The 110572-nt window shown below is 67.3% G+C and carries 112 protein-coding genes and 2 pseudogenes (1 of these 114 cut by a window edge); 71 read left to right on the plus strand and 43 right to left on the minus strand.

Annotated elements, in window-relative coordinates; genetic code table 11:
- Positions 1-183: 183 nt before the first annotated feature.
- Positions 184-693 (plus strand): SUKH-3 domain-containing protein, encoded by a 510-nt coding sequence (locus ABZ909_RS28185; protein ID WP_357005162.1) that lies wholly within the window; start codon positions 184-186, stop codon positions 691-693.
- 227 nt (positions 694-920) lie between these two features.
- On the opposite strand, the gene ABZ909_RS28190 is transcribed toward ABZ909_RS28185, so the two are convergent.
- A complete protein-coding gene (locus tag ABZ909_RS28190) occupies positions 921-1817 on the minus strand; it encodes a hypothetical protein (protein WP_357005165.1) in 897 nt (298 codons plus the stop codon).
- A 200-nt stretch (positions 1818-2017) separates the two neighbouring features.
- Positions 2018-3967 (minus strand): UvrD-helicase domain-containing protein, encoded by a 1950-nt coding sequence (locus ABZ909_RS28195; protein ID WP_357005167.1) that lies wholly within the window; start codon positions 3965-3967, stop codon positions 2018-2020.
- A gap of 473 nt (positions 3968-4440) precedes the next feature.
- On the opposite strand from ABZ909_RS28195, the gene ABZ909_RS28200 reads away from it, so the two are divergent.
- From ABZ909_RS28200 to ABZ909_RS28210, 3 genes are all read left to right on the plus strand, one after another.
- On the plus strand, positions 4441-5493 hold the full coding sequence (locus ABZ909_RS28200) for an FAD-dependent monooxygenase (protein ID WP_357005169.1): 1053 nt from the start codon (positions 4441-4443) through the stop codon (positions 5491-5493).
- Positions 5494-5766: 273 nt separating this feature from the next.
- On the plus strand, positions 5767-6159 hold the full coding sequence (locus tag ABZ909_RS28205) for a hypothetical protein (RefSeq protein WP_357005171.1): 393 nt from the start codon (positions 5767-5769) through the stop codon (positions 6157-6159).
- Positions 6159-6302 carry a hypothetical protein gene (locus ABZ909_RS28210; protein WP_357005173.1) on the plus strand — a complete coding sequence of 48 codons (144 nt, stop codon included), beginning with the start codon at positions 6159-6161 and terminating at the stop codon, positions 6300-6302. Before ABZ909_RS28205 ends, ABZ909_RS28210 begins: the two co-directional genes overlap by 1 nt.
- A gap of 43 nt (positions 6303-6345) precedes the next feature.
- Here the strand turns inward: ABZ909_RS28210 and ABZ909_RS28215 are convergent, their stop codons facing one another.
- Positions 6346-7698, minus strand: coding sequence for a plasmid pRiA4b ORF-3 family protein (locus tag ABZ909_RS28215; RefSeq protein WP_357005174.1), 1353 nt, complete (start codon positions 7696-7698; stop codon positions 6346-6348).
- A gap of 263 nt (positions 7699-7961) precedes the next feature.
- On the opposite strand from ABZ909_RS28215, the pseudogene ABZ909_RS28220 reads away from it, so the two are divergent.
- Positions 7962-8375 (plus strand): annotated as a pseudogene (locus ABZ909_RS28220) (integrase core domain-containing protein); the annotation flags it as partial.
- 44 nt (positions 8376-8419) lie between these two features.
- Here ABZ909_RS28220 and ABZ909_RS28225 read toward each other — a convergent pair.
- Positions 8420-8605: a hypothetical protein gene (locus ABZ909_RS28225; RefSeq protein WP_357005177.1), complete on the minus strand. Its 186-nt coding sequence runs from the start codon at positions 8603-8605 to the stop codon at positions 8420-8422.
- 204 nt (positions 8606-8809) lie between these two features.
- Between ABZ909_RS28225 and ABZ909_RS28230 the strand changes: the two genes are divergently transcribed.
- On the plus strand, positions 8810-10783 hold the full coding sequence (locus tag ABZ909_RS28230) for a UvrD-helicase domain-containing protein (protein WP_357005180.1): 1974 nt from the start codon (positions 8810-8812) through the stop codon (positions 10781-10783).
- 323 nt (positions 10784-11106) lie between these two features.
- Complete coding sequence (locus ABZ909_RS28235; RefSeq protein ID WP_357005183.1) at positions 11107-12774, plus strand: DUF262 domain-containing protein; 1668 nt, start codon at positions 11107-11109, stop codon at positions 12772-12774.
- A gap of 406 nt (positions 12775-13180) precedes the next feature.
- Here ABZ909_RS28235 and ABZ909_RS28240 read toward each other — a convergent pair whose 3' ends face one another.
- A complete protein-coding gene (locus ABZ909_RS28240; RefSeq protein ID WP_357005186.1) occupies positions 13181-14371 on the minus strand; it encodes a Fic family protein in 1191 nt (396 codons plus the stop codon).
- 456 nt (positions 14372-14827) lie between these two features.
- On the opposite strand from ABZ909_RS28240, the gene ABZ909_RS28245 reads away from it, so the two are divergent.
- Positions 14828-15085, plus strand: coding sequence for a hypothetical protein (locus tag ABZ909_RS28245; protein ID WP_357005189.1), 258 nt, complete (start codon positions 14828-14830; stop codon positions 15083-15085).
- Positions 15086-15358: 273 nt separating this feature from the next.
- On the opposite strand, the gene ABZ909_RS28250 is transcribed toward ABZ909_RS28245, so the two are convergent.
- The gene (locus ABZ909_RS28250) at positions 15359-15961 is read right to left on the minus strand and encodes a YbhB/YbcL family Raf kinase inhibitor-like protein (protein WP_357005192.1); all 603 of its coding nucleotides are present in this window, start codon (positions 15959-15961) and stop codon (positions 15359-15361) included.
- 865 nt (positions 15962-16826) lie between these two features.
- Here ABZ909_RS28250 and ABZ909_RS28255 point away from each other — a divergent pair.
- Entirely contained in the window at positions 16827-17960 is a 1134-nt protein-coding gene (locus tag ABZ909_RS28255) for a CapA family protein (RefSeq protein ID WP_357005193.1), read from the plus strand.
- A 236-nt stretch (positions 17961-18196) separates the two neighbouring features.
- On the opposite strand, the pseudogene ABZ909_RS28260 reads toward ABZ909_RS28255, so the two are convergent.
- Positions 18197-18572, minus strand: a pseudogene (locus ABZ909_RS28260) (hypothetical protein); the annotation flags it as partial.
- Positions 18573-18781: 209 nt separating this feature from the next.
- Between ABZ909_RS28260 and ABZ909_RS28265 the strand changes: the two are divergent.
- The 5 genes from ABZ909_RS28265 (at position 18782) to gcvT (ending at position 23671) form a co-directional block, all read left to right on the plus strand.
- On the plus strand, positions 18782-19405 hold the full coding sequence (locus ABZ909_RS28265; RefSeq protein WP_357005195.1) for an antibiotic biosynthesis monooxygenase: 624 nt from the start codon (positions 18782-18784) through the stop codon (positions 19403-19405).
- A gap of 347 nt (positions 19406-19752) precedes the next feature.
- Complete coding sequence (locus ABZ909_RS28270; RefSeq protein ID WP_357005197.1) at positions 19753-20370, plus strand: hypothetical protein; 618 nt, start codon at positions 19753-19755, stop codon at positions 20368-20370.
- Between the two features lie 2 nt (positions 20371-20372).
- On the plus strand, positions 20373-21398 hold the full coding sequence (locus ABZ909_RS28275; RefSeq protein ID WP_357005199.1) for an exonuclease domain-containing protein: 1026 nt from the start codon (positions 20373-20375) through the stop codon (positions 21396-21398).
- 77 nt (positions 21399-21475) lie between these two features.
- The gene (locus ABZ909_RS28280; RefSeq protein WP_357005202.1) at positions 21476-22492 is read left to right on the plus strand and encodes an alpha/beta hydrolase family protein; all 1017 of its coding nucleotides are present in this window, start codon (positions 21476-21478) and stop codon (positions 22490-22492) included.
- A 78-nt stretch (positions 22493-22570) separates the two neighbouring features.
- Positions 22571-23671, plus strand: coding sequence for a glycine cleavage system aminomethyltransferase GcvT (gcvT, locus tag ABZ909_RS28285; RefSeq protein ID WP_357005205.1), 1101 nt, complete (start codon positions 22571-22573; stop codon positions 23669-23671).
- Positions 23672-23734: 63 nt separating this feature from the next.
- Here gcvT and ABZ909_RS28290 read toward each other — a convergent pair whose 3' ends face one another.
- Positions 23735-24214, minus strand: a complete 480-nt coding sequence (locus ABZ909_RS28290; RefSeq protein WP_357005208.1) for a hypothetical protein — start codon at positions 24212-24214, stop codon at positions 23735-23737.
- Positions 24215-24419: 205 nt separating this feature from the next.
- On the opposite strand from ABZ909_RS28290, the gene ABZ909_RS28295 reads away from it, so the two are divergent.
- The gene (locus ABZ909_RS28295) at positions 24420-25520 is read left to right on the plus strand and encodes a branched-chain amino acid aminotransferase (RefSeq protein ID WP_357005211.1); all 1101 of its coding nucleotides are present in this window, start codon (positions 24420-24422) and stop codon (positions 25518-25520) included.
- A gap of 60 nt (positions 25521-25580) precedes the next feature.
- Here the strand turns inward: ABZ909_RS28295 and ABZ909_RS28300 are convergent, their stop codons facing one another.
- On the minus strand, positions 25581-26213 hold the full coding sequence (locus tag ABZ909_RS28300) for an NAD(P)H-binding protein (RefSeq protein WP_357005212.1): 633 nt from the start codon (positions 26211-26213) through the stop codon (positions 25581-25583).
- 77 nt (positions 26214-26290) lie between these two features.
- On the opposite strand from ABZ909_RS28300, the gene ABZ909_RS28305 reads away from it, so the two are divergent.
- On the plus strand, positions 26291-26863 hold the full coding sequence (locus ABZ909_RS28305; protein WP_357005215.1) for a helix-turn-helix domain-containing protein: 573 nt from the start codon (positions 26291-26293) through the stop codon (positions 26861-26863).
- Positions 26864-26870: 7 nt separating this feature from the next.
- On the opposite strand, the gene ABZ909_RS28310 is transcribed toward ABZ909_RS28305, so the two are convergent.
- The 3 genes from ABZ909_RS28310 to ABZ909_RS28320 all read right to left on the minus strand — a co-directional run bounded on the left by ABZ909_RS28310 (position 26871) and on the right by ABZ909_RS28320 (position 29225).
- Positions 26871-27584: an MBL fold metallo-hydrolase gene (locus ABZ909_RS28310; protein ID WP_357005218.1), complete on the minus strand. Its 714-nt coding sequence runs from the start codon at positions 27582-27584 to the stop codon at positions 26871-26873.
- A gap of 123 nt (positions 27585-27707) precedes the next feature.
- The gene (locus ABZ909_RS28315; protein ID WP_357005221.1) at positions 27708-28673 is read right to left on the minus strand and encodes a carbohydrate kinase family protein; all 966 of its coding nucleotides are present in this window, start codon (positions 28671-28673) and stop codon (positions 27708-27710) included.
- Between the two features lie 201 nt (positions 28674-28874).
- On the minus strand, positions 28875-29225 hold the full coding sequence (locus ABZ909_RS28320) for an iron-sulfur cluster assembly accessory protein (protein WP_033089671.1): 351 nt from the start codon (positions 29223-29225) through the stop codon (positions 28875-28877).
- A 238-nt stretch (positions 29226-29463) separates the two neighbouring features.
- Here ABZ909_RS28320 and ABZ909_RS28325 point away from each other — a divergent pair, with 238 nt between their 5' ends.
- A complete protein-coding gene (locus ABZ909_RS28325; RefSeq protein WP_357005536.1) occupies positions 29464-30111 on the plus strand; it encodes a DUF3043 domain-containing protein in 648 nt (215 codons plus the stop codon).
- 62 nt (positions 30112-30173) lie between these two features.
- On the opposite strand, the gene ABZ909_RS28330 is transcribed toward ABZ909_RS28325, so the two are convergent.
- Both ABZ909_RS28330 and ABZ909_RS28335 read right to left on the minus strand, forming a co-directional pair.
- Positions 30174-30404: a hypothetical protein gene (locus ABZ909_RS28330; protein ID WP_357005224.1), complete on the minus strand. Its 231-nt coding sequence runs from the start codon at positions 30402-30404 to the stop codon at positions 30174-30176.
- Positions 30401-30523, minus strand: coding sequence for a hypothetical protein (locus ABZ909_RS28335; RefSeq protein ID WP_357005227.1), 123 nt, complete (start codon positions 30521-30523; stop codon positions 30401-30403). Before ABZ909_RS28335 ends, ABZ909_RS28330 begins: the two co-directional genes overlap by 4 nt.
- 86 nt (positions 30524-30609) lie before the next feature.
- On the opposite strand from ABZ909_RS28335, the gene ABZ909_RS28340 reads away from it, so the two are divergent.
- The 5 genes from ABZ909_RS28340 (at position 30610) to ABZ909_RS28360 (ending at position 36892) form a co-directional block, all read left to right on the plus strand.
- Positions 30610-31575 (plus strand): helix-turn-helix domain-containing protein, encoded by a 966-nt coding sequence (locus ABZ909_RS28340; RefSeq protein ID WP_357005230.1) that lies wholly within the window; start codon positions 30610-30612, stop codon positions 31573-31575.
- 272 nt (positions 31576-31847) lie between these two features.
- The gene (gene cobT / locus ABZ909_RS28345) at positions 31848-33842 is read left to right on the plus strand and encodes a nicotinate-nucleotide--dimethylbenzimidazole phosphoribosyltransferase (RefSeq protein ID WP_357005233.1); all 1995 of its coding nucleotides are present in this window, start codon (positions 31848-31850) and stop codon (positions 33840-33842) included.
- Between the two features lie 186 nt (positions 33843-34028).
- Positions 34029-34775 (plus strand): adenosylcobinamide-GDP ribazoletransferase, encoded by a 747-nt coding sequence (locus ABZ909_RS28350; protein WP_357005236.1) that lies wholly within the window; start codon positions 34029-34031, stop codon positions 34773-34775.
- A gap of 302 nt (positions 34776-35077) precedes the next feature.
- Positions 35078-35884 carry a DUF4239 domain-containing protein gene (locus ABZ909_RS28355; protein ID WP_357005239.1) on the plus strand — a complete coding sequence of 269 codons (807 nt, stop codon included), beginning with the start codon at positions 35078-35080 and terminating at the stop codon, positions 35882-35884.
- Positions 35885-35959: 75 nt separating this feature from the next.
- Positions 35960-36892 carry a hypothetical protein gene (locus ABZ909_RS28360; RefSeq protein WP_357005242.1) on the plus strand — a complete coding sequence of 311 codons (933 nt, stop codon included), beginning with the start codon at positions 35960-35962 and terminating at the stop codon, positions 36890-36892.
- 81 nt (positions 36893-36973) lie between these two features.
- Here the strand turns inward: ABZ909_RS28360 and ABZ909_RS28365 are convergent, their stop codons facing one another.
- The 6 genes from ABZ909_RS28365 to ABZ909_RS28390 form a co-directional block, all read right to left on the minus strand.
- Positions 36974-37177 (minus strand): DUF5988 family protein, encoded by a 204-nt coding sequence (locus ABZ909_RS28365; protein ID WP_357005243.1) that lies wholly within the window; start codon positions 37175-37177, stop codon positions 36974-36976.
- 57 nt (positions 37178-37234) lie between these two features.
- The gene (locus tag ABZ909_RS28370) at positions 37235-37987 is read right to left on the minus strand and encodes an SDR family NAD(P)-dependent oxidoreductase (protein ID WP_357005246.1); all 753 of its coding nucleotides are present in this window, start codon (positions 37985-37987) and stop codon (positions 37235-37237) included.
- Positions 37988-38005: 18 nt separating this feature from the next.
- On the minus strand, positions 38006-38386 hold the full coding sequence (locus ABZ909_RS28375; protein WP_357005249.1) for a hypothetical protein: 381 nt from the start codon (positions 38384-38386) through the stop codon (positions 38006-38008).
- A 78-nt stretch (positions 38387-38464) separates the two neighbouring features.
- Positions 38465-39019, minus strand: coding sequence for a DUF2182 domain-containing protein (locus tag ABZ909_RS28380; protein WP_357005252.1), 555 nt, complete (start codon positions 39017-39019; stop codon positions 38465-38467).
- 233 nt (positions 39020-39252) lie between these two features.
- A complete protein-coding gene (locus tag ABZ909_RS28385) occupies positions 39253-40221 on the minus strand; it encodes a DUF1326 domain-containing protein (RefSeq protein WP_357005255.1) in 969 nt (322 codons plus the stop codon).
- Positions 40222-40397: 176 nt separating this feature from the next.
- A complete protein-coding gene (locus ABZ909_RS28390; RefSeq protein ID WP_357005256.1) occupies positions 40398-41261 on the minus strand; it encodes a MetQ/NlpA family ABC transporter substrate-binding protein in 864 nt (287 codons plus the stop codon).
- Positions 41262-41408: 147 nt separating this feature from the next.
- Here ABZ909_RS28390 and ABZ909_RS28395 point away from each other — a divergent pair, with 147 nt between their 5' ends.
- Genes ABZ909_RS28395 through ABZ909_RS28405 form a run of 3 tightly spaced genes read left to right on the plus strand, consistent with a single transcriptional unit; the run spans position 41409 to position 44073 of the window.
- A complete protein-coding gene (locus ABZ909_RS28395) occupies positions 41409-42284 on the plus strand; it encodes a MetQ/NlpA family ABC transporter substrate-binding protein (protein ID WP_357005259.1) in 876 nt (291 codons plus the stop codon).
- 38 nt (positions 42285-42322) lie between these two features.
- Complete coding sequence (locus ABZ909_RS28400; protein ID WP_357005538.1) at positions 42323-43384, plus strand: methionine ABC transporter ATP-binding protein; 1062 nt, start codon at positions 42323-42325, stop codon at positions 43382-43384.
- A 26-nt stretch (positions 43385-43410) separates the two neighbouring features.
- Positions 43411-44073, plus strand: coding sequence for a methionine ABC transporter permease (locus ABZ909_RS28405; RefSeq protein ID WP_357005540.1), 663 nt, complete (start codon positions 43411-43413; stop codon positions 44071-44073).
- A 28-nt stretch (positions 44074-44101) separates the two neighbouring features.
- Here ABZ909_RS28405 and ABZ909_RS28410 read toward each other — a convergent pair whose 3' ends face one another.
- Positions 44102-45520, minus strand: a complete 1419-nt coding sequence (locus ABZ909_RS28410) for a DUF1254 domain-containing protein (RefSeq protein WP_357005262.1) — start codon at positions 45518-45520, stop codon at positions 44102-44104.
- Between the two features lie 138 nt (positions 45521-45658).
- Here ABZ909_RS28410 and ABZ909_RS28415 point away from each other — a divergent pair, with 138 nt between their 5' ends.
- Positions 45659-46255, plus strand: a complete 597-nt coding sequence (locus ABZ909_RS28415) for a hypothetical protein (protein ID WP_357005265.1) — start codon at positions 45659-45661, stop codon at positions 46253-46255.
- Positions 46256-46446: 191 nt separating this feature from the next.
- On the plus strand, positions 46447-47745 hold the full coding sequence (locus ABZ909_RS28420) for a DUF234 domain-containing protein (protein WP_357005267.1): 1299 nt from the start codon (positions 46447-46449) through the stop codon (positions 47743-47745).
- An 88-nt stretch (positions 47746-47833) separates the two neighbouring features.
- Here ABZ909_RS28420 and asnB read toward each other — a convergent pair whose 3' ends face one another.
- Positions 47834-49801, minus strand: a complete 1968-nt coding sequence (gene asnB / locus ABZ909_RS28425; protein WP_357005270.1) for an asparagine synthase (glutamine-hydrolyzing) — start codon at positions 49799-49801, stop codon at positions 47834-47836.
- Positions 49802-50387: 586 nt separating this feature from the next.
- On the opposite strand from asnB, the gene ABZ909_RS28430 reads away from it, so the two are divergent.
- Both ABZ909_RS28430 and ABZ909_RS28435 read left to right on the plus strand, forming a co-directional pair.
- The gene (locus ABZ909_RS28430; RefSeq protein WP_357005542.1) at positions 50388-51386 is read left to right on the plus strand and encodes a cytochrome c oxidase subunit II; all 999 of its coding nucleotides are present in this window, start codon (positions 50388-50390) and stop codon (positions 51384-51386) included.
- A 12-nt stretch (positions 51387-51398) separates the two neighbouring features.
- Positions 51399-51815, plus strand: a complete 417-nt coding sequence (locus ABZ909_RS28435) for a cytochrome c oxidase subunit 4 (RefSeq protein WP_354847810.1) — start codon at positions 51399-51401, stop codon at positions 51813-51815.
- 131 nt (positions 51816-51946) lie between these two features.
- On the opposite strand, the gene ABZ909_RS28440 is transcribed toward ABZ909_RS28435, so the two are convergent.
- On the minus strand, positions 51947-52765 hold the full coding sequence (locus ABZ909_RS28440; RefSeq protein ID WP_357005273.1) for an SDR family NAD(P)-dependent oxidoreductase: 819 nt from the start codon (positions 52763-52765) through the stop codon (positions 51947-51949).
- 122 nt (positions 52766-52887) lie between these two features.
- A complete protein-coding gene (locus ABZ909_RS28445) occupies positions 52888-54147 on the minus strand; it encodes an FAD-dependent oxidoreductase (RefSeq protein WP_357005276.1) in 1260 nt (419 codons plus the stop codon).
- Positions 54148-54314: 167 nt separating this feature from the next.
- Here ABZ909_RS28445 and ABZ909_RS28450 point away from each other — a divergent pair, with 167 nt between their 5' ends.
- The 3 genes from ABZ909_RS28450 (at position 54315) to ABZ909_RS28460 (ending at position 56718) form a co-directional block, all read left to right on the plus strand.
- On the plus strand, positions 54315-55517 hold the full coding sequence (locus tag ABZ909_RS28450) for a hypothetical protein (RefSeq protein ID WP_357005279.1): 1203 nt from the start codon (positions 54315-54317) through the stop codon (positions 55515-55517).
- Positions 55518-55597: 80 nt separating this feature from the next.
- A complete protein-coding gene (locus ABZ909_RS28455) occupies positions 55598-56152 on the plus strand; it encodes an NADAR family protein (RefSeq protein ID WP_357005282.1) in 555 nt (184 codons plus the stop codon).
- Positions 56153-56181: 29 nt separating this feature from the next.
- Positions 56182-56718 carry an NUDIX hydrolase gene (locus ABZ909_RS28460; RefSeq protein WP_357005284.1) on the plus strand — a complete coding sequence of 179 codons (537 nt, stop codon included), beginning with the start codon at positions 56182-56184 and terminating at the stop codon, positions 56716-56718.
- Here the strand turns inward: ABZ909_RS28460 and ABZ909_RS28465 are convergent.
- Positions 56715-57134 carry an SRPBCC family protein gene (locus ABZ909_RS28465; RefSeq protein WP_357005287.1) on the minus strand — a complete coding sequence of 140 codons (420 nt, stop codon included), beginning with the start codon at positions 57132-57134 and terminating at the stop codon, positions 56715-56717. The genes ABZ909_RS28460 and ABZ909_RS28465 overlap by 4 nt on opposite strands.
- A 200-nt stretch (positions 57135-57334) precedes the next feature.
- Between ABZ909_RS28465 and ABZ909_RS28470 the strand changes: the two genes are divergently transcribed.
- Complete coding sequence (locus tag ABZ909_RS28470; protein WP_357005290.1) at positions 57335-57694, plus strand: hypothetical protein; 360 nt, start codon at positions 57335-57337, stop codon at positions 57692-57694.
- Positions 57695-57697: 3 nt separating this feature from the next.
- Here the strand turns inward: ABZ909_RS28470 and ABZ909_RS28475 are convergent, their stop codons facing one another.
- Entirely contained in the window at positions 57698-58453 is a 756-nt protein-coding gene (locus tag ABZ909_RS28475; RefSeq protein ID WP_357005293.1) for an SDR family oxidoreductase, read from the minus strand.
- Between the two features lie 84 nt (positions 58454-58537).
- Here ABZ909_RS28475 and ABZ909_RS28480 point away from each other — a divergent pair, with 84 nt between their 5' ends.
- Positions 58538-59365: a helix-turn-helix transcriptional regulator gene (locus ABZ909_RS28480; protein WP_357005296.1), complete on the plus strand. Its 828-nt coding sequence runs from the start codon at positions 58538-58540 to the stop codon at positions 59363-59365.
- A gap of 112 nt (positions 59366-59477) precedes the next feature.
- Positions 59478-60650 carry an FAD-dependent monooxygenase gene (locus ABZ909_RS28485; RefSeq protein WP_357005299.1) on the plus strand — a complete coding sequence of 391 codons (1173 nt, stop codon included), beginning with the start codon at positions 59478-59480 and terminating at the stop codon, positions 60648-60650.
- A 130-nt stretch (positions 60651-60780) separates the two neighbouring features.
- Here ABZ909_RS28485 and ABZ909_RS28490 read toward each other — a convergent pair whose 3' ends face one another.
- A complete protein-coding gene (locus ABZ909_RS28490; RefSeq protein ID WP_357005302.1) occupies positions 60781-61668 on the minus strand; it encodes a helix-turn-helix domain-containing protein in 888 nt (295 codons plus the stop codon).
- 291 nt (positions 61669-61959) lie between these two features.
- Between ABZ909_RS28490 and cysD the strand changes: the two genes are divergently transcribed.
- Genes cysD through ABZ909_RS28515 form a run of 5 tightly spaced genes read left to right on the plus strand, consistent with a single transcriptional unit; the run spans position 61960 to position 67933 of the window.
- Positions 61960-62865, plus strand: a complete 906-nt coding sequence (gene cysD, locus ABZ909_RS28495) for a sulfate adenylyltransferase subunit CysD (RefSeq protein ID WP_354851579.1) — start codon at positions 61960-61962, stop codon at positions 62863-62865.
- Entirely contained in the window at positions 62865-64736 is a 1872-nt protein-coding gene (gene cysC, locus ABZ909_RS28500; protein ID WP_357005307.1) for an adenylyl-sulfate kinase, read from the plus strand. The genes cysD and cysC overlap by 1 nt, the downstream gene beginning before the upstream one ends.
- Positions 64737-64742: 6 nt before the next feature.
- Positions 64743-65939: a hypothetical protein gene (locus ABZ909_RS28505; RefSeq protein ID WP_357005310.1), complete on the plus strand. Its 1197-nt coding sequence runs from the start codon at positions 64743-64745 to the stop codon at positions 65937-65939.
- A 53-nt stretch (positions 65940-65992) separates the two neighbouring features.
- Entirely contained in the window at positions 65993-66781 is a 789-nt protein-coding gene (locus tag ABZ909_RS28510; protein ID WP_357005544.1) for an SDR family oxidoreductase, read from the plus strand.
- 18 nt (positions 66782-66799) lie between these two features.
- Positions 66800-67933, plus strand: a complete 1134-nt coding sequence (locus ABZ909_RS28515; protein ID WP_357005313.1) for a sulfotransferase — start codon at positions 66800-66802, stop codon at positions 67931-67933.
- A gap of 71 nt (positions 67934-68004) precedes the next feature.
- Here the strand turns inward: ABZ909_RS28515 and ABZ909_RS28520 are convergent, their stop codons facing one another.
- The 3 genes from ABZ909_RS28520 to ABZ909_RS28530 form a co-directional block, all read right to left on the minus strand.
- Entirely contained in the window at positions 68005-68271 is a 267-nt protein-coding gene (locus ABZ909_RS28520; RefSeq protein ID WP_357005316.1) for a hypothetical protein, read from the minus strand.
- 137 nt (positions 68272-68408) lie between these two features.
- Positions 68409-69533, minus strand: coding sequence for a Rieske 2Fe-2S domain-containing protein (locus ABZ909_RS28525; RefSeq protein ID WP_357005547.1), 1125 nt, complete (start codon positions 69531-69533; stop codon positions 68409-68411).
- A 517-nt stretch (positions 69534-70050) separates the two neighbouring features.
- Complete coding sequence (locus ABZ909_RS28530) at positions 70051-70659, minus strand: TetR family transcriptional regulator (RefSeq protein WP_357005318.1); 609 nt, start codon at positions 70657-70659, stop codon at positions 70051-70053.
- A gap of 105 nt (positions 70660-70764) precedes the next feature.
- Here ABZ909_RS28530 and ABZ909_RS28535 point away from each other — a divergent pair, with 105 nt between their 5' ends.
- The 4 genes from ABZ909_RS28535 to ABZ909_RS28550 all read left to right on the plus strand — a co-directional run bounded on the left by ABZ909_RS28535 (position 70765) and on the right by ABZ909_RS28550 (position 74369).
- Positions 70765-71577, plus strand: coding sequence for an SDR family NAD(P)-dependent oxidoreductase (locus tag ABZ909_RS28535; protein ID WP_357005321.1), 813 nt, complete (start codon positions 70765-70767; stop codon positions 71575-71577).
- A 2-nt stretch (positions 71578-71579) separates the two neighbouring features.
- Positions 71580-72413: a TIGR03619 family F420-dependent LLM class oxidoreductase gene (locus ABZ909_RS28540; RefSeq protein WP_357005550.1), complete on the plus strand. Its 834-nt coding sequence runs from the start codon at positions 71580-71582 to the stop codon at positions 72411-72413.
- Positions 72414-72426: 13 nt separating this feature from the next.
- Positions 72427-72921, plus strand: coding sequence for a nuclear transport factor 2 family protein (locus tag ABZ909_RS28545; RefSeq protein ID WP_357005324.1), 495 nt, complete (start codon positions 72427-72429; stop codon positions 72919-72921).
- 92 nt (positions 72922-73013) lie between these two features.
- Positions 73014-74369: a TIGR03118 family protein gene (locus ABZ909_RS28550; protein ID WP_357005327.1), complete on the plus strand. Its 1356-nt coding sequence runs from the start codon at positions 73014-73016 to the stop codon at positions 74367-74369.
- A 75-nt stretch (positions 74370-74444) separates the two neighbouring features.
- Here ABZ909_RS28550 and ABZ909_RS28555 read toward each other — a convergent pair whose 3' ends face one another.
- On the minus strand, positions 74445-74864 hold the full coding sequence (locus tag ABZ909_RS28555; protein WP_357005330.1) for a hypothetical protein: 420 nt from the start codon (positions 74862-74864) through the stop codon (positions 74445-74447).
- Between the two features lie 33 nt (positions 74865-74897).
- Positions 74898-75428, minus strand: a complete 531-nt coding sequence (locus ABZ909_RS28560) for a DUF2231 domain-containing protein (RefSeq protein ID WP_357005333.1) — start codon at positions 75426-75428, stop codon at positions 74898-74900.
- A gap of 129 nt (positions 75429-75557) precedes the next feature.
- Between ABZ909_RS28560 and ABZ909_RS28565 the strand changes: the two genes are divergently transcribed.
- Positions 75558-76304: a helix-turn-helix domain-containing protein gene (locus tag ABZ909_RS28565; RefSeq protein WP_357005336.1), complete on the plus strand. Its 747-nt coding sequence runs from the start codon at positions 75558-75560 to the stop codon at positions 76302-76304.
- A gap of 56 nt (positions 76305-76360) precedes the next feature.
- On the opposite strand, the gene ABZ909_RS28570 is transcribed toward ABZ909_RS28565, so the two are convergent.
- Complete coding sequence (locus tag ABZ909_RS28570) at positions 76361-76504, minus strand: hypothetical protein (protein WP_357005339.1); 144 nt, start codon at positions 76502-76504, stop codon at positions 76361-76363.
- A gap of 243 nt (positions 76505-76747) precedes the next feature.
- On the opposite strand from ABZ909_RS28570, the gene ABZ909_RS28575 reads away from it, so the two are divergent.
- Positions 76748-77350, plus strand: a complete 603-nt coding sequence (locus ABZ909_RS28575; protein WP_357005341.1) for a dihydrofolate reductase family protein — start codon at positions 76748-76750, stop codon at positions 77348-77350.
- Positions 77351-77376: 26 nt separating this feature from the next.
- Here ABZ909_RS28575 and ABZ909_RS28580 read toward each other — a convergent pair whose 3' ends face one another.
- Complete coding sequence (locus tag ABZ909_RS28580) at positions 77377-78021, minus strand: TetR family transcriptional regulator (RefSeq protein WP_357005344.1); 645 nt, start codon at positions 78019-78021, stop codon at positions 77377-77379.
- A 142-nt stretch (positions 78022-78163) separates the two neighbouring features.
- On the opposite strand from ABZ909_RS28580, the gene ABZ909_RS28585 reads away from it, so the two are divergent.
- The 5 genes from ABZ909_RS28585 (at position 78164) to ABZ909_RS28605 (ending at position 83326) form a co-directional block, all read left to right on the plus strand.
- Positions 78164-79315, plus strand: a complete 1152-nt coding sequence (locus ABZ909_RS28585; RefSeq protein ID WP_357005347.1) for an acyl-CoA dehydrogenase family protein — start codon at positions 78164-78166, stop codon at positions 79313-79315.
- 32 nt (positions 79316-79347) lie between these two features.
- Positions 79348-80097 carry a 3-oxoacyl-ACP reductase FabG gene (gene fabG, locus ABZ909_RS28590; RefSeq protein ID WP_357005350.1) on the plus strand — a complete coding sequence of 250 codons (750 nt, stop codon included), beginning with the start codon at positions 79348-79350 and terminating at the stop codon, positions 80095-80097.
- 74 nt (positions 80098-80171) lie between these two features.
- Positions 80172-81329, plus strand: coding sequence for an acyl-CoA dehydrogenase family protein (locus ABZ909_RS28595; RefSeq protein ID WP_357005351.1), 1158 nt, complete (start codon positions 80172-80174; stop codon positions 81327-81329).
- A 44-nt stretch (positions 81330-81373) separates the two neighbouring features.
- A complete protein-coding gene (locus tag ABZ909_RS28600) occupies positions 81374-82858 on the plus strand; it encodes a long-chain fatty acid--CoA ligase (RefSeq protein ID WP_357005353.1) in 1485 nt (494 codons plus the stop codon).
- Positions 82859-82873: 15 nt separating this feature from the next.
- Positions 82874-83326 (plus strand): MaoC family dehydratase, encoded by a 453-nt coding sequence (locus ABZ909_RS28605; RefSeq protein WP_357005355.1) that lies wholly within the window; start codon positions 82874-82876, stop codon positions 83324-83326.
- A 10-nt stretch (positions 83327-83336) separates the two neighbouring features.
- On the opposite strand, the gene ABZ909_RS28610 is transcribed toward ABZ909_RS28605, so the two are convergent.
- A complete protein-coding gene (locus ABZ909_RS28610) occupies positions 83337-84101 on the minus strand; it encodes a YdcF family protein (protein ID WP_357005358.1) in 765 nt (254 codons plus the stop codon).
- A 299-nt stretch (positions 84102-84400) separates the two neighbouring features.
- On the opposite strand from ABZ909_RS28610, the gene ABZ909_RS28615 reads away from it, so the two are divergent.
- The gene (locus ABZ909_RS28615) at positions 84401-84865 is read left to right on the plus strand and encodes a carboxymuconolactone decarboxylase family protein (RefSeq protein ID WP_357005361.1); all 465 of its coding nucleotides are present in this window, start codon (positions 84401-84403) and stop codon (positions 84863-84865) included.
- A 92-nt stretch (positions 84866-84957) separates the two neighbouring features.
- Here ABZ909_RS28615 and ABZ909_RS28620 read toward each other — a convergent pair whose 3' ends face one another.
- A complete protein-coding gene (locus ABZ909_RS28620) occupies positions 84958-85809 on the minus strand; it encodes an NAD(P)H-binding protein (RefSeq protein WP_357005363.1) in 852 nt (283 codons plus the stop codon).
- 86 nt (positions 85810-85895) lie between these two features.
- On the opposite strand from ABZ909_RS28620, the gene ABZ909_RS28625 reads away from it, so the two are divergent.
- Positions 85896-86366 carry a MarR family transcriptional regulator gene (locus ABZ909_RS28625; protein ID WP_357005365.1) on the plus strand — a complete coding sequence of 157 codons (471 nt, stop codon included), beginning with the start codon at positions 85896-85898 and terminating at the stop codon, positions 86364-86366.
- Between the two features lie 66 nt (positions 86367-86432).
- The gene (locus tag ABZ909_RS28630) at positions 86433-86708 is read left to right on the plus strand and encodes an Lrp/AsnC ligand binding domain-containing protein (RefSeq protein ID WP_040856541.1); all 276 of its coding nucleotides are present in this window, start codon (positions 86433-86435) and stop codon (positions 86706-86708) included.
- Positions 86709-86717: 9 nt separating this feature from the next.
- Here the strand turns inward: ABZ909_RS28630 and ABZ909_RS28635 are convergent, their stop codons facing one another.
- Positions 86718-87026, minus strand: a complete 309-nt coding sequence (locus tag ABZ909_RS28635; protein WP_357005368.1) for a hypothetical protein — start codon at positions 87024-87026, stop codon at positions 86718-86720.
- 88 nt (positions 87027-87114) lie between these two features.
- Here ABZ909_RS28635 and ABZ909_RS28640 point away from each other — a divergent pair, with 88 nt between their 5' ends.
- A complete protein-coding gene (locus ABZ909_RS28640) occupies positions 87115-87687 on the plus strand; it encodes a hypothetical protein (RefSeq protein WP_357005371.1) in 573 nt (190 codons plus the stop codon).
- Between the two features lie 12 nt (positions 87688-87699).
- Here the strand turns inward: ABZ909_RS28640 and trpD are convergent, their stop codons facing one another.
- Positions 87700-88755: an anthranilate phosphoribosyltransferase gene (gene trpD, locus ABZ909_RS28645; protein ID WP_357005374.1), complete on the minus strand. Its 1056-nt coding sequence runs from the start codon at positions 88753-88755 to the stop codon at positions 87700-87702.
- Between the two features lie 68 nt (positions 88756-88823).
- Positions 88824-89246 carry a hypothetical protein gene (locus ABZ909_RS28650; RefSeq protein ID WP_357005377.1) on the minus strand — a complete coding sequence of 141 codons (423 nt, stop codon included), beginning with the start codon at positions 89244-89246 and terminating at the stop codon, positions 88824-88826.
- A gap of 169 nt (positions 89247-89415) precedes the next feature.
- Between ABZ909_RS28650 and ABZ909_RS28655 the strand changes: the two genes are divergently transcribed.
- From ABZ909_RS28655 to ABZ909_RS28675, 5 genes are all read left to right on the plus strand, one after another.
- Entirely contained in the window at positions 89416-90027 is a 612-nt protein-coding gene (locus ABZ909_RS28655) for a heme-copper oxidase subunit III (protein ID WP_357005378.1), read from the plus strand.
- Positions 90028-90109: 82 nt separating this feature from the next.
- Positions 90110-90970 (plus strand): cytochrome c, encoded by an 861-nt coding sequence (locus tag ABZ909_RS28660; RefSeq protein ID WP_357005380.1) that lies wholly within the window; start codon positions 90110-90112, stop codon positions 90968-90970.
- A 73-nt stretch (positions 90971-91043) separates the two neighbouring features.
- Positions 91044-92192 carry a ubiquinol-cytochrome c reductase iron-sulfur subunit gene (locus ABZ909_RS28665; protein WP_357005382.1) on the plus strand — a complete coding sequence of 383 codons (1149 nt, stop codon included), beginning with the start codon at positions 91044-91046 and terminating at the stop codon, positions 92190-92192.
- Positions 92189-93808, plus strand: coding sequence for a cytochrome bc complex cytochrome b subunit (locus tag ABZ909_RS28670; RefSeq protein ID WP_357005384.1), 1620 nt, complete (start codon positions 92189-92191; stop codon positions 93806-93808). Before ABZ909_RS28665 ends, ABZ909_RS28670 begins: the two co-directional genes overlap by 4 nt.
- Positions 93809-93921: 113 nt before the next feature.
- Positions 93922-94881 (plus strand): AraC family transcriptional regulator ligand-binding domain-containing protein, encoded by a 960-nt coding sequence (locus ABZ909_RS28675; RefSeq protein ID WP_357005386.1) that lies wholly within the window; start codon positions 93922-93924, stop codon positions 94879-94881.
- A gap of 133 nt (positions 94882-95014) precedes the next feature.
- On the opposite strand, the gene ABZ909_RS28680 is transcribed toward ABZ909_RS28675, so the two are convergent.
- Positions 95015-95635: a class I SAM-dependent methyltransferase gene (locus tag ABZ909_RS28680; RefSeq protein ID WP_357005388.1), complete on the minus strand. Its 621-nt coding sequence runs from the start codon at positions 95633-95635 to the stop codon at positions 95015-95017.
- Between the two features lie 28 nt (positions 95636-95663).
- Positions 95664-97403, minus strand: a complete 1740-nt coding sequence (locus ABZ909_RS28685) for a DEDD exonuclease domain-containing protein (RefSeq protein WP_357005391.1) — start codon at positions 97401-97403, stop codon at positions 95664-95666.
- Between the two features lie 671 nt (positions 97404-98074).
- On the opposite strand from ABZ909_RS28685, the gene ABZ909_RS28690 reads away from it, so the two are divergent.
- From ABZ909_RS28690 to ABZ909_RS28735, 10 genes are all read left to right on the plus strand, one after another.
- Entirely contained in the window at positions 98075-98701 is a 627-nt protein-coding gene (locus tag ABZ909_RS28690; protein ID WP_357005393.1) for an NlpC/P60 family protein, read from the plus strand.
- A 256-nt stretch (positions 98702-98957) separates the two neighbouring features.
- Positions 98958-99962, plus strand: a complete 1005-nt coding sequence (locus tag ABZ909_RS28695) for an NlpC/P60 family protein (protein ID WP_357005552.1) — start codon at positions 98958-98960, stop codon at positions 99960-99962.
- A 111-nt stretch (positions 99963-100073) separates the two neighbouring features.
- A complete protein-coding gene (locus tag ABZ909_RS28700; protein ID WP_357005396.1) occupies positions 100074-101084 on the plus strand; it encodes a hypothetical protein in 1011 nt (336 codons plus the stop codon).
- 81 nt (positions 101085-101165) lie between these two features.
- Positions 101166-102320, plus strand: a complete 1155-nt coding sequence (locus tag ABZ909_RS28705) for a glycosyltransferase family 4 protein (RefSeq protein ID WP_357005398.1) — start codon at positions 101166-101168, stop codon at positions 102318-102320.
- A gap of 149 nt (positions 102321-102469) precedes the next feature.
- Positions 102470-102862 carry a polyketide cyclase / dehydrase and lipid transport gene (locus ABZ909_RS28710; RefSeq protein ID WP_357005401.1) on the plus strand — a complete coding sequence of 131 codons (393 nt, stop codon included), beginning with the start codon at positions 102470-102472 and terminating at the stop codon, positions 102860-102862.
- 19 nt (positions 102863-102881) lie between these two features.
- Entirely contained in the window at positions 102882-103319 is a 438-nt protein-coding gene (locus ABZ909_RS28715; RefSeq protein ID WP_357005404.1) for an SRPBCC family protein, read from the plus strand.
- A 47-nt stretch (positions 103320-103366) separates the two neighbouring features.
- On the plus strand, positions 103367-104692 hold the full coding sequence (locus ABZ909_RS28720; RefSeq protein ID WP_357005554.1) for an ArsA family ATPase: 1326 nt from the start codon (positions 103367-103369) through the stop codon (positions 104690-104692).
- Positions 104689-105594, plus strand: a complete 906-nt coding sequence (locus ABZ909_RS28725) for a hypothetical protein (protein WP_357005407.1) — start codon at positions 104689-104691, stop codon at positions 105592-105594. Before ABZ909_RS28720 ends, ABZ909_RS28725 begins: the two co-directional genes overlap by 4 nt.
- On the plus strand, positions 105591-106586 hold the full coding sequence (locus tag ABZ909_RS28730; protein ID WP_357005410.1) for an ROK family glucokinase: 996 nt from the start codon (positions 105591-105593) through the stop codon (positions 106584-106586). Before ABZ909_RS28725 ends, ABZ909_RS28730 begins: the two co-directional genes overlap by 4 nt.
- Positions 106587-106759: 173 nt before the next feature.
- Positions 106760-107485, plus strand: coding sequence for a lysophospholipid acyltransferase family protein (locus ABZ909_RS28735; RefSeq protein ID WP_357005413.1), 726 nt, complete (start codon positions 106760-106762; stop codon positions 107483-107485).
- Positions 107486-107548: 63 nt separating this feature from the next.
- On the opposite strand, the gene ABZ909_RS28740 is transcribed toward ABZ909_RS28735, so the two are convergent.
- Positions 107549-108046 (minus strand): polyadenylate-specific 3'-exoribonuclease AS, encoded by a 498-nt coding sequence (locus ABZ909_RS28740; RefSeq protein ID WP_357005556.1) that lies wholly within the window; start codon positions 108044-108046, stop codon positions 107549-107551.
- A gap of 138 nt (positions 108047-108184) precedes the next feature.
- Between ABZ909_RS28740 and ABZ909_RS28745 the strand changes: the two genes are divergently transcribed.
- Positions 108185-109573, plus strand: a complete 1389-nt coding sequence (locus ABZ909_RS28745; RefSeq protein WP_354843080.1) for a class II 3-deoxy-7-phosphoheptulonate synthase — start codon at positions 108185-108187, stop codon at positions 109571-109573.
- A gap of 204 nt (positions 109574-109777) precedes the next feature.
- Here the strand turns inward: ABZ909_RS28745 and ABZ909_RS28750 are convergent, their stop codons facing one another.
- Positions 109778-110572 carry the 3' portion of a PASTA domain-containing protein gene (locus tag ABZ909_RS28750; RefSeq protein ID WP_357005417.1) on the minus strand. It continues 1221 nt past the right edge of the window, so only the last 795 of its 2016 coding nucleotides appear in the window; its start codon lies off the right edge, out of view — the gene reads right to left on this strand; it ends in the stop codon at positions 109778-109780.

The following is a 110572-nucleotide window of genomic DNA, read 5'->3' on the forward strand; positions in this document are numbered from 1 at the left end:
GAACCCGGAAGCTAAGGCCACCTGCGCCGATGGTACTGCACTCGACAGGGTGTGGGAGAGTAGGACACCGCCGGAACATCCTTCGCGAAGGCCCCGACCATTTGGTCGGGGCCTTCTGCGTATTCAGGCATATTTCAACCAAATCGATACATGCCCAACGCTATTCGGTACCGAATAGCCTCTATGCGCTTCTATTGGCCGAATCCAATCACGGCACAGGCTCTTACCGCCGCGGGCTGGACTCCTTCCCGCCGAGTAGACATCACCGACTGGATCGACCGTCTGGAAGGCGAAGGCTTCCGTGTCTCCCGCCCCGCCGCATCAATCCTCGAATCCTTCGGCAACCTCGCCATCCGTCCCCCGAACCTCGTCGGCGCCCTCTGGCCCGCAGACTCCCTCTTCTTCGATCCCATCGATGTAGCCAACGGCATGTACGACCGCTACGCCGACTTCGAATCAGCTCTCGGCCACCGCATGACCCCCCTAGCCGCCAACGCCACCGGCACAACCTTTCTCCTGATGCTCGACAACGGGAACGTCGTATCGGACGGCATCCTGGCCCTCCACTTCCTGGGCCCCACCTTCCCCCAGGCCCTCGACCTCATCCTCCGCCGCCACCGCACCCCCGACCCGATCCTCACGTACCACCGCGGCCGGCCGATCTCCGCAGCCCGGCAAACCCGAGCATCCTAGGTGTCGGCGCAACCTCAGATCGGATGACAACCGCCTATGCCAACGTCTCGGATCTCACTGTGCCGCCAGGCAATACGACATCAGAGACCTTCCAGAGGAGCGAGCGTGAAGGTGTGCGGCTTGATCGGTGTCGATCAGTCGTGGTGACGGGTGCAGTCCACCCGTCACCAACGTCGATGTCTCCTAGCGCGAGGTCATCTGTGCCTTGACACCGTAATCCGGCAGGTTTATGCGGGGTCCTCGAAGAGGCTGTCGACGGTGCTGGCCGTGATGGATTTGTCCAGCCAGTCGAGGAGACGTTCGGGTTCTGTGCAGGACGTGATGCGCTCACGGGCCGCGGCGGTGATGGTGATTCCGTTTCGCTCCAGTGTGTGAATGACGGCTACGGCAAGCCCCTCCGCGCGTCCTTCGGCGCGTCCCTCTGTGCGGGCCTGGGCGCGCAGGCGCTGGGAGGTCTCGGATCGGAAGAAAGAGAGGTCCACGGTCATCAACTGCCTCCAGAGTCGTCCGGCCGGGCTTTTGCCCAACCCGAGTTCAGTGAGTTCGGCGAAGATCAGTGCGTCGTCCTCGTCGACTCTTTGCAATGCGGTGGCCAGCGTTTTCAGTATGTCACCGATGCCGGGGTCGTTGGCATGGGTGATCGCGGAGAGGGTGGCCAGCGGTATGTCGCTGACCGCCTCCTGAAGTTCCGTCACGGGCCGCACGTTGTGCGGGCCCAGGACCAGAGGCCGGACGACGAGGCTGGCCCACTGGCGTGGGCCGATATGCTGTGGACCGGCGGCCCACGCCGCGGTCGCGGTGTCCTGGCATACGACGAGCAGGACCGGGTGCAGGTCATACTTCGCGTGGACGTGTGCGGGGTAGTAGGCCCAGGCGCTCGGCTTGCGCTTGTCGTCTCGGCTCTGAGCCTCCACCAGCAACAGAAATGGGCCTTCGTCGGTGTCGACGCGTAGGAGTGTGTCCACGCGCCGCTCCAGCGGTTCGATCTCCGTGAGATCGTTGGGTAACAGCGCGACGGTATTCGGTTTGGGGAACGGCAGATTCAGCGCGTCGAACGCGCGGCCGAATACGTCCGGGTGGCGTTGGAAGAGCCGGTGCATCGCTTCGTGTTTGGAGCCGACCATGCGATGAAGCTATCGCCTCGGATCGAATGTGTGTGCGAGTTGTTGTGGTGTTGTCCGGACCCTCCCGATTGGCATTGGGCTCGGCGGGTTGGAGACCGGGTGCCCCGGGAAGGTTTGGGAGCGTCCCCTTCAGCAGGGATCATTTGGGCCGGGTAGCAATCTCGGCAGCGTGGTGTCTCGAGGCATGGGATTGCGGCGGGTCAGTCTTGGATGAATCCGATCCAGAGGTAGTCGCGGGCTCGGGTCAGCGCGACCATGCGTTGTCTCGCGGCCAGATCCGCACGGTCACGTTCGGCGCCCGTGAGCGGTGTCGAGGCGGGCTTCGGCGCGTCGGTGAGGTGGAAGACGCCGGCGAAGTCCATGCCTTTGGCTCGATGGACTGTGCCGATCTTGACTGCCTCTTGATAGGTGCCGTCGAAGCTTTCGAGAGAAACCGTGGGGATCGCCGCTCGACGGAGAGCCGCCGAGGCTCGGCCGATTTCTCTATTCGTGTTGAGGATGACCGCGATGTCGGCCAAGGGAAGCCCGGAGTCCTTGATCGCTCGAACCAGCCGAGCCTCGGCCTCCCGGCGCGGGAAAGTCTCGGATTTCGCTGTGCCCCCGGGCAATACGACTTCTGTGTCGCGCAGGGCGAAGCCTGGTGCGCCATCGAGATCGTCGACGGTGTTGCCGGCATCGATGCGTTTGGCATACTCGTGCACCGCTGCCCTATTGCGATAGTTGGTGTCGAGCACCGCGCCACGCCCGACAATGGGAATCCCGGCATCGGACAACCGCCAACCGCCGGCGTAAACCTGCTGTTGGCCGTCTCCCACGAGAAGCAGCTGGGCGGTAGGTTCGCCGCCGGCGATCTGGTGAACCAGCCGCAGCTCCAGCAGCGTGAAGTCCTGCACTTCGTCGACGACGACCAGCCCATACGGATCGTCGAGTGGTGCGGCCCGCAGCTCCTCGATTGCCTTGGTGATCACATCCATGAAATCGCAGACGCCGCGTTTCGCCAGCCAATCCTGATAGGGCTGGAACAGTTGCTCCCAGACGATTTTCCGGCGTGCGTCGCCGAGGCCGATGCCGTTGCGGCCGGTGCGATCGATGGACTGGTACTGCTTCAGCGTGGTGATTCCGCGGCCCTTGATCACGCGCTGGATCTCGTCCTTCCAGTAGCCTGGATTGGATTCGACGGATTCGAGCGACCCGCGCGCATGGTCCTTCCACGCTTGGCTGAACGCGGTCTCGGCGGCGCTGTTGTCCAAGGTGAATTCGACCGCGCGATCCTTGAGGAATCCCATGGTCCACCCGTAGAGGCCGACGAATTCGGCCCGATCCCCGGCGTGTGGCGCCAGTCGAACGAATCCGGACCGGTGGTACTCCGGCAGGTTACGTACAAAGCTGGTGAACAGCAGCCGGCCGGGATTGTGCTTGGCGAATCGCGCCATTCGATGCAGGGCCACAACGGTTTTCCCGGTTCCGGCGGGTCCGCTGAACCGAGCCGGCCCGTTGTAGTTGCGGATCACGAGGTCCTGCTGACTCGGATCGAGAAAGATCATCCATTCGTGGAAGGGACGCCCCAGCATCTTGGTGCGAGCGTCCGCGCGCAAGTCGGTGGCTGCGAACAAGCCCTCGGCGACCTGTGCGGCTGCGGCCGCCGGGGCCTCGTCGGTCGAAAGCAGTTCGTACCTGGGACTTCGTGCGGCGACCGTGTCCGCGATCTCCCGGGCCCGCTTCCTGGTGAGCCGCACTTCTCCGCCGAAGAGCGCCCGCGGGATGCTGTTCAAGTCCACCGTCGAGAACGAAGCCTCCGGACCGAAATCCACTGCCCTGTCCATGAGCAGCAGTAGCTCGATCATGTGCGGCACATACTGGCTGCGTCCCACCCCGAGATTCGCGAATGTCTCCTCGGCGCGGTGACGAGCTCGTCTCACACTCGATGTTGCTGGAACAGTGTCCGCGAACACGAATGCGAACACGCCAGCGGGTCCGATCGCGAACGCATCAACCCGCTCCGGATCGCCGAACCCGCCCTGCCGATCGACCAGCACATACCAGCCACTTCGCATCAACGGAACCGACAGGAACCGCCGGTGTACCACATCCAGGAACGGCCGTTCCCCCAACTCCCGCTCGACCCACCGTTGCCGCTGTTCAAACTGCATATCCGCCACCGGAATCCCCTTTCCTCGTCGCTCCGGCGATGCGGCCGACCGATCGTCGCTGACGGTGGAGCGATTCATTCCGGAGACGAGTTCCTATGTCTTGCAACCTATTACGATGACCTCCAGGTCGTCCTGGTCACGGCATAGATTGTCACGGACCGTCACATGTCTTGGCACAAAAGAGAATTCACGATATGCCTGCTGTTCGGCGCGATGAACGACCGTGTGATGGTGTGGATGGTCTCCAGCTCCCGCGCTGACGCGGTGAGCGGGCCAGCTGAACGGACATGCCACGGTGCGTCGACCAGCTTACGAGCGCCCACACCCGAGCGAACCCCGGAGACCCTCGAGATCGTCCGCCGGTTAGGGGCACATCGTGGATAGGCTTGCGAATGGCTGGTGCGAAGTGGTCGAGATGGCTGATCGCCTCCGCCGGGGAGTATCCCAAAGGGATTACCGCACAGGAGATCCGAATGACGACCATCATCGGCGGCGGCATCGCTGGCATCGCGCTCGCAGGTGCGCTGGCTCGCGCCCAGGACAAAGTGACGCTCTTCGAACAGCAATCGGCAGGCTCCACTGGGGGCGGTGCGTTCCTGTTTCTGGACCAGCGTGGACATGACGCGCTGACCGGGCTCGGACTCGACCGGGACGCCCTGCACGCTGCCTCGCACCCGGTGCACGGCCTGGACTACACCAACAGCGCCGGCACGCACTCCAGTCGAATGGGCCAGGGCCACCGGTTCTGGCTGCGCCGCAACTTGATCGGCGTCCTGACCGAATTCTTGGACGGGTCCGGCGCCGAGGTGCTCGCTGGGGCCGCAGTCACTGACGTGACCCTGGATGGCGGGGCGGCGGTAGTCCACCGCGGCGGTGAGACCACCGCCATCGATTCATTGCTCATCGGCGCGGATGGCATCGATTCGGTCGTGCGCGCCGGCCTGGAACCGCAGCGTCGCCCCACCTACGCCGGAGATGTCGTGTTGTACGGCATGACCACGGCCGGGTTGGAATTGCCCACGCCTCCCGATGTCCTGCACTTCTACGCCGAAATTCCCGAGCTCGGCGGCCTCGGCAGCACGTTCGGGCATGTCTGGAGCCGTGCTGAGAACACCACCGCCCTGTGGTTCCTGCGCATTCCACGTCCGCCCCTCGACGCCGACGATCTCGGCTTCCGCCCGGTCGGCGAATGGGCCGACACCGTACTCGAGGCTGCCCCGTCCAACCGCGAGATCCTTGAAACCCTGCTCGCACTGACGGATTCGGTGCATGTCAGCAATGCCCGCGACGTCCCCCTCGAAGGCGCGGCCGCGCCGAGTACGCCGGTTCTGCTCGTCGGGGACTCCGATCACGCAATCACTCCAGCAGCCGGAGTTGGTGCTCGCGACGCTCTGGAGGACGCCCTCGCGGTGTATGAGGCTGTCCGCAGCGCGAACTCGCCCGCGGACGCGATGGCCGCGCGTCGCGGGCAAATCCTCGCCGACCGGGAACAGGCCCGGCGCGCGATTCCGCGTCCGCGCCCATAGCGAAGGCTTCGGTAGCTCGGGTGCGGTTGTTCTCGGTTGAACCGTGGGATCGCCTTCTCGCCAGTGGCCTCTGGAACTCTGATCCGATGAGACCTTCCGCGGGGCATGAACTGCGTGGATACCGATGCGGACTGGGGCGCCGGCCGCGGCCCAGGATGTTCGGGGGCCGGTCTGACCACCCAGGCGCTGCTGCCGCGAGCAGTGGATGCATGTGCGGGCTGAATGCTCAACAACACGTGGTCCGGCGGGATTTGGCTTGGGTAGGCTCCGGCGGTGGCAGACGCCGATCTTCGTTCGCTCCCGCCTGGGCTCGCGCCGCTCTGGCGTGAATTGCATCGCCGTTTGTCGTCCGGCCAGACAGTGAGCAGGTTGAGGGTAAGGCCGCTCGATGAGCCGGAACGCATCGCGATCGCTGAATTCTTCGGGATGCCACGGTTGCCCGGCGGGTTCGCCATGGTTGCAATGGATACCTTCGAAAAGGTTCTTTTCGCGGCGACGGGTTCGACGGTGCGCGCGGCGGTAGGGCGAATCGTAGATCCTATCGGGGATCGTGGTGTCGAGCGTCTCAGGGCCGCGATGGAGCGTATCGGCATCGACGATGTCCGATCCAGGTTGCGATCGGTGGGCTGGCTCGAGTCGCTCGAAGACGACTGGACCTGGATCTGATGCTGACCTCCGACCACGAGTGGTGTACGTATCCGGAGCTACCGGGCGTCGGGATCCACCAGATCCTCGGCGGTGATGGCGACGACGCGGTCACCACTGCCCGGTTCACCTGGGACGGCGAACAACTGCATCGTTCGGAGTGAGCGAGCTGACGGCGAAAGCGGCATCAGCGTGCCGTTCTCGGTGTCAGGGTCGGCCGATCAGAACAGATCGGGCGAATTCTCGTGCCGCCGGATCGAACCGCTTTCCGCGGATCTTCCGATCCCGCCGCAGCAAATCCATTCGCTCGAACACATCGACAACCTGGGAGACAACGCGCCCATAGACCCTGACATCGGCGGGTGCGGAGTCTCCGGGATGCGTCCAGCCGATGGCCGGCAGCTGACCGAGGACGATCTGGTCGACCCCTTCGGTCACTCCGGCGGCCACCGTGACCAGGTAGACGAGTGCGGGTTCATCGCCGTACTTTCCGATTTGCGCGGCGACTCGTTCGGCAAGATGCCACCACATCCCGACCGGATCATTGTGGAGCGCACGAGCTTTGGGTGTCGGGAGCAGCTTTCCGCGGTGCTTGCGTACGAGGCCGAGGCTCTGGGCCGACTCGCGCAGGAGGTGCACCGGGGGAGTGAGGTCTTCCCGGTTTCCCTTCCCGATCCAATTCGCCGCCATCGAGAGGTCGGTGAAAACGGACTCGACGATGGCGGGTGGCAGGTATCCGGCGCTGGTCAGCGTGACCCCGTCCCGGCCGAGGTGCTCGAGGAGACAGGTATACGGCCGGACCGCAGCTTGAGCGATTGCTGGGTCCACCGCGACCGGACTGTCGAGTTGAGCGCGGTCGACCAGGTCGTGCATGGTCTTGCGCGCAGGGGCAGGCATCCCGCGTATGAGCATGACGACATCGCGCACGGCCTCTGGAAGCGCTGCGTCCAAACCGTTCTCGGGCCCGGCTCCTCGGAGGATGTCATCGGCTACTCCGATGTCCTCCAGTGTCGTGTTGATGTGATCGAGATCGAATGGAATGGGCGTCAACTCAGCGAAATCGATGTCGTCGCCATACATCTCACGCAGCTCGGCAAGAGCGCCGGCATGGTTGGGATTGCCGGAATCGGTTGCTTCCGTGAGTAGTTCGTAGCCAGGAACGCCCCCGCAGTCTTCGGGAGCTCCCGGCCGCCGCCCGTCCGCGCACCACGCCAGCGGCGCGCCCGGATCTCTCGGCACTACCTCTTCGAGTTGGAGCACATGCAGCCAGTCGTCGCCGAAGTCGTAGAGATAGAAGAGCCGGTCCCCTGCATCGACGAGCACCTCATCCAGCCGGACCTGCTCTTCAGGAATCCCAGCTTCACCCTCCTCGGCTTGAAAAGGACACAGATAGTACTCGGTCCGCCGATCGTAATACGCAGTGCCACTGCCGAATTGGTGCAGATGATAGTCCTCCCAGTCGAACACGATCTGCAACACGTCGTGAATCTGATCGAGAAACAGATCTGATGCGACCTCGATCACCCGCCACACCGGCGGCTGGGTTTCCGCCAGCTCCACCCGTATCCGGTAGGTGCACGTCTCACCGCGCCGCGGCCGACGCCGGGATGGCACCGGAGGCTCGGCGCCGTCTTCGACCGTGCCGGCTCCCATTGAAAGCACTGTCCCGAGTGCGGCGCGTAGTTCGGCCGGTGTCATTCCGGACAGTGCGTCACGAAACCGATCCAGTCCGTCGTTGTGCGGCATGCGGCATATTGTCGCAGGCCGAGTCCTGGCAGCGCGCATTCGGCGGCAGGTTGTGAAGGAGCGGATTCGGCCGCGAGTCGCTGCTGCACCTGGTCGAGCGCTCGATCACCGCCGAGAAACTCGTCGCCGAACTCGAGAAGGTGTTCTCTACCCGCGGTGGCCCGCCGATGGTGCTGCGGATGGACAATGGTCCGGAAATGATTTCTCATGCCCTGCAACAGTTTTGCGCCGATCGGGTGCGGATCGTCTACATTCCGCCCGGGACGCCGCGGAACAACGGGTTCATCGAGTCGTTCAACTGGTGGCTACGCAGCGAATGCCTCAACCGCAACCACTGGACCAGCCTGCTCGAGGCGCGGGTGGTGATCGGCGACTTCAAGCTCGAGCACAACCATCGGCATCGGCATTCGGCGCTGGGCTATCTCACCCCGGCCGAGTACGCTGCCCGCTGCGGCCACACCCACCACCCCGTGGCCTGCGACATCAACTGAAACCGAATCGAATACAACCCGGACTCAACCACCGGGTGGTCCCGTTATCGGGGACCGGTCAGTTCTGTCAGCAATCGGGATTTGCCGATGCCACCAACTCCGGTTAGCAGCAGGACTTTTGGAGTGTCGGTTGCTTCGGCAAGCAGCCTGTCGAAGCGAGCCAGCGCGCTGTCCCTGTTCACGAACGGACGGCCGATTGCTCCTGGTTGGTAGCGTGCGATCAGCGCCATAGCGCCCTCCCCGTCGCCCATTGCACGTCGCAATTGTCCCCGATGATCAGGTCGAAGCGAACGGGTTTCGGTCTTATGCGAGCGAAAACCTATGGCTAACAAACCAACTGGCCGGGACTTGTGACTAGTAGAGGAATTGCGTCAGTCTGTTAGAACGCTGCTCGCTCGGGCGGATGTCGTCGCAAAGCAGATGGGGGTGTCGCGATGGCACGTACAACGAGTCATGACCGCGAAGTACGGCGGTTGCAGGCGGAGAAGGCTCTGTCCACCGTCGGACCGCTGACATCGAGGGCAAGAAATGTGTTGTCCGGGTTGCTGTCCGAGGGGCGACGAGGATGGCGCCTGCTCGTCCGAGATTCACAATTGCGGACACCTGGGTACGCTGACGCGTTCCTGATCGGGCCCGGCGGTGTATTCGGGCTCCTGTTCGACGACCGGGTGCCTGGGGCGCCGATCGCCCAGAACATCGAAGCACATGCGCAACAGCTGTTCGCTGACCTCCCAGTGGGGAACCATCGCAACGTGTTCGTTCCGGAGACAATCGAACTCGTCGTGGTCGTCGCTCCGCGTGCTCGGGCGCAGGTCAACGGAGGCTTCCGCGTGGTCAGCGAACTCGACTACCGATCGCTCTTCGATTGCGAGGTTCGGCTGCACCGCGGTGTGGCCGGCAGGATTGCGGAGATGGTCTCCGCGCGCGATTGTGGCTACAGGCTGCTGTCGCTCGAAGGACCTCCGACTCCGGTGCCGTTGAGCGAAGCGGGACTCATCGATACCGAACGCCTGTTGGAGGACGAGCGTGCCCAGGCATTGGAGAAGCCGTTCCCAACCTGGATGACGTTTCTCGACCCAGAGCAGCGGGCGCTGGTGTCCCGGAATTACAACGGTCCAGCACGCATCGCGGGACCTGCGGGAACCGGCAAGACAGTGGTCGCTCTGCATCGGATGGCCCGGCGGGCTCGCAAGACGACTGGGAAACTGCTGTTCACCACCTTCGTTCGGAATCTGCCGAGGTGTCAGGAACAGGCGTTCGCGCAGTTGGCTCCGGATGCGGTGGAGCGGACCGAGTTCAAGAACCTGCATTCCTGGGCTCGCGAGTTTCTCGAGGGACGTGGCGAGCACGTGAACATGGACCTCAAACTCGCCGACAATGCCTTCAACCTCGCATGGTCGCGTGTCGGCAGTCGCGGCCCACTCGCGCAGATCGAGCCCGACAACCGATACTGGCGTGAGGAGATCGATCGTCTGATCAAGGGCCGGGGCATCCATGACTTCTACGAGTACGCGGAGCTCGACCGCCGGGGACGGCACGGCACACTGCATGGTCCAGCGCGAAAGGCCGTGTGGGAGTTGTTCTATCGGTATGAGGAGATTCGCCAACGCCAACGCTTCCTCGACGCCAATGATCTCATCGCCGCCGCATTGGCTGAGCTGAAGGAGAATCCGGCTGATCCGCTCTACGACATGGTCGTCGTCGACGAGGTGCAGGACATGTCGGTGCTCGGCTTGCGACTTGTGCATGCCCTCACCGGAAATGCGCCGAACGCGCTGCTCCTCGTCGGCGACGGACGCCAGAAGATATATGCGGGCGGCTGGAAGCTCTCGGACGCCGGCATCCCGATCGTGGGCCGTGGCGAGGTACTGCGAGTCAACTACCGCAACTACGACGCGGTGATCGCGTTGGCTGCTTCGCTCGAAGGAAAGACCAGAGTCGACGATCTCGATGGTGCAGATGGCACAGTCCTGAGTCGCTCCGAGGCCACGCTGCGTGGCGGGACGGCCGAAACATGGACGGGCAGTGACGAGGACGTCGAGGAACAGGTGCGGATGCAGCTGCAAAAGATTGCGGCAAAGGGGATTCCACTGTCGGCGACAGCCCTGCTCGCGTTGACGAATCACCATGCGGATCGATTTAGAGCAGCACTTCGTCGGTGGCAGGTGCCGTTCCGGAACCTCGAGGACTACGTCGGAGCTGACGAGGACATGATCAAGATCGGCACTGTATACCGCGCCAAGGGTCTCGACTTCCGTGCTGTGCTGCACCCCTTCTTCTCGAAAGCTCTCCCAGCGGAACCGTTCAGCGATGCTGCCCATGATCGCGCTGATCTGGTGACGAATCAGCGATTCGTGGCCATTACCAGGGCTCGGGAGTACGTCTGGCTGGGAATCGTGGGGGATTAGCGCGGTGCCGGACAACGCGAGAGCCCTCTTCGAGCGGTTCTCGACATTCGATCCGCAGCTGCGGCAGTATCCCTGGTCTGTCCAGACGAACTGGTTGACGTCATCGGGGATCGCGCCGCGGACGGTGGGGACGTTTGCATGCCGGCGTAGTCGTCGTGGTCCCTGCGGATGGTCCGGCGTCGGTGAGTTCGACCGATACAGTGACCGATTCAGCGGGAACACGCGCGAGCTGGTGTTTTCCGGTCAGCGGTAGTCGGAGGCATCCGTATGCCCGGCCGCCTCGGTAGGGTGTTCGGCGGACCACTCGAACCAAAGGAAGCTTGGTGTTCTCTCCCGATCAGCTGGTTGTCGTGATACCGCGCGAGGATATCGAAAGCGGGGACCTGGGGCCCGCCCTCGAGGCCCTCAACTCGTGCTTCGTTTCGCCGGAGCGCGCCCGAATCTTCATGGGCGCAGTCGAACTGGTCATCAAAGGCTACGAGCACATCCCGACCGAACTGTTCGAGATGGAACCGGTCCGTCAGTTCGTGCGACGGCTCGACGGTGAGTTTCCCTACTGGTTGTATTTCCTGGGTCTGGGTGGACCGTCGCTGCGGCTGATCTTCGGCTGCTTCCTGCCGCCGTACCTCGATGAGGCCGAGCGGCACCAGCAATTCGCGCACCGTCTGGGGGCGGTGATGGAGGACCGGTGGTTGCCCGCAATGAGTGACGTCGCGGCATTCGCCGGGCTCGCTGCGGCTGAGTTGGACGCCCGCACCGCCAGCGTCTTCGACCACTACTTCCGTTCCAGCGCACCGGCAGTCGCGACATCACCGGCCGACACCACCGTGACCCTGCGTGATCAGGCCGCGGCCGTGGTGGAGGAAGTCTTCTACGGTGAGCCGACCGGCGTCGAGATCGAGCGGAACGACGACCTGTTCGAGAGCCGTCCGGCGGCGCCGTGGGATCCCGAGCAGATCCGGATTTCCACCCGTACCTTCTCCCTGCGCAATGTCCTCGACATGATCGACGACGGCGATCTCGAATTGGCTCCCGATTTTCAACGCAACCGAGTGTGGAAGGGACGCCAGAAGTCTCGGCTGATCGAGAGCCTGCTGCTGCAGATTCCGCTGCCCGCCTTCTATTTCGCCGAGGACCGCGGCGGGATGTTCCGCGTGGTGGACGGCCTGCAACGGTTGTCCACCGTGCACGAGTTCGTGAAGGGCGGTTTCGCGCTCGACGAGCTCGAATACCTCGATGGCGAGCGCGAGAAGACCTTCGCGGAACTGGATCCGCCACTGCGCCGCCGGCTTCACAACGCCCAGATCGTGGTGCACGTGATTGAGCCGTCCACGCCCAACCGCGTCAAGTACGACATCTTCAAACGCATCAACACCGGTGGAGAGCCGTTGAATGCCATGGAGATTCGGCACTGCATGAGCAGTGCGCGCAGCCGGAATCTGCTCAAGCGGTGTGCGTCCGCCGAGGTCTTCCACGCGGCGACCGGCGGCGTGCTGCGAAATCACGTCCGAATGAACGACCGCGAGGCCGTTCTGCGTTTCCTGGCCTTCTACACCCTTCCGGATCTGCAGGAGTACGACTCCTACGGGTCGTTGGAGAACCTGCTCGACGCCACCACCGAACTCATCGACGACGTCGGCCAGATCTCCGACGCGCACCTCGAATCCTGGTTCGCCGCCTTCGAACGCGGCATGATCAACGCGCGAATCATATTCGGCGACTATTCCTTCCGGCGCTGGCCGACCGGCAACGATCGGCGTTCCCCGATCAACCGTGCGCTGCTGGAAAGCTGGGGTGTCGTCCTGTCCGGCTACCACCCCGAACAGCTCGAGCGCGCTCGGCCCCGAATCGTCGCCGAGGCTCGCGCCGCCATGGCGAAGAACAACGAATACATCGCCGCGATCAGCGCCTCTACCGCCGACCCCAAACGCGTGCGGGTCCGCTTCGAGGTCCCGCGCCGGATCGTCGAGGATGCGATCGCTCTGTCGTAGGCACGGGTTCGTCCGCGCGCTGACTCCGGTCATCCACGTTGTTGATGACGGACTTTGACTCGATCCGTTCATGGTTCGAGTACATCTCGATTGTGCGAGACGGACTGTCTGGCACAAATTACGGTGGCACCGAGCGGGATTCGAGGCGCCTGCCGGTCGGTGCGAGCTCTACGCGATGGTGACGCAGGCGCCGCCGGAGAACGTTACGGTTGCCGGATCCTGGACGAGTTGGCGTAGGTCCGGTCGGTTCGAACCGCCAGTGAACCGGAACTGATGTTCTCGGAGTGGGATTGGGTTGTATTCGCCGACGCGGTGAAGGCCAGGGAATTCGACCAGCCCATAAGGGCAGGACTTTCAGTCCTGCAACTCGCTGGTCACTGTCACGTCGACCCGTACGCCAGCCGATTCATAGGTGCTCGGTGGTGCGTCGCCCGATGGCCGCGCTCAGCGCGTCCAGCTCCGCGAGCACATCGGTCGCGGCCCAGATGCGGTTGCGCTTGCTTTCCGAGAGGAGCTCGAGAATCCCCGCGTCGGTCAATCGTCCCAGCGCCCGATAGGTGCTGGCGTCGGTGGTGCCCGCGATGCGTTGTGCGGTGTCGGCGTTGAAGATCGGGGTTTCGAGCAGCGCTGCGAGGAGGGTCTCGTCCGCCGAGTTCGCGCGCGGGCGGGCGATGTCTCGCCAGCGTCTCGGCAGGTCGGCGAGAGCCACGGCCGACTCCTGCGCGGCCTCGCTGGCGTGGATCGCGCCGACTGCCAGGTACTCGACGAATGTGTCGACGTCGCCATTGCGAAATCGGTTGAGGTGCAGGAAGTATCGGCCGGTGTCCGCCAGCATGACCGACGCCAGCGGTACGGTCACTCGGCGGGTGAGGCCGCGGCGGCGCAGCACGGCACTGATCAGCGCCCGTCCGATGCGCCCGTTCCCATCGGCGAACGGGTGGATGGACTCGAACTGGGCATGCGCGATAGCGGCTTGCGCGAGGATCGGCAGATCGTCCCGGTTGACGAAGACCAGCAGATCGGCGACCAACTCGGCGACCAGTTCCGGGGGTGGCGGGACATGCGCGGCGTTGATCGGCGTGTAGTCGCTGCCCCCGATCCAGTTCTGCACATCCCGGAGTTGTCCCGCATCGGGGGCAGCGTAGTAGTCGATGGCCATCAGTAACCGGTGTGCCCCGAGCAGATCGTCCATCCCGATGCTGCCGGAGCAGGCCGCATCGACCATTGCGATCAGAGCTTTGACCGCCGCCAATTGCGACTTGGCCTCATTGCTGGCTTTACCTCCCGCCACAGCTTTGCCGAAGGCCCGCCAGCCTGCATCGATATGTTCGATCTTGGAGGATGCGACGGACTCACTGCGCAGCAGGAAGTCGGCCAGTGGCACGAGGTGCTCGCCGAACCCGGCCTCGAGGCGGGCTATCGCAATCAACGCTGCTTCGTGGGCGCGAGCAACGGGCCCCGTCGGGTCGTAGTCGAGCTCGCCTATTCTGGGCGGAATCGCGACCGCGATCCGATCAAGGGTCCGATCCGCCCGCGAGCCGTGACGCTGACGCGGGTTCCAGACCCGCTCTTCGCTGCGGTGTGGTGGCCAGTTCACGCGGTCTCCTTCGATAAAGGTCGACCAACTCTGGTGCTTAACTTACTTTATGTCTATGAAACGTAGCTAACGCCGATTTTGATGTACTTTACATGCCCTTCATTCGGTCCGCGGTCCTCCCAGCCTGCGATAGCGGAGTGAGAAGTCTCGGAACTCGGCCCCCGGGCATTGCTCAACAGACCGACCGCGGAACCACGTCTCGAAGCGGCGGCCTGCGCTCGAGCAGACGTGGTTCGGAGCAAGCGACGCCACATGGGAAAACGTGCCGATCGCCCTTTCTGTCGGGTCATTTGGGCTCTGCCGCTGAGACCTGTGAGGAGTGATTATGGATTGATGACAAATGTTTCGAATCTGACCGCACCGGAACGACGCCGGCTGGCCCAACACACGCTGGACTCACTGACGGACCGGGCGGGGCATACGTTGACGCAGGTACGGTGCGGTTGTGGTCACCGCGTGGCGGCGGTGTTCGATACGCCGACCGGCGCGGTGTATCAGTCGGCGACCGGGCCGCACGCGCATGGGTCGAGGGATTTCGTCGATGCTGCGCACAGCGCTCACGGGCATGGCACTCGGTTTACGGATCTGCTTGCCGGTGATGGCTTTGTCGATGACGCGTTGCCCGCTTCCTGCGAATGCGGGCCGCACACACTGTCGCGGTCCCGACTCCAGCAAGCCGTCGCGAACCACGAGCACAAGATTCAGCTGCCCTGATCAGCCATCACAACGCCGGAAAACCGAGGGCCGTGATCTGGCGGTCCATCCGGACGGAGGTCGGCAGGGCGTCGCCCTCGCCTTGCGTCAGTGTCTGAATTCGTGCAGGCATGCCGCCGATCCACCAGTTCGACCGTTGTCCGTAGCCGTGCGTCACCAGCGGCGCGGAGCCGATCTGCCCCAGAAAGCTCAGCCAGTAGCCGTCCAGAGCGCACTCCTCCCGCCCGCCCCTGGAACCGGCGGTTGCCCCGGCGTGCCATGAACTCGGGTGGCTCAGTTCGAGTGCAGGCCGGAGTTGAGTGTGTAGGTGCCGACGAGCTCAGCTTGCCCCAGGACGTGGCCGGTCATCGCTTGGCGCAGCCGTTTTCCGGTCACTGCCCGTTGGAGCGGCAGCCGTTCGACATCCAGGGCGCTGACGGTGAACACGTAGTGATGGATGCGCTGGTCGTTCCATGGCGGGCAGGGGCCGTCGTAGCCGTAATGATCGTTTCCCGCACTGCTGAAGTCGTTGAGGCCGTAGCGCGCGTTATGGGGTGCACCCGGACCTGGCTTGCCGTGTGTGGTCTGGAGGCTGCCCGCGGCGATCTGCCGCACGTCGGCCGGGATATCGAAAAGCGTCAAATGGTAGAAGTCGGTGCGGGGCAATTCCTTCGGTACCGTTCGCCCCTCGATGTTCACGTCCGAGCCGGTGCTGGGTACGTCGATGTCGCAGCACACGACCGCGAACGATCGTGTTCCTGCCGGCACCTCGTCCCACGCCAGATGTGGGTTGTGATTGGCGCCCGCCCGGACATGGTGCACGGCGTCCGGTACGCCGTAGGCGAATGCGCCCGGAATGCGCGCATTGTCGTCGAATGAATCACTTCGGACCTTCATAACGATGCCTTCCACTCATGCGGACCGATAGGCCTGCGCTATTCAGGGGTGGCTATGAGGGTGTAATCAACACGGCTCGTCGGTGGGATCATTCTGCGGCGTTCCCGCGCCATTGGGGGAATCTCATCTTGTCGGTCGACCACATTGTCGTCCGAACCTCTGCCTGGGCGAATCAATTCGTGCGATACATAGATTCTGCGCTTCTGACCTGACCTCGCCCAGAAGCGAAGGTCATCGGAACGGTATTCCTTCGACGTGCTGTACGCACGGTGTGGTCGCGCTGGTCCCGGGCACTCGGTCGCCGCGCCCACGCCTGCGCCCGCCCGCAGTGGTGCAGCACAAATCGCTCGCGCTCACCGACGAAGCCTGCGACAAGGCCTGAAGATCATGGGACTACGACTTCCCTCTGTTCACCGAATCCGGCAGCGGCATCGACAGCGTGCTCTACCGCAGCGGCGACGGCTACCGGCTCGCCCAGCTCGATCCGCGACCCCGAGGCCGTCACCTGCGGCAGTGTGCCGGTCACGATCAGCCCGGCACCCGCGCCCGCGAGGACCGTGGAGGGCGCGATACGACGGCCATTGCGGACTGCTCACGCCCGCCATCTCAGCGGAAGAGAATCACCGCGGCCAGCCGCTTTCGAGTCGGTCGTGAACGCCCAGATGACATTCGGTCGCTGGATCGGGGACCTTCGGCCCGACCGAATCCGGTTGGGGCCGTGAATCATTGATGATGCCGGGGAAACTCGGTGTCCTGCCTGAACTGGTGAATCGATCGATTCGGGACGCTGAGCCCGATCGAGACACCCCGTCGTCACGGACAGGTAAACCACTCTCGGGCAGGTCTCGTTCTGGGGCCGAAAACAATGACGCACACGAGCAGTTCGCCGCAACAGAGTCCGGTCACCGTGGTGCTGGGCGGTGATGTGATGCTCGGTCGCGGCGTCGACCAGATCCAGCCGCATCCGGGTGATCCGCTGTTGTGCGAACCGTGGGTCGATGACGCCCGCCGCTATGTCGAGTTGGCGGAGAAGACGAACGGGTCGATACCGTACCCGGTGGGCTTCGACTGGCCGTGGGGCGATGTCGGGCCGATGCTCGACCAGCTGGCACCCGAGGTCCGGCTGATAAACCTCGAAACCACGATCACCATCGACGGCGTATTCGCGCCCGCCAAGGGCATCCATTATCGGATGAACCCCGCCAATATCGCGACGCTGAAAGCGTTTCGTCCCGACGCCTGCGCGTTGGCCAACAATCACATCCTCGATTTCGGAAACCGCGGCCTGCGCGACACTCTCGACGCGCTCGCCGCGGCGAGCATCCGCAGCGCCGGGGCGGGAACGAGCATCGCCGCGGCCTGCCGCCCGGTGGTGGTGGAGCCGGCCGCCGGGCGGCGGGTGGTCATCGTCTCGGTCGCCAGTACCAGTAGCGGCGTGCCGCTGGGGTGGGCAGCGCAGCATGATCGGCCGGGAGTGTGGCTGGCCGGTGATCCGTTGGGCCGTGCTGTCGCCGACCATGTCGCGGCGCAAGCGTTGGCGCACAAGCGTCCCGGCGATATTCTGATCGTGTCCGTGCATTGGGGTCCGAACTGGGGCTACGGGATCGGACAGAGCGAAATCCAATTCGCGCAACGGCTCGTCGACGCCGGCGTCGACATCGTGCATGGGCATTCATCGCACCATCCTCGCCCCGTCGAGATCTACCACGGCAGACCGATTCTCTACGGCTGCGGCGATGTCATCGACGACTACGAAGGCATCCCCGGATACGGGTCCTATCGTCCCGAACTGCGGCTGCTCTACCTGGTTTCGGTCGATCCCGGCGGGCAGCCGACCGGAATCCGGCTGCTGCCCATGCGGATACGCCGCATGCGGCTCGAACATGCCTCCCGGGCCGATGCCGATTGGCTGGGTAAGACACTGACCCGCATCAGCCGCCGGTTCCACACCCATATCGAACGCGGAGCCGACGACCTGCTCGAGATCCGCTGGGGCTGATCCGAACTCGTGCCCAGAGCCGAAACAAATCCACGGTCCAGGGCCTGCGCTCACCGCAGCGGCCCATATCGCCGCGAAAAGCACTGCGCCCCAGGCCATCGACTGAGACACCGCGAGGAACTCCACCAACACCGTCAGCCCTGCCACCAAGGTCAGTACCGCGTGCCGCACGCGGCCGCCCCATCTCCGGTCGAAGGGTTCGGGTATGGGGGAGCGAAAGTCATCGATCGACTTCGGCGGTTGTGATATCCACTCATCACACAGGGACTTCTGAGCAGGATCTCGCCGTCCTCGGCGATCTCCACCTCGGTGCCGGGGAATGGTTTGCCTACAGTTCCGAAGCGGTATGCATCCGGTCGGTTGATGAACGAGACCTTCAGGCCAACCCTGACCGCCCAGTCGAAGCGCTTCTTCTTGATCCCGCCTTCTTCTGCAACCATGCCCTCGATACGGGCATGCGCGTTTTCGAAGATGCGAGGGGCGGCCGCCACGATGGCTGGGGTGCGGTATCGCGAGGTTGTCCACGATTTCGTCAACCCGGCCATCGACCGCCGTGGGAAAGCCGATCAGCGGTGACAGCGCCAACATCACCTTGCGGAAAGCGTGGACGACGGCAGGTCACTGGCCTCTTGGGCGTGGTCCACGAGAAGGGCGGCTGTTCGTCGGCCACAGCGACGAAGGTCGCGACGTCGGAGATCAGGCCGTCATGGGGACTGCCCGATGGGGCCGGTCTGCTATTGCCCTGCTGATCGGGAGGGGGCACTGTGAGAGGCACCGGTGGCGCTACCGGGCGCTGCCTCGGTGCAGAAAGGAGGTGGATCGTGTTCGCACGGTCTACCACGCTTCAGGCGCAACTTTCCGCTCTCGAATCCGGGATCGCACATGTGCGGGACGAGGTTATGCCGGCGCTGGACGGCATTCCCGGCTGCATCGGGCTTTCGTTGCTCGTCGATCGGCACACCGGCCGGTGCATCGTGACGACCTCTTGGGAATCCGAGGAAGCGATGAGGGCGAGCGCTGAGCAGGTGATCCCGATTCGCAATCGTGTGGCGGAGAAATTCGGCGGTAGTCCGATGGTCGAGGAATGGGAGATCGCGGCCATGCATCGCGCGCATCTGACGCCGCAGGGTGCGTGTGCGCGTGTCACCTGGGTGAAGACCGATCCCAGCAGAATCGACAGCGCCATCGAGGTCTATCGGGACCATACCTTGCCCGGTATGGAGCAGCAGCTCGATGGATTCTGCAGCGCGAGCCTGATGGTGAACAGGTCGTCGGGTCGTGCCGTCTCGTCGAGTGTCTACGAGAATGCCGAGGCGATGGAACGCAACCGGATCGCGTCGGCCGCGTTGCGCGTGGACGCCGCTCGGCAGGCGCGCGTCGAGGCCGTCGACGTCCGCGAATTCGAATTGGCCTTGGCGCATTTGCGTGTCCCCGAACTGGCCTGACCTCGAGCGGGGGGTCGGCGAAACGGCAGGTCGAGACCGGAGGTTCGACACGTCGGGGCCATCCCCGAGCAGATGCTCACCGCAGCACGGCCGCAGCGCGGCCGTACTGCGGTCGGTCGGCGGCGAGTCGGACATGGATCTTTCGGGCGATCGTGGGGTCGCTGTCTTCGCAAGCTGATTCACCTGCGAAGCAGGGTGGGGCCGGGCGCGCGGGCGGGTTGTGCGGCGGAACACCGGTCGGTCGGAAATGTTTGGCTCCGTTGATGATTCGCTCGTGGTCCGCGAAAGTTTGTCGGGGGGATGCTCTAACGTAACGCGGTATCTGTCCGTCACGACCGTGGAGCGTTATGGCTGCCTCGTTCGATCTTCATACCCTCGCGGTGCTCGGTGCGGCTGGGGAGCGGCTGGTCATCTGGCATGTGAATGTGGGTGCGGCGCTGGGAGAGTCGCGGCTATCGGGTGCTTGGGTGCTGGATCGATCGTGCGAGGCGGAGATCGAGAGCCTCACGGTCGGATACCCGATCGTGGTCGCAGGCGATGACACCCCTGCTGCCGAGGCCGTCGGCAATCGGGCTCAGCAGGCTGGGGCGGCGGGCGAGGGTGACCAGTCGGCGGACGTGGTGGGCGTTGGGGCTGCCGGGATTGTCGATGTCGATGCGACGGTCGAAACAGTCCGGGCCGCAATCGAATCGGCTGACCAGCGGTTCGTTGAGCATCAGGATGCAAGTGGTGGAAAGCTCACCAGGCCGCGGTGGCCGGTGATCGTGGCGCCCGATGAGGTGTCACTGCCGCAGTTTCGGGTGGATGTGGCCGATGATCGCATCCGGCCGGTGCTCACGCTGGCACGGGGGCTCGCCGATCTGGCGGATTCGTGGGCGGCGTTCGAGTCGCTACGGCTCGCCCGGCCATTTCTGGAGGACCTCGGTGGCGCGGCCGCACGGCCGTTGCCGCTCGCGGTGCGGTGAGTATGGCGGGACTGTCGTTCGCCGCCATCGATGTCGAGACCGCTAATTCCGCGCGAGGCAGTATCTGCGCGGTTGGCGTCACCGTGGTGCGGGACGGGCGGCGCGAGGAGACCGCGACGTGGCTGTGCCGTCCGCCGGCGGGGCTGGACTTCTTCAACTGGCACAACATTCGCGTGCACGGGATCTCGGCGGCGATGGTCGCCGACAAGCCGGAGTTCGCGCAGCGCTGGCCGGAGGCGGAGAGCCTGGTCGGTGAGCTGCCCGTCATCGCTCACAATGTCGGATTCGACAGCAGCGCAATACGGGAAGCCTGCGGCCGCAGCGGAATTCGGATACCCGCCTGGTCCTACAGTTGCAGCCTCGCCCTGGCCCGCCGCCACCTGAGTCTCGACAGCTACCGGCTGCCCCATGTCGCGGCGGCGCTGGGCATCGACTTCACCAACCACCACGACGCCGCCGCCGATGCCGCCGCGGCGGCCGACATCGTGATCGCCCTGGCCGCCCGGGCCGGAGTCGATTCGCTGTCGGCGCTCGAGCGCATGGTGGTCGACCGGCCCCTGCGGACCGATCGGAAATCGCGAAAGTCTGCGGCTGACACTCTGATAAAGACGTCGGGGTCTGCGGGGCTGAGTGTGTCGACTGCGGCCGGACGTCCTCCACGCCGATCCTGGTTCGGGCGTGAGGAATTGGTGCTGCCGACTGTGACCGGCACCGATCCGTCCCACCCGCTGTATGGCGAAATCATCGTATTCACAGGTGATCTCGTCGCGATGACTCGCCAGCAAGCGTGGGATGCCATCGCGGCATCTGGTGCGACTCCGGCTCGGAACGTCACTCGGCGCACGACCCGGCTCGTCATTGGTGACGGCTTTCGTGGTGTGGATCCTGACGCGTTCACCACGACGAAGGCGCGCCGGGTTGCCGAGTTACGGATGCGGGGGCAGCGGATCGAGGTCATGGACGAGGCCGCGTTCGTGGCCTGTGTGGATGTTGGGACCGGGTTGTCCGGAGGTCGTGGCGGGGTGTGAGAAGTGCGTTGTTGCGTGGTTCTGACGGGCTCGGTAAAGAGGGTGAGGGGAATCGATCGGATGAGTTTGAGGCGGAAATGACGAGTGCAGGTGGCCGGCGTCGGTGGGTGGCGGCGGGAATCGCCCTGGTAGCGGCGGGCTTCGCCGTGATGCCGGGGCTCGCGTCTGCTGCGGAACCGCTGAATTCCGGCGCGGTATTTGCCGCCGACGGCTCGCACATCGACCATGTCATCCAGCGGGACGATCGCAAATCCACCGTATTCGTGTATTCGGCTGCGATGAACCGTGTCATCGAACTCTCGGTCATACGCGCCGCCGACAATTCCACGCCACGTCCGACGGTGTATCTGCTCAATGGCGCTGAGGACGGCGTCGATGGAAACGGTAACGAGGTCTCCTGGGAAACCCGCACCGATGTCGTCGACTTCCTGGCTGACCAGAACGTCAATGTGGTGAACGTCCTCGACGGCCGCTACACCTACTACACGGACTGGCAGTCCGACGATCCCATGCTCGGTCGTAACAGGTGGACCACCTTCCTCACCCAGGAACTTCCGCCGGTCATGGACTCGGCCCTCGGCGCATCCGGCCGCAATACCCTTGCGGGAGTGTCGATGTCGGCCACCTCCGCGCTCGCCCTCGCCGAATCCGCCCCCGGCCTCTACCAGAGCGTCGGCTCCTTCAGCGGATGCGCCCAGACCAGCACCGACCCCGGCCGCCGCTACCTGCAGGCCACGGTTCTCTCCGGCGGCGGCAACCCCTGGAACATCTGGGGCCTCGACGGCTCCTCGGCCTGGACCGCGAATGACCCGTCCACCCCGGCCAACCTCGAAAAACTCCGTGGCACGGACCTCTATTTGGCCGCCGGAACCGGTGCGAACCCGGCCGCGGCGGGCGGCGGCCAGGTCGGCGCGTCCAGCACGGCACTGGAATCCACCGTCGAAACCTGCACCCGCGCACTGCAATCCAGCATCGCAGACCTGGACATCCCCGCCACGTTCGATTACCTCCCCGGGGGCGGCCACAACTGGACCTCGTGGCAGGTCGACTTTCACAATGCGTGGCCCGGAATCGCTCGCAGCCTCGGCCTGTGAATCGAGGCACCACGCCGGACGGCCACCCGTTCGGTTCCGCTGTCACTCGGGTGCGGGTGGGCCGATAAGCTGCTTCGGGTGACCGACGAGAAGCTGCTGCAGGGACCCATCCACGCCGTCCATATCGAGCTGGGCGCTACCTTCGCTCCGTTCGGGGGGTGGGAGATGCCGGTTTCGTACGCGGGGACCGTGGGGGAGCACACGGCGGTGCGCACCACTGTCGGGCTTTTCGACGTCAGCCATCTCGGCAAGGCGACGGTCAAGGGGGCAGGTGCCGCTGCCTTCGTGAACTCGGCACTCACCAACGACCTGAATCGGATTCGCCCGGGAAAGGCGCAGTACACGCTGTGCTGCACGCCGGAGGGTGGGGTCATCGACGACCTCATCGCCTACTACGTGAGCGATGACGAGATCTTCCTGGTGCCCAATGCGGCGAATACCGCGACCGTGGTGGCGGAGCTGCAGAAGGTCGCGCCGGAGGGCATCACCGTCACCGACGAGCATCGCGGGTACGCGGTCTTCGCCGTGCAGGGGCCGCGGTCGGCGGAAGTCCTCGCCAAGCTCGGTCTGCCGACCGACATGGAGTACATGGCCTACGCCGACGCCGAATGGGACGGCCGCCCGATCCGGGTGTGCCGCACCGGCTACACCGGTGAGCACGGTTATGAGCTGCTGCCTCGCTGGGCGGACGCCGAGGCCGTCTTCCGCGCGCTGGTGAGCGAGGTGCAGGCCGCCGGCGGCCAGCCCGCCGGACTAGGCGCGCGCGACACCCTGCGCACCGAGATGGGTTACCCGCTGCACGGACACGAACTGTCCCTGGACATTTCGCCGCTGCAGGCCCGCACCGGCTGGGCCATCGGTTGGAAGAAGCCTGAGTTCTGGGGCAAGTCGGCACTGGAGGCCGAGAAGGCGGCCGGTCCCGGTCGAATCCTGATGGGGCTCAAGGCGATCGACCGGGGCGTGCTCCGTCAGGGCCAGACCGTGATGCGCGGCGACGCCCAGGTCGGCGAAACCACCTCCGGCACCTTCTCGCCCACGCTCAAGGTCGGCATCGCCCTCGCCCTCCTCGACACCGCCGCGGGCCTCGAGCCCGGCGACGAGGTCGAGGTCGACGTCCGCGGCCGCCGCCTGCGCTGCGAGGTCATCCGCCCCCCGTTCGTCGAAACCCGCACTGCCTGAGCAGGTTTCCGGGGCGCAGCATGATGACCTTCGAACTGCGCTTGGGGCAGTAACTTTTCAGCCTCAGCCGCACCAGGTGCCGACGACGTCGTTGTCCTGTTTGCAGGCGGCGGCGTCGAGTCCGGCGGGGCGGAGGGAGTTGAACATCGTCCGGATGGTGTCGTCGGTGGCTGTCCCGTCCGTGCCCTGGTCGGCGTAGAGGACCTTGACCACGGACTGGCCGTTGTTGCCGGGGACCGCGACGGCGTGGACGGGGGAGAGTTCCGCCGCGCCGCTCATCACCACGCGCCCACCGCCGCCCTCGAAGCCGACGATGGTGGTCGCTGTCGGGACCGTCCAGTCCTGCGGTACGTCGTACACGGCATTGCGCGAGATGGAGTAGGACGTCTGCCATCCCGGCGTGAGTGAGGCGATGGTGGATCTCGGTGCGCTCGTCGTCGTGGTGGGCAGCGGTTTGGTGCGGGTCACGGTGTCCTGTGGCCCGTATTGGTCTGCGGGTAGCGCGGTACCGGTCACGGTGTGTGCGGGCATCATTGCTGCCACGACGAGGAGGCGACCAGGCCCAGTACGCTCACGGCGATCAGTGCGATCACCAGAGGCCGGTGGAACCGGGCGGCTTCGACAGCGGATGCTCCGGATACACGCGTCCACCCTATTCAGGGGCATGGAGGACGGCCGGTTACCGAACGGCCCGGCCAGGGGGTAGCCCGAACCCGTCGGTCGAGGGCGGCGAATTAGACTCCCGGTCATGACACTTGCCGCGCAGTTCACCCGTGTACCGCATCCCGCGCCACTACCGGCGGAGCGGCGGCAGGAGATTCTCGCGGAGCCGGGGTTCGGACGCTACTTCACCGATCACATGGTGTCGATGGATTATGTGGACGGGCAGTGGACCAACGGCCGCGTCGAGCCCTACGGCTCCCTGGCCCTGGACCCGGCCACCATGGTGTTCCACTATGGCCAGGCCATCTTCGAGGGCCTGAAGGCCTACCGCCAGGCCGACGGCAGCATCGCCACCTTCCGCGTGGATGCCAATGCGGCGCGTTTCCGCCGCTCCGCCGCGCGCATGGCGATGGCGCAGCTGCCCGAGGAGCTGTTCATAGAATCCATCCGCCAGTTGCTCGAGGTGGACGCGGACTGGGTGCCCGCGGCCGGCGGCGAGGATTCGCTGTACCTGCGGCCGTTCATGTTCTCCACCGAGGTCGGGCTGGGCGTGAAGCCGGCCGCCTCCTACAAGTACCTGCTGCTCGGTGGCCCCGCCGGTGCGTACTTCCCGCGCGGTCTGAAGCCGGTCAAGGTGTGGCTGTCCACCGAGTACGTACGCGCGGCTCCCGGCGGCACCGGCGAGGCCAAGGTGGCGGGCAACTACGCCGCGTCGCTGCTGGCCCAGCAGCAGGCCGCCGAGAAGGGCTGTGACCAGGTGGTGTGGCTGGACGCCTGCGAGCGCCGCTACGTGGAGGAGATGGGCACCAACAACCTCTTCTTCGTCTTCGGCAGCGGCTCCGACGCCCGCCTGGTGACCCCGGAGCTCTCCGGCTCCCTGCTCCCCGGCATCACCCGCGACTCGCTCATCACCCTGGCCGCCGACTCCGGCTACAAGGTGGAGGAGCGGAAGATCTCCGTCGAGGAATGGAAGAGCGGCGTCGAATCCGGTGAGATCACCGAGGTTTTCGGTTGCGGCACCGCCGCCGTGGTCATTCCGGTCGGCTCGGTCCGCTCCGCCGAGGGTGAATTCACCATCGGCACCGGCGAACCCGGCGAGGTGACCATGGCGCTGCGTGAGAGCCTCACCGGCATCCAGCGCGGCACCTTCGCCGACAGCCACGGCTGGCTGCGCACCATGGCCTGACGAGCACGAAACGCGCCCGCCCCGAAAGACTTTCGGGGCGGGCGCGTTTCGCATGCGGGGTCAGTTGGCCACGTGGATGTGGGCGCGGACCGACTGCGGTGAGCTGATCAGGTCGATCATCGCGGAAGCGAGATCGCCTCGGGTGATCCGGATTCCGAACGTGACATTGCGATCGATCACCGACCTGTAGGTGCCGGTGGCGGGTTTGTCGGTCAACTGGGGTGCGCGGATGACAGTCCAGTCCAAATCGGTGTGGTGCACCGCTTCTTCCGCACGTGCCATGTCATCGAGACTGTGCCGCAGCAGCGGCCGCAGGATCAGCGGTTTGACCACGTAGCGCGTGAAGGGGTCGTCGCCCGGACCCGCGGATCCGGCGCTGTTGCTGACGACCAGCAGGCGTCGTGCTCCCGTGGACTCCATGGCTTTACAGATCGATCGTGCCGCGGCGGCCACCACGGTCGTGGGACCGGTTTCCCGTGCACCGATGGCGTCGAGCACGGCGTCGGAATCCACGACGGCGGGCTCGATGTCTGCGGGGCTCATGACATTCGCGGTGATCACACGCAGTTTCGGGTCGGCGGGCAGGGCATGGTCGCCGCGCACGACGGCGGTTACGTCGTGTCCGGCGGCCAGTGCCCGGTGGACCAGGTGGCCGCCAGTGCCACCGGTCGCGCCGAAGATCGTCAGTCGCATATCGCACCCCTCTAAGGTTAGTAAATATTTACTAACCTATAGTGGGTGAAGGTTCACTCACTGTCAATGGAGGTCGGATGAGCGCGCGCGAGCGGATTCTGGACGCGGCGGCGGACATCATGCGTGAGCGCGGTGTCGCACGCGCCACCACGAAGGAGATCGCCAGGGCCGCGGGTTACTCGGAAGCCGCGCTGTACAAGCACTTTCGTGACAAGGAGGACGTGATCGTGCAGGTGCTCCGGGAGCGCATGCCCGCCGCGTCGACGCCCTCGGTGCGGCCGGGCGGTGAGACGGTTGCCGAGAACCTCTTCACCATCGCCCGCGCCGCGGCCACGTTCTACCAGCAGGCCTTGCCACTGTTCGGCGGATTACTTGCCGAGCACGCGCGGCTCGTGGCGCACCGCGAATCCATGGCGCGCTACGGCGCCGGGCCGGGGCATGCCATCCTCGGAATCAGCGAATACCTGCGCGCCGAACAGGAATTGGGTCGCGTCGACCGCGCGGCAGACGTGGAAATCGCAGCCGTCCTACTCGACGGCGCATGCTTCCACCAAGCCTTCCTGCGCTACTACGCCGAAGGCCCGGACGCCGGACCGCTGCCCGACGACACCGTCCGCCGCATAGCCCAGTCACTCACCCGCGCGCTCTGAGACTCGGTCAGCTGGGCATGAACATGTGCCACTGCTCCAGGGTCTGGGGGCGCATGACGTAGTTGTGTTCCTTGATGTGGGTCAGGGATGCGCTGGGCTCGTCCGAGTACCAGTGGCCGGGGTAGACCGTCGGGTTCGACTTCAGGTCGGCCAGGTAGCGCAGGCTGCGGAACATGGCGTCGGAGTCGCCGCCGGGGAAGTCGGTGCGGCCGCAGCCGTCGACGAAGAGGGTGTCGCCCGCGATCAGCCGGTCCTCGAACAGGAAGCACTGGCTGCCCGGCGTGTGGCCGGGGGTGTGCAGGAGTTCGATCTCGAAGTCGCCGACCGCGACCTTGTCGCCGTGGGCGTGGCCGGTCAGCTCGCTGGGCGCGATGCCGGTGACATTGGCGACCCAGGGTAGTTCTTCGGCATTGACGTGGACCGCCACATCGGTCTTCTCCAGCAATTCCTTCACCCCGCGCAGGGTGAAGCCCATCATGGTGCCGCCGACATGGTCGGGGTGGTGGTGGGTGGCCAGGACTCCGGTCAGCCGCATGCCGTCGGCCTCGGCGATCTCGACCAGCTGCCCCGCCTCGTACGCGGGATCGACGACCACGCATTCACCGCTGTCCCGATCCCCGATCAGGTAGGCGAAGTTGCGCATCTGCGTGGCGATCGGATCGCCCACGGCCCAGTCGCGCCCGGAGAGCAACTGGCGAAAGTACAAACGGTCGGAGGCCATGCCTGACAGCGTATTGCGGGCGATGTGTTCCGCTGTACCCGGACCGGCAACACGATGGCGACGAGTGCGGAAAGGCCGCACGCCGAATCGATCAGCGTGCGGCCTCCGGATACCGCTCGCGGGTCAGCGCAGGACGGCTTCGATCTCCACGGCGACGTCGGGGCCGTACGCCTCGCGCAGGCGCTTCATGGCGACGTCGTGGTCGAGGGTCCAGTCTTGGGGGCCAACGGTTTCCAGGACCAGGACCGCCACCAGCGAGCCGAGCTGGGCCGAACGCTCCAGCGACAGGCCCGCGGACTGTCCGGTGAGGAAGCCCGCGCGGAAGCCGTCGCCGACGCCGGTCGGGTCGACCTTGGCGATGTCGGGAACCACGTCGACGTGCAGTGCGGTGCCGTCGCGGTCGACGATCTTGGCGCCCTTCGAGCCCAGGGTGGTGACGCGAATGCCCACGCGCTCACCGATTTCCGCCTCGCTCAGGCCGGTCTTCTGGAGCAGGATGCCCCATTCGTACTCATTGGTGAACAGGTAGTCCGCGCCGTCGATGAGGCGCACGATGGTCTCGCCGTCCACCAGCGCCAGCTGCTGGGAAGGGTCGGCGGCGAAGCGGATTCCGGCGGTGCGGCACTGATCGGTGTGGCGCAGCATGGCTTCCGGGTCGTCGGCGCCGATGAGCACCAACTCGAGGTCGCGGCCCAGCTGGGTGATGTCGATCTCGCGGGCCTCGGTCATGGCGCCCGGGTAGAAGGAGGCGATCTGCGCCATGGACTCGTCGGTGGTGCAGACGAAGCGCGCGGTGTGGGCCTCGGTGGAGACGCGCACGGCCGAGCAGTCGACGCCGTTGTCCTCCAACCACTTCCGGTACTCGCCCCAGTCCTGGCCGACGGCGCCGACCAGCAGCGGGGTGCGGCCCAGCACGCCCATGGCGTAGCTGATGTTGCCGGCCACGCCGCCCTTGCGGATGACCAGATCATCGACGAGGAAGCTGAGCGACACGTGCTGCAGCTGGTCGGCCAGCAGCACATCGGAGAACTTGCCCGGGAAACGCATGAGGTGATCGGTCGCGATGGAAGCGGACACGGCGATGGTCACGGGGGATCCTTCGGTGACGTGCGGCTGCGCACCGGATACGGAGATGACAGACGCGGGGGCCGGCGGTGGATTGTGCGGCCGACATGGCCGCAGTTCGAAACTACTCTGTCCGAGACCGGGTGTTCCAGATCTCGTATGAGTCAGCGCACACAACAGCGCGGAACATCCGGTGCCGGACGTTCCGCGCTGGCGGGCGCTATGTCAGTTGAAGCTGTCGCCGCAGGCGCAGGAGCCGGTGGCGTTCGGGTTGTCGATGGTGAAACCCTGCTTCTCGATGGTGTCGACGAAGTCGATCGAGGCGCCCTGGACGTAGGGGGCGCTCATGCGGTCGACCGCGAGCTTGACGCCGCCGAACTCCACGACCAGGTCGCCGTCGAGGCTGCGGTCGTCGAAGAAGAGCTGGTAGCGGAGGCCCGCGCAACCACCGGGCTGGACTGCGATGCGAAGGGCGAGATCGTCGCGGCCTTCCTGATCCAGCAGCGCCTTGGCCTTCGAGGCGGCGGCGTCGGTCAGAGTCACACCGTGAGTGGTGGTCTCGTTCTGCACAGTCATGAACTCTCCTAAGGGACCTGTTTTCAACCCGTGGAAGGCATGGCCGCTGCCTCCCCGGACCCGTCTCGATGGCTACCAACAGCTGCTGGCAGGCGACTATTCCCCATCCTACGCGGCGCGTCTTCCCCGGACGGCCCAGGTTGTGCAGTCGCTGACAGATAGCTGGTGAGGTGTGCAACACGACAATCAGGGAGACCGGGATTTTCCGGCAGACATGTCATCGAATAGCCTGGTCGGCGTGAAGTTCCTGCGCCGTGGCGAGTCCACCCCCACCTCCGACAGCTCCAGCACCGATGCCGTCGCCGCGGTGGAGGACAAGACCGTCACCCTGGGTAAGGGGCGTCCGACCCCGTCGCGCCGGGAAGCCGAGGGCCGCCGGCGCGGTCCGGTCGCGCCCGCGCCCAAGACCGCCAAGGAGGCTCGCGCCCGCCGCAAGGCGTTGCGCGGGACCAAGGAGGAGCGCAAGGCGTCCTCGGCCGAGCGCAAGGCCGATATGAACGATCGGCGGTCCCGCATGCTCGCCGGTGAGGAGCAGTTCCTGCTCCCGCGCGACAAGGGTGCGGTCAAGAAGTACGTCCGCGACATCGTGGACGCGCGCCGCAATCTGCTCGGCCTGTTCATGCCGCTGGCGCTGGTGCTGATCCTCAGCATGATCCTCACGCCGGCGCTGCAGGCGATCGTCACGCTGGCCATGCTCGTGATGATGCTGTTCATGATCATCGAGGGCGTCGTCCTCGGCCGGCTCGTGAACAAGCGGGTCCGGGAGCGTTTCCCGGACACCGCGGATTCCTCGTTCTCGCTGGGCTGGTACGCCTTCGTGCGCGCTTCGCAGGTCCGCCGCATGCGCGCGCCGAAGCCGCAGGTGGGCCCGGGCGACGCGGTCTAGCCGCTGCCGTCGGCGCTGACGGCGCTGGATGGATTCCCTGACGGGCGGTGTCTCACCGCCCGTCAGTTGTGTTCGCGGTAGGTCGACAGGGCGCGGATCTCGAGCGCCATGCGGTCGCGGTCGCGGTCGACGACATGGCTGGAACCGGCCATCTCCCAGGCGTTTTCGCGGTGGAAGGGGACGGCCCGGCCGGCCGCGGCCAGCAGGGCGACGATGCGGCGGAACATGGTGACTGCCTCGGGGGAGCCGGTCGCGGTGCGGAACTGGCTGTGGCCGGAGGTGATGGTGGTCATGCGCGGATCTCGCTCTCATCGAGGGGTTCGGTGGTGTCTCCGGCCATGAAGCCGAAGGTCAGGGTGCTGAGTGCCGCCATGGCGGTTCCGGCTGCGACGATTGCGGACAGTGCTTGCATGGCAGTAAGTTTTCTCTAGGGAAGTTCCTGCCAACAGTGGCTGTTCTGACATTGTTCGCAAATATCCGGCCAGAGGGGATCGGACCATGCTCTCGAAGGTCGCCGTCGTACTCAACGACCACCTCGCCATGTTCGAATTCGGCGTCGTCTGTGAGGTTTTCGGTCTCGACCGGACCGCCGACGGACTGCCCGCCTTCGACTACCGGGTCTGCGGCGCCGAGCCCGGGAAGCCGCTGAAGTCCAGCTCACCGGGCATTCACGTGACGCCGGAGTACGGGCTGGAGGAGCTGCGCGACGCGGATCTGGTTGCCATTCCGGCCTTTCCGATCTTTGCGGACAGTCCCTTCGATCAGCGCCTGGTGGATGCCGTGCGGGACGCCGCGCAGGCCGGGGCCACGGTGCTCACGGTGTGCTCGGGGGCCTTCCTCGCGGGCGCGGCCGGACTGCTCGACGGGCGCAAGTGCACCACGCACTGGCGGTATGTCGATCTGCTGACGGAACAGTTCCCGCAGGCCACCGTCGATCCCGATGTCCTGTACGTGGACGAGGGCAATCTCATCACCAGCGCGGGGACCGCGGCCGGCATCGACGCCTGTCTGCATCTGGTGCGGCGCGAACTGGGCAGCAGCGTCGCCAATGCCATCGCCCGCCGCATGGTCGTGCCGCCGCAACGCGATGGCGGGCAGCGGCAGTTCATCGAGCGGCCGGTGGTGGACTGCGATTCCGACAGCCTCAGCGAGACGCTGCACTGGATGGGTGAGCATCTGGAACTGCCGCACACGGTCGAGGCGTTGGCCACGCGCAGTGCCATGTCGACGCGCACCTTCGCACGTCGCTTCGCCGCCGAGACCGGGACGACGCCGGTGAAATGGCTGACCGGGCAGCGGGTGCTGCTGGCCAAGCAGTTGCTGGAGGACGCCGACCTGGATCTCGAATCCCTCGCTCACCGTTGTGGATTCGGGTCCGGGGCGCTGCTGCGGCATCACTTCCAGCGGGTGGTGGGGATCGCGCCCGTCGAGTACCGGCGGCGGTTCGGCGTCCGCGTGTCCTGAACGGCGCTGCCTGAAACAGGCGCTGTCCGACGCGGTACCTCCGGCTACGCTGCGCAACCGTGCGTTGGGGAGTGATGATCGCAGCCGTGCCCTCGGACTGCCCGCAGGGCACGGACTGGTCGTATACCGCCGAGGACCTGAAGGTCATGTGCGTGCACAACGAGCACAGCTCCTGAGCCGTACCCGGACACCGGCCGTGGGACTCGGCCCGCAGGCGAGTGATGATCGTGCCTACTCGGCCGGAGCGCAGCCGCAGTTGATACCGTGCTGACGTGTCGCACACTGCTCAGACAACCGATCGGCCGTTGCGGACCCTGGTGCTCGGTGGCGCCCGGTCCGGGAAGTCGGCTTACGCGGAACAGTTGGTCGCGTCGGAGGCGGTGCGGTACATAGCCACCGCGGTGGCCGATCCGGCCGACGCCGACTTCGCCGAACGCATTGCGGCGCACCGGGCTCGGCGGCCCGCGAACTGGACGATCGTGGAGGGCGATGCCGTCGCCGCACTGGCCGACGCCACCCCCGTCACCCTGGTCGACGACCTGGGCACCTGGCTGACCGCGCGGCTGGACGCGCGCGCCGCCTGGGAGTCGCCGCGCGGCATCGTCGCGCCGGATATCGATGCGCTCGTCGGCGCGGTGGCCGGATACCGGCAGCGGCTGATCATCGTCAGCCCCGAGGTGGGGCTCGGCGTCATCCCGGCGACCGCCTCCGGCCGTCTGTTCCGCGATGAGATCGGCACGCTGAACCAGCGGCTCGCGGAGGTTTGCGACGAGGTCTTCCTGGTGGTGGCCGGGCAGCCGCTGCGGATCAAGCCGGACGTTGCGGCCGCGCTCTCGGATGCCGCCGCAGCGAATTCTGCCGCCGCAGTGGTGACTTCGGCCCAGGCTTATGGAGCCGACGCTGATGCTGCTGTGGTGCAGCCGGTTTCAGCGGCCGCCACTGCGGAAGCCAGGACCGGGTCGGCCGGCAGCGGTGCGTCCGCCGCGGCTCAGGGAGCCGGATCCGCGAGCAGTGTGGCCGGAAGCGGGCCCGACAGTGCGGATCTCGGGATGACCACCGCGGGAGCGGCGACCGCGGCCGTTCCGGGTGCCGCGGTCGGTGCGGGAGTGGTGCCCGAAGCTGATTCGGATGGGGTTGGCTCTGCGGCCGGGGCGACCGCGACCGGCGGGAGCGCTGACGGCCCGGTTCTGACCAAGCCCGTGCGGATTTCGTTCGGGCCGGTGCAGGGTCCGGACGCCGGAGTGCGGAAGGCCGCCGAGGAGCGGCAGTTGCAGCTGACCAAGCCCGCCGGGGCGCTGGGGCGGCTGGAGAAGCTGGCCAACTGGGTCGCCGCGTGCCAGGGTGTGTGCCCGCCCAAGCAGTTCGAGCGGGCTCGGGTGGTGGTCTTCGCGGGCGATCACGGGGTGGCGCAGCACGGGGTGTCGGCGTACCCGAGCGAGGTGACCGGGCAGATGGTCGCCAACTTCCTGAACGGCGGGGCGGCGGTGAATGTGCTGGCGCGCCTGGCCGACGCCACCGTCCGGGTCGAGGACATCGCGGTGGATTCCGATACCGCGCCGGAGATCTCACGGCACAAGGTGCGGCGGTCCAGCGGCTCCATCGATCGTGAGGACGCGCTCACCGAGGCCGAGGTGCAGGCGGCGCTGACGGCGGGCGCGACCATTGCCGACGAGGAAATCGATTCCGGCGCCGACCTTCTCATCGCCGGTGACATGGGCATCGGCAACACCACGCCCGCCACCGTGCTGATCGCGGCCGTCACCGACACCGAGCCGGTGATCGCCGTCGGCCGCGGCACCGGCGTCGACGATGCCGGATGGATCCGCAAGACCGCCGCCGTCCGCGACGCCATGTGGCGCGCCCGCCCGGTGGTCAAGGACCCGGTAGCCCTGCTGCGCACCGCATCCGGCGCGGACTTCGCCGCCATGGCCGGCTTCCTCGCTCGCGCCGCGGCCCGCCGCACCCCGGTCATCCTGGACGGCGTCGTGGTCACCGCCGCCGCCGTGGTCGCCGACCAGCTGGCCCCGGGCGCCCGCGCCTGGTGGGTGGCGGGCCACCGCTCCAGCGAGCCCTCACACACCATCGCCCTCCAGCGCCTCGACCTCGAGCCCCTGGTCGACATGAGCATGCGCCTGGGCGAAGGCTCCGGCGCGGTCGCGGCCCTGCCGCTCCTACGCGCCGCCGTCGCCACCCTCGGCGAAATGGCGACCTTCGACTCCGCCGGAGTCAGCACCGCCGACACGGGCGCCGAAGCCGCCGGTGCGTAGCTACCCACCGTTCACGGCACCGCGTCCCGCTTCGCGAGACGCGGTGCCGCGCAACCAGATTCGCAGCCATGCGGTCGTAGCATCCCTGCCGACTCCCGCGGGCCGCGACCAGCGCGCGTACGGCAGCTCCGCCGCGGTGGTCGGAGCTGCGCAATGGGCAGCGTGGGAACGGTTCCGGGTGATCGCGTGAACGCGGTTCGGCTGGCGGTGTCCTGGTTGACCGTGTTGCCGGTGCGGGGGCCGGACGAGGTGGATCGGGCCGTGGCAGGCCGGGCGATTGCCTGGGCGCCGCTGGTCGGGGTGCTGCTCGGGGGACTGGCCGCTGGATTGTTGTGGGGGCTGGGTGAATTGGGGGCGGCGTGGCCGCTGGCCGGGTTGGTGGCGGTGGCCGGGCTCGCGTTGATCACGCGAGGGATGCACGTCGACGGGCTGGCCGACACGATGGACGGGCTCGGGAGTTATGGGTCGCCGGAGCGGGCCCGGGAGATCATGAAGAGTGGCGGGGCGGGGCCGTTCGGGGTGGCGGCGCTGGTGTTCGTCATTGGGATTCAGGCGGTTTCGCTGGGGGCGCTGGCCGGGGGCGGGCGGTGGCTCGCGGTGGTGGTCGCGGTCGGTGTCGGGCGGGTCGCGGTTGTGCTGGCCGGCCGGAGAGGGATCGAGGCGGCTCCGGGCGCAGGATTCGGGGCGCTGGTGGCGGGGACACAGCATCCCGTCCTGGGTTGTCTCTGGGGTGGGATCGCCTGTCTCGCAGCGGTGTTCGCCACCGCGAACCCGTGGCAGGGGCCACTGGCCGTGGTGGTGGCGCTGGCCGGGACGATGCTGCTGGTGCGGCACTGTGTGCGACGGTTCGGCGGCCTCAACGGTGACGTGCTCGGTGCTGCACTGGAAGTAAGCGTCACGGTCGCTGCCGCAGTGCTGTCGTTCGCCCGCTAGGTGCGGCGGCGGGATTCCTCGCCGCCAACTGCATGGGCTGAAGGTCGGTGCCATCGGCCGGGAATTCGGCAGCCTGCGCCAGGCTCTGGGGAGCGGGACGAAGGTGTCGGTGGGCAGCACCCGCCGGGCCCGGTCGATGAGTCGCACGACACGCCCGGGTCCGGGAAATATTGAGGCGCGCAGTGGATTTGCCGCATTCGTCGCAACCGGATGACAGTTCGCTTGCCCTTCACGATCCGACCGCCCGGTGGCCGCGAATACTTCATGATCGCAACTGCCCTGGGTGGGAATGGAGTCGTGCAATGCTCGGAATCCTGATGCAGCTGGGTGTGCTGGTGTTGTTCGCGGTGGCGGCGGTGGGGGTCTTCCTCGTCGGTGATCGGGTACGGCCGAAGTCGTGGCGGCACAGCGATGATGCCGGGGCGGGGCACATGATGCTGGACATGGTCAATATGTTCTTCGCGGCCATCGTGGCGTTCGTGGTGGTTATCCTGTGGCAGCAGTACGACATCTCCCATGAGCACACGGTGAACGAGAGCAAGGCGCTGGTCAGCGTGTACGAGACCGCCAATGGCATGCCGGCGCAGGATCGAAAGCAGATCCAGTCACTGGTGACCGACTACACCAAGCAGGTGGTCGGCGACGAGTGGAAGGTCATGGACGAGCAGCGGCGGCTGAGCCCGGCCGCGCAAGCGACGCTGGATGATCTGCGCCAGGCGGTGTCCGCCGCGCCCGCTGTCGACGCCGATGCCAAGTCGGCCCAGGACAAGGCCCTCACCGCAGTGGACGCCATCGCGGAGGCTCGCTACGACCGCGGCCTGGATGCCGGATACCGACTGCCTGGATTCCTTTATGTGGCACTGTGGTTCGCGACCGTCATGCTGCTGTTCGGCACGGTCTTCTCCGGCGTGGTGGTCACCAAACGCAGCATCTTCATGACCGGACTCTTCGGCGTGGTGATCGGCGCGGTCATCGTGGCCATCTACCAGCTTGACCAGCCGTTCTCGGGCGGCAACCACGTCGCCAAGGACGCCTACGAACTGGCCCTGGCCCGCTTCCAGCACATCGCCTCGGACCTGCCGGTGGCGAGCGGCGGCAATCCGCGCTGATCTGTTCGACCGAGGAACCCGCACTTGGCTTTCGGAGGCAGCGTGAACGGAACCCGAAGAACAGCACGAGGATTCGTGGCGGCGACTGCGGTACCGCTGACCGCGGCGCTGCTCGCCATCCATCCGAAGGTCGCCGCCGCCGATCCGGGACCACCGGAGCTGCCGTCGATCGGTGAGATCATCAGCGGCAGTGCGGCTCCGGACAGCCGGGCCACCCCGATCGACGCGCCCACCGGGAGCGCGCTCGGACTCGGCACGGGCAACAGCTACACCGGTAGCCAGGGCGTAGCGGGCCAAGGCGGGGCCACCTCCGGCAGCTCGGCCGGAGTGGCGCACAGTCCGGTTGGCGGAGTGCCGCTCGGTACCGGCGCGTCCGGTGGTGCCGACCCCGCAGGCGGAACCGAGCCGCGCACAGCGGATCTCGCAATACCCGGACCGGCCGCGCCGAGCCCGGCCGCCGCCCCGAACACCCTCGGGGGCTTGGCCGGCCTGAACTCGGGCAGTGTGCTCACCGCCTGTGCGGGCAGCGCCGTGGTGGGCAGTGCCGCACTGGGTTTGGGCATTCTGACCGGCAGCGGCATGGGCTCGGGGTTGATCGGCCCCGGCTTCGTGCCCGGGTCCAGTGGGTTGGTCGGCCCGGGCTCGGCCGGAGCGGGCAGCGTGGCGGCGGGCAGCGCGGCCACCGGCAGCGCGCTGCTGACCTGCATGCTCCTGTTGCCGGCGCCCATGGCGCCGGGGCCCGGTATCCCTCTGCAGATCCCGCCCGCCCCGGCCGTGGTACCCGCGGCCGCACCGATACCCGTGCCAGCGCCTGCGGCGATTCCCCCTGCCCCGGTACCGGTTCCGCCGCTGCCGCCCCCACCTCCGCCCGTCGAATACGCCGCTCCCGTCCCGCCCGAGCAACGGCTGCCCCTGACCGCTCTCCAGGTCATGACCGTCATGATCATCACCATCATCGCCGGGGCTCGCGCCCGCCTCGCCCGCGCCCACCGCGGAGCGGTCGCCTAGTGTTCTGCGCCTGGAATCCGTTGCGGCACGACCGGACGTTTGCTCACGCCTCGAGTGAGCAAACGGTCGCGACGGTTATATCTACTCCGCAATCTCGGTTCGTTCGAACCACTCGTACACGGGGAGCCGCCCCTCGGCAGTATCTGTGAACCTTGGGGTGCTTTTGTAATGTTCGTAGCCAGCACGACGCTCGATCTTCACCTCGAAACCGGGCGGCGTGATCGGGACGATTCGCGTGGGCATGTCATCTGGTCCGCCTTCGATGAAACACTTCGCCGACATCATGCGCTCCTTTCGTTGATCGACCAGCTCAGCGGCATTCTATCGGGGCAGCCGAGGCGTTCATTCCTTCAGCAGGTCGGCCATGTAGGCATTCGACTCGGTGACGAAGGCATGCTCGCCTGGTCCGGCGTTATCGCGGAAGGTCCGGGCCTGCTCGACCACGATCTCCTCGCTGTCGGTGGCAAGTTCCTCGATGACCTGGGCGATGAAGTCCTCGACCGGCATCGCCTGCCCCTCGTCGCCGCCGACCAGGCCGGTGGCCACCCACGGCGGCACGATCTCCTGGACCTTGACCCCGGTGTTACGCAGCAGGAATCGCTGGGACAGGGCGTAGGAGTGCAGGGCGGCTTTGGTGGCGGAGTAGACGGCGAACTGAGCGAGCGGGGTGAAGGCGAGCGTGGAGGTGTTGTAGAGGATCGTGGCGTCGGGCTGCCTCTCGAGGTGCTCGATGAAGGCAGACGTGGTGCGGATGGTGCCGAGCAGGTTGGTGGTCACCTGCGCTGTCATTGTGGCCTCGTCCAGCGGGGAGGCGGCATCGTCGGGCAGCATGATGCCGGCGTTGTTGAGCAGGACGTTGAGGTCGGGGTGGGCGTTCAGGACCTGTTCGGCGGCCTTGGTGATGCTGTCCGGGTCGGCGATGTCGAGCTCTACCACCTCGATGCCGGGGTTGGCGGCGGCGACTTGGTCCAGGACGTCGCGTCGGCGGCCGGCGACGATGACGGTGTTGCCGAGGCCGTGCAGGACCTCGGCCAGGCCGCGGCCTATGCCGCTGCCGCCGCCGGTGATCAGGATGGTGTTTCCGGTGAGCTTCATGAGGTGCTCCTTGAGTTCTCAGACCGCGGCCAGGGCCGGGTAGTCGGTGTATCCACGGGCGCCGGAGGCGTAGACGGTGGTCCAATCGATATCGGCGAGCGGGGCTCCGGTGGCGAGCCGGGCGGGCAGGTCGGGGTTGGCGATGAACGGGCGGCCGAAGGCGACCACGTCGGCAAGCCCCGATTCGACCAGGTGTGCGGCTCGCTCGGCACCCAGCTCGACATTGGCGATGAGCGTGCCGTCGAACAGCGGCCGGAAGTGGGCGAACATGCCGTCGCCGCCCAGTCCGTCGAGCGGGGTCGCGGTGAGATCGCGTGTGGCACCATCACCAGCAGGTGTGACAGGCCGTTCAGTGACCCACGAGAAACTGCGGGCCGCCGGCATGGGGATCGCAGGCACGGACTCCGGTTCATGACAGCGCGTCGGGCGGCGGCAAAGGTCTTGCGCCACAAAGTCACACGGTGAGTGCCTCGCTGCTCACAGGGCCAGACTCAACGTGCCGACCAGGATCATCGCTGCGCCGGCGAACCTTCCACTTACATCACCGAATGGGATTGTCTTCTCCAGCAGGACGAAGATGGAGATCGCCGCGGTCCACAAGAGGTTCATCACGCCGCCGACGAACAGCAATCCCATCAGGATCCAGCAGCAGCCCACGCAGTAGGCGCCGAGCCGCAGTCCCATGCGGAAGGCGCCGAGGTTGCCGGTGCGCCAGTAGCGGGACAGAAAGTGCGCTGGGGCCCGGCAGTTCTCCAGACAGGCATTCTTCAACGGGGTGAGCTGATAGATGCCGGCCGCGATCAGCACCGCGGCTCCGAACATCGCGCTTCTGGACACCATCATCGGGGAGAGCAACGCGGCCTGATCGAGAGCATGCTGAGCGATGGTGGCCACGAGACTGAAGATCGTCCACATCGCGATGTAGCCGCTGACGAAGACGAACGTCGGAGCCAGCGGGTTGTGCTGGGCCGCGGCCTTCCGGGCGACCGCGGCGTACAACAGGATCATCGGCGCCGCGGTAGGAACCATCATGGCGACCATCATCACGACCCACATCGCCAATGTCAGACCGAACTGGGTCGCCGTCCACGACTGCACCCCGGTCATGGCGTCCCTCATCACCGCGACCGACTGACCCGTCATGCCGGGTGACCCGGTCGCCATTCGGCGCGCGATCACCACGATGTAAACCCAGGCGGCGAGCGTGATCCCGCCCAGGCCGGCCCATATGGCCAGACTGTCCCGGTGGCGCCGGACCCGCGACGTCAGCGGATGACTCCGTCCTGGTTCATGTGCAGAATGTTGAACTGGCCGTAACTGTCCTTGAAGTCGAGCGCGATTCCCGCTCGGGCTGTGGTGTTGCCGTTACCCATCTCGGCATAGGTGTAGCGGATGCCCTCCGGCATATTGATGCGGATCCTGGCCGGCTTTCCGGTGTAGGGACTGATGATCGGCGTCCCGCGCGACTCGACCAGCCCTTCGATCGTGAGGCTGGCCAGTCGCTGATCGACATCGATCGACAGTTCGATGGGTGCGTAGAGCGTGTCCAGCACGGTCGACATCATGCTGTTGTACACGAAGAAATGCGTCGCTCCGGGGGCGGTCGACTCGCCATGAACGATCTTCCGCAGTGCTTCTCGCTGAGTCGAATCCGCCCGATCGTCGATGACAGCCTGCTGCGTGCCGTTGCCCTCGGCTCCCTCACCCGGCCAGGACATGAGCACCGTCCAGTCCAGGCCGTCGAGATTCGTGTCGTTGAAGTATCCCTCCTCGATGTGGCCGCACATCAACTCCTCGCAGTGCCCATAGGTCGACTTCGCACCGAACTGGCACGGACAGCCCCAATCACAGAGGCAATTCACGAACTCCGTACCGCGAATCATCCAACGGTCAGCCACCGGATTCTCCCCGCCTCTCACACGTAGGGTGCCCCCGACGACGTCGAATTCTGTGGCTTGTGTGGTGGTGATTGCGGTGACGCCGAGGATGTCGGATGCGCGGCATCGGTGGCCTCCAGCCCGGCCGCCGCGCGCTGCCCGGGAGTAATTTATATATCGCATGAATCTACTACCGCGGCGCTCATGGCCAAAGCAGTGTGGTTCGATTCGCACGCGGGATCGACGTCCTCTGGTCGACTTCGACAGTCCGGTGCGCTCGGCCATCGATGTCCGCGACCAGCGCGTGGCGCCCGCCGGGCTGGGCGCATGCCAGAACGATCCGGCACCGCAACGCATACACCTGTGTCGACGTCGCCGCCCGCGCACCCCTTCACCGGTTCGTGCCGCTGCGCCTCGGTCACCGCCGGCTCGGCCTTCTTCGGTCGACCGGTCTTCATGACCCGCGAAACCTACAATTACACAATGGATTTCGGATGCAGAACACTAGCGGGAACCAGTCCGTGAGTCGAAAGTCATTGCCGGAACTTGGCTTCCAGGTCGGTGGTGGTGGCCTGGAGATCAGCCGGGGTGTTGGTCTTGAAAATGCCCTGGAACCCCGCCTCGGCCTTGATCGCCGCCTCCACTTCCGGGTCGTGGTAGATCTGCGTCAGCTGCAAGAACTTCGGGTTGTCCTTGTCGGCGGCCCGCGCGGCGAAGATATTGATGTACTGCTTCAGGTCCGGACGGTTCGGGTCATCGGTGTAGATGATCTGATCATTGGTCAGTCCCGCCTGCCGCGCCCAGGTGTCGTCGACGTAGGCGGCATCCACGCTGTCCAGTGACGCGGCGGTCAGCGTCGGGTCGATGGTGGTGAGCCGGACCTTGGAGGCGGACTTGTCGACGTCCTCGAGCCTCGAATCCCAGGAGCCGCCGTTCTTCAGCACGATGAGCCCGGCGGCGGCCAGGTTCAGCAGTGGCCGCACCTGATTGGCGGGATTGTTGCTCAGGGTGATCTCCCCGCCCTGGGGGATCTCCGACACCGACCTGTGCTTCTTCGAATACAGGCCCAGCGGATAGATCTCTGTGGCCCCGATCGGCACCAGCGTGTCGTTGTTGCGGGCGTTGTAGTTGGCCAGATACCGGATGTGCTGGAACTTGTTGAGGTCGATGCGGCCCTGGGACAGCGCCGGATTCGGCTGGTTGTAGTCGGTGAAATTGGTGAACTCGACCGTGATGCCCGCGGCGGCGGCCTTCTTCTCGAGCACGTCCCAGTGCGGTTGTGAGAGATCGTTCACGCCGATGCGGACCACGTCGCCGTGGTGTTCCGTGCCACAGGCGGCCGTCAGAGCCAGCGCGAACAGGACCGGAATCACCAGGAAACGGCGGTATTTTCGCATTTCAGGCACCGTAGGCGAGCGGTCGTCGCGGCCGGAAGCGTTTGGCTCCCCGGGATCGCAACCATTGCCCGGCGATTGCCCCCACGGTTGCATGGCCGGGTTCGATTTCCACCGGTCACGAAGCAGTACGAGCATGCGGGAGCACGAGTGAAATTCCATCGGGTACTGGCGATCCCGGTCCTGGTAGCAGCCGTCGCGAGCCTCACCCTCACGGCCTGCGGCGGCAGCGGCGACTCCGGCGGCACCACGGTGCGCATCGGCACCACCGAGTCCGATCCGCACTGGGACGTGTTCAAGGACAAGGCCAAGGAACAGGGCATCAACCTGAATATCGTCCACTACTCGGACTACTCGCAGCCCAATACGGCGCTGGCGCAGAAGCAGATCGATGTGAATCTCTTCCAGCATCTCCAGTTCCTGGGGCAGTACAACGTGGCCAACAATCAGGATCTGACGCCGATCGGGGCTACGCAGATCGTGCCCCTGGGCCTGTACTCCAAGAAGCACAGGTCGGTGGCCGAGATCCCGCAGGGCGGGGAGATCGCCATTCCGAACGATCCGACCAATCAGGCGCGGGCGCTGTTCGTCCTGCAGGCGGCCGGACTGCTGAAGATCAACGGGTCCGTCCGCCAGCCGACGCCAGCCGACGTGGACATGGGCGCGTCCAAGGTGAAGGTGACCGCGGTCGACGCGGCGCAGACGGCGCTGTCGCTCGAGTCGGTGGACGGGTCCGTCGTCAACAACACCTACCTGCTACAGTCCGGGATCGACCCGAAATCCGCGCTGTACAAGGATGATCCGGGCAATCCCGGCGCCGAGCCGTACATCAATGCCTTCGTCACCCGGGCCGCTGACAGGGGCAATGTCACCTACCTGAAGCTGGTGGACATCTTCCACAGCCCCGAGGTGCAGAAGTCCGTGCAGGAGGATTCCAAGGGCACCGCGCTCGAAGTGACGAAGAGCGGGCCCGAGCTGGAGCAGATCCTGGCGCGGGTGCAGCAGACCATCCGCGACGCCAAGTGAGCGGCGACGGTGCCGCAACCGGCGAGAATTCAGCCGCGATCGCCGGGAGCTCTGTCGCGGCCGTCGAATTCCGGTCGGTCACCAAGGTTTTCCGGACCGGCAAACAGCGCCACACCGCGCTCGACGGTATCGACCTGTGCATCGAGAAGGGCGAGATCTTCGGTGTGATCGGCTATTCCGGCGCGGGCAAGTCCACGCTGGTTCGGCTGATCAACGCCCTGGAGCAACCCACCGAGGGCACCGTGCTCGTCTCCGGAGACCCCATCACCGGCGTCCCGGAATCGCGGGTGCGGCAGCTGCGCCGCGATATCGGCATGGTGTTCCAGCAGTTCAACCTGTTCCGCTCGCGCACCGCCGCAGGCAATATCGAATACCCGTTGAAGGTGGCGGGCTGGCCACGTGCGCGGCGCAAGGCGCGCGTGGCAGAACTGCTGGATTTCGTAGGACTTTCGGACAAGGCGCGCAGCTACCCGGACCAGTTGTCCGGTGGCCAGAAGCAGCGGGTCGGCATCGCCCGGGCACTGGCCACCTCGCCGTCACTACTGCTCGCCGACGAGGCGACCTCGGCGCTGGACCCGGAGACCACCGGTGAGGTGCTGCGGCTGCTGAAGAAGATCAACCGCGAGCTGGGCGTCACCATCGTGGTCATCACCCACGAAATGGACGTGATCCGCGCGGTGGCAGACCGGGTGGCGGTGCTGGCCGACGGCCGAATCGTGGAGTTGGCCAGCACGTTCGAGGTGTTCTCGGCACCCGCCGCCCTACCCACCCGATCGTTCGTGGAGACGGTCCTGCACAACCGGCCGACCGCCGACGAACTACAGCGGCTGGGGGAGCGGCGCGCCGGCCGACTGGTGACCGTTCGCATCGACGACGAGAACGGGATCGGTCCGGCCCTGGCCGCCGCCGCAGCCGAGGGCGTGAGCTTCGAGATCGTCTTCGGCGGCGTGAGCACCTTGCAGGACAAAACCTTCGGCAGCCTGACCCTCGCCCTGGACGGCCCCGAGGAGGCCGTACGCCTGGTCGCCGACCGCCTCGAGTCGGGGGCGTCCCTTCGCGGGGCAGCGGTGGAGACCGAGAGCGATCGGAGGAGTGCATGACCGGCGCTGCGAGCAATCTGGCTGCCGTGCATACGGATTGGGATCGGCTGCGGCCTGTCCTGGGTGAGGCTGTTGGCACCACGATCTACCTGGTGCTGCTCACGTTCGTTGTCGGGGGCACTATCGGGCTGGCGTTGGGGACGGCGCTCTATACGACGCGGAAGGCTGGGTTGCTGGCGAATGCGCCGGTCAATCTGGTGCTGAACGTGCTGGTGAATGTGGTGCGGCCGATTCCGTTCATCATCTTGCTGGCTGCGCTGGGGCCCGTCACGTTGCAGGTGATCGGGACGACGATCGGCACGGACGCCGCGGCGTTCGTGATGATCGTGGCGGCTTCGGTCGGGATCGCGCGGATTGTCGAGCAGAATCTGGTGACCGTGGATCCGGGGGTGATCGAGGCGGCGCGGTCGATGGGAGCGGGGCCGCTGCGGATCATCCTCACTCTGCTGATTCCGGAAGCGTTGGGGCCCTTGGTGCTCGGGTACACCTTCGTTGTGATCGCCATTGTCGATATGTCGGCCATGGCGGGGACGGTCGGTGGTGGCGGGCTGGGCGACTTCGCGCTGGTGTACGGGTACCAGCGGTTCGACTGGCAGGTCACTTTGGTGGCGACGCTGATCATTATCGCCGGGGTGCAGGGGATTCAGTTCCTCGGCAACTGGCTGGCCCGCCGGGTGCTGCGCCGGTGATGACGCGGGCGGCCCGGCGGGACCTCGGTCAGCTCAGCTTCTCCAGCTTCGGGACCTGCCACTTCCCGTTCAGCACCTCGTCTTCGGGTGCGTACAGCCGCAGGGTGAGGGAGAACGGGCCGGTCTCCGGAATGGGCAGCCAGTGGCCGGCGGGCACGTCCGCGCCGGGATCGGCGCTCTGCACGGCGATCTCGACCGTGCCGTCGGCGGCGGGGGTGAGCGGCACCAGGTGCCCCACCGAGTAGATGCCCGCCGGATTCTGGATCAGGTAGCTCTGCCCGTCATAGGCGGTGAGCGACCAGAACGCGCCGACCGGCGGCAGCTGATCCTTGGCGAAGGTCACCCGGAATCGGTTGCCGCTCTCGGCATTCGCGTCGATGCTCGGGTACACGGCGTCCCGGGGCAGATTCGCGCCCAGACCGACCGCCGCGACCAGCGCGCGCAGCGGGTAGTTCGTGCCGTAGGTGCCGATATCGAGGTCGAAGGTCCAGCCGTTCTGGTGCTGGGCCTTGGGGTCCCGGTAGGCGGCGAGCTGTTTGCGGGCATCGGCGATGGCCGCGGTGAGTACGCCCGCGGGCGCGGTGCTCGCGGTGGCGCCGGCGGTGATGCCGATGGTGGCGAAACGCTTCATGGCGTCGGCGTCTTCGGGTGCGGGCGGGTTGCGGGCCATCACCGCGCACATGCGGGTGAAGAAGGTGGGGCCGTCCATCTGCATTACCATCTGGGCCGGGACGCCGCCGCCCGCGAGCTGGGCGCCCGGGCTGCCCTGCACCGCGTTCGGGTCGGCGCTCCAGACGCTGAGCGGGGCCAGCTTCAGCTGCCGTTGCAGGGCGCGCACGTGCTTGATGTCGTTGTCGCCCTTGTATTCGATGCGGCCGAGCAGCCAGGTGGTGTCGGTGGGCATGGCCAGCCGGGTCATGCCGTCGGGCACCGTGCCCTTCCAGCCCGGCCCGGTGACCAGGTAGGTGTACGGCGGGTTGGGAACCCCGTCCTCGAGCCGCGGGTTCGTACTGGCCGGATCGTGCACCGTATTGGTCCAGGCGTCCAGGAGTTGCATGAGCCAGTACCGGTCGGGTCCGATGGCGGGCACCTGCACCACCATCGGCTCGGCGCTCAGGTCCAGCCAGGCCTGCGAGTAGAGGGTGTCCAGGTTGAGCCGGACCACCTGCTTCTCCTCCGGCGTGGGCGGATCCTGGTGCACGAATTGATTGGCCGGGCCGCCGGTTTCACGGGTGACATCCATGAGGACCAGCGGAAATCCGAAGATGTAGGCATCGGTGGCGACGGCCTTGGGGTCGTTCGAGGCCGCGGTGGTGCTGGTCGCGGTCGAGCCGTTGCCCGACTTGCCGCAGGCGGTCAGGCCGAGGGCGGCCAGCGCGGCGGCACCGAGTCCGATGGCCGTGCGGCGGTTGACGCGCTGGGCGCCGCCAGTGGACGGGAGATCCATTGATACCGAGCCCTTTCCGAGAAGGTGTGGTGGCAAGGAGGACTTCCGGTGATACGAACACCCTATTGCAGTAACACTGCAAGTATGGTGGCTAACCAGTGGTTACCGTACTGCTGCGGCAGCGAAGGAGCACGCAAAATGAGCTCGGCCGATCTGATTTTCACCGGTGGACCGATCGTCACCGTCGATGCGAACCACCCGAATCCCACCCATGTCGCCGTGACCGACGGCCGGATCATCGCCGTCGGCGGGGACGAGGTGCTGGACCGGCGTGGCGGCGGCACCGAGATCGTCGATCTGGGCGGGCGGGCGCTTTTGCCGGGATTCGTTGAGGCGCACACCCATCCGACCCAGGACCAGATGATGTTCACCGACCTGGTCGTCGACATCCGCCCGGTCACCACCTGCCCCGCCGCCGAGGATGTGCTGCGCATCTGGTCGTATAGGTTGTGCGCAAATGGCCGGATAATTCGTGCGCATCTGGTCGCAACCAACCTGAGCATTTGGTCGCAGGTTGCGCGTGCATCTGACCGGATTCTGGACCGCGCTCTGCGTCGAGTAGGCCATGACCCGTGCACTGCTGTATTCGGTTTCCTGCCGACTGCGGATTTGCGCAGTCGGCCGGAACTCATCGAAATGGTTGAACCGCTTGGTATTCCACGAGGCGACAGGGGGAACGCGACAGGGCGTCCTCCGGCTGTAGGGCGCCCTGGTGATGTATGTTACATAGAATAGTTCTAACTTAGATTGAATCTATGTAAGATGAAGTCTCCTATGGACAGGGGGCGTGAATGGAGTTCAGAGGACGGTCGGCGGACCTCGATCTGCTGGGGCGGCAGCTCGAACTTGTGACCGGTGGGGCCGGTGCGACTCGAGGACGCGCTGTGGTTGTGACCGGCCGACGGCGGGTTGGGAAGTCACGCCTGGTGCAGGAGTTCTGCGACCGTTCCGGTCTGCCATATCTCGTCTTCCAGGCAACGCGGGGGCGAAACCCGGCCGCCGAACGAGACGACTTCGCGGCTACCGTGGCACATTCGCCCCTGCCGGGGGCGGAATTGGTCGCGGGGATATCGGCAGGCGATTGGAACCAGGCGTTGCGGACCCTGTCCATCGCATTGCCGGACGCCGCCGCGAGCATTGTCGTGCTCGATGAGGTGCCCTGGTTGGTGGAGCAGGACTCCGAGTTCGAGGGAGCGCTGCAGACGGTCTGGGATCGGCACCTTTCGGCCAAGCCGGTGCTGCTGGTACTGGTTGGCAGCGACATTGCGGTGATGGAAGCGCTGCAGACGCACGGCCGCCCATTTTTCGGGCGGGCAACGAAAATGACCGTTGCGCCACTGCATCTGGCGGATGTGCAGGCCATGACCGAACTCCCGGCGGCCGAGGCACTGGATGCGCTGTTGATCACCGGTGGATTCCCGGAAATCGTTCAGTCGTGGCAGTCAGGCATGAGCCGCGCGGACTTCCTTCGTGAGGTAGCGCTGAATCCGTTGTCGCCGCTGCTGGTGGCCGGCGAGTTGTCGCTGCTGGGTGAGTTTCCCGAGGCGTCGCGTTCGCGTGCCGTGCTGGAGGCGATCGGCAGCGGTGAACGCACCTTCAGTGCCATCGCCTCTGCGGCGGGCAGCTCGGGCGTGCTGCCCGCCGGGACGTTGACGCCATTGCTGAATACTTTGCAGGCCAAGCGAATAGTAGCCGCGGATCTGCCGCTGTCCACGAAGCCGGACACGAAGAACAAGCGCTATCGAATCGCCGATTCCTATCTGCGTTTCTGGCTGGCTTTTCTGCAGCGGGGAATCCCGCTCATCGAGCGTGGCCGGGGCGATCTGGCATTGGAGCGGATCGAGCGCTCGTGGACGACGTGGCGTGGCCGTGCGGTAGAACCGGTGATCCGGGAATCACTGGTGCGCTTGCTGCCCAATGCCCGATGGCCGGAAACCGAAGCGGTGGGGGGCTGGTGGAATCGGCAGAACAATCCCGAGCTCGATTTGATCGGTGCCGATCGCGAACCCATCGCGGGTGCAGTGCATTTCATCGGATCGATCAAATGGCTGGAGGATCGACCATTCGATAGCCACGACTACGATGCCCTCGCACGCGGTGTGCTCGCTGTGCCCGGCGCGCGGTTCGACACTCCTTTGGTGGCGGTCTCGCGCTCCGGAGTGCACGGCGACTTGCCGGTTGCGGCCCACTGGGGGCCGGAAGATCTATTGCGTGCCTGGCAGTGAACAGCTGAGGAATCCGTCCGACAGGCGTCGCGCCGAAAACGTAATGGCCGCACCCCCGATGGGCGTGCGGCCATTACGTGAAGCCTGACTACAGGTTGACCGGGTAGGTCGGTTCCTGGATCTCGGGCTTGATGCGGTTCTCGACGAAGATGCCGTGCCAGATCATGAAGACGATCAGGGTCCACAGGCGGCGGCTGTGGTCGACCGGGCCGGTGCGGTGGGCCTCCAGCATGGCCAGGATGGCCTGCTTGTCGAGGAGGTGGTCGGTGCCGGACTCGGTGATCTGGGCGCGGGCCCAGTCGTAGAGCTCCGGGCCGCGCAGCCAGTGGCGCAGGGGGACCGGGAAGCCGAGCTTGGCGCGGTTGAGGACATGCGGGGGCACGATGTCCGTGAGCGCCTGGCGCAGGGCGTATTTGGTGGTTTCCTTGGTGATCTTCTGGTCGACCGGGATCTTCTCGGCGACCTTGAAGACCTCGGGGTCCAGGAAGGGCACCCGCAGTTCCAGGGAGTTGGCCATGGTCATCTTGTCGGCCTTGACCAGAATGTCGCCGCGCAGCCAGGTGAACAGGTCCAGGTGCTGCATGCGCGCCACCGGATCCCAGTGGTAGCCCTGCATGGCGTAGATGGGGGCGGTCACGTCCCGGTGGGTCCACTCGGGGCGGAATTCCCGCAGCACCGAACGCAATTGGGCGTCGTTGAAGCTGCGGGCGTTGCCGTAGTAGCGCTCCTCCAGGGTGAGCGAGCCGCGGTGCAGCAGGCTCTTGCCGCGGGTGCCCTCCGGAATCCGGTCCGACAGCTTGCCCGCCAGCTTGCGCAGCGGCTTGGGCAGGAACTCGAAGGGCTTGAGCGACAGCGGTTCCCGGTAGATGGTGTAGCCGCCGAACAGCTCGTCGGAGCCCTCGCCCGACAGCACCACCTTGACGTGCTTGCGGGCCTCCTTGGCCACGAAGTACAGCGGCACCAGCGCCGGGTCGGCCACGGGTTCGTCCAGGTACCAGACGATCTCGGGAATGGCGGCCGCGTACTCCTCGGGGGAGACCATGCGGATGTAGTGCTTGGCGCCGATGGCCTCGGCGGTCTCGGCCGCCACGTCGGCCTCGGAGTAGCCCTGCCGCTCGAATGCCGAGGTGAAGGTCAGCAGGTTCGGGTTGTGCCGGATGGCCAGCGCCGCAATGGCGGTGGAATCGATACCGCCGGACAGGAACGCGCCGACGGTCACATCCGCGCGCATGTGCTTGGCGACGGAGTCCTCGAGCGCCTCCGCGATCTCCTGGTACCGCTTGGCCTCGCTGCCCGCGGCGAACTTCTGTACCCGGAACTGCGGGTTGAAGTAGCGGGTCACCCGCGGGGTCTCGCCCGGCTCGACCCAGGCGTAGCAACCGGATTCGAGGCGTCGGACGTCCTTGTGCAGGGTCTCGGCCTCGGGCACGTACTGCAGCACCGTGTAGTGCTCGAGCGCGCGCGGGTCCAGGTCGTCGGAAAGCTCCAGCGCCGGAAGCAGACCCAGCAGGCTCTTCTTCTCGCTGGAGAAGGCGGTGCCGCCGGCGCCGGTGGCGATGAACAGCGGCTTGATGCCGAACGGGTCGCGCGCCAGGAACAGCTTGTTCAGCTGGGTATCCCAGATGGCGAAGGCGAACATGCCGCGCAGCCGGCTCGGGGCCTTGGCGCCCCAGTAGTGGAAGGCGGCCATGATGGCCTCGCCGTCACCCTCGGTACGGAACATCGGCTCATCGCCGAACTCCGCCCCGTGCGCCTCCTTCAGTTCGGCGCGCAGCTCGAGATAGTTGTAGACCTCGCCATTGAAGGTCATGGCGTACCGCTCGGGGTTCTCCGGCGGACCCCAGCGCAGCGGCTGGTGCGAGTGCTCGATATCGATGATCGACAGGCGGTTGAAGCCGAAGATCATGTGCTCGTCGTTCCAGGTGCCGCGCTCGTCGGGGCCGCGATGGCGCTGGCAGTGCAGCGCCTCGTACACCTGTGCCGCGGTGGTTTCGACCGTCCGCCCATCCGGAGTAGTAGCCGTTGTAGCTGTCAGAAATCCGAGCAGACCACACACTGCGCCGAGAACCTCTTTCCGGGGTCTAAGGATTGGGGCGTACCCGCACGGGCACGCTGCACGCGAAACCTACTGCCCGAGTATGCCGTACCGGCGCGGATCATGCTCGGCCCGTATCCAACACCGAAAAGTTCGCAGCCCGCCTCGGTCTGGACTGCGTTCCGTCTCCCCGCGCTCGTAGCGGAAGCCGGAGCGAATGGCTCCATGGACCTGCGCCTTGGCGGAGCGGAGCAGGGAAGACCGAGGTGACAGGGCTGCGAACAGCCGGAGCGAAGCGCAGGCAAGTTGGACAGAGCGTGTCGAATGGGACCCCGTCACAACGGGGGCGGTTCTTTGGTCTACGCTGCGTAGTACTTGGGAAACTCTCAGGGTCGGTTGCGCGTTCGCGCGTATCCTCCCCGAGGTCCAGAACTGTGCTGAAAATGTGTCGCCCGGCGGAAGGGAGTCCGGGCGACGCGGTGTCGGAATGACGACCAGGAAGGCGTTGAGCGTGGCGCACAAGGCGAGCGAGGCGATAGGGGCACGACCCGCCCGGGGTCGGCGGGGCCGCATCCTTCGGCGGGCCGGGCTGGCGGTGTCCTTGGGGATGACCGCGATGCTCGTCTCCGGCTGCTCGATCGACAACCCGTGGCTTCGGTTCGGCTGGCCCTCGGGCATCACGCCGCAGGCCACCCGCATGCGTGAGCTGTGGACCTGGTCCGTGCTCGCCGCCCTCGCGATGGGCGTGCTGGTGTGGGGCCTGACCTTCTGGACCATCGCGTTCCACCGCAAAAAGCCGAACTCCCCGGAGTTCCCGCGGCAGACCGGTTACAACGTGCCGCTGGAGCTGAGCTATACGGCGATCCCGTTCGTGATCATCGCCGTGCTGTTCTACTTCACCGTGGTGGTCCAGAACTACGTCCACGAGAAGGTCGGCAACCCGGACGTCGTGGTCGACGTGACCGCCTTCCAGTGGAACTGGAAGTTCGGCTACCAGAAGGTCGACCTCAAGGACGGCAGCCCGGTCTACGACGGCGTCGACACCGAGCGCCAGGACATGAACCAGGACATCAAGGATCGCTACAAGGAAGCGACCAAGGATGGCCACCCGCAGCCGGGCCCGAACAACGGCCTGCCCGCGAACGACATCTCGTACCTGCACTACGACAAGGTCGAGACCGTCGGCACCTCCAACGAGGTTCCGGTGCTGGTCCTGCCGTCCGGCAAGAACATCGAGTTCCAGCTGGCCGCGGCGGACGTCATCCACTCGTTCTGGGTGCCGGAGTTCCTGTTCAAGCGCGACGTGATGCCGAACCCGAAGCAGAACAACTCGGACAACGTCTTCCAGATCACCAAGATCGAGAAGGAAGGCGCGTTCGTCGGCCGGTGCGCCGAGATGTGCGGCACCTTCCACTCGATGATGAACTTCGAGATCCGCGTGGTGTCCCCGGCGGACTTCCAGAAGTACATGGACGCGCGGATCAAGGATCACAAGACCAACGCCGAGGCGCTGGCCAGCATCGGTCAGTCGCCGGTGGCGACCTCCACCAAGCCGTTCAACACCGACCGCAAGGCGCGCGGTAACGAACTCGCCGACGCCAAGTGAGGATGAACTGACATGAAGGTCGAAGCTCGCATCTTCGAACTGATCACGGTCTTCTTCGTGATCGTGGCCGTCGTGTACGGCTACTTCACCGGCCGCTCGCGCACCGGCGTCGAGTGGGCGGGTACCACCGCCATCGTGCTGTCGGCGGGCCTGGCCCTGATCGTGGCCACCTACTTCCGCTTCGTCGCCCGTCGTCTGGACCTGCGTCCCGAGGACTACGAAGAGGCGGAGATCGTCGACGGCGCCGGCGACCTGGGCTTCTTCTCGCCCGGCTCGTTCTGGCCCATCCTGCTGGCCGGCGCGGGCTCCATCGCCGCCCTCGGCTTCGCGTTCTTCCAGTTCTGGCTGATCGGCCTCGGCGTGATCTGCATCCTGGTCGCCGCCGGCGGCCTGGTGTTCGAGTACCACCTCGGCCCGGAAAAGCACTGACGCAAGTCTCGAAGCGCCCCACTCGGAATCCGGGTGGGGCGCTTTGCTGTTCGGGCATGGGTGGGAATGTGACCGGGGGACAATGGGTTCCGGGCTCGGGTGAATCGAGTCCGGGAGAATTTCGGTCGAGCTCAGATACCCAGGGCGTGCTTGAGTCGGGTGGTCCGCGGGGACATGGAGGCGAGACCCAGGAGGGCTCGGGGGAAGCGGGGCTGGATTTGCGGCGGTCGGGTCCGGATGGCGGTTTCGATCCAGCGGGCGGCCTCGGCGGGGTCCAGGGATGGCTTCTCGGGGAGGTCGGCGGGGGAACCGGAGTCGAGTTCGAAGGCGGGGTACTGGACCGTGGTGACGTGGATGCCGCGGGGGGAGAGTTCGGCGTCGGCGCATTGGCCGAAGGTGGTCCAGGCGGCCTGGGCGCTGGCGTAGGAGGCGAAATTGGGGGCGGCGCCGGAGTCGGCGCTCCAGGGGCCGACATTCACCACGTGGCCGGAGCCGCCGGCCAGCATGGCGGGCAGCAGGCCGAGGGTCAGGCGCAGGGGGCCGAAGTAGTAGGCGGCCATCATGCGCTGGTAGTCGTGGAAGCGGCCCAGGGATTGCAGCACCGGGCGGCGGGTGGGGCGGCCGGTGTTGTTGACCAGGACGTCGACAGTGTCGAACTCGGTGAGCAGCCACTCGACCAGCTGATCCACATCGCCGAGGGCGGAGATGTCGCAGCGGAACCAGTGGGCGCGGCCCCCGGCCCGGATGATGCTGTCGCACTCCTCGACCAGTTGGGAGCCGTTGCGCGCCACCAGGATTACCTCGGCGCCGTGGAAACCCAGTAGTCGCACGGTTTCTCGGCCGATCTCGGAGCAGGCGTCGGTGACGACGATACGTTTGCCCTCGATGGGGCGTTCCCCGGCAAGGGGTCCGGCGGTGCGGGGACGGCGGGCAGCACGGAATTCGATCATGGGACAGGCAACCTTCATCTGAGGATTGAGCATGAACCATGCACCGGCACCCCGCCGACAGTGCCGATACCGCCGCCCCGCCCGACTGCTAACCGATAGCTGGCAGTGCGGCGGAACACATTCTATTCGGTCGGGTCATAACGCCGGGCGCGTTCGGCGAGACAGATCTCGTCGATGGCGGACACGATGTCCCGCAACAGTTCCGAGGGCAGCGCCGCCGGCCGCAAGCGGCAGGTGAAGGTGATGAAGCCGTGGTCCTCGTTGTCGAGTTCGCGCAGGTAGTGGGACCTTACGCCATAGGTCATGGCGGAGATGACGGTGAAGCAGCCGGTGCGTTCACGGTGCCCGGCGAACAGGTCGTGCAGGCCGTGGAAGACCCGGGCGTAGGAGGACAGGGGCGCGAAAACCGAGACGCGATACGCCGGTCCGCGTTCGGAGGAGCTGATGACGGTGTCGGCCAGGTACTCGGCGTCGCGCAGGGTCAGCACCTTCGGAGCGAACATGAGCGCACCGGCGGCGGCATTCCGGACGGGCATACCGGCGCGGCCGCCCGCGGATGCGGCGATGGCGCCCAGCGACTTTCGGGCGCGCGCGCCGACCTCGCGGCGGGCGCGCAGCGAGAGGTTGGGGGTGGTGGGGTGCAGGCTCGACCACTGGCCGAAGCGCACGGTGCCCAGCTGCACGGTGCCGGTGCCGACCGGTCGGGCAACTTTAAGGGGCGCGGTGTCCACCCAGCGGCCCACCTGCAGCATGGCGTCACCCGGCGACTGGATCTCGCGATAGGAGTGCTCCACCCAGGTGTCGAAGTCCAGGAAGCGGTGCGCGTCGGTGGTGAGCCAGGTGCGGTCCTTGTCCACACCGGTGACCTCGAGCGTCAGCGCGGTGATGATCCCGGTGCGCCCGCCGCCGCCCAGGATCCGGCGGAACCGCTCCGCGTGATGGGTGCGCCCGCAGGTGCCGAATCGCCCGTCCTGATCGACGTATTCGAGCTCGGCCACATTGTCGCTGAACATGCCGAAGCGATGCGACGCCGCCGACAGCCCGCCCACCGCCGCGAATCCGCCCGCCGTGATGTCCCGATGGTCGCCGACCACGGGCAGCCCGAGCCCGTGCGCGCCCAGCGTCCGGTCGATGTCGTAGAGCCGCGCCCCCGCCTGCACCCGCACCGTCCCGGCATCGGCGTCCACCACCTGGACCCGGTTCATCTTTCGCATGCTCAGCACGCTGCCCTGATCGGGCAGCGCGAGCTCGTCCTCCGGCCGTTCCCCACCCCGGATGATCAGCGGTTTCGTCGAACGACGTGAATCCCGAACGGTCCGAACCACATCCGCGGTATCGCGGGGCAGAAATTCGTCGGGGTGGGTGGAGACGGGCGTGCTCATGGCGCTACAGCTAACCATAGTCACGCGCATTGTGCTCGTCCTTGGACGGGCGTCCTAGTGAGCACTGCGCGGACACGTCGTGAACAGCGCGTTTTCGGTTGTGGCACACAGGTTCCCTGTGGGTTTGCGGGGAGCTTTTGTCGGCCCCCGCGCGTAGAGTCCGGGCCATGAGTTTCCTGGGCGGGGTGTTCGGTTCGCCACGAAATCGGTTCGGCAAGAAGGTCTTGGAACAGGTGCTCGGCTACGAGGCGGTGGAGACCGCGCATCTCGACACCGAGGCGTTCGAGATCGGGTACCGCTTGAAGAACGGGTACGTGGCCAAGATGAACCTGGGCACGCTCTACCGCCGGTTCGACGGGAAAATCACCGCCGGGCTGTTCCAGGCCGTCGACAGCCTCATTCTGCCGCCGGAGGCGCCGGAGGGCTGGGAGCGGGTGGCGCCCAGACTGCGGCCGGTGCTGCGGCGGGCCGGGTACGGGTCCGGGGCGATACGGGTCGGCGAGCTGGAGGGGCGGGACCTGGTGCTCTCGCGTCCGGCGCTGCCGTTCCTGACCGAGATGGTGGTCATCGATCTGCCCAGCACCGTGCAATTCGTGACAAAGCAGGAACTTTCGAACTGGGGTGTGGACGCCGAGCAGGTCTACGCCGTCGCGCACGCCAATCTCACCGAGCTGGCCATGAACACGTTGGAGGCATTCGAGCCGCCGCAGGGGATGCGGGTGCTGGACTTCGTCGACGACGATGGCGAGAGCTATGTCGGTTCGCTACCGCTGGTGGCCGGGTGGCTCGAGGGCGTGCGGGCCCGAACCGCCACGCGCCCACTGGTTTTCCTGTCCGGGCATCTGGGCATGCTGGTCGTGCTGGGTGCGACGCCCGCAGCCCTGCCGCAACTGCTGGCGCTGGCGGTGGAGCGGCTCGAGGGGGCGTTGCGCCCGCTGTCGGCGGTCCCGTACACCGTCGACGACAACGGCGACGTGATCCCCTTCGAGGTGGCCGCGGACGATCCGGCCCATGGGCTCATCCGCCGCGCACAGGCGCAGCTCGCGGTGGGTGCGTATCACGCGCAGACCGAGCGGTTGCGCGCCGAGGCGGAGCGCGAGGGCGCGATCATGGAACTGCTGCATGTGCGGGCGCCCGACGGCAGCGAGTACACCATGACCTCCTGGACGGACGGGGTCACGAATCTGCTGCCCGCCGCCGATTTCATCTGCTTCGTCACCGGCGGTGGCGATGTCTTCCGCGTCGCCTGGGAGGACGTGTCCGAGCTGGTGGCACTGGAACTCGCCGCCGAGTACGACCCGCCGCGCTATCGCGTGCACGACCATCCGCCCGCCGAGATCATGACCCGCCTGCGCGCACTCGCCAGCTGATTGCGGCGCGTCGCCGGTGTGGCGACGATGTGGCGCGATATCGCCACGACTGTGTCACCTCGGTCGGCTAGGGTCGCGGCGTGGACAGGGCGCAGCTGACAGCGGACATGGCCGACGGGGCGAGACCGGAGTTCCTCTTCTTCTGGGGGCACACCCGCACCCCCGGCCACGATGTCGGCAAGTGGGTGCTCAGCCAGTGGTGGCCGGTCGAATTCAGCGTCGACGGCCAGAACTACGGCAGCGCAGAGCATTTCATGATGGCCGAGAAGGCCCGCCTGTTCGGCGACGAGGACATGCGCACCCGCATCCTGTCCAGCGACACTCCCGCCGACGCCAAGCGCATGGGCCGCGCCATCTCCGGCTTCGACCAGGACACCTGGGAAGCCCATCGCTTCGACATCGTGCTCCGCGCCAGCATCGCCAAATTCGGCCAGCACGACCAGCTCCGCGACTTCCTGCTCGCCACCACCGACAAGGTGCTCGTCGAAGCCGCTCCCCGCGACACCATCTGGGGCATCGGCCTCGGCGCCGACAACCCCTCCGCCTCCGACCCGGCGCGTTGGCGCGGCGAGAACCTCCTCGGCTTCGCCCTCATGGACGCCCGGGACGCTCTGGCCCCGGCCCGCCAGTCCTGACCCTCCCCGCGGTGGGGGAGGATCGGGGGATGGACACGCTGCGGAGTCGTGAGGTGTACGCGAATCGGTGGATCACGCTGCGGGAGGACGTGGTTCGGCAGGCCGACGGGGAGGAGTCGGTGTACGCCTACATCCGGAAAGCGGACTTCGCGATCGTGATTCCCTGGGACGGGGAGCGATTCCACCTGGTCGAGCAGTATCGGTATCCACTGGGGCGCAGGTGCTGGGAGTTCCCGGGCGGGGCGGTGGCGGGGGAGAGCGATCCGATCGCGGTGGCTCGGCAGGAGTTGCGGGAGGAGACGGGGTTGCGAGCGGGCCGGCTGACGGCGCTGGGGAAGGTGGCGCCCGCCCCGGCCACCAGCACGCACTACGGGACCGTGGTGCTGGCCACCGAGCTGACGGCGGGGCCGCACGAGCGGGAGCCCTCCGAGATGGACATGGAGTCCGCCTGGTTCACCCGGGACGAGGTGGAGGCGATGATCCTGGCGGGCGCGATCGTGGATGCCCAGAGTGTGGCCGCGTACTCCCTGCTGTTGCTGCACGAGAGGCGCGGCGGGCTGGTCTAGTCCCGGTCGGCGTGCTCGATGAGGCCCGCGACGACCTCGGGGAAATCTGCGGTGATCCGGGGTCCGATCTCGGGGCCGAGGGTGGCGGCGGCGGGGCCGGTGATCTCGGTGCGGTAGACGACGCGGATGGCGCCGGAGGGCAGGGCGTCGAGCCGGTGCTGGGTCAGCACCTCGAAGCCCTCGCCGAGGAAGACGTCGCTCCAGAGTTCGCCGTCGACGATCTCCACGAAGCGCAGCTCCACGGTGTCACCGTCCGGCGAGGTCATGCGGAAGGTGGTACCGGGCGTGAAAGGCCCGTCCAGCTCGAAGGTTTCGATGCCGGGATTCCATTCGGGCCAGCGGTTCGGGTCGGACCAGCTGCGCCACAGCGCCTCCCGGGGCACGGTGGTCTCGGCGCTGTGTTCGTATTCCCACATGATCTCGTCCTCGATCGAAGTTCAGTCGGATAGACGGTTTATCACATACGAAACCTGAAGATCCGCTGAAGGTGAACCGCGATCCCCCTCGCGTCGTGCCGGGAATGGTGTTCAATCGGCGTCGCGGTCCACGCATCGAAGGGCCGGGGGATTGATCATGGATCGTATTGGTGCACACAACGATACGAAGAGTGATCGATATGCGCGGAAAACTCCGACCGGCACTGATGATGGTCGTCCTGCTCACGGCGGCTCCCCTGGCAACCGGCCTGGCCACCGCTCAGGCCGCACCCCTGGTGAGCGCCCACGCCGTGCCCGCGGCGGGCGTCACCGCGGCCCGCCACCACGATGGCGACCAGGATCAGGACGGGAACGGCGATCAGGACGGATCCGGCGGCGGCCAAGGCGGATTCGGTGATCAGAACGGACCGCGCGACGAGGGTGACTGGTGGTTCGTCCACCACTGCGTCCAGCAGCACGAGTGGTGGCAGCAGCGGTGCCGGCGCGACGGCCCCGACATGTGGCACCGCGGTGACCCGCGGCCGAACGGCAACTGGTAGTCCTCACCATTCGATACGGCCGTACTCCTCCTGTCCGTGACCCCAGATGTAGCCCCAGAAGGTCCCGGTCGGGCCATCGGCGGGCAGCGTCGCGAGGTGGACGCTCGGCTCGGCGCCCTGCTCGACGGTGCGGAAACCGCTGTTGGCGTTGAGATCCGTCGCGGTGTAGCCGGGGTTGGCGGCGTTCACCTTGATGGGGGTGTCCTTCAGTTCGAGCGCGTAGAGGACCGTCACCATGTTCACGGTGGTCTTCGACGAGGTGTACGGGATGGCCGAAACCATTTGGGACATCGGGCTGTTCGGGTCGGTGCGCCCGGCCAGCGAGCCGACCTCGCTGGACACGTTGACGATCCGGGCCGCCTCGGCGCGCCGCAGCAGCGGCAGCAGGGCGTTGGTGACGGCGACCAGTCCGAAGACATTCGTCTCGTACACCTGCCGCAGGGTGGCGAGGGTGCCCGACGACGGCTTGCCGTCACCGTCGAGGCCGCCGCCGATGGCGGCATTGTTGACGAGGATGTCGAGGCGGCCGAAGTCGGCTTCGATCTGGGCCGCGGCCGCGGCGATGGACTGTTCGTCGGCGACGTCGATCAGGATGAAGTGGGCGTCCGCACCTTCGGCCCGCAGTTCTTCGGCGGCGGCCTGCCCGAGTTCGGAGTCCCGCGCGCCGAGCAGGACGGTCATGCCGCGCGCGGCCAACTGTCGGGCGGTCTCGTAGCCGATGCCCTTGTTGGCTCCGGTGATGAATGCGGTGATGGTCATGGGAGAAGCATCACGCCGGGCGGGTTGCGGCGGGAGGCCCAAGTTGTGCCACCCAAAACCGGGACACCGGCCCACACTGGACCCATGGCTGACAGGAGCGAACTCGCGGCCTTTCTACGGGTCCGGCGCAATCGGCTGACGCCCGGTGAGGTCGGGCTGCCGAACGGAATCAACCGTCGCGCGCCGGGGTTGCGCCGCCAGGAGGTGGCGCAGCTGGCCGGGATCTCGGTGGACTACTACATCCGCATCGAGCAGGCCCGCGGCGCGAAACCGTCGCGGCAGGTGCTGGCGGCGCTGGCCCGCGCGCTGATGCTCACCGTGGACGAGCGCGAATATCTGTTCCGGATGGCGGGGGAGTCGCCGCCGGTGACGGCCGGGCCGAACAAGACTGTGCCGCAGGCGGTCCGGTCCATCCTTGACAATCTGGCGGCTCCGGCCTACGTGGTGGACGCGACCTACGAGGTGCTCGCCTGGAACCGGGCTGCCACGCCCTTCGTCGGCGATCTCGACACCGTGCCCGGCCACGAGCGAAATATCATCCGCTGGATGTTCCGGGAGGCCGCCGACCACCCGCAGTGGGCCGACGCCGACACCCGCGACTTCGCCCGCGCTCTCATCGCGGATCTGCGCGCGGCCTGTGCCCGGTATCCGGGGCATCCGGCGCTGGCCGCGCTGGTCACCGAATTGCTGGGGACCTCGAAGCGGTTCGCGGATATGTGGGCCGCCCACGATGTGGAGGTGCGTCGGATCCACCGCAAGCGCATCCGCCATCCGGAGCTGGGGCCGCTGGACTTCCACTGCCAGGTGCTGCACATCTCCGACACCGATCAGCGGGTCATCGTCTACTGCGCGACGCCGCACACCCGGACCGCTGCCGTCTTCCAGTCGCTGGCCGCCGCCACCGACCGCTGAAGCTTCGCCAACATTTGTTGGCCAACAAGTGTTGACATCGCCTCGACCGGGCCGTACCGTCTAAATCAACAGACGTTGGCCAACAAATGTTGGCAGAGCCTCAGGAGTCGTCATGAACACCGTCCCCGCCACCGCCTCGGTCGTCATCGTGGGTGCCGGTCCCGCCGGACTGACTGCGGGCATCGCGCTCGCCGACGCGGGTGTGAACGTGGTGCTGCTCGACAAGCTGGCCGAGGGCGCCAACACCTCCCGGGCGGTCGTCGTCCACGCCCGCACCCTGGAGGTGCTCGAGCAGTTCGGCGTCACCGCGACCCTGCTCGAACGCGGAATCGTGGTGCCGCGCTTCGTGATGCGCGACGGCGACCACGCGCTGGCCCGCATCTCGTTCGACGGGCTGCCCACCGCCTACCCCTACACCGTGATGATCGGTCAGGAATCCACCGAGGCAATCCTGTTGGCGCGTCTCGAGAAGGCGGGCGGGCAGGTGCACCGGCACACCGAGGTCACCGGTGTCGTCCAGGACGCCGACGGTGTCACCGTCTCCTTCACCGACGCCGACGGTGCCGCGAATTCCGTTCGCGCGGACTGGGTCATCGGTGCGGACGGCATGCACAGCCCGGTCCGCGAGGCCGCCGGGATCGGCTTCACCGGCGCCACCTACCCCGAGTCCTTCGTCCTCGCCGATATCCGCATGACCTGGCCGGACCCGCGCGACGAGGTCTCCCTGCACCTGTCGCCCGAGGGTGTCACGGTGGTCGCGCCGCTGCCCGACCCGCAGCCCAACCGTTTCCGCATCGTCGCCACCGTGGCCGATGCCCCCGAACACCAGGATCTGGCCTACGTGCAGGCGCTGGTCGACGCCCGCCGGCCGGGCGCGCACGCGAAGGTCGAGGAGATCATCTGGAGCTCGCGCTTCCGCGTGCACCACCGGGTCGCCGACCACTACCGCGCCGGGCGCATCCTGCTCGCCGGGGACGCCGCGCACGTGCACAGCCCGGCGGGTGGCCAGGGTATGAACACCGGCATCCAGGACGCCGCCATGCTCGGCCGCCTGCTCGCCGCCGTGGTCGCGGGCGCCCCCGAGTCCACCCTCGACGAGTACGAGCAGACCCGTCGCCCGGTGGCGCTGGGCGTGGTCAGCCTCACCGACCGCGTCACCCGCATGGCCACCCTGCGTCCGCTGCCCGCGCGGCTGGTCCGCAACCTCGTCATCAGCACCGCCGCCCGCATCCCGGCCTTCCGCCGCAAACTGGCCTACCAGCTCTCGGAATTGGCCAATCGCTGACTGCCGCAGCATGATTCGGCGGGCCGCACCCCCGGGTGCGGGCCGCCTTTCGGGTGGGATTCGACGATTACGCGGCGTCGATCAGTGGTCGTCGCAGTGATCAGTGGCCGTCCCGGAAGCCGCTGATGTCTCAGCCGCGTAGGGAGGTGGTGACGGTATCGGCCGCGGCGATGGTGGCGTTGGCCAGCTCGCGCAGGCGGGCGGCGGGGAGATTGGTGTCGGGGCAGGAGACGATCGACGCGACGACCGAGCCGTCGGAGGCGAAGATCGGGGCGGCCACCGAGACGACCGCATTGTGGTCGCCGAGTTCGTCGGGGAGATAGTCGATGGTGATGAGGTCGGCGATCATGGCGCTGAGACGATGTCGTAGCGGATCGGTGACGGGGGAATGGCGAAGTGCCCCCAGGGCTTCCAGCATGGGGGCGGACTCGTCGGCGAGGCGTTCGACGGAATAGCCGCGGGCGGCGATGACGTCGAGGACAGCGGTGAGGCGGGGGCGGTGGCGGGGGTCGGCGGCCTGGAGCCAGGTCTCCCGCTCGGATTCCGGTGCCCAGGCGATGAATTCGCGGCAGACCGGCGGGGCGAACGGCATGCGGCGGGCGGGGCGGATCCACGGGACCGACGGGGTGCCGAGCACCTCGGTGATGACGATGGCGTCCTGTTCCCGCTCGGCCAGGAAGATGGGGACGCCATGCGCGTCGGCCAGTGCGTGCATGGGCTCCACGGCCAGGCGGCGCAGCGGAAAAGCGGTGTCGGCTCGCCGCGCCACGGCGAGCAGTCCGAGGCCGAGGCTGTAGTTCCCCTCGGTGTCGCGCACGGTCCAGCCGTCGGTGGTGAGCTGGGTGAGCACGGCGTGTGCGGTGGCCCGGGACATGCCGGTGGTGCGCACGATGCGGGCCAGCGAGAGGCGCTCGCCGGAATGCCGAGACAGCAGCTCGATCGCCTGCACGACCCGGTGGGTCGGCGGCGAGGCGGGCGCGGAACCTGCTCCGGCCGCCGTTTCCGGTTCGGAAGCCACAGGGGCGGTGGTGGATTCGGGCAAGTCGATCCCTGCTGGTGTCGGTCCCGGCGTTGCGGGAGGTTCGGGCCCGATCGTATCGGCCGGGGTATCGGTTATCCGCACCGGAGTGGCCCGGATCCGGTGTGCCCGAGGTCCTCCGACGCGGGGCAATTCGGGCGTGGGTATTGACCGTCGCCCAGGTACCGACCTATCGTCGGTGTCACATTATCGAACAATAGCGTCGAATATTCGACACCGCAAGTGTTGAATGACCGGACGGATCGGATGACGCGGTGAATGGGACGAGAGATGCGCACGGGATATGAGCTGTCGCACCTGAACGCCTTGGAGGCGGAATCGGTGCACATCATCCGGGAGGTGGCGGCCACCTTCGAGCGGCCGGTGCTGCTGTTCTCCGGTGGTAAGGACTCGGCGGTCATGCTGGAGCTGGCGCGGCGGGCGTTCTGGCCCGCGCCACTGCCGTTCCCGTTGCTGCACATCGATACCGGGCGCAATTTCGACGAGGTCATCGACTTCCGGGATCGCACCGTGGCACGGCTGGGAGCCCAACTGCTGGTCGGCAGCGTGCAGGACGATATCGACGCCGGCCGGGTCACCGAACGGCCCGGTGAGACCCGAAACCGGCTGCAGACCACCACCCTGCTGCGCACCATTCGCGAGCACCGCTTCGACGCGGTATTCGGCGGGGCGCGCCGCGACGAGGAGAAGGCGCGCGCCAAGGAGCGGGTGTTCAGCTTCCGCGACGAGTACGGCGCGTGGGAACCGCGGGCCCAGCGCCCCGAGGTGTGGAACCTCTACAACGGTCGGCACCGCAAGGGCGAGCACATCCGGGTGTTCCCGCTGTCGAACTGGACCGAGCTCGATATCTGGGAGTACATCGATCAGGCCGAAGTGGAGCTGCCGTCGTTGTACTACGCGCACCGGCGCACCGTGGTGGCGCGCGACGGAATGCTGCTGGCGGACAACCGATTCCTGGAGTTCGGCCCGGAGGAGAAGCGCTTCGAGGCCACCGTGCGCTTCCGGACCCTCGGCGATGCCGACTGCACCGGTTGCGTGGAATCCACCGCGGCCGACCCCGCCGAGGTGATCGCCGAAACCGCCGCCACCCGGCTGACCGAGCGCGGTGCCACCCGCGCCGACGACCGCATCTCGGAGTCCGGCATGGAAGATCGCAAGCGAGAGGGTTACTTCTGATGCGTCGCAACCTGTTACGACTGGCCACCGCGGGCAGCGTGGACGACGGTAAATCGACCCTCATCGGACGGTTGCTGTTCGACTCCAAGAGCCTGTTCAGCGATCAGCTGGATGCCATCGAGCGCGCGAGCCTTTCACGCGGCGGCGACGGGCCCGACCTGTCGCTGGTGACGGACGGCCTGCGCGCCGAGCGCGAGCAGGGCATCACCATCGATGTCGCCTACCGCTACTTCGCCACGCCGCGAAGGAAATTCATCATCGCCGACACCCCGGGGCACGTGCAGTACACCCGGAACATGGTGACCGGCGCGTCCACGGCCGACCTGGCGCTCATTCTCGTCGACGCGCGCAAGGGCGTCTCCGAGCAGACCCGCCGCCATGCCTTCCTGTCCTCGCTGCTGGGGGTCGGGCACCTGGTGCTGTGTGTGAACAAGATGGACCTGGTCGACTGGTCCGAGCAGCGGTTCGAGGAGATCCGGTCGGAATTCGCGGATTTCGCCACCAAGCTGGATGTCGGCGATCTGAGCTTCATCCCGGTGTCGGCGCTGCACGGCGACAATGTGGTGGATCCGTCCGTGCGCACGGCCGACTGGTACCCGGGCCCGCCGCTGCTGCGGCACCTGGAAGAGGTGCACGTGGCCTCCGACCGCAACCTCATCGACAACCGGCTGCCGGTGCAGTACGTCATCCGGCCGCACGGCGAGAGCCAGCGCAGCTACGCGGGTACCGTCGCGGGCGGCATCTTCAAGCCGGGCGACGAGGTCGTGGTGCTGCCGTCGGGGCGGACCAGCCGGGTCAACCAGATCTGGGGGCCGGGCGGCGGGAAGGTCGACGAAGCCTTCACGGGCATGGCGGTGTCGCTGACCCTGGACGACGAAATCGATATCGGCCGTGGCGATATGCTCGCCCGGCCCGGCAACCAGCCGCATACCGATCGTGAGCTCGACGGCATGGTGTGCTGGTTCTCCGACGACACCGAACTCCGGGCCGGGAACTCCTACTCCATCCGCACCGCCACCCAGACCTCCAAGGTCGAGGTGAGCGAGCTGGACTACCGGCTGGACGTGAACACCCTGCACCGGCAGACGGACGCGGATCGGCTGGGGCTCAACGATATCGGGCGCGTGACGATCAAGAGCCGGCAGTCGCTGCTGTTCGACCCGTACCGGGAGAATCGCGCCACCGGCAGCTTCATCCTCATCGACGAGACCACCAATCAGACGGTGGCCGCGGGCATGATCACCGGACGCTCCACGGGCGCACCGCGGGTCGGGCAGAAGGCCTCGAATGTGGTGTGGCACAGCTCCGCCGTGGAGCGCGCGCAGCGGCTCAGCACCGGCGCGACCGTGTGGCTGACCGGGCTGTCGGGCTCCGGGAAGTCCACCATCGCAGTCGAATTGGAGCGGCAGCTCATCGAATCCGGGCAGCCCGCCTACCTGCTCGACGGCGACAACCTGCGGCACGGGCTGAACAAGAACCTGGGCTTCACCGACGAGGACCGGCGCGAGAACATTCGCCGCGTCGCCGAGGTGGCGGCGCTGTTCGCGGACGCGGGCGTGGTCGCCATCGTGTCGCTCATCAGCCCGTTCCGCGCCGAACGGCGCGAGGCGCGCACGCTGCACGACTCGAGGAACCTGACGTTCCGGGAGATCTTCGTCGACACCCCGCTCGAGGAGTGCGAGCTGCGCGACTCGAAGGGCCTGTACAAGCGGGCCCGCGCCGGGGAGCTGCGCGAATTCACCGGCATCAGTTCGCCGTACGAGCGGCCGGAGTTCGCCGACCTGACCATCACCCCCTCGGCCGGGACGCCGGCCGAGATCGCCCATCGAATTCGAGAGATCCTAGGCAGAAATGTTGAAAAGAATGGCTGATAGCTGATGACAGACATGGAAAAGGCCGAGCTGCCTCTCACCGAACCGTTCCTCGCGGCGGTCGCCGAGGCCGAGAAGCTCATCGCCGCCGCCGATTTCATCCGTGACCCGCACGACCTCGCGGAGGGCTACGACTATCTGCAGGCCGGCATCGCCGCGGTGCTGCAGCTGTCGCGGGCGCACGGCACCTCGCACCCGTACCTCGTGACCGCCACCGGGCCCTACACCAAGATGGGCCTCGACAACCCGGACACGCTGTACTACAGCGCCAATATCGAGCCGAATGCGGAATACCTGCTCACCGGCGTGCGCGGGACCACCGTCGACCTGAGTTTCCAGGTCCTCAAGGGTGATTACACCGCTTCCGATGTACCGAACGGTGACGACGCGTTCGACGACCGGCGGCTGCAGATCAACTCGGACGGCAGCTACCAGCTCCGTTTCGGGCCGCCCAAGGAGAATCCGGAGCCGAACTACTTCGTACTCCCGGAGGGCGCGTCCATGCTGGCCGTGCGCGAGGTGTACGGCGACTGGAACGCCGAGCGCAAGGGCAGCATTCGCATCGAGCGGGTGGACACCATCGGCACCGCGCCGGCCGAAGCGGGTGTGGAACAGCTGCGCAAGCGGTACCGGGCCGCGGGGCGGATGCTGCTGACCAGGGTGCACACCTGGTTCAACTTCCCGAAGTGGTTCTACCTGAACCTGCCGGTCAACACGCTGACCGAGCCTCGGCTCACGCCGGGCGGGCTGAGCACCCAGTACTCCTCCGTCGGGCATTTCGAGCTGGAGGACGACCAGGCGCTCATCATCACCGTACCGAAATCCGATGCGCCGTATCAGGGTTTCCAGCTGGGCAGCCGTTGGTACATCTCCCTGGACTACGTCAACCACCAGACCTCGCTGAATCATCAGCAGGCGCAGGTGGATCCGGACGGGATGATCCGCATGGTCGTCTCGGCGCGGAACCCGGGCGTCGCCAACTGGATCGAGACCACCGGACGCAAGCTCGGCATCCTCCAGTTCCGCTGGCAGCGGGTCGCACGGCCGATGACGCCCGAGGACGGGCCGACCATCGAGCTCGTTCCCTTCGACAAAGTGGCTGAACGACTGCCCAATTTCGAACACAATCGGATCGACGAGGCCGGATGGCGCGAGCGTATCGCCGCTCGCCAGCGCGCCTTCGCGGAAAGGATGCTCGGGTGAGTGTCGACAACCCTCGTAACTCTCAGGGGCAAGCCCCTGAAACCCCGAACCGGCTGAAGACCGGCCTGCTTGCGGGCAAGGTTGTCGTGGTCAGCGGTATCGGACCTGGTCTGGGCCGTTCCATCGCGCTGGAGGCGGCCGCCGCCGGGGCCAAGGTCGTGCTCGCGGCACGCACCGAATCGAAGCTGAAAGAGGTTGCCGAGGAGATCGCGGCCGAGGGCGGCGCGGAAACCCTCTGCGTGCCTACCGATATCACCGACGCGGCGACGGTCGACAACCTGGCCGCCCGGACGCTCGAGACCTTCGGTCGCGTGGATGCCCTGGTGAACAATGCCTTCAAGGTGCCGTCCATGAAGCCGCTGGCGCGCACCGACTTCGAGCAGATCCGCGAGAGCGTGGACCTGACCGTGCTCGGCAATCTCCGCATGACGCAGGCGTTCACCGACGGGCTGGCCGAAACCAAGGGCTCGGTCGTCATGGTCAACTCCATGGTGCTGCGGCACTCCGAACCCCGCTACGGCAGCTACAAGGTCGCCAAGGCGGCCCTGCTGGCCCTGTCGCAGACCCTGGCGACCGAGCTGGGCGAGAAGGGGATTCGCGTCAACAGCGTGCTGCCCGGCTACATCTGGACCGACCAGCTGAAGTGGTACTTCAGCGAGATCGCCAAGAAGTACGGCATCACCGAGGAGCAGGTCTATCAGCAGACCGCGTCCAAGTCCGACCTGAAGCGGCTGCCGCTGCCCGACGAGATCGCCCAGACCATCGTCTTCCTCATGTCGCCGTGGGCCAATGCCATCACCGGGCAGACCATCGACGTCAACTGCGGCGAATACCACGTCTGAGCAAGGAGTTTCACCACTATGAGCGGACGTACCAACGTCGGCACCGTCGAGGATCTACACCACTCGGCGTCCAAAGTCTGCGGCCTCACCGATTTCGGGGCCGACGACTACCTGGAGGCGCTCGGCATGCTGCTGGAGTCCTACCAGCGCGACGCCGGGCTCACCGAGGTGGGCTCCAAGATGAGCCGGTACTTCCTGCGCGGCGCGCTCGTCGCCCGCGCGTTGAGCGAAGCCTCCTGGCAGGCCAACCCGACCTACACCGAAACCCAGGTCACCAGGCCGATTTTCGTGACCGGCCTGCCCCGGACCGGCACCACGGCCCTGCATCGACTGCTTGCCGCCGACCCGCAGCACCAGGCGCTGGAGATGTGGCTCGCGGACTTCCCGCAGCCGCGGCCGCCGCGTGACACCTGGGCCGACAACCCGGTCTATCAGGCCGTGGACAAGGGGTTCGCGCAGCACCGGATCGAGAATCCGGAATTCATGGGCGTGCACTACATGACCGCGGCCGAGGTGGAGGAGTGCTGGCAGCTGTTGCGCCAGACGGTGAAATCCATCTCCTATGAGTCGCTGGCCTATCTGCCGACCTACTCTGGGTGGCTGCGCAAGCAGGACTGGACCGATGCCTATACACGGCACAAGGCGAACCTGCAGCTCATCGGGCTCGGTGACAACCGGCGCTGGGTGTTGAAGAACCCCAGCCACCTGTTCGCGCTGGACGCTCTGATGAAGGTCTATCCGGACGCGCTGATCATTCAGACCCACCGCGACCCGGTCACCATCGTCGGCTCCTCGTGCAGCCTGTCCGAGCAGGCCACCCAGGGCTGGTCCACCACCTTCGTCGGCGAGAAGATCGGTGCATCGCAGCTCGAACTGTGGTCGCGTGGCCTGCGCGAATTCAATACCGCGCGAGCCCGTTACAACCCGGACCAGTTCCTCGACGTCGAGTTCGACGAACTCCGCGCCGACCCCTTCGCCACGGTCGAGAAGATCTACTCCGCGTTCGGACTGGACTACACCGACTCCGCGCGCGGGGCTATGACCGCCCTCGACGAGGAGAGCAAGTCCGGCGACCGCAAGCCGGTCCACAAGTACTCGCTCGCCGACTACGGTCTCACCGAAGACCAGGTCCGAGCCGAATTCCAGCTCTGATCAACCGCTCTCGAACGGCCGGGCGCGCACCTCGCGCGCCCGGCCGTTCGCCGTATTCGGGGGGTCCTCCCTCACGTCGGGTGCGCGACCGGGGAGGTCACGGCGCTCAGTCCGGTGAACAGCACGGTCAATCCGCGCTGCATGATCGCCTCGACCTCAGCGAAATCGGTGGAATCGGCCTTGATGATCCAGTGCGTATAGGCCTGCCGGCTGGTCTGCACCACCAGCTGGGCGGGCAGTTCGCGCAGGAACGGGTCGGTGCCGAGATCGATACGCGCGGCGAGGAATTCGGTGATCGGCAGACGGCCGTTCCAGGCAGACCAGGCTCGCCGCGGCATTCCACTGAATGCTGGTCTGTTCCCAGCTGCTCTTGCGCACCTCGACCAGCGCGGTGCACGCGTGGCAGCGCACCGGGGTCATCGGTGCGCTGCGCAGCCGCTCGTCCTGGCGGATGATCATCGCTCGTCCTCGCCGCTCAGGACGCCGGCGACGCGGCGCGGGCCAGATTGGCCTGCACCTCGGCGGTCCAGGCCTCGGCCGGGCGGGTGGTGTCGAGCTCGAACTCGAATCGATCGACCATCGCTGGTTCGATATCGGCGACGTCGACGTAGAACTGCTGATACCAGCGGCGCAACTGATAGACCGGGCCGTCCTCCTCACAGAGCAGCGGATTGTCGATGCGCGCCTTGCGTTTCCAGATCGCCACGTCCTGCTCGAAACCGAGCTTGACCCAGTCGCCCATCGCGCGGGCGCCGGCCATGGCCTGTTCGGCGTCGAGACCGGCGAGGATTTCGACCATGATGCCGTACTGCAGGACGAAGGAGTTCGCGTCGATCGGGTAGTGGCAGTTGATCAAAACTGTTTTGTGGTCGCCGTTTTCGTAGCGGTAGAGCAGGTCGTCGATCATGAACGAGGGTCCGTAGTATGAGGCAACCGACTCGGTGCCGAGCAGCTTCGGCTCGCCGACCGGTCCCGGCAGATCCGCACGCGCGCCGCTGTCGAAGTACTGGGTCGCCACATGCCCTTCGAACACATTGCGGAAATAGGTGGGCAGCGAGCCGTGCACGTAGAAGAAGTGCGCCATATCGACGACATTGTCGACGATTTCACGGCAGTTGGTGTCGACGACGGTGGTGTACCAGTGCCAATCGGTCCACCCTTCGCTGCCGGCGGCCTCGATGCGGGGAATGGCGACCTCCGGAGGCGGCGGATTGCCCTCGGGGTCGTTCCACACGAACAGCATTCCGTCCTGCTGCAGGGTGGTCCACCCGCGGGTGCGGGCCAGTCGCGGGACGCGGCGGCCGTAGGGAATCTGCTTGCAGCGGCCGTCGCCGCCCCATCGCCAGTCGTGGAACGGGCACGCGATCTCGTCGCCCTTGACTTCGCCGTCGGACAGATCCCCGCCCATGTGCCGGCAGTACGCGTCGAGCACATTCAGCGTGCCGTCCGCCCCGGCGAAGACCACCAGCTTGGTCCCGAACGCCGGGATGGAATGCGGCTTGCCATCGGCGAAATCGCGGACCAGCCCCAGGCAGTGCCAGCCTCGCGCGAAGCGGGCCGGTGCCGGCTCGGCTTCGACCCGGCGGATCTCATCATGCATCGTTGTCATGGGTACCGTCCTCGTTCGGTGTGAATGCGGAACACCAACTCACGGGCCCCGTCATCGGAGCAGGTCCCGCACAGTCCCTGTTATAGCGACGGAAAAACCCATGCCATGCAGAAGATTTCACTGACTGGAAGAGCGGAGAAAACTCGCCCGAGCGGTTTCGGTGACCGGAATTCGGCGTTGCCCTCGGCCGCCGCGCCGATCATGCTGCGGGGTCGCGAATTCCGCTGCGTGGAATATTGCGTCCGCACGCGCGATGCCGGCACCGGCGTCGGGCCGCGGTTGTTTCGACCAGCGCTGCCTCGTGCGAAAGGACCTTCATGACAACATGTTTGGATGACACGGTTGTCTCCCTGACCGGCGCGGGTTCGGGTATCGGTGCCGGGATCACTCGTCGATTCGCGCTGGAAAACCCCGCGGCCGTTGCTGTCACCGATGTCAACTCCGCCGCGGGTCGAGCCATCGCCGACGAAGTCGGAAAGCCGGAGGGCGACGCTCCGCCGGGTCCGGCTCATCGTGCCGATCGCCAGGGGGCGAGGAGGAGTTCGGAGGCTCTGTGGATATCGGAGAGGGCTTGGTCGGGGGTGAGGCGGCCGGCGGTGGTCCAGGTGAGGATGCCGAAGACGCATTGTTCGAGGAGGCGGGCGAGGCGGTGGTCTTCGGGGGTGGGGTTCGGGATGGCGGCGGCGGCGAGGATGCGGTCGGGCATGGCGTAGTCCTGGGCGAGCGGGGTGGCCGGGGCGGGGTCCTCGGCTCGGACTGCGTTCATGGACACCAGCATTGCGCGGGCCAGGCGGGGGTGGCGGAGTAGTTCGCCGATGGCGGTGCTCAGGAATTCGGTGGCGCCGGCGACGGGGTCGGCGGGAGCTTCGGTGGGGCTGGGCATCTCGCGGATCGCGCGGTCCAGGACGCCGGCGAAGAGGTGGTGTTTGGAGGGGTAGTAGCGGTAGAGGGTGCCCAGGGCTACGCCGGCGGTCTGGGCGACCTCGCTCATCTGGACCCGGTCCAGGCCGTGCTCCGCGCCGAGGCGGGCGGCCGCGTGCAGGATCGCGTGCTGGCGCTCCTGCTGGCGGACGGTCGACACGCGACCAGGCGTGCGCGACTCGGGAACTCGTGGCATGACCCCACCCTATGTCGTGAAACTAGAATTCACTCTAGTTTTTCCGGCCGGAAGTTTGTAGAACTGGAGGGTGCCGAGTTCATTCTCACAGGTGAGGAAGTCACGATGAGCGGTGTGGATCCGCAGCGTTATGGGCCGTGGGCGGTCGTCACCGGGGGATCGGAGGGGGTCGGGCGGTCGTTCGCGCTGGAGCTGGCGCGAGCCGGGATCGCCCTACTGCTGGTGGCGCGGCGGGCCGAACCACTCGCCGCGACGGCCGCCGAGTGCCGGGCGCTGGGCGTCCAGGTGCGCACGCTGGCACTGGATTTGACCGCGCCCGGCGCGGTGGGGGAGATCGCGGCGGCGGTGGACGATGTCGAGGTCGGGCTGCTGGTGCTCAATGCAGGCGCGAATACGCACAGTGCACCGTTCGTGGACGGGGATCTGGACGCCTTTCAGCGGGTCATCGATCTGAACGTCACCGTGCCGCTCGGGCTGATCCACCACTTCGGGCGCGCCATGAAAACGTGTGGGCGGGGCGGGATTCTGCTGGTCGGATCGCTCGCGGGGTACCTGGGTTCGCAGCATCACACCGTGTACGGCGGGGTCAAGGCGTTCGGGCGGATCTTCGCCGAGAGCCTGTGGCTGGAGCTCGGCGAATACGGGGTGGATGTGCTCGAACTGGTGCTCGGCGTGACCCGGACACCGGCCATGGAACGGGTCGGGCTCGACTTCACCGTGCCAGGAATGACGGTGTCCGAACCCGATGACGTGGCGCGCGAAGGGCTTTCGCGGCTCGGGCACGGGCCGGTGCACATCATGTCCGGCAACGAGGCGGGAGCCGCCCAGCGCAATGACCCGGACCGGGCCGCCGCGGTGCTGCGCGCCGACAAGGGCATGCGGCGGCTCATGGGTCTGCCGGAACGGGTGGCACGATGAGTATCCGGCTCGGTCTGTCCACGCCGATCGTGGTGCGGGTGCCCGGCGTCGCCTCGCCCTGGGAGGCCGCCGCGGGCCCCGAGGAACTCACCCGGATCGCCAGGGCCGCCGATGAACTCGGCTTCGACCACCTCACCTGCTCCGACCACGTCGGCGTGCCGGCGGCGGCCGCCGTGGTGCGCGGCGCGACCTATTGGGACCCGCTGGCGACCCTGTCGTACCTGGCGGCGCACACCACCCGGATCCGGCTCGCCACCTCGGTGCTCGTGCTCGGCTACCACCATCCGCTGGCGCTGGCCAAGAGCTACGGCACCCTCGACCGGCTCAGCGGCGGCCGGGTGGTGCTCGGGGTCGGAGTGGGCTCTCTCGCAGAGGAATTCGCCCTGCTCGGCGCGGCCTGGGAGGACCGGGGCGCGCGGGCCGATGCGGCGCTGACCCGATTGCGCCGGGCCTGGGGTCGCCGCGATGTCGAAGGCTTCGTGCTGGAGCCGCACGCCACCGCCACCACCGTGCCGATCTGGGTGGGCGGGCGCACTCGCCGATCGCTGCGCCGCGCGGTGTCGCTGGGCACCGGCTGGGTGCCGTTCGGCCTGCACGCAGACCGGATCGCGGACCTGCTCGCCACGGTGACCGTGCCCGACGGTTTCGATGTGGTGCTCTCACCCGGTGTGCCGCTGGATCCGCAAGGGAACGCCGAGGATTCCCTGCGCCGGCTGGCAGCGCTGCGGGCGGCCGGGGCGACCCACCTCACCTGCACGGTCCGGGCCATCGATGCCGCCCACTACTGCGATCAGCTCGCCGCGCTGCGCGATCTGGTCGACCGTAATCTCCTGTAGCAGAAGGATTTCCATGATCGAAGAGCGTCTCGCCGTCCTCGAGGACCGGCTGCGCCGGGTCGAGGACGAGCTCGCCATCACCCGTCTGATCGCCTCCTACGGCCCCCTGGTCGATGCCGGGGCCGCCGAGGCGGTCGCCGAATTGTGGACCGAGGACGGCGAATACGACGTCGAGGGCTGGCACATGCGCAATCGCGGGCAGGTCCGCGACATGGTCGAATCGCAGGCGCACCGATCGCTCATCGCCGCCGGATCGGCGCACTTCCTGGGTCCGGTGTCCGTCACCGTGGACGGGGACACCGCGGCGGCGGTGTGCGAGTCGCTGCTGGTCCGGCGGCGGGACGGCGGATTCTTCGTGTGGCGGGCCGGGGCGAATCACTTCCGCCTGGTCCGCACTTCCGAGGGCTGGCGGATCGCGCAGCGGATCACCCGGGCCCTGGACGGCTCCGAGACCGCCCGAAAACTGCTCACTGCGCCCTGGACCAGCGGAAACATTGCTTCCGAATAGAAATGAGGGTCCCCTAACGACGACGCCGATTCCTCCAGCTATGGTTAGCATCACCTAACGCCGCACCTGGGCGTTTGCTGGAAGGACCTGAAATGAACGGACGCTCGAGCGACATGCCGCCGGTGCGCAAGACCCTGCTGCGCGTGTCGGCACTGGGCGCGGCGCTGGTCATCGCGGCGGCATGCAGCAATACGAAGTCGGCAAGCGACGACGTGAAGGCGCTCGACGGAAACCATTACGCCCAGGTCAATATCGCCTCCAACAAGGCGGACGACAAGGCGCAGTTCACCTTCCCGAACTTCATCAACGCCTGGGGCATCGCGGACCGTCCCAAGGGCGCGGGCGGGCACTTCTGGGTCGGCGCGGGCGGCTACTCCTTCCAGTTCGTCGGTGACACCACCAAGTCGGCGGATGCCAAGTACCAGAAGATGTTCCAGGACCCGCTGAAGGTGGTCACCATCCCGGGCGCGGACTCCATCCCGGACGACGACGGCGACGACAGCGAGGGCAAGACCACCGGCGTCGTCTACAACCCGGCCCTCATCACCTCCGACATCTTCGCGGTGAAGGACCAGCCGGTCAGCTACGACGGCAAGGACGAGAAGCTCACCGGCTCCGCGCGATTCATCTTCGCCACCGACTCCGGCAAGATCTCCGGCTGGACCGAGCAGGGCGCGGGCGGCGCCATCGTGCGCCACGACGGCCCGGCCGTGCTCGAATACGACGGCACCGCCGCGGGCATGAAGTTCAAGGGCATCGCCCTGGACCCGTCCGGCTCCAAGCTGCTCGCCGCCGACTTCGGCAAGGACCCGCAGGTCCGCACCTTCGACAAGGACTGGAAGCTGGTGCCCACCACCGGTTTCGCCAACCCCTTCGCCACCGGTGACGCCATCGACCCGGCCGACGCCTCCAAGGGCAAGAAGCTGAAGGTCGGCGACCCGGCCCCCTTCAACGTCGCCACCATCGGCGACCGCGTCTTCGTCACCTACGCCGTCACCCAGTCCGAGGGCGGCGACCCGAACAAGCTGAAGGCCGGCGAAGAGGACAAGCTCGACAAGGACCAGGAGAAGAACGCCGGCAACAAGGCCAAGAAGGGTCAGGTCGCCGAGTTCGACAAGAACGGCAAGCTGGTTCGCACCCTCGACGCCGACGGCCGCCTCAACGCGCCGTGGGCCGTCACCATCGCCCCGCAGGGCTTCGGCCCGCTGTCGGGCAAGCTGCTGGTCGGCAACTTCGGCGGCGCGGGCCACATCCTGGCCCTCGACGACCAGTCCGGCAAGTTCGTCGACTACCTGCGCGACGCCGACGGCAAGCCCGCCGAGATCGAGGGTCTCTGGGGCCTCATGTTCGGTAACGGTGAGAGCCTCGGCGACGCCGACGCCCTCTACTTCACCGCGGGCCCCAATGACGAGAAGGACGGCCTCTTCGGCAGCCTCCGCCTGAAGTAACCCGCGAAAGCCCCGGGCCCCGAGTCGATTCCGGCTCGGGGCTCACGTTTTTTCCGGGGCCGCTCGTCGCTCGGGTCAGCTCGCGCCGACGCCGAGCGCGGTGAGCAGGACCAGCACCACGGTGACGACGGCGAAGACGCCGTGCCCGCCCACGACCATGACGGGGAAGTGGCGTTCGGCCGGTTGGGACTCCGGGTCACCGGCCGCCCGGGCCCGGTAGACCGGCAGCCAGCGCAGCACCATGAAGAAGCCGAGCAGCGCCACCGGAATCAGCAGCGCGAAGGCGACCCAGGCGACGGCCTTGGTGCCGATCACCAGATAGATGATCCACAGCACCAGCCCGGCCACGGCCAGCAGGAAGTGGCCGAAGATGACGGGCGGGGGCAGATGGCTGGAACTCGGTTGCCGGACACCGCCTTTGGCGATCCAGGTGCCGAGCAGAACGAACCCGCCGGCCGCGGTGAGCAGCCAGGTGATGAGTGCCGCGATGGCCATGATCAACTCCTGTCGAGAGAGGGTGCGGGGGATTCAGCGCTGGAAACCCGTGGCCTGGGTGGTCTCGTCGGCCACCCGGACGCCGTAGCGATAGGCGAGCTTGCCGCCGAGATAACCGGATACGGTCAGGGCCGCGAGAGCCGCCACCGACAGCAGCAGCGGACCCCACGGCACCGCACCGTGCGTGCCCTCGGCTCGCCGCCAGACGAAATCCAGTGCGAAGGCGACGGTCACCGCGAGGTTGAGGCTCAGGTGGACCAGGCCGGTGCGGAAGGCAGGGGTGCCGGCCGGAAGGGCCAGAAAATCCAGGAATCCGACGGTGGCCGCCGCGAGCGCGCCGAGCACGCCGATGGCGATCAGCCACAGTGCGCCGCGCGCCAGAAATTCCGGATCGTCGACCACCTGCGAGGCGAGGTCGAAGATCAGGCTTGCCACCCAGGCCCCGATGGGCACGGTGACCAGGATCGGATGGAACGGATGGCCGTACGGCCCGGCCAGCGCCGCGCTCACCGGGTGCTTGGCCCGGTACGGATCAGGCTCGGCCTGCTGCGGATCAGCGGTCACGACAACCTCCCAACCAGCCTTGAATTTCGGAAATAATTCTTGGCGTAATTACCCGGCCAGGTCAAGGACTACACGCCGGACGAGTACCCAAAGCATTTCGGTCAAAATGATGGGCGCTATTGTGGTCGCGTGACCAGTGCTTCCGCGATCGGTGCCGTCGCCGTCCTCGATGACGACCTGCGGCGCGGCATGTACTGGTACATCCGCCGCGCCCGCCGACCCGTCACCCGCGACGAGGCCGCCGCCGAGGTCGGCATTTCCCGCAAACTCGCCGCCTTCCACCTGGACAAGCTCGTCGACGCCGGCCTACTGCGCGCCCGCTACGAGGCCGTCGGCGCTCCCCGCCGCGTCGGCCGCACCCCCAAGGTCTACGAACCCGCCGAAACCGATGTGCGCGTGAGCATTCCGGAACGCCGCTACGAGGTTCTGGCCGAAATCCTGATGGGCGCGATCCTCGCCGAGGGCGCGGACGAGACCGCCCGCGCCGTCGCCGTCCGCGTCGCCGCCGAGCGCGGCACCGCCCTCGGCGCCGCCGAACGCGACCTCCGCAAACCCGGCCGCCTCGGCCCCGAACGCGCCCTCACCCTCCTCCAAGCCCTCCTGTCCGACCAGGGCTTCGAGCCCGGCCGACCGACCCCGTCGTGCATCCGCCTCCACAACTGCCCCTTCCACCCTCTCGCCGCCTCCGCCCCCGAACTCGTCTGCGCCCTCAACCACGCCTACCTCTCCGGCGTCGTCGACGGTCTGGGTGCGAACACCGTCGAAGCCGTCCTGGCTCCGGCCCCGGGTGAATGCTGCGTCGAACTGCGCCCGGCAGCCGACGGCCGCCCGGACCACCCTTCGCCCGCCCCGGGCTCATCGGTATCCGCTGCCTGAATCAATCCCACAATTGCGCAGCGCAATTCGCACGTCGCATCGCTGGGGGAGATCGGCTATTCCATGGTCTTCCCGATCAGGAACAGCGTGAGGACGATGCCCATCACCACGACCAGTCCGTAGTGGCCGGCCGACCGGCCGTAGTCATAGGTGGAGGCGGCGACGACGATCGTCATGATCAGGAAAAGAAGGCGCTTCACCGCAGACTCCCAAGGCTCGTTCCCAACCGTACGAGCGGTGGATTCGGTTGTGCCACAGCGTAATGGGTGAAGGGCAGTGCAGTGGCAGCGGCCCGCCCGAACAGCCCGAACCGGGCGGGGCGGGACGGGGCGGAGGCGGCGGTCACAGGGAATCCGGGTGCGCGACCGATGAATCCGAGACGGTCGCCCCGTCCTATGGGTAACCGCGCGGCCCACACCAACCCATTCGCAAGGAGCACACCGATGCGCAAGATCACCGCGGGACTGTTCATCTCCCTCGACGGCATCGTCGCCGACCCGCAGGACTGGCACTTCCCCTACTACAACGACGAGATGGGCGAGGCCGTCTCGGCCCGGGTCGCCACCGCCGACACCCTGCTGTTCGGCCGCGTCACCTATGACTCGTTCGCGGGCGCCTGGCCCGAGCGCGAGGCCGCCGGAGCCGAGGATGCGGGTTTTGCGAAGGCGCTCGGTGATCTGCGCAAGATCGTGTTCTCCCGTCGCGAGCTCGACTTCACCTGGCGCAATTCCGAACAGCCCCATGGTGATCTGGTCGCGACCGTGGCCGCCCTCAAGACGGAACCGGGCGGCGACATCTCGCTCAGCGGCTCGACCTCGATCGTGCGCCAGCTGCTGGCGGCCGCGCTCGTCGACGAACTGCACCTGTTCGTGCACCCGATCGCCCTGCGCGGCGACGGCCTGCGGCTCTTCGACGAGGGCACTCCCATCCCGCTGCGGCTGCTGTCGGCCACGCCGTTCAAAACCGGTGTGCTGCACCTGATCTACGGCCCCGCCGATGCTCCCGGGGAAGCCGGTTACGAGGACGCGCGAGCGCACCTCGCCTAATCGGCTTCCGAGCTTCCGGAGCGGGTTCACCGACGGCGGGCCCGCTCCTTCTCGATGGCGTCGAAGCGCAGCTGCAGACCGTCGGTGAAGGCCAACAGCGCCAATTCGAAACTCTCGGAATCGATCTCGTCGGCCTTGGCGCGCAGCAGATGCGCCTGCTCCAGATGCGGGTAGCGGTCGCGATAGACCTGGACGTCGTCGACGAAACCGCGGGAGAACGAGCCCATGGTGGCGCCCATGACCAGGTAGCGGGTGGCCGCGCCGATCATGGTGGCGTCGCGCGGTGGCCAGCCCGCGGAGACCAGGCCGCCGTGGACGGCGTCGGCGACCCGCAGGTTCTCGTCGCGGGTGCCGGGTCCGGCGGCCAGGTAGGCGACGAAGTTGGGATGGCGGACCAGGGCGTCCCGGTAGGAGTGGGCCCATGAGGTGAGCCCGACCCGCCAGCCCTGGTCGAAGGCCGATACGTCGACCCGCGCCATGAGGCCGCCCGCGATGTCGTCGAGCACCGCGTCCTTGGTGGGGTAGTGGGTGTACAGGGAGGCGGCCTGAACACCGAGTTCGGCGGCGAGCTTGCGCATGGACAGCTCTGCGAGACCGTCGCGGTCGATCAGGGTCAGGGCCGCGTCGCGAATCCGTTCGCGGCTCAGCAGCGGCACCTTCGGTCTGGCCATCCGGCTCACCTCCTTCGGTGGAAGACCCCAGTGATCCCCCGGTGGACGTCGAATTTATCACTCGGTCCTTGATTAACCGAACACTGTTAGGATAACTTCGAGTCATAAACCTAACAACGTTTGGTTAGGAGCTATCACAAACATGGACTTCGAACTCGGCGAGTCGCAGCGCGAACTGCGCGATCTGGCCCGGGCCTGGGTCGACAAAGAGGTCGTTCCGCATGCCACCGCCTGGGATCGGGCCGAGGCGGTCGATACCGCGATCGTCGGCAAGCTCGGTGAGATGGGCTTCCTCGGCATCGAGATCCCGGAGGAGTACGGCGGCTCCGGCGGCACGGCCCTGGACTACTGCGTCCTGCTCGAGGAGCTCGGCCGTGGCGACAGCTCGGTGCGCGGCATCGTGTCCGTCTCCCTCGGCCTGGTGGCCAAGTCGATCAAGACCTACGGCACCGAGACCCAGAAGCGGGAGTGGCTGCCACGCCTCTGCGCCGGGCAGTCGCTGGGCTGCTTCGGCCTCACCGAACCCGGCACCGGCTCCGACGCGGGCAGCCTCACCACCAAAGCCGTTGCCGACGGCGACGATTGGCTGCTCTCCGGCACCAAGATGTTCATCACCAATGGCACCTGGGCCGAGGTCGCCATCGTCTTCGCCCGCACCGGCGGCCCCGGCCCCAAGGGCGTGACCGCCTTTCTGGTGCCCACCGACGCCCCCGGCTTCGCGCGCACCGAGATCAAGGGCAAGCTCGGCCTGCGCGGCCAGGCCACCGCCGAACTCGTCCTCGACCAGGTCCGGGTGCCCGACGCCAACCGGCTCGGCGAGCTCGGCCAGGGCTTCAAGATCGCCATGGCCGCCCTGGACAAGGGCCGCATGGGCGTGGCCGCCGGGTGTGTCGGTGTCGCGCGCGGCTGCCTGGAGGCCGCCGTGAAATACGCTCGGGAGCGCGAACAGTTCGGCAAGCCGATCGCCTCCTATCAGCTGGTCCAGGAACTCATCTCCGATATCGCCGTCGATGTCGAGGCGGCGCGGCTGCTCACCTGGCGGGTCGCCGACCTGGTCGGGAAGGGCAAGCCGTTCGGTACCGAGGCCTCGGTCGCGAAGCTGTTCGCCAGCGAGGCCGCGGTGAAGGCCGCCAACAATGCCATCCAGGTGTTCGGCGGGTACGGCTACATCGACGAGTACCCGGTGTCGAAGTACCTGCGCGACGCCCGCGTGCTCACCCTCTACGAGGGCACCAGCCAGATCCAGAAACTGCTCATCGGACGCGCCCTCACCGGCGTGAACGCCTTCCTCTGACAACACTTCTCACGGACAGGGAGAGTCAACTCATGTCGAAAGTCGCAGTCGTGACCGGCGCGGCCCGCGGAATCGGCGCGGGCACCGCCGCCCGCCTGGCCGCCGACGGCTTCGCCGTCGCCATCGTCGATCTCGACGAGGCCGCCTGCAAGGATGCCGTGGACGCCATTGTCGCCCAGGGCGGCAAGGCCATCGCGGTGGGCTGCAATGTCACCGACGAGGCGCAGGTCGCCGCCGCGTTCGAACGCATTGCCGCGGAACTGGGTTCGGTCGACGTGCTGGTCAACAATGCCGGCGTGCTGCGCGACAACCTGCTGTTCAAGATGTCCGTGGACGACTGGGACATCGTCATGTCCGTGCATCTGAAGGGCACCTTCCTGTGCTCGCGGGAGGCGCAGAAGTACATGGTGAAGCAGAAGTCCGGCAAGATCGTGAACACCTCCAGCGTGTCCGCGCTGGGCAGCCGCGGCCAGGCCAACTACTCGGCCGCCAAGATGGGCATCCAGGGCCTCACCCGCACGCTCGCAATGGAATTAGGTCCGTTCGGCATCAACGTCAACGCTGTCGCCCCGGGCTTCATCGTCACCGAGATGACCGATGCCACCGCCGCCCGCGTGGGCGTCTCGCCGGAGGAGTTCCGCGCCGAGGCCGCCAAGATCACGCCGCTGCGCCGGGTCGGCGAGCCCGCCGACATCGCGAACGTCGTCTCCTTCCTGGTCTCCGACGACGCCTCGTTCGTCACCGGCCAGACCATCTACGTCGACGGCGGACGCCGTCTCTGATCACGAAAGCTCGGTCCGCACCGGATGATTCGCTCCCCGGCGCGGGCCGCCTCCACCCGAGAGAGATCTTCACCATGCAGAGAACTGTTTTCGACAACGACCACGACGCCTTCCGCGAGACCGTGCGGGCGTTCATCGAGGCCGAGGTCGTACCCGTCTACGAGGAGTGGTATGCCGCGGGCATCGCGCCGCGCGAGTTCTATTACAAACTGGCCGAGCTCGGGGTCTTCGGCATCGAGGTGCCCGAGGAGTACGGCGGCGCGGGCATCGAATCCTTCAAGTTCCAAGCCATCCTCATGGAGGAAGTCGCCCGTGCCGCAGTGCATCTCGGCGGCTCGGGGGTGCACGTGGGGCTGTGCCTGCCGTACCTGAAGAATCTCGCGACCGAGGAGCAGAAGCAGCGCTGGCTGCCCGGCTTCGTCACCGGCGAGATCATGTTCGCCATCGCCATGACCGAGCCCGGCACCGGCTCAGACCTGGCCGGAATGCGCACCACCGCAAAGCTTTCCGCGGACGGCACGCACTACGTGCTGAACGGGTCCAAGACCTTCATCACCGGTGGCGTGCTCGCCGACCGCGTCATCGTCTGCGCCCGCACCGCCCCGCCCAGCGAAACCGATCGCCGCCACGGCATCTCGCTGTTCGTGGTGGACACCAAGTCCGCGGGCTACAGCGTCGGCCGCAAGCTGGACAAGCTGGGCCTCAAGGTCTCCGACACCGCCGAGCTCAACTTCACCGACGTAAAGGTGCCGGTGGAGGATCTGCTGGGCGAGGAGCACAAGGGTTTCTCCTACCTGGGCCAGAACCTGCCGCAGGAGCGTCTGTCCATCGCCGTCGGCGCCTACGCCCAAGCCAAGGCCGCGATCCGCTTCGCCAAGGAATACACCCAGCAGCGCAACGTGTTCGGACAACCGGTCGCCAGCTTCCAGAACACCAAGTTCGAGCTGGCCGCCTGCCAGGCCGAGGTGGACGCCGCCGAGGCCGTCGTCGACCGCGGTCTCGAGGCACTCGACGCAGGCACCCTGACCCCCGCCGACGCCGCCTCCGCCAAACTGTTCTGCACCGAGGTCGCGCACCGCGTCATCGACCGCTGCCTGCAGCTGCACGGCGGTTACGGCTTCATCAACGAATACCCGGTCGCCCGCCTGTACGCCGACAACCGCGTCAACCGCATCTACGGCGGCACCAGCGAGGTCATGAAGATGATCATCGCCAAGGACATGGGGCTGTAGGCCGAGCCGCCCCGAACGCCGATCCGATCGAACCCGAGGTCCCAATGAACGCGACCCTCTCCCTGGCCAGCATCCTCGCCGAACCGGCGTGGCGGCGACCCGACCACATCGCCCTGATCGAGGGCGAGCAGCGCATCACCTTCCGCGATCTGTGGCGGCAGGCCCGCGAACAGGCCGGTGCGCTCATCGAACTCGGGGTGCGGCCGGGCAACCGGGTCGCGCTCATGGGACCCAATACCGCCGACTTCCCCCGTGCCTACTTCGCCATCCTGGCGGCGGGTGCGACCGTGGTGCCGGTGCACCTGCTGCTCACCGCCGACGAGGCCGAGTACGTGCTGCGCGACAGCGGAGCCACCATCATGCTCTGCCACTCCATGGTCGAGGCTGTCGGCAAGGAGGCCGCCGCCCGCGTCGGCATCGACTGTCTCGACCCGAAAGAACTGTCCGGACAGGCGATTCCGGCGTTCGTTTCACGCAGCCCCCTCGACACCGCCGTGGTGTTCTACACCAGCGGCACCACCGGCCGGCCCAAGGGCGCGGAGCTCAGCCACCTCAATATGGTCATGTGCGCCACCGTGAACGCCTTCGACGCCAATGAGGTCGAGCGCGAGGACATCGCACTCGGCGCGCTGCCGCTGTTCCACGTCTTCGGGCAGACGGTGTCGATGAACTCGCACTGGCGGCTCGGCGCGACCCTGGTGCTCATGCCGAGATTCGATGCCGCACAGGCCATCGAGCTCATGGTCCGGGAGAACGTCAACACCTTCCACGGCGTGCCGACCATGTATCACGGCCTGCTCGAGGCCGCGCAGGGCCGGACCGAACTCCCCGAGCTGCGGCTGTGCATCAGCGGGGGCGCGGCCATGCCGCCGGTCATCATCGAGGAATTCGAGCAGGTGTACGGCGCGCACATCCTCGAGGGCTACGGCCTGTCCGAAACCTCGCCCACCGCAACGGTGAACCAGCCGCTGCTCGGCCCGCAGATCGGCACCGTCGGGCACCCGGTGTGGGGCGTCGACGTCGAGATCGCCGCCGCCGAGGAGCGCGACCGCATCGAACTCCTGCCGACCGGCGCCATCGGTGAGGTCGTGGTGCGCGGCCACAATGTGTTCAGCGGCTACACCGGCAAGCCCGAGGCCACCGCGGAGGCCATGGTGGACGGCTGGTTCCGGACCGGCGACCTCGGCGTCAAGGACGAGCAGGGTTATCTGCGCATCGTGGACCGGATCAAGGAGATGATCATCCGCGGCGGCTTCAATGTGTACCCGACCGAGGTCGAGGCCGCGCTGCTGCGGCACCCGAACATCGCGCAGGTGGCGATCATCGGCGTGCCGGACGAGAACTACGGCGAGGAGATCCTCGCGGTCGTCGTGCCGACCGGACCGCTCACCGCCGAGGACGTCATCGACTACGCGAAAGAGCATGTGGCGCGGTACAAGTACCCGCGCCGCGTCGAGTTCGTCACCGAACTGCCCATGGGGCCCACCCACAAGATCCTCAAGCGCGAACTCCAGCAGCGCTACGCCTAGCGGGAGGAACACAGCATGATCGACTTCAGAGACTTCGACCAGCTGCGCGCCGCCGCCGGCACCGAAATCGGTGTCAGTGACTGGATCACTGTCGACCAGCGGCGCATCGATACCTTCGCCGACGCCACCGACGACCACCAGTGGATCCACGTCGATGCCGCCCGCGCGGCCGCCGGACCCTACGGGCGCACCATCGCCCACGGGTTCCTCACCCTGTCGCTGGTGGTGCCGATGACCGCGCAGGTCATGACCGTCAGCGCCGCGAACATGGCAATCAACTACGGGCTCAACAAGGTTCGGTTCATCAACCCGGTGCTGGTGGACAGCCGCATCCGTGGGCGCCTCACCCTCGACGCCGTCACCGACATCCCCGGCGGCGTGCAGGCCGTGCGGACGGTCACCGTCGAGATCGAGGGCCGGGACAAGCCCGCCTGCGTCGCGGAGAGCATCGCCCGCTACCTCGCCTGAGGCCCGCAGACTAGCTGCGTGGTCCGAACGGCACCGCCGACAGCGGGGCGGCGTCCGGCGTCATGGTTGCCACCACCGAGATCCCGGCCGCCTGGAAATTCATCAGCGCCCGGGCGATATGGTTCGCCGAGGTGATCAGGATCGCCGCGTGCGCGCCGATGGCGTCCATCAGCTGCGCCGAGAACGCCGCGTTCTGGACGGTCGAATTCGCCTTGGTCTCGGCGTGAATGCGGGCGCGGTCGATACCGTGCTCGACCAGCCAGTCCGCCATGGCGTCCGCCTCGGTCACCCCGTTCTGCGGATTGCCGCCCGTCACGATGACCGGGGCCTGCGGCGAGAGCAGGGCCGAGACGTAGCCGGCGTAGAGCCGGGCCATGAGCTCCGGGCGCATCGAGCCGTCGGGCTGCAGACCGTAACCGAGCACCACGATCGCGGTGTCCGGGGTGAACAGTGCGGGCAGATTCAGGCCCGGCAGGTCCATGCCGGGGATATTGAAGGTCTGCAACGCGTTGATGGTCGCCAGCAGGTTCTGGGAGAGCCCGGCGATCGAATCGATCTGCACCGGCTGCGGCGGCGCGTCGGCGTGGGCCGGGGCGGCGGCCGTCGCCAGCGCGATGACGGTCGCACCGGGCAGCAGGGCCTGGATGGCCTTGGTGCGGAACTGATTCGATGTCCTGCGCTGATGGCGGCCGGGCCGGACGCGCCCCAGGTGGGGGCGGACTCCTTGCCACTGACCGTTGGGTGAGATTCTCCGATGTCTGCCTGTGTCGAGCATCGCAACCCCCTAGGTAGCCGGGATGTGACTACCGGTCGGTTCACAATCGTCCGAATCATGATCGCGCCGGATCCACTTCGATGGAGGCGATTTCGCGAAATCAAGATTCACATCGTCGCGAGACAGTGTCCGAACAGCGGAAATATCAAGCCGGACCGGCATTGTCGTGAGGTCGGCGCGATCGGCCAGACCTCCCCGGAAGACGTGACCGGCGTCACATCGCACCCGATGTCACACCCGCGCGGTCCGCGTCGTCAACCTGACGAAGCCAACGAACGACACAGAGAAAAGAGAGAACAATGACCCGCTTCGCCCTGTACGAGAACGAAGTCGCCGCCAAGTTCAACAAGCGCCTCGTCACCGCCGCTCGCGTCGTCGACGAGTCCAGCCTGCCCAAGGCCACCCAGGAACTGGTCAAGATCCGCGCCTCGCAGATCAACGGCTGCGGCATGTGCCTGGACATGCACACCAAGGATGCCGCCCACGCCGGCGAGACGGCGGTCCGCCTGGCCATGGTCGCCGCCTGGAAGGAATCCACCGTCTTCACCGAGCCCGAGCGCGCGGCCCTCGCCCTCACCGACGAGGGCACCCGCCTCGCCGACGGCGGCGGCATCTCCGAGGACACCTGGGCCCTGGTCCGCAAGGAGTACGACGACGAGCAGATCGGCGCACTGATCTCCCTGATCGCCACCATCAATGCCTGGAACCGCCTGAACGTCATCTCCGGCCAGCTGGGCGGCCAGTACGTCCCCGGCCAGTGGTGATCACCCGCCCGCGCCCCGATCACCTTGGGGCGCAAGGGTCACTGGTGCAGTGAGGTCGGCCGGGTGTGGTCCGGCAGCGGTCGAAGGCTCGGTCAGTCCTCGAAGGCGGCGCGATGGGCCGCACACCATTCGGCGAAGGTGCGCGGCGGGCGGCCGAGCAGGGTGGCCACGGTGTCGGTGCGGGCGCCCACGGTGTCGGCGCGCATGAGGGCGAAGCCCGCCACGATCGCCGCGGCCAGCGACGGGGGAGCGCCGTTCGGGTAGCGGGCCGCCACCGCCTCCTCCGGCGTCGCGGTCTCACGAATCTTGATGTCGCGGTCCAGGATTCGGGCGAGGATCGCGACCTGCTCGCCGACGGTCAGGCTCTCCGGGCCGGTGAGGTGATAGGCCGCCCCGGTGTGACCCGGCTCGGTGAGGCAGCGGGCCGCCACCTCGGCGATATCGGCGGGATCGATCGGAGCGAAGCGGCCCGGACCGGAGGGGTCGAGGATCGGGCCGCCCGCCCGCAATGTCGGAATCCACTCCAGGGCATTGGACATGTACCCGCCCGGACGCAGGATCGTGCACGGAATTCCGCTGGCGTGCACCAGATTCTCGCGCTCGTGGTGCCAGCTGCCCATGGCGGGCAGTGGTTCGACCAGCACGTGGGCGGAGGAGATCATGACGATCCGGCCCACCCCCGCCCGCGCGGCGGCGTGCAGCAGGTTGCGGGTGTGGTCCAGCCCGACACCCGGGACCAGCAGGAACAGGCCGGTGACTCCGGTCATGGCCCGGTCCAGGCTCGCCGGATCGTCGAGGTCGCCCCGGCAGGTCTCGGCACGTGCGGGCAGGGTCGCCGCCCGTGCCGGATCACGTACCAGGGCACGGTAGTCGAGGTCGTTGGCGTCGAGAATGCGGGTGAGTTCGCGGCCGATGTTCCCGGTCGCTCCGGTCAGCAGTAGCATGGCATCTCCAGATCGTTAGCCGTCTACTGAAAAACGTTAGACGGCTAACGATTGACGGTCAATACCCGAACCCGACCGGAGGCCCCATGTCTTCCCAAGGCTCGTCCGACTTCCTGGACCTGCACGGCCGCACCTCGAAAGCCTTGCGCGCCTTGGCCGATCGCGATATGCGCCGCCTCGGCCTGCACCTCGGCCAGAATCACGTGCTGGCCGCGCTGTGGGAACAGGACGGCCGGACACCGGGGGAGATGGCGGCCGCGCTGAACGTGACCACGCCGACCGTCGTCAAGATGGCCACCCGCATGGCCGCCGCCGGACTGCTCACCCGCCGCCGCGACGACAAGGACAACCGCCTGGTCCGGCTCTGGCTCACCGACCGTGGCCGCGACCTCCGCGACCCCGTCGAAGCCGACCGGAAGGCCCTGTCCGACAACGTCACCGCCGACCTCACCGACGCCGAACGTCGGCACCTGATGTCGGCGCTGGAAAAGATCCACCGCGCCGCCGCCGACCTCCTCGGCGAACCGCTCGACCACACCGACTCGATCCCGGACTGACCCGGACCCACGCCGTTCGATCCCGGACCGGCGCTGCCGCCCCGGCCATCACCTAGAGTTGGGCACATGATTACCGCGATCGTGTTGATCTCTGCCGAGCCGGATCGGATTCCGGAGACCGCGCAGGAACTGGCCGACATCAAGGGGGTGGCCGAGGTCTATTCGTGCGCGGGGGATGTGGACCTGATCGCCGTGGTCCGGGTGCGCGACCACGAGGAGATCGCCGACGTGGTCACCGGCCGGATCAACAAGACGCCGGGCGTGCTGCGCACGGCCACCCACATCGCGTTCAAGTCCTACTCGCGCGCGGACGTGGAGGCCGGCTTCTCGATCGGCGAATAGCCGCCCGGGTCAGCGAGTCTGAACGGACGCGCCCAGTGCCGTGCCGCTGTGCCCAGGCTCGATGGTGTGCGTGACGCCGCCCTTGCAGCCGGGGAACAGGTACACCCGGGCGCGCAGGGCGGTTTCATTGTCGACATTGAGCCGGTGCGGCACACTGCGGATGGTCACGCAGTCGCCCGGAATGCCGTAGCTGCGGCCGTCCACACTGAGGGCGCCGGGATCGGTGGTCTCGTCGTGAGCCCAGTGAGCGGCGCTCACCGGAATGCCGATGCCCAGGAACACGGCCACCAGGCCGGGTAGCACCACTCCGTATCGCATGTCGAAACTGTAACGCCGACTCGGGGACCGAACGGCAAACACACAGCTGGGTGGCCGGAACTCTCAGGACACTCGGAGGAACTTTTCCATGAGAGGGCAGGAACCCATGTTCGTGAAGGTGTGCGGGCTCACCACCGAGGAACAGATCGACTGGGCCGTCGAGCTCGGCTACTCCGCCATCGGCGTGGTCGGCACGGCCAAGAGCAAGCGGTATGTCGAGCCCGCCCGGGCGCGCGAACTGGCGGCGTACGCGCGCGGCAGGATTCGTTCGTTCGTGGTGGCGTTCGACCGGACCGAGGTAGCGGAGGTGATCGGCGACTTCGACGTCATCCAGCTCTACAACTGGACCGACTTGCCGAACCTGGCCTACTGCTCGGCCGTCGCACCCGCCCCGGAACAGGTCTGCGAATACTTCTTCTACGACGCCAGTACCGGATCGGGCGTCTTCGCCGAATTCCCGGACTGGCTGGAGAAGATACCCGGACAGGTGGTGCTGGCCGGTGGCCTCAGCCCCGACAATGTCGCCGAGGTGATCACGACCCACCGGCCGTTCGGCGTCGACGTCTCCAGCTCGGTCGAAACCGCCCCTGGCATCAAGAGTTTCGATGCCATGAGCCGTTTCAAACAGGCCGTGGACTCCGCGGCCGAACCGGGGGCCTGAAGCCCCCGGGCGTCAGTTCGCGCCGAGCTCGTTGGAGACGGTGACCCAGCGATCCAGCAGGGCCGAGGCCGCACCCGAATCCACGGTCTCGGCCACCCGCTTCAACGCCGCGGCCAGCTTGGTGTGCAGATCATCGTCCACGTCCGCGGCGGACAGGTCGACCGCCACCACCGCGGCCGCCGAATTCAGCAGCACCGCGTCCCGCACCGGGCCCGGGTCGCCGGCGAACATCGTGCGCGCGATCTCCGCGTTCATCGCCGCGTCGCCGCCGCGCAGCGCCGACGGATCCACCCGCTCGATGCCGAGTCTGGTTGGGTCGATGGTGGTTTCGTGCGACCGGCCGCCCGCGACCACCCACACATCGGTGGTGTCGGCGGTGGTGATCTCATCGAGGCCGTCATTGCCGCGGACCACCAGCGCCGAGGCGCCGCGTTCGGCGAATACGCCCGCGATGACCGGCACCAGATCCGGGAAAGCGCAGCCGATCAGGCCCGCGCTGGGCTGGGCCGGATTGGTCAGCGGGCCCAGGATATTGAAGACCGTCGGAATCCCGATCTCACCGCGTGCCTGACTCGCGAACCGCAGCGAGGGATGGAACACCGGCGCAAAGCAGAACCCGATGCCGGTCTGCCGCACGCACTCGGCCACCGATTCCGGTCCGAGCGCGATCTTCACGCCCAGCGCCTCCAGCACGTCCGCGCCGCCGCTCTTGGACGAGGCCGCCCGATTGCCGTGCTTGATCACCGGAATCCCGCTGGCCGCCACCACGATCGAGGACATGGTGGAGATGTTCACGCTGCCCGAGCGGTCGCCGCCGGTGCCGACGATATCCACCGCCGCGCCCTCGAACGGCACCCGCTTCGCATGCGAGAGCATGCCGGTGGCCAGGCCGCTCAGTTCGGTCGGGGTCGGGCCCTTCATCTTCAGGGCCACGCCGAAGGCCGCGATCTGCGCGGAGGTGGCGTTGTCGGAGAAGATCTCGTTCATCGCCCACGCGGCCTCATCCGAGGACAGATCGTTGCCGTCGGTGAGGATGCCGAGAATTTCTCTCCAGCTGCGCGCGCTCATTGCCTTCTCTTCCCGTTTCCGGTCCACGCCGGACACCAGTGTTGTTGGGGCAAGCCTAGTGTGCGGGGCTACTTCTTTCCGCCAGGACCGGCGGCGGGCTGCAGGGCGTCCCAGCCGAGGACATGGCCGTCATAGCGATGGGCGATTCCCGTCATGCGGGAACGCTCCTGGGAGCAGTGCAGGGCGTTGAGCACCTGGACGCGCTGCAACACCAGGTTCGCGGGGTCGGCCGCGTCCACCGAGGCCGTGTCATAGCCGATCTGCGCGGCGATGACTTGCACCTCACCGACCCGGTCGGCGGGAACCCGGAGGTGGTGCCGGAGGACTACCGGATCGTCCGATGTCCACTGCAAAGCCTTGCCCAGGGCCGCCGAACAGGCCTCGGCGTCATCGAAACTCGATGCCACCACCACCAGATCGGGCCGCGACGGGTCCAGTTCCGTTGCCCCGCCGCGTCCGGCTATCCGCCGCCACCACGATTTCACGCTCATGCATCCCTCTCCACAGGGCTCAGCTTCCTCTTACCTGCGCAATCTAGGCTCATCCGGGACACGCCGAGAGCCCTGCGAGTCGCTCGCTCGCGCTGGGCTTTCCGACACGTACGACAAAATTTCGTACCCGCCTACGCCTGTCGTACTACGACAAGTCATACTTACCGGCGTGACGACCGCAGTAGGGACCCCAGGATCGGCCATTACCCAGCGTGTGCATTCGCTGAACCGGCCCAACATGGTCAGCGTCGGTACCATCATCTGGCTGTCGAGCGAGCTGATGTTCTTCGCCGGCCTGTTCGCCATGTACTTCGTTGCTCGCGCGCAGGCGCACGGAAACTGGCCGCCGGAGCCGACCGAGCTGAACATGAAGCTCGCCGTGCCGGTGACCGCGGTGCTGATCGCCTCCTCCTTCACATGCCAGATGGGCGTGTTCGCGGCGGAGAAGGGTGACGTCTTCGGCCTGCGCCGCTGGTACCTGCTGACCTTCCTGATGGGTGCGTTCTTCGTCGCTGGCCAGGCCACCGAGTACCACGCCCTGTACTCGGAGGGCACCTCGATCTCCAGCAGCGTGTACGGCTCGGTGTTCTTCATCACCACGGGCTTCCACGGTCTGCACGTCATCGGCGGTCTCATCGCGTTCGTGTTCCTGCTGATCCGCACCAAGCTCAGCAAGTTCACCCCGGCGCAGGCCACGGCGGCGATCGTCGTCTCCTACTACTGGCACTTCGTCGACATCGTCTGGATCGGCCTCTTCGCCACGATCTACTTCGTCCGCTAGCACCGGACGCGCCGAGGCCCAGCCCGCGTCGGCGACCCAAAAACTTGTACAAGTCGGTTCCGTCTACTCCAAAGGGACACAGATGAGTTCATCTCCCCCGTCAGCGCCAGATCCCGAGGGGATCGGCCAGGCCACCAAGATCCGCAAGCAGCGCCGGATGCGCCGGAAGCTGGCTGGCGGTCTGGTCCTCCTGATGGGCCTCGTCGGAGCCGGCTTCGCGGCGTCGGCCCTGACCCCGCAGGCTCAGGTCGCCACCGCGAAAGAGGACCAGTCCGCGCTGATCCGCGAGGGCAAGCAGATCTACGACACCTCCTGCGTCACCTGCCACGGTGCCAACCTCCAGGGTGTCCAGGATCGCGGCCCCAGCCTGATCGGCGTCGGTGAGGCCGCGGTCTACTTCCAGGTTTCCACCGGTCGTATGCCCGCCGCCCGCAATGAGGCGCAGATCGTGCGCAAGCCCCCGAAGTTCGACGCGCACCAGACCGACGCGCTCGGCGCGTACGTCCAGTCCCAGGGCGGCGGTCCGACCGTGTTGCGCGACAGCAACGGCGAGATCGCGCAGGAGTCCATCGTCGAGGACCGCGACCTCGGCCGCGGTGGCGAGCTGTTCCGTATGAACTGCGCCTCCTGCCACAACTTCACCGGCAAGGGTGGCGCGCTGTCGTCCGGCAAGTTCGCGCCGCCGCTGGAGGCGGCCACTGAGCAGCAGCTCTACCTGGCCATGCTCACCGGCCCGCAGAACATGCCCAAGTTCTCCGACCGGCAGCTGACGCCGGACGAGAAGAAGGACATCGTCGCCTACATCAAGGACCGCATGGACACCCCGTCCGAGGGCGGCTACGGCCTCGGCGGCTTCGGTCCCGCGACCGAGGGCCTGGCCATCTGGGTCGTCGGCATCGTGGTCCTGGTCGGCTCCGCGATGTGGATCGGTTCCCGGTCATGACCGCGTCAGGCCCGGGGGCGGCAGCGAAGCGTAACCATGGAGGGCCCGCGGCCATGACCGATCGGACACAGCCATGAGTGAACAGGAGCGAAACAGCATGGGGGACAACCCCACCGAACCCACTGATGAGCAGCTCGACGCCATGTCGCGGGACGAGCTGGTCAAGCTCGGCACCGAGCTGGACGGCGTCGACGTCGCCTACCGCGCCCCGCGCTGGCCGGTCCCGGGTACCCGGGCCGAGAAGCGCGCCGAGCGCCGGGTGGCGCTCTGGTTCGGCATCTCCGCGCTCGCGGGTGCCGCGCTGATCGGTGTCTTCCTGTTCTGGCCCTGGGAGTACAAGGGCCGTCACCAGGACGGCAACGGCATGTACACGCTGACCACCCCGCTCTACGGCCTCACCCTCGGCATCGCCGTGCTGGCCGTCGGCGTCGCGGTGGTGCTGATCCGCAAGCACTTCGTCCCCGCCGAGATCTCCATCCAGGACCGCCACGACGGCGCGTCCAAGGAGGTCGACCGGCGCACCCTGGTCGCGCAGCTGCAGGACGCCGCCGAGACCTCGACCCTGGGCCGCCGCAAGCTCATCACCCGCACCGCGGGCCTGGGCGTGGGCGTCATGGGCGTCGGCGCGCTGCTCGTCTTCGTCGGCGGCATGATCAAGAACCCGTGGGCCAAGCGCGACAAGTCGCCGCTGTGGGTCTCGGGCTGGACCCCGGACTACCCGGGCGAGACCATCTACCTGCGTCGCGACACCGGCCGCCCCGAGGACATCGTCCTGGTCAAGCCGGAGGATCTGGACGCCGGCGCCATGGAGACCGTCTTCCCCTGGAAGGAATCCTGGCGCGGTGACGAGCACGCGACCCTGCAGTCGCTGCGTGGAATCCGCAACGCGGTCATGCTGATTCGCCTGCGCACCCACGATGCCGAGCACGCCATCAAGCGCAAGGGCCAGGAGAGCTTCAACTTCGGCGACTACTTCGCCTACTCGAAGATCTGCACCCACCTCGGCTGCCCCACCTCGCTGTTCGAGCAGCAGACCAACCGAATCCTGTGCCCCTGCCACCAGTCGCAGTTCTCCGCGACCGAGTGGGGTAAGCCGGTCTTCGGTCCCGCCGCGCGTGCGCTGCCGCAGCTGCCGATCACCGTCAACGCCGATGGCTACCTGGTCGCCCAGCACGACTTCATCGAGCCCCTCGGCCCGGCCTACTGGGAGCGTCGTTCATGAGCCCTAGCAAAGTGGCCGTCCAGGCCAACGAGATCGACGAGCGCTACCGCCTCGCGGCGTTCGCCAAGCGATCGATCAACAAGGTCTTCCCGACCCACTGGTCGTTCCTGCTCGGTGAGATCGCGCTGTACGCGTTCATCATCCTGCTGCTGTCGGGTATCTACCTGACGCTGTACTTCGACCCGTCCATGTCGGAGACCGTCTACCAGGGCGCCTACCAGCCCCTGCGCGGTGTCACCATGTCGCGGGCCTACGAGACCGCGCTGAACATCTCCTTCGAGGTGCGCGGCGGTCTGTTCGTGCGCCAGGTGCACCACTGGGCGGCGCTGCTGTTCGCGTCGTCGATCATCATCCACCTGTTCCGCATCTTCTTCACCGGCGCTTTCCGCAAGCCGCGTGAGGCCAACTGGGTGATCGGCTCGCTGCTGCTCATCCTGGCCATGTTCGAGGGCTTCTTCGGCTACTCGATCCCGGACGACCTGCTGTCCGGCACCGGTCTGCGCGCCGCCTTCGGTGGTATCACCATGGGCATCCCGGTCATCGGCACCTGGATGCACTGGCTGATCTTCGGCGGTGACTTCCCGGGCACCATCATCATTCCGCGTCTGTACATCGCGCACGTGCTGCTGCTGCCGGGCATCATCCTGGCGCTCATCGCCGCGCACGTCGCGCTGGTGTGGTACCAGAAGCACACCCAGTTCCCCGGACCGGGCCGCACCGAGAAGAACGTCGTCGGCGCCCGCATCATCCCGGTGTTCGCCGCCGACCAGGGCGCGTTCTTCGCCTTCACCCTGGGCGTCGTCGCCATCATGGGTGGCGTCTTCCAGATCAACCCGATCTGGAACCTGGGTCCCTACAACCCGTCTCAGGTCTCCGCGGGTTCGCAGCCGGACTTCTACATGATGTGGACCGACGGCATGGCGCGTCTCATGCCGCCGTGGGAGCTGTACCTGGGCCGCTACACGGTCCCGGCGCCGTTCTGGGTCGCGCTGATCATGGGTGCGGTGTTCGGCGTGCTGATCGCCTACCCGTGGATCGAGAAGCGCCTCACCGGCGACACCGCCCGCCACAACCTGCTGCAGCGTCCGCGCGACGTGCCGGTCCGCACCGCCATCGGTGCCATGGCCATCGCGTTCTACCTGGTGCTGACCCTGGCCTGTGTGAACGACATCCTCGCGCTGAAGTTCAACATCTCGCTGAACGCCACCACCTGGTTCTTCCGCATCGCCCTGCTGCTGGCCCCGCCGATCGCGTACTTCGTCGCGTACCGGTTCTGCATCGGCCTGCAGCGCAGCGACCGCGCGGTGCTCGAGCACGGCGTGGAAACCGGTGTCATCAAGCGGCTTCCGCACGGTGAGTACATCGAGGTGCACCAGCCGCTGGGCCCGGTCGACTCGCACGGCCACCCGATCCCGCTGGAGTACCAGGGCGCCCCGGTGCCCAAGAAGATGGCCAAGCTGGGATCCGCGGGCAAGCCCGGCACCGGTTCCTTCCTGCGCGCCGACCCGGCGTCGGAGCAGGCGGACCTGGTCGCCGTCGCCCACGAGGAAGAGCACAAGATGCTCGAGGTGCTGGAGGACGCGCAGAACGCCGCCGCCGGCAAGCACGATCACTGATCGTCGCCGTCACACGGGAAGGCCCCGAGTCGAATTCGACTCGGGGCCTTCCCCGTTCCCGGGACTCGGCGGAACGGATGACAAGGTGACCGGGACCTGTTAGCTTCCGGACTATGGCTGTCCAGCCGGATCGACGGGCGGTCGCCCGGCCCGCGGTGGCGACCCGCTATGCGGTGGAGACCGGTCGGGCACAGGGGATTCCGGCCTCGGCATGCCTGGCCGGAACGGGACTGCGCGGCAGCGACCTGGAAGAACCGGGCGCGCAGGTGCGGTCGGGCCAGGAACTGCGTGTCATCCGGAATCTGATCGCGCACGGGGGAGACCCGGCCGAACTGGGGGCGGCGACCGGGAGTCGGTACGCGCTCCCCGGCGCGGGGATCGTGGGCTACGCCATGGTGACGAGTCCGACCGTGCGGGACGCGATCCGGCTGCTGCCCCGGTACTTCGCGGTGACCTCGGTCCGCTTCGGGCCGTCGTTCACCGAGACCGCGGCGGGGCTCGCGGTCGCAGCCGGCGACGGGGAGGTACGCGGCGAGGTGCGGGCCTTCCTGCTCTCCCGCGACCTGACCGCCGCCCGCACGCTGGTCTCGGCGCTGATGCCGGCCACCGGCATCCCGCTCGCCCTCGAATTCGGGCCGGGCCGAGGCGGGTTCACCGTCCCGCCCGAGGCGCTCGATCGGCCCGCCCGGCCGCCGGACGCGCATACCGGCGCGCTGTGCATCCAGCAGTGCGAGCTGGCGCTGGATCGGCGTCATCGGTACACCGGCGCGGCGTCCCGGGTCCGCCGGGTGCTGCTGCGGACGCCCGCGGCCGCGCCGTCGCTCGCCGATGTGGCCCGGGAACTGTCGCTGTCCGAGCGGGGCCTGCACCGCCGACTCGCCGACCAGCACATCAGCTTTCGCGGCCTGGTCGATCAGATCCGGCAGCTGCTCGCCGCCGAACTACTCGAGCTGGGGCTGACCGCCGGGACCGTCGCCCGCATGGTCGGCTCGCCCGCCCATGCCGTTTTCGGTCCCGGCCACCCGCGGCGACCGGGCGCCCAACCCGGCCGCACCCACGACATCCCGCGCTGACTGTCGGTACCGATTTCCCACGGTTGCGGGAGGCGCCGACGTCCAATGCTTGCCGGTGTCGCTGACATCTCGCGCCGGCGATCGGTGTCCACGGCCTGCGCTTGCGGTCGGCGCCGGCCTTCCGCGCCGCCGGCTAAGCCTGCGGCCCAGCCGGATTCGGCCTGGTCCACACCAGCGAGAATCGCCACAGCACGTGCCGGCGATAGCGCACGCCCGGCAGGATCTCGGCTGCCATCCGACGGGTCTCGGCATAGGTCTGCGGCGGCGGCCACACCACCGGCGACGGGTGCGCCCACTGCGCCCGGACCAGCCGATCCTTGAAGCTGGTGAACAGGGCGGCGGCCTCCCATGGCAGATCCGCGGGAAAATCGTTGCGCGCCATGCCCACGACGGCGAGGGTCCCGCCGGGGCGCAGCAGGTCCCGCATCCGGGTGAGGGCGCTGACGGTGTCCATGTGGTGCAGGGCCGCGATGGACACGATGCCGTCGAACGATTCCGGCTCGAAGGGATACTCGAGGAAATCGGCCCGGAGATAGGTGATGTCGTCCACGGCGGACTGGTCCCGGGCCAGCTCGATACTCCGCGAATCGGGATCGATGCCGGTCACCGCGGCGCCGCCGCGCCGAATCCGCCTGGCCAGCATGCCTTCCCCGCATCCGACATCCAGCACATCCCGCGCGCCCCCGACCGCGGCGGCCAGCAGCGAGTGATACTCGATGTTGTGGTTCCAGCGCTCGGCATCGGGAACATACATTCCGCCATTCTGGCAGGCGCGAGCCACATCACACCGGTGTCGACTGCTCCGGGTTGGAGATCCGGGCAGCGGCTTCGGCGCGGGTGACCCAGTCGAGCCAGGCGCCGGCGCCGAGGCGGGGTTCGCCGTAGCCGTCGGTGGTGCGGACGATGCGGGTGCCGGGCTGTTCGAGCCAGCGGACCAGCAGGCCCGCCTCCTCCGGAAGTGCCCCGCGCAGTGGGGGATAGGCGGGGTCGTCGTCCGGGCTGGGGAGACGGGGCGGGATGACGGTTTCGGCGGCGGCCGCCAGGCGGTCCACCACCGCCATGGGGGAGATGCCGCGCACGGCGGTGCCCGCGGCGGCCAGGCGGGCGTGGCGGATGATCGCGAACTCCCAGCCACCCGCACCGTCGGGGCGGGCAGCTATCAGTTCCGGGATGGCCGCGAGGGCGGCCAGGCGCTGGGTGCGGCGCAGGGCGCGGATCACCGTCACGGTGCGATCCCGCAGCCGGGCTGCGGCCTCGAAATGTTCTGCGGTGGAGAGGCTTTCGAGCCGCTCGGCAATCGCGTGCAGCAGGGCGTCGTCGGCGCCGGCGAACAGGGCGCGGACGGCGGCCGGAGCTCGCTGGTACTCCTCTATATATAGGGGGCTGCTGTGGGCGCTCGCGGGGCAACCGCCGACCACGGCCGGCGGGCAATCATGGCGACCGGTGCGCGGGATGCGGGTGGCGCAGGTGCGCAGGCCCGCCTGCTCGGCGACGGTGGCGGCGATCTCCAGAGCATCGGCGCGAGAGGTGAACGGGCCCAGCGCGTCCCGGGCCGGAGTGCGCGAGACCGCGAAACGGGGGAACGGCTCGTCGGTCAGCGTCAGCCACCAGGCACGCTGCGGGAACTTCGATCGCCGGTTGTAGGGCGGAGTGTGGGCGAGCAGCAGCCGCAGCTCCCGCACCCCGGCCTCGAGACCGTGCGCGCACTCGACATGGTCGACCCGGGTGGCCAGCTGCACCATCTCGCGCATGCGCGGGCGGGTGTCGGAACCGGTGAAGTAGGTGCGGACGCGGCGGCGCAGATTCACCGCCGTCCCTATATAGAGGACCTCGTCCGACGGACCCCGGAACAGGTACACCCCCGGCGTGGCCGGAAGATCCGCTGCCATCACACGTTTCGCGCGCTGGCGGCGCGTCACCTCGGGTAGATAGTCGAGCAGTTCGGTGAGACTCTGCACGCCCTGATTGCCCACCCGGGCGATGAGGGCGTGCAGCACGTCCACCGTTGCGCGGGCGTCGTCGAGGGCGCGGTGCGTGGGCCGGGTCTCAGCGCCCAGCAGCTGTGCCAGGTACCAGAGCTTGGCCGAGGGCGCCTCGTCCTTGCCGAGCACCCGCCGCGCCAGCTGGACCGTGCACAGCGTTTGGAAAGCGGGCCAGGGCAATTCGCACCGGGCCGCGGCGGCCTTCAGGAATCCGGTATCGAAGCGGGCATTGTGGGCGACCAGCACCGCACCGCGCGCGAACTCCAGAAACCCGGGCAGCACCTGCTCGATGCGCGGCGCGTCCACCACCATGGCGGTCGTGATCCCGGTGATCTGCACGATCTGCGGCGGAATCGCGCAGCCGGGATTCACCAGGGTCGCGAACTCGCCGAGCACCTCGCCGCCGCGCACCTTCACCGCGCCGATCTCGGTGATCGAGTCGCCCTCGGGGCTGGTGCCGGTCGTCTCCAGGTCCACCACCACGAACGTCGTGTCATAGAGCGGGGTTTCGAGCTCGTCGAAGGCCAGCTGTCCAGACACGGACGGGAAGCCTAGGCGCAGGGTCCGACAACCTTTCCCGCCTAGGCATTCACCGCAGGTCCGAGGGGACGTGACCGTCTCCGGGAACGCGTGATCCCGGCACTTTCCGCAGGTCGGGCCGGGAACCCGGGCCGGGGTCTGGGAGTTGCTTCGCGCGACCTGGGGAAATGTCTGACTATGTGGTGGAGGTTCTCGAGATGAAATCCCCGAATTGTGGAAATTTGCGAGTTTGTGGTCAGGGTCACAGTTATTCGGAAAGTGAATTAATCACGTGGGTGAGGGTGGCCTGTTCGCATCGGACTCCGACGTGTGCTGCCCCGCTGTCCTGCGGTCGGGCGTGTCGCCTGGGCGTGTCGGAATCGCCCAGGTCGGAGGTCATGGCTCTGACCTCGTATTATGCGGAATTTGTCGAGGTCGAGAGGGTCTTTGGCGGGCGTTGTCTACTCGTCGGTAGCTATTGGAGCGCTCTCCGGAAAATGGCCGTTGTTATCGTTTCGTGATTGCTGTGATGTTTGTCGCACCGAAATGGGGACGCGTAACAATTTCGAGTGATGGGCCGGCCGGCTCGACTTTACAAAGCGCCGTTATGCACTCGTAATCTTCCTGAGACCTCGCGGAGTCCGACGCACCACCGGGTGCGGCGTCGCGGGGCAGATTGGAAGTACCTCACCATGGCGACCACCACCGTCAAGCGACAGGTCCGGGGCATGCAGCGCACTGCGCGTCGTGCTGCTGTGGCCGGTGCCGTCGGCGCTGCCACGCTGAGCGCGCTGCTGCTGCCCGCGACCCCCGCGTCGGCCCAGCCGGTGAACACCCCGGTCGGCACCTTCGACGTGCCCGACCAGATCCAGCTCCCGGCCGGCATCCCGGGCCTACCGGAATCCCTTCCGGTGAACATCCCCGCCCTTCCCGGCATCCTCACCCCGTGGGGCCCGGCCGCCCCCGGGCCGCAGAGCGGCCCGCGCCAGGCCGCGGTCAACGCCGCCCTGAGCCGTGTCGGCGACCCTTACGTCTACGGCGCCGCCGGCCCGGACGCCTTCGACTGCTCCGGTCTGGTGCAGTGGTCCTACGCGCAGGCCGGAATCAGCCTGCCGCGCACCAGCTATGAGCAGCTCAATTCCGGCAGCCCGGTGTCGTTCGACGATCTGGAGCCCGGCGACGTGGTGTCGTTCTACGGTGGCAGCCACTCCGGCATCTACGTCGGCGACGGCAATGTGGTGCACGCGTCGACCTCCGGCCAGCCGGTGAAGGTCGCCCCGGTCTCCTCGATGCCGTTCGCGGGCGCGCGCCGCATCTGATCCGCTGCTCGACCGGGGAGTCTTCCCGATGCCGACCGCAGGCGGCCGACCTGCGGAGGAGACGGTGGCCGTGACGATTCCGTGGCCTGCTGGACACAAGCGGTCGCCGTTTCGTAATCTTATCGAGACCTTCTGAACCGGCTCGGGGTAAGAGAACGGGACGACACCAACGGTGGCAGCGCAGCAGCGACATCATCGGACACACAGTCAGCGAACCAGACGACTGGTGGGTGAAGCCCTCACGGTAGGCGCACTCATGGTCGGCACCTACGGCACCCTGGGCATCGGACCCGCGACAGCCGATCCGGCCTCCGCACCGGCATCTGCTGGGGAAGCGGTGCAGCGGCTCATCGATCTGTCGCGGCAATCCGAACAGCTCAATCAGCAGGCGCTCGACGCGCAGTCCGATCTGGACACCAAGGCTGCCGCCGCCGGCGCCGCCGACCAGCGGGCCGCCGACGCGGCCGCCACCCTGGATGCGGCCAAGGCGGAAATCCGTCGCTACCAACCGGTCATCGATCGGGCCGCGACCTCGGCGCTGCTCGGCAGCCGCACCAACCGGCTCACTTCGCTACTGGTCAGCAATTCGCCGCAGCAGCTGCTCGACCAGATGTCCATCGTGGACTTCGTGGGCGCGCGCACGAATGATCAACTGGGCCAGTACGAGAAGGCCACCGACGCGGCCTCGGTCGCCGAGGCCGCCGCCCGCGCCGCTGCCGATACCGCACGCGCCGCCAGCGCCGCCGCCGATGCGGTCCGCACGGACCTGGAATCCAAACGCGCTGCGCTGCAAGGGTCCATGGCGCAGGTGATCGCCGCCTGGGGTCAGCTCTCCGCCAGTGACAAGTCCGCGCTCGTGGGCTCCATGTTCCCGCCCGGCTTCGATCGCGACAGCCTGCTCCGGGGCCTGGTTCCCGGTTCCGGCACCAGCGCGCTGGCCGCCGGACTCACCCGCGTCGGCGATCCCTATGTCTGGGGCGCCACCGGTCCCGACCAGTTCGACTGCTCCGGCCTGGTGCAGTGGGCCTTCCACCAGGTCGGCAAGAGCGTGCCGCGCACCAGCCAGCAGCAGTCCAGCTACGGCACGCCGGTCGACGAGAAGGACCTCCAACCCGGCGATGTCGTCTTCTTCTACTCTGACATCTCGCACGTGGGCATCTACGCCGGCAACGGATTGATGCTGCACGCTTCGACTTTCGGCGTACCGGTTCAGGTCGCGCCGATGGGCTCCACACCGTTCCATTCGGCGCGCCGGTTCTGAGCTCCCGCGGACCCGGCATGAGTGATCAGGACCCGGAGGAGGCAGCTTGCGTAACCACGTAGCGTCCCCGCTCATGCCCAATCTGCTGAGCATGATCACGACGAGGTGGCGATGAGCGCTCTGCGACGGATGCGCGGTTGGCTGGCGGCGCGGCGGCGGTTCCAGTTCGTCGCCACCCTGGTCATGGTCAGCGCGCTGACCGCCGCCTGTGGGGCGCTGCTCATGCTGCCGAACTCGGTGGTGCCCAAGCTGCGTGCGGTGGTGCCCGGGCAGGACTCGGGCCAGGTCACCGCCTCCGATCCGCAGGTGCCACTGGTGAAACGGACCATGGAGGGCTACGGCAAGGTGGTCGCCGAGACCAGGGCGACCGGGTCGGGGCGGATCGGTGTCGTGCTCGGTCATTCCGGGCAGCGCGCCGATATCGATGTGCTGGCAGGCGAACTCGCGGCAAGCACCGCCGCGGTCACCGCGCTGTGGGGTTCGGACTGGAATCAGGCCCCCGTCGTGGTGGTGGCATCCAGCGTCTCCGAATTCGCCGCCCTCACCCACGCCGTCGGTCACGTGCCCGCCGAGGTCGCGGCCTCGACCGTCGCTGATCCTTTCCGCCCCGGCGCCCAACCGACCGGCCAGCGTGTGGTTTTCGGCCCCGACGCCGGGCGCCGCCTCGGCGCCGACGGCCTGCGCTCGGTGCTGCGGCACGAACTCACCCACATGGCCTCGCGCGCGGTCACCGTCGACGGCTCCCCGATGTGGATGCTCGAGGGCTTCGCCGAATATTCGGCCCATCGCAACCTGCGCCAGCCCATCACTGAGATCGCCCCCACCCTCACCGCCCGCGCCCGCGCCGGCGACCTCCCCGCCGACCTGCCGCCCGACGCCATGTTCGATCCCACCAGCGGCCAAGCCTCCCTGGCCTACGAACAGGGCTGGTCCGCCTGCGCTTTCATCGCCGACCGCTACGGCGACCCGAAACTCGTCGCCCTCTACCGCCAATTGGCTTCGGGCCCCAAGGACCGCGCCGCCGTCGACACCGCTCTGCGCACCACCCTCGGCACCGGCTACCAGGACCTCGTCACCGACTGGCGCGCCTGGCTCACCACCCGCACCGCCGAAGGCGCGTAGCACGCGTAGCACTTGGAGGCCCGGGGGTGCGAGGTTTCGGGGTGGGAGGAGTGCGGGCCCCGGGTGCAGTAGGTTTGTGGCATGGGGCGAACTCTGCTGGTTACCAATGATTTCCCGCCGCGACCAGGTGGGATTCAGTCGTATCTGCATGCGCTCGCCCGGCAGCTGCCCGCCGATGAGCTGGTGGTGTACGCGCCGCGGTGGCGGGGCGACAGCCACTGGAAGTTCGATGCGCAGCAGCCGTTTCAGGTGGTGCGGCATCCGACGACGCTGATGTTGCCGACACCGCTGGTGGCGCGGCGGGCCAAGAAGCTCATGCGCGACGAGAAATGCGACCGGGTGTGGTTCGGGGCGGCGGCGCCGCTGGCGCTGCTGTCGCCGGTGCTGCGCCAAGCTGGCGCGGAGCGGATTCTGGCGTCCACGCACGGGCACGAGGTGGGCTGGTCGATGCTGCCGGCAGCGCGGCAGGCGCTGCGGGTCATCGGCGATCACACCGATGTCGTCACCTATGTCAGCAAGTACACGCGGCGGCGGTTCTCGTCCGCGTTCGGGGCGCAGGCCGCGCTCGAATACCTGCCCCCCGCCGTGGATTCGGAAGTGTTCAAGCCGGATCCGGCCGCCCGCGCCGAGCTGCGGGCCCGCTACGGGCTGGGGGACCGGCCGACCATTCTGTGCCTGTCGCGGCTGGTGCCGCGCAAGGGGCAGGACATGCTGATCACGGCCATGCTCGAGATCCGCAGGCGGATCGACGGGGCGGTGCTGGTCATCGCCGGCGGCGGGCCGTACGAGCAGAAGCTGCGGCAGTTCGCCGAGGTCATGGGACTCGGCAATGACGTGGTCTTCACCGGACGCGTCCCGTCGGGCGAGCTCGCCGCCCATCACACCATCGCCGACGTGTTCGCCATGCCCTGCCGCACCCGCGGTTTCGGCCTGGACGTCGAGGGCCTGGGCATCGTGTTCCTGGAGGCCTCCGCCACGGGAGTGCCGGTGGTGGCGGGCAATTCCGGTGGCGCGCCGGAAACCGTGCGCGAGGGTGAGACCGGACGCGTGGTGAACGGCCGCTCCGCCGAAGAACTCACGGATGCCATCGTCGACATCCTCTCCGACCGGGACACCGCCGCCAGTATGGGCGCGGCCGGCCGCGCCTGGGTGCAGCAGCAGTGGCGCTGGGACCTGATGGGCGCGCGACTACAGCAACTGCTGAATCCGACAGAAACCGCACTGAGACAACACTGAAAGGTTCGCGGCCGTCTCGATTCTGGACTGCGGCTCGATAGACCTCCGCGTTGGAGTGGGGGAGCGTAGCGGAGGAGCGGAGGAGAGAAGAATCGAGACTTCGGGGCCGCGAACCCGCCCGGAGCGAAGCGTAGGGCAAGATAGGCACCGTGAGCAGTATCCAGGTTGCCGACCAGACATTCGTCGCCGCGCCGGGCACGGCCGTGGCCGAGGTGCTGGCCGATCGTGCCCGCTGGCGCCGCTGGTGGCCCGACCTGCAGTTGGAGGTCCGAGAAGACCGGCGCGACAAGGGTATTCGCTGGACCGTCAGCGGTGGTGCGGACGGCACCATGGAGGTCTGGCTGGAGCCCATGCTGGACGGCGTCATCATGCACTACTTCATGCACGCCGAACCCCGCGGCGGCATCGGCGGTATGTCCGGGCGTGAGCTGCTGGCCCTGAACCGTACTCGCCGCGTCGCGGGCAAGGCCATGTCCTTCGAGATCAAGGCCCGCCTCGAGGCGGGGCGCAAGGCCGGGGTCGCTCCCGCGGCCGCTCACTAGAAAGGAAGCGTTGCCGCCCATGGCCGATCGAACTCAGCGGTCGATCGTGATCGACGCCCCCTCGGATCGAGTGATGGCCGTCATCGCCGACCTGGAGTCGTATCCGGAATGGGTCTCCGCGGCCCGCTCGGTCGAGGTGCTGGACAAGCTGCCGGACGGCCGCGCCCGCACCGCCCGCTTCGTGCTGGACGCCGGCGTCGTGAAGGACACCTACACCCTGGCCTACACCTGGCGGCCCGACGGCCGCGCGGTGAGCTGGAGCCTGGTCTCGGGTGATCTGCAGAAGGCGCAGGACGGCACCTACGAGTTGATCGCCCTGCCCGACGGCACCACCCAGGTGGTCTACGAACTGACCGTGGACCTGAACATCCCCATGATCGGCATGTTCAAACGCAAAGCGGAGAAGGTCATCACCGACACCGCTCTCAAGGAACTCAAGAAACGGGTCGAAGGCTGATCGCCGGCGGTACCGAACGCTCGCCGCGCCCCGCCACCCGCGTCGAGCTGTTCATCGGCAAGGGCGGTGTCGGAAAAACAACCCTGGCCTGCGCCACCGCACTCGCCTACGCCCGCAACGGCCGCCGCGTCCTGCTGGCCTCTCTCGACCAGGCGCACTCTCTCGGCGATGCCCTGGGCTACCGCCTGCGCCACGGCGCGACCCCCGCTGTCGCCACCCTGCCCCTCCCCATGTTCCACAGCCCGGCACCGGCTTTCGCGGACGTCCGCGACCCCGACGCCGAGCCGGCGCTGGATGTCATCGAGGTGGATTCGCTTGCGCTGCTGGAGGATCGGTTCAGGCAGGTGCTGGTCATGGCGTCCGGGGCCGGGCACGAGCACGGATTCGACCTGGGGGCACTGGATCCCGCGGAGCTGACCGGGCTGCCGGGGGTGCAGGAACTGCTGGCCATGCTGGAGATCACGCAGTTCGCCAATGACGCACGGTGGGATGTGATCGTGGTGGACTGCCCGCCGTCGGCGGATATGCTGCGCATCGTCACCGCGCCGGACACCGTGCTCGGTTACCTGGAGCGGGTGTGGCCCGCGCACGCCAGGACGATGGAGGCGATCGGCGCGGACTTCCGCAAGGCGGTGCTGGCGGTGACCGTCGAGCAGATCGTGCAGACGGTGACGGAAGCCCGTGACCTGCTGGCGGATCAGGCCCGCACCGGCGCCCGCCTGGTGACCGCCGCGGAACTGGTCGCGGTGGCCGAGTCGGCGCGGGTGCGCTCGGCGGCGGCGCTGCTCGGTATCCGCTTGGACGCGGTGCTGGTGAACAAGGTGCTGCCGGAGATGCCCGCCCCGCATCCGGTCGAGCCGCCGCATCCGGCGGTGCAGTGGTACTTCAACCGGCGCGGCGAGCAACTCGATGTGGCGGGGGAGCTGCGCAAGCGGTTGCGCGGGGTTCCGGTGCAGGTCGTGGCGCACGCGGGAGCCGAACCGGTGGGGTTGGGTTCGCTGGCGGCGCTGTCCTACGCGGTCGATGCGAGTGGTAACTGGGTGGGAGGACGTCCGGTCCCTATGCTTGGCACAGGTGCGGACGGTGTGCTGCCCGGCCTCGAGAGAAGTACTGCCGCCGAGCCGGTGGTGGGGCTCGAGTCCGGGGCGGGCGTGCACTCGGTGTTCGCGATGCGCATGCATCTGCCGGTGGTCGATCCGTCGACCCTGCGGCTGGGACGAGTGGAGGACGATTTGATCGTGGGAGCGGACGGCGTCCGGCGGCGGTTGCGGCTGGCACCGGTATTGCGGCGGTGCACGGTCGAGGCCGCCGAGCTCGACGGCGACCACCTGGTGATCCGTTTCCGGCCCGATCCTCAGGTCTGGCCGAAATGACCACCACGCAGCACCCGCGTCCCGGCCACCCCGACGAGAATCTCGGCGAATTCGCCGAGGAGCTACGGCTGTTGGCCGAGGCCGTCCTCGAGCGCGTCGAGCCGGTACTGCGCCGCACCGCCTCCGACGGCCGCACTGAATGGTCCAGTTGTAGCTGGTGCCCGGTGTGTGCGGCGGCGGCCATCGTGCGCGGTGAGCACCACGATGTGGTGGCGGCCATCGCCGAACACGGCACCGCCATCGTGACCGTGTTGCGCGAGGCGCTTGCCGGTGTCCCGGTGGATCCGGTGATCCCGCCGGACCTGGATCCGGAGTCACCGGAATATCAAGCCTGGCATCATTTTTCGCACGTCGCCGAAACCGGCTCCGGTGCAGGTGATCGGCCCTTTGCCGACGCCGCCACGCGCGGCGATGGCGGCCCGGACGGCGGGAGCGAATTCCCTCGTGGCGGCGGGCAATCCGGCGACCCGCACGGTGCGGCGGGCCTGGCCATGGTGTTCGCGCGCTTCCTCGCCGGTGCGCAGGGCCGTGCGGCGGCCCGGAATCGGTCCCAGGCCCACCCGGCCGCCGAGTCGCCGGACGACCCCTTCGGTCCCGGCCCGGGCGCGGCGCGCCGCCCCGGAGACAGCGACCCGGGTGGCTCGGATACGGTGCCGCACAACGATTTCCGCATGGACTCCGCCGACGACCGAGTAGCCGGTGATCACCCGGCCCCCGACCGTCCCTTCGGCCCCCCGGTTGCGCACCCCGGTGCCGAGTCCGGTCCCGCCGGATCCGTGGGACAGCCCGCACCCGCCCGCGATTCGGGCCCGGCCGCCGGCCGCGGCGGTGCACAGCCCGGTGGCGGCAGGCGGGCCGAGCGCGCCAAATACGTGCCCATCGACGTGACGATCAAGGCATGATGGGCGGTGAGGACGTGCCGCTGACCGTGGGTATCGATGTGGGCGGCACGAATATTCGGGCGTCGGTGGTGGATGGTGCGGGCGAGGTGCTCGACACCGTGACCGCGCCGACCCCGCACTCCGCCCGCGCCCTCGAGGACGGCCTGGCCCGGGCGGTACGCGAACTGTGCTCCCACCATGCCATCGGCGCGGTCGGTTTGGCGGTGGCCGGTTTCGTGGACGAGGACCGCGCCACCGTGCGTTTCGCCCCGCACCTGCCCTGGGAGGACGCCCCGGTCGCGCAGCGGCTCACCCAGCGCCTCGGCCTGCCGGTGATCCTGGAGCACGACGCCAATGCCGCGCTGTGGGCGGAGTATCGCTTCGGTGCGGCGGCGGGTGGGCGCAACGTGGTGCTGGTGGCCATCGGCACCGGCATCGGCGCGGCGCTGCTCATCAATGGCCAGCTGTATCGCGGAAGCTTCGGTGTCGCACCGGAACTGGGGCATCTGCAGGTGGTGCCGAACGGCCGCACCTGCGCCTGCGGCAAACGTGGCTGCTGGGAAAGGTATTGCAGCGGAACGGCTCTGGTGGACACCGCGATCGAACTGCTGGCCACCGACCCCCAGCGTTCCACGGTGCTGGCGCGGGAGGCCGGGCGCGATCCGGGCTCGCTGACCGGTCGCCGGGTGGCGGGCGCGGCGCAGGACGGCGACCCGGTCGCCCTCGAGGTGATGGCCGATTTCGCGCGCTGGCTCGGCCTGGGCCTGGCCTTCGTGAGCGACATCTTCGACCCGGACCTGATCGTGGTGGCGGGCGGCGTGAGCAGTTCTGCCCCACTGTTCCTCGACGACGCCCGCGAGCACTACGCGGCCTCCATCACCGGGGCCCGGCACCGCCGTCTGGCCCGCATCCGCACCGCCCAACTCGGCGAGGCGGCGGGCATGATCGGCGCGGCCGAACTGGCCCGCGCGGGGGTCCCGTCGTCGTCGAACCCGGTACCGGCGCACCGCTGACCGCGCTGCTCACCGACGGGCGGATTCCGCAGCGTGGGACCAAAGTCCCGTCATTGGAGAAACGCGCCACTGCCGGTTGGTTACCGTGCGGACTCAGCGGTAGGGTAGGCAAGCGAGTGGTGGTGCCCGCAACGAGGCCGGTCCCGGGTATCGAAAACAGGGGAAAGGACGCAATGTTCTACTGGCTGCTGAAGTATGTGTTCCCGGGTCCATGGATGCATCTCGTCAACCGGCCCCAGGTTGAGGGCGTCGAGAACATTCCCGCGAAGGGCGCAGCGATTCTGGCCGGCAATCACTTGTCGTTCACCGACTGGCTCTTCACCCCGCTGATGAGCCCGCGCCGCATCACCTATCTGGCCAAGGCCGAATACTTCACCACGCCCGGTCTCAAGGGCCGGTTGCAGAAATGGTTCTTCTCCGGTGCCGGTCAGTACCCGATCGACCGCTCCGGCGCGGACGCCGCCGAGAGCGCCCTCAATACCGCGCGCAAGCTGCTGGACGAGGGTCGCCTGGTAGGCCTGTACCCCGAAGGCACGCGCTCCCCGGACGGCCGCCTCTACAAAGGCAAGACCGGTGTGGCACGCCTCGCCCTGGAGACCGGAGTGCCGGTGATCCCGGTTGCCCTGATCGGCACCGACGAGGTGTGCCCGCCCGGTCCGTTCCGCTGGCGGCCGCGCAAGGTCACCGTGAAATTCGGTGAGCCGATCGACTTCTCGCGCTACGAGGGCATGGGCGGCAACCGTTTCGTCGAGCGCGCCGTCACCGACGAGATCATGTACGAGCTCATGCGGATGGGCGATCAGGAGTACGTCGACGTGTACGCCGCGAGCCTGAAGAAGGGCGTGCCGTCGGGCAGCCGCCCGGACGCCGACCGCATTCCGGAAACCATGGCGGGCTAGCCTGCCGGACCACCGAGAAGGCCCCGGGAGACCAAGTCTCCCGGGGCCTTTCGCATGCGGATCTCAGACCGCGCGCAGGCGCCGGGCCGCTTCGATGGCCTCGAATTTGGCGAGGTTGTGGCGGGCGTCGGCGAGCGCGTCGTGCGCGTCCTTGGGCACCGGCGGCAGTACCGGCCGGCCGTGCTGCTCCCAATGCTGGCGCAGCTCATTGGTGTAGCGGGGCAGCGCGTTGGGGAGGTCGACCATGGAGCCCCACAGCTGGCACAGTGCCACGTGGTCGTAGGCGCCGACCCAGGCCCACAGTTCGGGTTCCACGCCGGTGCGGGGGACCAGGAACTTGTAGAGGTCGTCGCGGATGCGCTCGCGCGAACGCCACAGCGGCGAGGACGGCGGCGGTAGCTTGGGCAGGACATTGCGGCGGACGAACGGCCCGGCCTTCTCGGGATCGAATTCGGTGGAGACCGCGTAGAACTCGCGTCCGTCCTCGCACACCACCGCGATGGAGACAAGGTCGATGACGGTCCCGTCCTCGATGAATTCCGAATCGTAAAAGTACCGCAGTGAGATGGGTCTCTCCTCAGCTCAGGTCCGGGTCGGATGGGCAGATCATCCGGTCCCAGCGTAGGCGGCGACCCGGTGTGCGGAACTCGAGCCCTGGGGGTGGTCCGGGTCACCAAGAGCAATACGTATCCTGAACTGGTGAACTGGACCGTCGACGTACCGATCGATCGCTTGCCGGAACTTCCTCCGCTGCCCGCCGAGCTCCGTCGGCGTCTCGACGACGCGCTGGCCCGCCCAGCTCTGCAGCAGCCGTCCTGGGATCCCGAGCAGGCCGCCAAGATGCGCACCGTGCTGGAGAGCGTGCCGCCCATCTGCGTGCCCGCCGAGGTCGAGGAGCTGCGCCTGCGCCTGGCCGAGGTGGCCCGCGGCGAGGCGTTCCTCATGCAGGGCGGTGATTGCGCGGAGACCTTCGCCGACAACACCGAGCCGCACATCCGCGGCAATATCCGCACCCTGCTGCAGATGGCCGTGGTGCTCACCTACGGCGCCAGCCTGCCCGTGGTGAAGGTGGCCCGCATCGCGGGTCAGTACGCCAAACCCCGTTCCGCCGACATCGATTCGCTGGGCCTGCGGTCCTACCGCGGTGACATGGTGAATTCGCTGGTCGCGGATGCGGCGCTGCGCGAACACGATCCGTCGCGACTGGTCCGCGCCTACGCCAACGCCTCGGCGGCCATGAACCTGGTGCGCGCGCTCACCTCCGCCGGCATGGCCGACCTGCACAAGGTGCACGACTGGAACCGCGAGTTCGTGAGCCAGTCCCCGGCCGGCGCCCGCTACGAGCAGATGGCCACCGAGATCGATCGCGCGCTGGCCTTCATGAAGGCCTGTCGCGTCAACGATCCCAACCTGTCCAGCGCCCGGCTGTACGCCAGCCACGAGGCGCTGGTGCTCGACTACGAGCGGGCCATGCTGCGTCTGAGCGAGCACCCGGTCTCGGGTGAGCCGGTGCTCTACGACCTGTCGGCGCACTTCCTGTGGATCGGTGAGCGCACCCGTCAGCTCGACGGCGCGCACGTCGCCTTCGCGGAACTGGTGGCCAACCCGATCGGCCTCAAGATCGGCCCGACCACCACGCCGGATCAGGCCGTGGAGTACGTCGAGCGCCTGGACCCCAACAACGAGCCCGGCCGTCTGACCCTGGTCGCGCGGATGGGCAATCAGAAGGTCCGCGACGTGCTGCCCCCGATCATCGAGAAGGTGCAGGCCACCGGCCATCAGGTGATCTGGCAGTGCGACCCCATGCACGGCAACACCCACGAGTCCTCCACCGGCTACAAGACCCGGCACTTCGACCGCATCGTCGACGAGGTACAGGGCTTCTTCGAGGTGCACCACGCGCTGGGCACCCACCCGGGCGGCCTGCACATCGAGCTCACCGGTGAGAACGTCACCGAGTGTCTCGGTGGCGCGCAGGACATCTCGGACCTCAACCTGGAGGAGCGCTACGAGACCGCCTGCGACCCGCGCCTGAATACCCAGCAGTCGCTGGAGCTGGCCTTCCTGGTAGCGGAGATGCTGCGGTAATACGGGAACGAACGAAGGAGCCCGGACCGGAATGGCGGTCCGGGCTCCTGCCGTGTGTATTCCGGTGCCCGGGGCGACAACTGATCTCGTACCGGTCGGGGTAACTCGTCGGGTACGCCCGAAATCGTTTCGGCACCCAACCGCCGGCACGGTTGCATGTCCGGCAACGGCTTTCTGCCGCCCGCTGAAGTCCCGGGGAGGCGGCTAGGGAATCGCTACCAGGGTGATGGTGGAGCCGGGCTGGACGGTGTCGCCGGGTGCGGTGCTCTGCGAGATGACGATCGAGTTGTCGTTGTTGGCCAGCTGCCGGACCGTGACCGAGAGGCCGAGGGCCTGCAGCTTGCTGCGGGCGGTGGAGACATTGGCGCCCAACAGGTTCGGCATGTCGATCGCGCTGTTGACGATGAGGACCACGTCACTGCCGGATTCGGTGCTGGTGCCCGCGGCCGGATCGGTGCCGATCACCTGCCCGGACTTGATCTTGGTGTCGTACTGGTCGCGGGTGGAGCTGACGGTGAGCCCGGCCTTCTGCAGGGCCGTCCGGGCCTCGTCCTCGGTCTTGCCCCGCACGTCCGGCACCTTGACCGGCTGGGAACCCTTGCTGCGGTAGACCTTCACCTGGGCATTGGCCGGGAGTACGGTGCCGGGTCCCGGATCCACCTTGGCGACCGTGCCTTTCGGCGCGGTACTGCCCATCTCACCGGCGTCCACCGGCGTCAGTCCCGCGTCTCTGATGGCCTTGTCGGCCGAGCTGACGTCCTGTCCGGTCTGGATGTCGGGGACCTTCGGCTTGCCGCTGGAGACCAGCACCGCGACCAATGACCCCTTGGTGACCCGGGTTCCGGCGGTCGGATCGGTGCCGACCACATTGCCCACCGGAATCATGTCCGAGGCCTTCTGCCGGGTCTCGGTCTTGAAGCCTGCGTTCTGCAGTGTGGTGACGGCCTTCTGGGTGTCCATGCCGGCGATCGACGGCACCGCCGAATATCTGCCGACGCC

Origin of the sequence: Nocardia sp. NPDC046763, from assembly GCF_040645495.1 — a bacterium.
In the GTDB taxonomy this organism is placed as follows: domain Bacteria; phylum Actinomycetota; class Actinomycetes; order Mycobacteriales; family Mycobacteriaceae; genus Nocardia.

What these genes read in the sequence shown, in the direction of transcription:
- ABZ909_RS28365 (WP_357005243.1), bottom strand. Translation starts at nt 37,177, where the DNA reads ATGATGTCGGCGAAGTGTTTCATCGAAGGCGGACCAGATGACATGCCC.
- cysC (WP_357005307.1), top strand. Translation starts at nt 62,865, where the DNA reads ATGCGTCGCAACCTGTTACGACTGGCCACCGCGGGCAGCGTGGACGAC.
- ABZ909_RS28640 (WP_357005371.1), top strand. Translation starts at nt 87,115, where the DNA reads ATGAGAGGGCAGGAACCCATGTTCGTGAAGGTGTGCGGGCTCACCACC.
- ABZ909_RS28415 (WP_357005265.1), top strand. Translation starts at nt 45,659, where the DNA reads ATGAGCTCGGCCGATCTGATTTTCACCGGTGGACCGATCGTCACCGTC.
- ABZ909_RS28630 (WP_040856541.1), top strand. Translation starts at nt 86,433, where the DNA reads ATGATTACCGCGATCGTGTTGATCTCTGCCGAGCCGGATCGGATTCCG.
- ABZ909_RS28370 (WP_357005246.1), bottom strand. Translation starts at nt 37,987, where the DNA reads ATGAAGCTCACCGGAAACACCATCCTGATCACCGGCGGCGGCAGCGGC.
- ABZ909_RS28410 (WP_357005262.1), bottom strand. Translation starts at nt 45,520, where the DNA reads ATGGATCTCCCGTCCACTGGCGGCGCCCAGCGCGTCAACCGCCGCACG.
- cysD (WP_354851579.1), top strand. Translation starts at nt 61,960, where the DNA reads ATGCGCACGGGATATGAGCTGTCGCACCTGAACGCCTTGGAGGCGGAA.
- ABZ909_RS28700 (WP_357005396.1), top strand. Translation starts at nt 100,074, where the DNA reads ATGAGCGCTCTGCGACGGATGCGCGGTTGGCTGGCGGCGCGGCGGCGG.
- ABZ909_RS28650 (WP_357005377.1), bottom strand. Translation starts at nt 89,246, where the DNA reads ATGAGCGTGAAATCGTGGTGGCGGCGGATAGCCGGACGCGGCGGGGCA.
- ABZ909_RS28725 (WP_357005407.1), top strand. Translation starts at nt 104,689, where the DNA reads ATGACCACCACGCAGCACCCGCGTCCCGGCCACCCCGACGAGAATCTC.
- ABZ909_RS28625 (WP_357005365.1), top strand. Translation starts at nt 85,896, where the DNA reads ATGTCTTCCCAAGGCTCGTCCGACTTCCTGGACCTGCACGGCCGCACC.
- ABZ909_RS28610 (WP_357005358.1), bottom strand. Translation starts at nt 84,101, where the DNA reads ATGCTCGACACAGGCAGACATCGGAGAATCTCACCCAACGGTCAGTGG.
- ABZ909_RS28190 (WP_357005165.1), bottom strand. Translation starts at nt 1,817, where the DNA reads ATGGTCGGCTCCAAACACGAAGCGATGCACCGGCTCTTCCAACGCCAC.
- ABZ909_RS28300 (WP_357005212.1), bottom strand. Translation starts at nt 26,213, where the DNA reads ATGCGACTGACGATCTTCGGCGCGACCGGTGGCACTGGCGGCCACCTG.
- ABZ909_RS28705 (WP_357005398.1), top strand. Translation starts at nt 101,166, where the DNA reads ATGGGGCGAACTCTGCTGGTTACCAATGATTTCCCGCCGCGACCAGGT.
- fabG (WP_357005350.1), top strand. Translation starts at nt 79,348, where the DNA reads ATGTCGAAAGTCGCAGTCGTGACCGGCGCGGCCCGCGGAATCGGCGCG.
- ABZ909_RS28545 (WP_357005324.1), top strand. Translation starts at nt 72,427, where the DNA reads ATGATCGAAGAGCGTCTCGCCGTCCTCGAGGACCGGCTGCGCCGGGTC.
- ABZ909_RS28660 (WP_357005380.1), top strand. Translation starts at nt 90,110, where the DNA reads ATGAGTTCATCTCCCCCGTCAGCGCCAGATCCCGAGGGGATCGGCCAG.
- ABZ909_RS28520 (WP_357005316.1), bottom strand. Translation starts at nt 68,271, where the DNA reads ATGCCGCGGCGAGCCTGGTCTGCCTGGAACGGCCGTCTGCCGATCACC.
- ABZ909_RS28535 (WP_357005321.1), top strand. Translation starts at nt 70,765, where the DNA reads ATGAGCGGTGTGGATCCGCAGCGTTATGGGCCGTGGGCGGTCGTCACC.
- ABZ909_RS28620 (WP_357005363.1), bottom strand. Translation starts at nt 85,809, where the DNA reads ATGCTACTGCTGACCGGAGCGACCGGGAACATCGGCCGCGAACTCACC.
- ABZ909_RS28310 (WP_357005218.1), bottom strand. Translation starts at nt 27,584, where the DNA reads ATGGCCTCCGACCGTTTGTACTTTCGCCAGTTGCTCTCCGGGCGCGAC.
- ABZ909_RS28430 (WP_357005542.1), top strand. Translation starts at nt 50,388, where the DNA reads ATGACCGCGATGCTCGTCTCCGGCTGCTCGATCGACAACCCGTGGCTT.
- ABZ909_RS28460 (WP_357005284.1), top strand. Translation starts at nt 56,182, where the DNA reads ATGGACACGCTGCGGAGTCGTGAGGTGTACGCGAATCGGTGGATCACG.
- ABZ909_RS28550 (WP_357005327.1), top strand. Translation starts at nt 73,014, where the DNA reads ATGAACGGACGCTCGAGCGACATGCCGCCGGTGCGCAAGACCCTGCTG.
- ABZ909_RS28615 (WP_357005361.1), top strand. Translation starts at nt 84,401, where the DNA reads ATGACCCGCTTCGCCCTGTACGAGAACGAAGTCGCCGCCAAGTTCAAC.
- ABZ909_RS28665 (WP_357005382.1), top strand. Translation starts at nt 91,044, where the DNA reads ATGAGTGAACAGGAGCGAAACAGCATGGGGGACAACCCCACCGAACCC.
- ABZ909_RS28230 (WP_357005180.1), top strand. Translation starts at nt 8,810, where the DNA reads ATGGCACGTACAACGAGTCATGACCGCGAAGTACGGCGGTTGCAGGCG.
- ABZ909_RS28270 (WP_357005197.1), top strand. Translation starts at nt 19,753, where the DNA reads ATGGCTGCCTCGTTCGATCTTCATACCCTCGCGGTGCTCGGTGCGGCT.
- ABZ909_RS28530 (WP_357005318.1), bottom strand. Translation starts at nt 70,659, where the DNA reads ATGCCACGAGTTCCCGAGTCGCGCACGCCTGGTCGCGTGTCGACCGTC.
- ABZ909_RS28295 (WP_357005211.1), top strand. Translation starts at nt 24,420, where the DNA reads ATGACACTTGCCGCGCAGTTCACCCGTGTACCGCATCCCGCGCCACTA.
- ABZ909_RS28330 (WP_357005224.1), bottom strand. Translation starts at nt 30,404, where the DNA reads ATGACCACCATCACCTCCGGCCACAGCCAGTTCCGCACCGCGACCGGC.
- ABZ909_RS28670 (WP_357005384.1), top strand. Translation starts at nt 92,189, where the DNA reads ATGAGCCCTAGCAAAGTGGCCGTCCAGGCCAACGAGATCGACGAGCGC.
- ABZ909_RS28335 (WP_357005227.1), bottom strand. Translation starts at nt 30,523, where the DNA reads ATGCAAGCACTGTCCGCAATCGTCGCAGCCGGAACCGCCATGGCGGCA.
- ABZ909_RS28440 (WP_357005273.1), bottom strand. Translation starts at nt 52,765, where the DNA reads ATGATCGAATTCCGTGCTGCCCGCCGTCCCCGCACCGCCGGACCCCTT.
- ABZ909_RS28595 (WP_357005351.1), top strand. Translation starts at nt 80,172, where the DNA reads ATGCAGAGAACTGTTTTCGACAACGACCACGACGCCTTCCGCGAGACC.
- ABZ909_RS28730 (WP_357005410.1), top strand. Translation starts at nt 105,591, where the DNA reads ATGATGGGCGGTGAGGACGTGCCGCTGACCGTGGGTATCGATGTGGGC.
- ABZ909_RS28525 (WP_357005547.1), bottom strand. Translation starts at nt 69,533, where the DNA reads ATGCATGATGAGATCCGCCGGGTCGAAGCCGAGCCGGCACCGGCCCGC.
- ABZ909_RS28690 (WP_357005393.1), top strand. Translation starts at nt 98,075, where the DNA reads ATGGCGACCACCACCGTCAAGCGACAGGTCCGGGGCATGCAGCGCACT.
- ABZ909_RS28380 (WP_357005252.1), bottom strand. Translation starts at nt 39,019, where the DNA reads ATGATGGTTCCTACCGCGGCGCCGATGATCCTGTTGTACGCCGCGGTC.
- ABZ909_RS28385 (WP_357005255.1), bottom strand. Translation starts at nt 40,221, where the DNA reads ATGCGTTGCGGTGCCGGATCGTTCTGGCATGCGCCCAGCCCGGCGGGC.
- ABZ909_RS28280 (WP_357005202.1), top strand. Translation starts at nt 21,476, where the DNA reads ATGACGAGTGCAGGTGGCCGGCGTCGGTGGGTGGCGGCGGGAATCGCC.
- ABZ909_RS28585 (WP_357005347.1), top strand. Translation starts at nt 78,164, where the DNA reads ATGGACTTCGAACTCGGCGAGTCGCAGCGCGAACTGCGCGATCTGGCC.
- ABZ909_RS28555 (WP_357005330.1), bottom strand. Translation starts at nt 74,864, where the DNA reads ATGGCCATCGCGGCACTCATCACCTGGCTGCTCACCGCGGCCGGCGGG.
- ABZ909_RS28445 (WP_357005276.1), bottom strand. Translation starts at nt 54,147, where the DNA reads ATGAGCACGCCCGTCTCCACCCACCCCGACGAATTTCTGCCCCGCGAT.
- ABZ909_RS28390 (WP_357005256.1), bottom strand. Translation starts at nt 41,261, where the DNA reads ATGCGAAAATACCGCCGTTTCCTGGTGATTCCGGTCCTGTTCGCGCTG.
- ABZ909_RS28505 (WP_357005310.1), top strand. Translation starts at nt 64,743, where the DNA reads ATGACAGACATGGAAAAGGCCGAGCTGCCTCTCACCGAACCGTTCCTC.
- trpD (WP_357005374.1), bottom strand. Translation starts at nt 88,755, where the DNA reads ATGAGCGCGCGCAGCTGGAGAGAAATTCTCGGCATCCTCACCGACGGC.
- ABZ909_RS28580 (WP_357005344.1), bottom strand. Translation starts at nt 78,021, where the DNA reads ATGGCCAGACCGAAGGTGCCGCTGCTGAGCCGCGAACGGATTCGCGAC.
- ABZ909_RS28210 (WP_357005173.1), top strand. Translation starts at nt 6,159, where the DNA reads ATGCTGACCTCCGACCACGAGTGGTGTACGTATCCGGAGCTACCGGGC.
- ABZ909_RS28195 (WP_357005167.1), bottom strand. Translation starts at nt 3,967, where the DNA reads ATGCAGTTTGAACAGCGGCAACGGTGGGTCGAGCGGGAGTTGGGGGAA.
- ABZ909_RS28695 (WP_357005552.1), top strand. Translation starts at nt 98,958, where the DNA reads ATGGTCGGCACCTACGGCACCCTGGGCATCGGACCCGCGACAGCCGAT.
- ABZ909_RS28435 (WP_354847810.1), top strand. Translation starts at nt 51,399, where the DNA reads ATGAAGGTCGAAGCTCGCATCTTCGAACTGATCACGGTCTTCTTCGTG.
- ABZ909_RS28305 (WP_357005215.1), top strand. Translation starts at nt 26,291, where the DNA reads ATGAGCGCGCGCGAGCGGATTCTGGACGCGGCGGCGGACATCATGCGT.
- ABZ909_RS28575 (WP_357005341.1), top strand. Translation starts at nt 76,748, where the DNA reads ATGCGCAAGATCACCGCGGGACTGTTCATCTCCCTCGACGGCATCGTC.
- ABZ909_RS28715 (WP_357005404.1), top strand. Translation starts at nt 102,882, where the DNA reads ATGGCCGATCGAACTCAGCGGTCGATCGTGATCGACGCCCCCTCGGAT.
- ABZ909_RS28225 (WP_357005177.1), bottom strand. Translation starts at nt 8,605, where the DNA reads ATGGCGCTGATCGCACGCTACCAACCAGGAGCAATCGGCCGTCCGTTC.
- ABZ909_RS28675 (WP_357005386.1), top strand. Translation starts at nt 93,922, where the DNA reads ATGGCTGTCCAGCCGGATCGACGGGCGGTCGCCCGGCCCGCGGTGGCG.
- ABZ909_RS28320 (WP_033089671.1), bottom strand. Translation starts at nt 29,225, where the DNA reads ATGACTGTGCAGAACGAGACCACCACTCACGGTGTGACTCTGACCGAC.
- ABZ909_RS28515 (WP_357005313.1), top strand. Translation starts at nt 66,800, where the DNA reads ATGAGCGGACGTACCAACGTCGGCACCGTCGAGGATCTACACCACTCG.
- ABZ909_RS28250 (WP_357005192.1), bottom strand. Translation starts at nt 15,961, where the DNA reads ATGAAGGTCCGAAGTGATTCATTCGACGACAATGCGCGCATTCCGGGC.
- ABZ909_RS28485 (WP_357005299.1), top strand. Translation starts at nt 59,478, where the DNA reads ATGAACACCGTCCCCGCCACCGCCTCGGTCGTCATCGTGGGTGCCGGT.
- ABZ909_RS28450 (WP_357005279.1), top strand. Translation starts at nt 54,315, where the DNA reads ATGAGTTTCCTGGGCGGGGTGTTCGGTTCGCCACGAAATCGGTTCGGC.
- ABZ909_RS28480 (WP_357005296.1), top strand. Translation starts at nt 58,538, where the DNA reads ATGGCTGACAGGAGCGAACTCGCGGCCTTTCTACGGGTCCGGCGCAAT.
- ABZ909_RS28255 (WP_357005193.1), top strand. Translation starts at nt 16,827, where the DNA reads ATGACGCACACGAGCAGTTCGCCGCAACAGAGTCCGGTCACCGTGGTG.
- ABZ909_RS28200 (WP_357005169.1), top strand. Translation starts at nt 4,441, where the DNA reads ATGACGACCATCATCGGCGGCGGCATCGCTGGCATCGCGCTCGCAGGT.
- ABZ909_RS28470 (WP_357005290.1), top strand. Translation starts at nt 57,335, where the DNA reads ATGCGCGGAAAACTCCGACCGGCACTGATGATGGTCGTCCTGCTCACG.
- ABZ909_RS28635 (WP_357005368.1), bottom strand. Translation starts at nt 87,026, where the DNA reads ATGCGATACGGAGTGGTGCTACCCGGCCTGGTGGCCGTGTTCCTGGGC.
- ABZ909_RS28275 (WP_357005199.1), top strand. Translation starts at nt 20,373, where the DNA reads ATGGCGGGACTGTCGTTCGCCGCCATCGATGTCGAGACCGCTAATTCC.
- ABZ909_RS28185 (WP_357005162.1), top strand. Translation starts at nt 184, where the DNA reads ATGCGCTTCTATTGGCCGAATCCAATCACGGCACAGGCTCTTACCGCC.
- ABZ909_RS28340 (WP_357005230.1), top strand. Translation starts at nt 30,610, where the DNA reads ATGCTCTCGAAGGTCGCCGTCGTACTCAACGACCACCTCGCCATGTTC.
- ABZ909_RS28680 (WP_357005388.1), bottom strand. Translation starts at nt 95,635, where the DNA reads ATGTATGTTCCCGATGCCGAGCGCTGGAACCACAACATCGAGTATCAC.
- ABZ909_RS28735 (WP_357005413.1), top strand. Translation starts at nt 106,760, where the DNA reads ATGTTCTACTGGCTGCTGAAGTATGTGTTCCCGGGTCCATGGATGCAT.
- ABZ909_RS28600 (WP_357005353.1), top strand. Translation starts at nt 81,374, where the DNA reads ATGAACGCGACCCTCTCCCTGGCCAGCATCCTCGCCGAACCGGCGTGG.
- ABZ909_RS28355 (WP_357005239.1), top strand. Translation starts at nt 35,078, where the DNA reads ATGCTCGGAATCCTGATGCAGCTGGGTGTGCTGGTGTTGTTCGCGGTG.
- ABZ909_RS28605 (WP_357005355.1), top strand. Translation starts at nt 82,874, where the DNA reads ATGATCGACTTCAGAGACTTCGACCAGCTGCGCGCCGCCGCCGGCACC.
- ABZ909_RS28465 (WP_357005287.1), bottom strand. Translation starts at nt 57,134, where the DNA reads ATGTGGGAATACGAACACAGCGCCGAGACCACCGTGCCCCGGGAGGCG.
- ABZ909_RS28475 (WP_357005293.1), bottom strand. Translation starts at nt 58,453, where the DNA reads ATGACCATCACCGCATTCATCACCGGAGCCAACAAGGGCATCGGCTAC.